General features: G+C 48.6%; 101 protein-coding genes (2 of these 101 only partly in view). 61 read left to right on the forward strand and 40 right to left on the reverse strand.

The window, feature by feature from the left end:
• From bioD to NT239_00335, 9 genes are all read right to left on the reverse strand, one after another.
• Positions 1 to 689 carry the 5' portion of a dethiobiotin synthase gene (bioD, locus tag NT239_00295; protein ID XGA71316.1) on the reverse strand. 1 nt of this gene lie to the left of the window's left edge, so the window shows 689 of its 690 coding nt (coding positions 1-689); its start codon is at positions 687 to 689; only part of the stop codon is in view: it crosses the left edge, with 2 bases visible at positions 1 to 2.
• 2 nt (positions 690 to 691) lie between these two features.
• Positions 692 to 1,594, reverse strand: coding sequence for a malonyl-ACP O-methyltransferase BioC (gene bioC / locus NT239_00300; protein XGA71317.1), 903 nt, complete (start codon positions 1,592 to 1,594; stop codon positions 692 to 694).
• A complete protein-coding gene (locus NT239_00305; GenBank protein XGA71318.1) occupies positions 1,594 to 2,232 on the reverse strand; it encodes a DedA family protein in 639 nt (212 codons plus the stop codon). Before NT239_00305 ends, bioC begins: the two co-directional genes overlap by 1 nt.
• Before the next feature lie 60 nt (positions 2,233 to 2,292).
• On the reverse strand, positions 2,293 to 3,228 hold the full coding sequence (secF, locus tag NT239_00310; GenBank protein ID XGA72830.1) for a protein translocase subunit SecF: 936 nt from the start codon (positions 3,226 to 3,228) through the stop codon (positions 2,293 to 2,295).
• 18 nt (positions 3,229 to 3,246) lie between these two features.
• Entirely contained in the window at positions 3,247 to 5,073 is a 1,827-nt protein-coding gene (secD, locus tag NT239_00315; protein ID XGA71319.1) for a protein translocase subunit SecD, read from the reverse strand.
• A 56-nt stretch (positions 5,074 to 5,129) separates the two neighbouring features.
• A complete protein-coding gene (gene yajC / locus NT239_00320) occupies positions 5,130 to 5,453 on the reverse strand; it encodes a preprotein translocase subunit YajC (GenBank protein XGA71320.1) in 324 nt (107 codons plus the stop codon).
• Positions 5,454 to 5,614: 161 nt separating this feature from the next.
• Complete coding sequence (locus tag NT239_00325) at positions 5,615 to 7,594, reverse strand: DUF3488 and transglutaminase-like domain-containing protein (protein XGA71321.1); 1,980 nt, start codon at positions 7,592 to 7,594, stop codon at positions 5,615 to 5,617.
• 1 nt (position 7,595) lies between these two features.
• Positions 7,596 to 8,555 (reverse strand): DUF58 domain-containing protein, encoded by a 960-nt coding sequence (locus NT239_00330; protein XGA71322.1) that lies wholly within the window; start codon positions 8,553 to 8,555, stop codon positions 7,596 to 7,598.
• Between the two features lie 7 nt (positions 8,556 to 8,562).
• Complete coding sequence (locus NT239_00335) at positions 8,563 to 9,495, reverse strand: MoxR family ATPase (protein XGA71323.1); 933 nt, start codon at positions 9,493 to 9,495, stop codon at positions 8,563 to 8,565.
• Positions 9,496 to 9,559: 64 nt separating this feature from the next.
• On the opposite strand from NT239_00335, the gene NT239_00340 reads away from it, so the two are divergent.
• The 6 genes from NT239_00340 to astE all read left to right on the forward strand — a co-directional run bounded on the left by NT239_00340 (position 9,560) and on the right by astE (position 16,078).
• Positions 9,560 to 10,498 (forward strand): histone deacetylase family protein, encoded by a 939-nt coding sequence (locus NT239_00340; protein XGA71324.1) that lies wholly within the window; start codon positions 9,560 to 9,562, stop codon positions 10,496 to 10,498.
• A complete protein-coding gene (locus tag NT239_00345) occupies positions 10,491 to 11,003 on the forward strand; it encodes a C40 family peptidase (GenBank protein ID XGA71325.1) in 513 nt (170 codons plus the stop codon). The genes NT239_00340 and NT239_00345 overlap by 8 nt, the downstream gene beginning before the upstream one ends.
• A gap of 93 nt (positions 11,004 to 11,096) precedes the next feature.
• Positions 11,097 to 12,119 (forward strand): arginine N-succinyltransferase, encoded by a 1,023-nt coding sequence (astA, locus tag NT239_00350; protein XGA71326.1) that lies wholly within the window; start codon positions 11,097 to 11,099, stop codon positions 12,117 to 12,119.
• A 3-nt stretch (positions 12,120 to 12,122) separates the two neighbouring features.
• On the forward strand, positions 12,123 to 13,580 hold the full coding sequence (astD, locus tag NT239_00355; protein ID XGA71327.1) for a succinylglutamate-semialdehyde dehydrogenase: 1,458 nt from the start codon (positions 12,123 to 12,125) through the stop codon (positions 13,578 to 13,580).
• Entirely contained in the window at positions 13,580 to 14,947 is a 1,368-nt protein-coding gene (gene astB / locus NT239_00360) for an N-succinylarginine dihydrolase (GenBank protein XGA71328.1), read from the forward strand. The genes astD and astB overlap by 1 nt, the downstream gene beginning before the upstream one ends.
• 123 nt (positions 14,948 to 15,070) lie before the next feature.
• Positions 15,071 to 16,078 carry a succinylglutamate desuccinylase gene (gene astE / locus NT239_00365; protein ID XGA71329.1) on the forward strand — a complete coding sequence of 336 codons (1,008 nt, stop codon included), beginning with the start codon at positions 15,071 to 15,073 and terminating at the stop codon, positions 16,076 to 16,078.
• A gap of 51 nt (positions 16,079 to 16,129) precedes the next feature.
• Here the strand turns inward: astE and NT239_00370 are convergent, their stop codons facing one another.
• The 3 genes from NT239_00370 to rpe form a co-directional block, all read right to left on the reverse strand.
• A complete protein-coding gene (locus NT239_00370) occupies positions 16,130 to 16,792 on the reverse strand; it encodes a phosphoglycolate phosphatase (protein XGA71330.1) in 663 nt (220 codons plus the stop codon).
• Between the two features lie 63 nt (positions 16,793 to 16,855).
• On the reverse strand, positions 16,856 to 17,197 hold the full coding sequence (gene arsC, locus NT239_00375) for an arsenate reductase (glutaredoxin) (GenBank protein ID XGA71331.1): 342 nt from the start codon (positions 17,195 to 17,197) through the stop codon (positions 16,856 to 16,858).
• An 8-nt stretch (positions 17,198 to 17,205) separates the two neighbouring features.
• On the reverse strand, positions 17,206 to 17,883 hold the full coding sequence (gene rpe, locus NT239_00380; protein XGA71332.1) for a ribulose-phosphate 3-epimerase: 678 nt from the start codon (positions 17,881 to 17,883) through the stop codon (positions 17,206 to 17,208).
• Between the two features lie 142 nt (positions 17,884 to 18,025).
• On the opposite strand from rpe, the gene apaG reads away from it, so the two are divergent.
• The 5 genes from apaG to NT239_00405 all read left to right on the forward strand — a co-directional run bounded on the left by apaG (position 18,026) and on the right by NT239_00405 (position 23,671).
• On the forward strand, positions 18,026 to 18,403 hold the full coding sequence (gene apaG / locus NT239_00385; GenBank protein XGA71333.1) for a Co2+/Mg2+ efflux protein ApaG: 378 nt from the start codon (positions 18,026 to 18,028) through the stop codon (positions 18,401 to 18,403).
• Entirely contained in the window at positions 18,403 to 20,190 is a 1,788-nt protein-coding gene (locus NT239_00390; protein ID XGA71334.1) for an ABC transporter ATP-binding protein/permease, read from the forward strand. Before apaG ends, NT239_00390 begins: the two co-directional genes overlap by 1 nt.
• Before the next feature lie 133 nt (positions 20,191 to 20,323).
• Positions 20,324 to 21,559: an amino acid permease gene (locus NT239_00395; protein XGA71335.1), complete on the forward strand. Its 1,236-nt coding sequence runs from the start codon at positions 20,324 to 20,326 to the stop codon at positions 21,557 to 21,559.
• Between the two features lie 114 nt (positions 21,560 to 21,673).
• Positions 21,674 to 23,044 carry an L-serine ammonia-lyase gene (locus NT239_00400; GenBank protein XGA71336.1) on the forward strand — a complete coding sequence of 457 codons (1,371 nt, stop codon included), beginning with the start codon at positions 21,674 to 21,676 and terminating at the stop codon, positions 23,042 to 23,044.
• A gap of 3 nt (positions 23,045 to 23,047) precedes the next feature.
• Entirely contained in the window at positions 23,048 to 23,671 is a 624-nt protein-coding gene (locus NT239_00405) for an arylesterase (GenBank protein XGA71337.1), read from the forward strand.
• Positions 23,672 to 23,703: 32 nt separating this feature from the next.
• Here the strand turns inward: NT239_00405 and NT239_00410 are convergent, their stop codons facing one another.
• Together NT239_00410 and trxB are read right to left on the reverse strand one after the other, a co-directional pair.
• A complete protein-coding gene (locus NT239_00410; protein ID XGA71338.1) occupies positions 23,704 to 23,895 on the reverse strand; it encodes a hypothetical protein in 192 nt (63 codons plus the stop codon).
• Positions 23,896 to 24,200: 305 nt separating this feature from the next.
• Positions 24,201 to 25,154, reverse strand: a complete 954-nt coding sequence (gene trxB / locus NT239_00415; GenBank protein XGA71339.1) for a thioredoxin-disulfide reductase — start codon at positions 25,152 to 25,154, stop codon at positions 24,201 to 24,203.
• A gap of 171 nt (positions 25,155 to 25,325) precedes the next feature.
• On the opposite strand from trxB, the gene NT239_00420 reads away from it, so the two are divergent.
• The 24 genes from NT239_00420 (at position 25,326) to NT239_00535 (ending at position 47,561) form a co-directional block, all read left to right on the forward strand.
• A complete protein-coding gene (locus NT239_00420; protein XGA71340.1) occupies positions 25,326 to 26,021 on the forward strand; it encodes an ABC transporter permease in 696 nt (231 codons plus the stop codon).
• 4 nt (positions 26,022 to 26,025) lie between these two features.
• The gene (locus NT239_00425) at positions 26,026 to 26,610 is read left to right on the forward strand and encodes a hypothetical protein (protein ID XGA71341.1); all 585 of its coding nucleotides are present in this window, start codon (positions 26,026 to 26,028) and stop codon (positions 26,608 to 26,610) included.
• Between the two features lie 4 nt (positions 26,611 to 26,614).
• Complete coding sequence (locus tag NT239_00430) at positions 26,615 to 27,589, forward strand: MlaD family protein (GenBank protein ID XGA71342.1); 975 nt, start codon at positions 26,615 to 26,617, stop codon at positions 27,587 to 27,589.
• Positions 27,589 to 28,389, forward strand: coding sequence for a hypothetical protein (locus tag NT239_00435; protein ID XGA71343.1), 801 nt, complete (start codon positions 27,589 to 27,591; stop codon positions 28,387 to 28,389). The genes NT239_00430 and NT239_00435 overlap by 1 nt, the downstream gene beginning before the upstream one ends.
• A 178-nt stretch (positions 28,390 to 28,567) precedes the next feature.
• On the forward strand, positions 28,568 to 29,293 hold the full coding sequence (rpsB, locus tag NT239_00440; protein XGA71344.1) for a 30S ribosomal protein S2: 726 nt from the start codon (positions 28,568 to 28,570) through the stop codon (positions 29,291 to 29,293).
• 96 nt (positions 29,294 to 29,389) lie between these two features.
• Positions 29,390 to 30,268, forward strand: coding sequence for a translation elongation factor Ts (tsf, locus tag NT239_00445; GenBank protein XGA71345.1), 879 nt, complete (start codon positions 29,390 to 29,392; stop codon positions 30,266 to 30,268).
• Between the two features lie 96 nt (positions 30,269 to 30,364).
• Entirely contained in the window at positions 30,365 to 31,084 is a 720-nt protein-coding gene (gene pyrH / locus NT239_00450; protein XGA71346.1) for a UMP kinase, read from the forward strand.
• Positions 31,085 to 31,194: 110 nt separating this feature from the next.
• On the forward strand, positions 31,195 to 31,752 hold the full coding sequence (gene frr / locus NT239_00455) for a ribosome recycling factor (protein XGA71347.1): 558 nt from the start codon (positions 31,195 to 31,197) through the stop codon (positions 31,750 to 31,752).
• 16 nt (positions 31,753 to 31,768) lie between these two features.
• Positions 31,769 to 32,524 (forward strand): isoprenyl transferase, encoded by a 756-nt coding sequence (locus tag NT239_00460; GenBank protein XGA71348.1) that lies wholly within the window; start codon positions 31,769 to 31,771, stop codon positions 32,522 to 32,524.
• A gap of 2 nt (positions 32,525 to 32,526) precedes the next feature.
• Positions 32,527 to 33,345 (forward strand): phosphatidate cytidylyltransferase, encoded by an 819-nt coding sequence (locus NT239_00465; GenBank protein XGA71349.1) that lies wholly within the window; start codon positions 32,527 to 32,529, stop codon positions 33,343 to 33,345.
• A 44-nt stretch (positions 33,346 to 33,389) separates the two neighbouring features.
• A complete protein-coding gene (gene ispC / locus NT239_00470; GenBank protein XGA71350.1) occupies positions 33,390 to 34,589 on the forward strand; it encodes a 1-deoxy-D-xylulose-5-phosphate reductoisomerase in 1,200 nt (399 codons plus the stop codon).
• Complete coding sequence (gene rseP / locus NT239_00475; GenBank protein XGA71351.1) at positions 34,583 to 35,923, forward strand: RIP metalloprotease RseP; 1,341 nt, start codon at positions 34,583 to 34,585, stop codon at positions 35,921 to 35,923. The genes ispC and rseP overlap by 7 nt, the downstream gene beginning before the upstream one ends.
• A 27-nt stretch (positions 35,924 to 35,950) precedes the next feature.
• On the forward strand, positions 35,951 to 38,242 hold the full coding sequence (gene bamA / locus NT239_00480; GenBank protein XGA71352.1) for an outer membrane protein assembly factor BamA: 2,292 nt from the start codon (positions 35,951 to 35,953) through the stop codon (positions 38,240 to 38,242).
• A 14-nt stretch (positions 38,243 to 38,256) separates the two neighbouring features.
• On the forward strand, positions 38,257 to 38,748 hold the full coding sequence (locus NT239_00485) for an OmpH family outer membrane protein (protein XGA71353.1): 492 nt from the start codon (positions 38,257 to 38,259) through the stop codon (positions 38,746 to 38,748).
• On the forward strand, positions 38,748 to 39,791 hold the full coding sequence (lpxD, locus tag NT239_00490; GenBank protein ID XGA71354.1) for a UDP-3-O-(3-hydroxymyristoyl)glucosamine N-acyltransferase: 1,044 nt from the start codon (positions 38,748 to 38,750) through the stop codon (positions 39,789 to 39,791). Before NT239_00485 ends, lpxD begins: the two co-directional genes overlap by 1 nt.
• An 11-nt stretch (positions 39,792 to 39,802) precedes the next feature.
• Positions 39,803 to 40,237, forward strand: a complete 435-nt coding sequence (gene fabZ, locus NT239_00495) for a 3-hydroxyacyl-ACP dehydratase FabZ (protein ID XGA72831.1) — start codon at positions 39,803 to 39,805, stop codon at positions 40,235 to 40,237.
• A gap of 11 nt (positions 40,238 to 40,248) precedes the next feature.
• Entirely contained in the window at positions 40,249 to 41,025 is a 777-nt protein-coding gene (gene lpxA / locus NT239_00500) for an acyl-ACP--UDP-N-acetylglucosamine O-acyltransferase (protein XGA71355.1), read from the forward strand.
• Positions 41,026 to 41,030: 5 nt separating this feature from the next.
• The gene (lpxB, locus tag NT239_00505) at positions 41,031 to 42,203 is read left to right on the forward strand and encodes a lipid-A-disaccharide synthase (GenBank protein ID XGA71356.1); all 1,173 of its coding nucleotides are present in this window, start codon (positions 41,031 to 41,033) and stop codon (positions 42,201 to 42,203) included.
• Positions 42,204 to 42,207: 4 nt separating this feature from the next.
• Positions 42,208 to 42,783: a ribonuclease HII gene (gene rnhB / locus NT239_00510; protein XGA72832.1), complete on the forward strand. Its 576-nt coding sequence runs from the start codon at positions 42,208 to 42,210 to the stop codon at positions 42,781 to 42,783.
• 96 nt (positions 42,784 to 42,879) lie between these two features.
• Positions 42,880 to 43,740, forward strand: a complete 861-nt coding sequence (gene motA / locus NT239_00515; protein ID XGA71357.1) for a flagellar motor stator protein MotA — start codon at positions 42,880 to 42,882, stop codon at positions 43,738 to 43,740.
• 30 nt (positions 43,741 to 43,770) lie between these two features.
• The gene (gene motB, locus NT239_00520) at positions 43,771 to 44,670 is read left to right on the forward strand and encodes a flagellar motor protein MotB (GenBank protein XGA71358.1); all 900 of its coding nucleotides are present in this window, start codon (positions 43,771 to 43,773) and stop codon (positions 44,668 to 44,670) included.
• Positions 44,671 to 44,679: 9 nt separating this feature from the next.
• Positions 44,680 to 45,402, forward strand: a complete 723-nt coding sequence (locus NT239_00525; protein XGA71359.1) for a class I SAM-dependent methyltransferase — start codon at positions 44,680 to 44,682, stop codon at positions 45,400 to 45,402.
• The gene (locus NT239_00530) at positions 45,366 to 46,775 is read left to right on the forward strand and encodes an HDOD domain-containing protein (protein ID XGA71360.1); all 1,410 of its coding nucleotides are present in this window, start codon (positions 45,366 to 45,368) and stop codon (positions 46,773 to 46,775) included. Before NT239_00525 ends, NT239_00530 begins: the two co-directional genes overlap by 37 nt.
• 93 nt (positions 46,776 to 46,868) lie before the next feature.
• Positions 46,869 to 47,561 (forward strand): RNA methyltransferase, encoded by a 693-nt coding sequence (locus NT239_00535; protein XGA71361.1) that lies wholly within the window; start codon positions 46,869 to 46,871, stop codon positions 47,559 to 47,561.
• A 53-nt stretch (positions 47,562 to 47,614) separates the two neighbouring features.
• On the opposite strand, the gene lolD is transcribed toward NT239_00535, so the two are convergent.
• Positions 47,615 to 48,292: a lipoprotein-releasing ABC transporter ATP-binding protein LolD gene (lolD, locus tag NT239_00540; protein XGA71362.1), complete on the reverse strand. Its 678-nt coding sequence runs from the start codon at positions 48,290 to 48,292 to the stop codon at positions 47,615 to 47,617.
• Positions 48,293 to 48,301: 9 nt separating this feature from the next.
• Positions 48,302 to 49,537, reverse strand: coding sequence for a lipoprotein-releasing ABC transporter permease subunit (locus NT239_00545; GenBank protein ID XGA71363.1), 1,236 nt, complete (start codon positions 49,535 to 49,537; stop codon positions 48,302 to 48,304).
• Positions 49,538 to 49,732: 195 nt separating this feature from the next.
• Here NT239_00545 and NT239_00550 point away from each other — a divergent pair, with 195 nt between their 5' ends.
• The 9 genes from NT239_00550 (at position 49,733) to NT239_00590 (ending at position 64,984) form a co-directional block, all read left to right on the forward strand.
• A complete protein-coding gene (locus tag NT239_00550) occupies positions 49,733 to 50,431 on the forward strand; it encodes a TetR family transcriptional regulator (protein ID XGA71364.1) in 699 nt (232 codons plus the stop codon).
• A gap of 8 nt (positions 50,432 to 50,439) precedes the next feature.
• Positions 50,440 to 52,896, forward strand: coding sequence for an acyl-CoA dehydrogenase (locus NT239_00555; GenBank protein ID XGA71365.1), 2,457 nt, complete (start codon positions 50,440 to 50,442; stop codon positions 52,894 to 52,896).
• A 70-nt stretch (positions 52,897 to 52,966) separates the two neighbouring features.
• Positions 52,967 to 54,304 (forward strand): OmpP1/FadL family transporter, encoded by a 1,338-nt coding sequence (locus NT239_00560; protein ID XGA71366.1) that lies wholly within the window; start codon positions 52,967 to 52,969, stop codon positions 54,302 to 54,304.
• Between the two features lie 69 nt (positions 54,305 to 54,373).
• Entirely contained in the window at positions 54,374 to 56,773 is a 2,400-nt protein-coding gene (locus tag NT239_00565) for a 3-hydroxyacyl-CoA dehydrogenase/enoyl-CoA hydratase family protein (GenBank protein ID XGA71367.1), read from the forward strand.
• Between the two features lie 192 nt (positions 56,774 to 56,965).
• Complete coding sequence (locus NT239_00570) at positions 56,966 to 58,171, forward strand: acetyl-CoA C-acyltransferase (GenBank protein XGA71368.1); 1,206 nt, start codon at positions 56,966 to 56,968, stop codon at positions 58,169 to 58,171.
• Positions 58,172 to 58,224: 53 nt separating this feature from the next.
• On the forward strand, positions 58,225 to 58,791 hold the full coding sequence (locus NT239_00575; protein XGA71369.1) for a chalcone isomerase family protein: 567 nt from the start codon (positions 58,225 to 58,227) through the stop codon (positions 58,789 to 58,791).
• A gap of 579 nt (positions 58,792 to 59,370) precedes the next feature.
• Complete coding sequence (locus NT239_00580) at positions 59,371 to 61,113, forward strand: autotransporter assembly complex protein TamA (protein ID XGA71370.1); 1,743 nt, start codon at positions 59,371 to 59,373, stop codon at positions 61,111 to 61,113.
• A complete protein-coding gene (locus tag NT239_00585; GenBank protein ID XGA71371.1) occupies positions 61,113 to 62,312 on the forward strand; it encodes a hypothetical protein in 1,200 nt (399 codons plus the stop codon). Before NT239_00580 ends, NT239_00585 begins: the two co-directional genes overlap by 1 nt.
• 1,451 nt (positions 62,313 to 63,763) lie before the next feature.
• Positions 63,764 to 64,984 carry a translocation/assembly module TamB domain-containing protein gene (locus NT239_00590; GenBank protein ID XGA72833.1) on the forward strand — a complete coding sequence of 407 codons (1,221 nt, stop codon included), beginning with the start codon at positions 63,764 to 63,766 and terminating at the stop codon, positions 64,982 to 64,984.
• Here NT239_00590 and NT239_00595 read toward each other — a convergent pair.
• Complete coding sequence (locus NT239_00595; protein XGA71372.1) at positions 64,981 to 65,460, reverse strand: phosphoribosyltransferase family protein; 480 nt, start codon at positions 65,458 to 65,460, stop codon at positions 64,981 to 64,983. The two genes, NT239_00590 and NT239_00595, sit on opposite strands and share 4 nt — an antisense overlap.
• Positions 65,461 to 65,747: 287 nt before the next feature.
• Between NT239_00595 and bioB the strand changes: the two genes are divergently transcribed.
• Positions 65,748 to 66,734 (forward strand): biotin synthase BioB, encoded by a 987-nt coding sequence (bioB, locus tag NT239_00600; GenBank protein XGA71373.1) that lies wholly within the window; start codon positions 65,748 to 65,750, stop codon positions 66,732 to 66,734.
• Positions 66,735 to 66,829: 95 nt separating this feature from the next.
• Here bioB and NT239_00605 read toward each other — a convergent pair whose 3' ends face one another.
• From NT239_00605 to NT239_00615, 3 genes are read right to left on the reverse strand one after another with little or no spacing between them, the layout of a single operon-like run.
• Positions 66,830 to 67,114, reverse strand: coding sequence for a metal-sensitive transcriptional regulator (locus NT239_00605; protein ID XGA71374.1), 285 nt, complete (start codon positions 67,112 to 67,114; stop codon positions 66,830 to 66,832).
• Positions 67,098 to 67,307: a cation transporter gene (locus tag NT239_00610; protein ID XGA71375.1), complete on the reverse strand. Its 210-nt coding sequence runs from the start codon at positions 67,305 to 67,307 to the stop codon at positions 67,098 to 67,100. The genes NT239_00605 and NT239_00610 overlap by 17 nt, the downstream gene beginning before the upstream one ends.
• 2 nt (positions 67,308 to 67,309) lie before the next feature.
• A complete protein-coding gene (locus NT239_00615) occupies positions 67,310 to 69,673 on the reverse strand; it encodes a heavy metal translocating P-type ATPase (protein ID XGA71376.1) in 2,364 nt (787 codons plus the stop codon).
• Positions 69,674 to 69,986: 313 nt separating this feature from the next.
• On the opposite strand from NT239_00615, the gene NT239_00620 reads away from it, so the two are divergent.
• Entirely contained in the window at positions 69,987 to 72,380 is a 2,394-nt protein-coding gene (locus NT239_00620; protein XGA71377.1) for an EAL domain-containing protein, read from the forward strand.
• Between the two features lie 36 nt (positions 72,381 to 72,416).
• Here NT239_00620 and dnaE read toward each other — a convergent pair whose 3' ends face one another.
• Entirely contained in the window at positions 72,417 to 75,857 is a 3,441-nt protein-coding gene (dnaE, locus tag NT239_00625; protein XGA71378.1) for a DNA polymerase III subunit alpha, read from the reverse strand.
• A gap of 107 nt (positions 75,858 to 75,964) precedes the next feature.
• Between dnaE and NT239_00630 the strand changes: the two genes are divergently transcribed.
• On the forward strand, positions 75,965 to 76,150 hold the full coding sequence (locus NT239_00630) for a putative motility protein (protein XGA71379.1): 186 nt from the start codon (positions 75,965 to 75,967) through the stop codon (positions 76,148 to 76,150).
• A 49-nt stretch (positions 76,151 to 76,199) separates the two neighbouring features.
• Here NT239_00630 and NT239_00635 read toward each other — a convergent pair whose 3' ends face one another.
• The 11 genes from NT239_00635 to NT239_00685 all read right to left on the reverse strand — a co-directional run bounded on the left by NT239_00635 (position 76,200) and on the right by NT239_00685 (position 86,998).
• Positions 76,200 to 76,697 (reverse strand): FixH family protein, encoded by a 498-nt coding sequence (locus tag NT239_00635; GenBank protein ID XGA71380.1) that lies wholly within the window; start codon positions 76,695 to 76,697, stop codon positions 76,200 to 76,202.
• Positions 76,697 to 78,142: a cytochrome c oxidase accessory protein CcoG gene (ccoG, locus tag NT239_00640; GenBank protein ID XGA71381.1), complete on the reverse strand. Its 1,446-nt coding sequence runs from the start codon at positions 78,140 to 78,142 to the stop codon at positions 76,697 to 76,699. Before ccoG ends, NT239_00635 begins: the two co-directional genes overlap by 1 nt.
• 109 nt (positions 78,143 to 78,251) lie before the next feature.
• Positions 78,252 to 79,163, reverse strand: a complete 912-nt coding sequence (ccoP, locus tag NT239_00645) for a cytochrome-c oxidase, cbb3-type subunit III (GenBank protein XGA71382.1) — start codon at positions 79,161 to 79,163, stop codon at positions 78,252 to 78,254.
• 22 nt (positions 79,164 to 79,185) lie between these two features.
• Positions 79,186 to 79,353 carry a cbb3-type cytochrome c oxidase subunit 3 gene (locus NT239_00650; protein XGA71383.1) on the reverse strand — a complete coding sequence of 56 codons (168 nt, stop codon included), beginning with the start codon at positions 79,351 to 79,353 and terminating at the stop codon, positions 79,186 to 79,188.
• A 5-nt stretch (positions 79,354 to 79,358) separates the two neighbouring features.
• Positions 79,359 to 79,973, reverse strand: coding sequence for a cytochrome-c oxidase, cbb3-type subunit II (ccoO, locus tag NT239_00655; GenBank protein XGA71384.1), 615 nt, complete (start codon positions 79,971 to 79,973; stop codon positions 79,359 to 79,361).
• 19 nt (positions 79,974 to 79,992) lie between these two features.
• Positions 79,993 to 81,414: a cytochrome-c oxidase, cbb3-type subunit I gene (gene ccoN / locus NT239_00660; protein XGA71385.1), complete on the reverse strand. Its 1,422-nt coding sequence runs from the start codon at positions 81,412 to 81,414 to the stop codon at positions 79,993 to 79,995.
• 246 nt (positions 81,415 to 81,660) lie between these two features.
• Positions 81,661 to 81,855, reverse strand: a complete 195-nt coding sequence (gene ccoS, locus NT239_00665) for a cbb3-type cytochrome oxidase assembly protein CcoS (GenBank protein XGA71386.1) — start codon at positions 81,853 to 81,855, stop codon at positions 81,661 to 81,663.
• Between the two features lie 10 nt (positions 81,856 to 81,865).
• The gene (locus tag NT239_00670) at positions 81,866 to 84,298 is read right to left on the reverse strand and encodes a heavy metal translocating P-type ATPase (protein XGA71387.1); all 2,433 of its coding nucleotides are present in this window, start codon (positions 84,296 to 84,298) and stop codon (positions 81,866 to 81,868) included.
• Between the two features lie 105 nt (positions 84,299 to 84,403).
• Complete coding sequence (locus NT239_00675; protein ID XGA71388.1) at positions 84,404 to 85,261, reverse strand: HDOD domain-containing protein; 858 nt, start codon at positions 85,259 to 85,261, stop codon at positions 84,404 to 84,406.
• A 64-nt stretch (positions 85,262 to 85,325) separates the two neighbouring features.
• Positions 85,326 to 85,772, reverse strand: a complete 447-nt coding sequence (locus NT239_00680) for a SufE family protein (GenBank protein ID XGA71389.1) — start codon at positions 85,770 to 85,772, stop codon at positions 85,326 to 85,328.
• A complete protein-coding gene (locus NT239_00685) occupies positions 85,769 to 86,998 on the reverse strand; it encodes a cysteine desulfurase (GenBank protein XGA71390.1) in 1,230 nt (409 codons plus the stop codon). The genes NT239_00680 and NT239_00685 overlap by 4 nt, the downstream gene beginning before the upstream one ends.
• A gap of 70 nt (positions 86,999 to 87,068) precedes the next feature.
• Here NT239_00685 and nudB point away from each other — a divergent pair, with 70 nt between their 5' ends.
• From nudB to clsB, 3 genes are read left to right on the forward strand one after another with little or no spacing between them, the layout of a single operon-like run.
• Positions 87,069 to 87,512, forward strand: coding sequence for a dihydroneopterin triphosphate diphosphatase (gene nudB, locus NT239_00690; GenBank protein XGA71391.1), 444 nt, complete (start codon positions 87,069 to 87,071; stop codon positions 87,510 to 87,512).
• The gene (locus NT239_00695; protein ID XGA71392.1) at positions 87,469 to 88,275 is read left to right on the forward strand and encodes an endonuclease/exonuclease/phosphatase family protein; all 807 of its coding nucleotides are present in this window, start codon (positions 87,469 to 87,471) and stop codon (positions 88,273 to 88,275) included. Before nudB ends, NT239_00695 begins: the two co-directional genes overlap by 44 nt.
• A gap of 2 nt (positions 88,276 to 88,277) precedes the next feature.
• Positions 88,278 to 89,444, forward strand: coding sequence for a cardiolipin synthase ClsB (gene clsB / locus NT239_00700; protein XGA71393.1), 1,167 nt, complete (start codon positions 88,278 to 88,280; stop codon positions 89,442 to 89,444).
• A gap of 10 nt (positions 89,445 to 89,454) precedes the next feature.
• Here clsB and NT239_00705 read toward each other — a convergent pair whose 3' ends face one another.
• Complete coding sequence (locus tag NT239_00705) at positions 89,455 to 92,556, reverse strand: EAL domain-containing protein (GenBank protein ID XGA71394.1); 3,102 nt, start codon at positions 92,554 to 92,556, stop codon at positions 89,455 to 89,457.
• Entirely contained in the window at positions 92,553 to 93,533 is a 981-nt protein-coding gene (locus NT239_00710; protein ID XGA71395.1) for an ABC transporter substrate-binding protein, read from the reverse strand. Before NT239_00710 ends, NT239_00705 begins: the two co-directional genes overlap by 4 nt.
• Positions 93,534 to 93,695: 162 nt before the next feature.
• Here NT239_00710 and NT239_00715 point away from each other — a divergent pair, with 162 nt between their 5' ends.
• Both NT239_00715 and NT239_00720 read left to right on the forward strand, forming a co-directional pair.
• Positions 93,696 to 95,699 carry an NADPH-dependent 2,4-dienoyl-CoA reductase gene (locus NT239_00715; GenBank protein ID XGA71396.1) on the forward strand — a complete coding sequence of 668 codons (2,004 nt, stop codon included), beginning with the start codon at positions 93,696 to 93,698 and terminating at the stop codon, positions 95,697 to 95,699.
• A 197-nt stretch (positions 95,700 to 95,896) separates the two neighbouring features.
• Positions 95,897 to 96,169 carry a hypothetical protein gene (locus NT239_00720; GenBank protein ID XGA71397.1) on the forward strand — a complete coding sequence of 91 codons (273 nt, stop codon included), beginning with the start codon at positions 95,897 to 95,899 and terminating at the stop codon, positions 96,167 to 96,169.
• A 100-nt stretch (positions 96,170 to 96,269) separates the two neighbouring features.
• Here NT239_00720 and NT239_00725 read toward each other — a convergent pair whose 3' ends face one another.
• A complete protein-coding gene (locus tag NT239_00725) occupies positions 96,270 to 98,006 on the reverse strand; it encodes a DEAD/DEAH box helicase (GenBank protein XGA71398.1) in 1,737 nt (578 codons plus the stop codon).
• Positions 98,007 to 98,382: 376 nt separating this feature from the next.
• Here NT239_00725 and NT239_00730 point away from each other — a divergent pair, with 376 nt between their 5' ends.
• Genes NT239_00730 through NT239_00745 form a run of 4 tightly spaced genes read left to right on the forward strand, consistent with a single transcriptional unit; the run spans position 98,383 to position 102,764 of the window.
• Complete coding sequence (locus NT239_00730) at positions 98,383 to 99,390, forward strand: hypothetical protein (GenBank protein ID XGA71399.1); 1,008 nt, start codon at positions 98,383 to 98,385, stop codon at positions 99,388 to 99,390.
• Between the two features lie 5 nt (positions 99,391 to 99,395).
• Positions 99,396 to 101,090 carry a single-stranded-DNA-specific exonuclease RecJ gene (gene recJ / locus NT239_00735; GenBank protein XGA71400.1) on the forward strand — a complete coding sequence of 565 codons (1,695 nt, stop codon included), beginning with the start codon at positions 99,396 to 99,398 and terminating at the stop codon, positions 101,088 to 101,090.
• Positions 101,091 to 101,131: 41 nt separating this feature from the next.
• The gene (locus NT239_00740; GenBank protein ID XGA71401.1) at positions 101,132 to 102,361 is read left to right on the forward strand and encodes a hypothetical protein; all 1,230 of its coding nucleotides are present in this window, start codon (positions 101,132 to 101,134) and stop codon (positions 102,359 to 102,361) included.
• Between the two features lie 4 nt (positions 102,362 to 102,365).
• The gene (locus NT239_00745; GenBank protein ID XGA71402.1) at positions 102,366 to 102,764 is read left to right on the forward strand and encodes a gamma-glutamylcyclotransferase; all 399 of its coding nucleotides are present in this window, start codon (positions 102,366 to 102,368) and stop codon (positions 102,762 to 102,764) included.
• A gap of 12 nt (positions 102,765 to 102,776) precedes the next feature.
• Here NT239_00745 and serB read toward each other — a convergent pair whose 3' ends face one another.
• Genes serB through NT239_00765 form a run of 4 tightly spaced genes read right to left on the reverse strand, consistent with a single transcriptional unit; the run spans position 102,777 to position 105,870 of the window.
• Positions 102,777 to 103,625: a phosphoserine phosphatase SerB gene (gene serB, locus NT239_00750; GenBank protein XGA71403.1), complete on the reverse strand. Its 849-nt coding sequence runs from the start codon at positions 103,623 to 103,625 to the stop codon at positions 102,777 to 102,779.
• A gap of 18 nt (positions 103,626 to 103,643) precedes the next feature.
• Positions 103,644 to 104,663 carry an FUSC family protein gene (locus NT239_00755; protein XGA71404.1) on the reverse strand — a complete coding sequence of 340 codons (1,020 nt, stop codon included), beginning with the start codon at positions 104,661 to 104,663 and terminating at the stop codon, positions 103,644 to 103,646.
• A gap of 9 nt (positions 104,664 to 104,672) precedes the next feature.
• The gene (locus NT239_00760) at positions 104,673 to 105,410 is read right to left on the reverse strand and encodes a UPF0149 family protein (GenBank protein XGA71405.1); all 738 of its coding nucleotides are present in this window, start codon (positions 105,408 to 105,410) and stop codon (positions 104,673 to 104,675) included.
• Positions 105,388 to 105,870 (reverse strand): GNAT family N-acetyltransferase, encoded by a 483-nt coding sequence (locus NT239_00765; protein ID XGA71406.1) that lies wholly within the window; start codon positions 105,868 to 105,870, stop codon positions 105,388 to 105,390. The genes NT239_00760 and NT239_00765 overlap by 23 nt, the downstream gene beginning before the upstream one ends.
• A gap of 178 nt (positions 105,871 to 106,048) precedes the next feature.
• Between NT239_00765 and NT239_00770 the strand changes: the two genes are divergently transcribed.
• The 5 genes from NT239_00770 to NT239_00790 all read left to right on the forward strand — a co-directional run bounded on the left by NT239_00770 (position 106,049) and on the right by NT239_00790 (position 111,798).
• The gene (locus NT239_00770; protein XGA71407.1) at positions 106,049 to 107,224 is read left to right on the forward strand and encodes a L,D-transpeptidase family protein; all 1,176 of its coding nucleotides are present in this window, start codon (positions 106,049 to 106,051) and stop codon (positions 107,222 to 107,224) included.
• Between the two features lie 88 nt (positions 107,225 to 107,312).
• The gene (locus NT239_00775; GenBank protein XGA71408.1) at positions 107,313 to 108,311 is read left to right on the forward strand and encodes a helix-turn-helix domain-containing protein; all 999 of its coding nucleotides are present in this window, start codon (positions 107,313 to 107,315) and stop codon (positions 108,309 to 108,311) included.
• Positions 108,312 to 108,376: 65 nt separating this feature from the next.
• A complete protein-coding gene (locus NT239_00780) occupies positions 108,377 to 109,834 on the forward strand; it encodes a beta-lactamase family protein (GenBank protein XGA71409.1) in 1,458 nt (485 codons plus the stop codon).
• A 98-nt stretch (positions 109,835 to 109,932) separates the two neighbouring features.
• The gene (locus tag NT239_00785; GenBank protein XGA71410.1) at positions 109,933 to 111,444 is read left to right on the forward strand and encodes a serine hydrolase; all 1,512 of its coding nucleotides are present in this window, start codon (positions 109,933 to 109,935) and stop codon (positions 111,442 to 111,444) included.
• Positions 111,445 to 111,798, forward strand: coding sequence for a hypothetical protein (locus tag NT239_00790; GenBank protein XGA71411.1), 354 nt, complete (start codon positions 111,445 to 111,447; stop codon positions 111,796 to 111,798).
• Between the two features lie 48 nt (positions 111,799 to 111,846).
• Here the strand turns inward: NT239_00790 and NT239_00795 are convergent, their stop codons facing one another.
• Positions 111,847 to 115,343, reverse strand: the 3' portion of a protein-coding gene (locus NT239_00795; protein XGA71412.1) for a DEAD/DEAH box helicase. It continues 586 nt past the right edge of the window; only the last 3,497 of its 4,083 coding nucleotides appear in the window; the start codon falls outside the window, past its right edge; it ends in the stop codon at positions 111,847 to 111,849.

Below are 115,343 nucleotides of genomic sequence, written 5' to 3' on the forward strand. Positions count from 1 at the left end.
TATTTCTGCAATTGCAGATGAATAATTGCTTTCTCATTGAGACAGCCTTCGCGCGCTAAAGGGTTAAATTCAATTTCCGCGAGTAATGGGGCTGGAATGTTTTTGCTTAGATAGTCTAGATTTTCTGCATGGCGCGCCATGTTTGGATCAACTTGATTGGCAATCCAACCCGCCAGCGGTAGACCTGAGCTTAAAATAGACTGCACACTTAATAATGCGTGATTGATGCAACCCAGGCGCATGCCGACCACCAAAATAACTGGCGCTTCAAGCGCGACGGCCAAATCCGCAATGCGCAGCGAATCAGATAGCGGTGCAAACCAGCCACCCGCGCCTTCAATCAATACCGTGTCGGCATAAACATTGAGTTGATTGGCGCAATCAATTAGGTGGCTTAAATCAATTTGCACACCCGCTTCATGTGCAGCCAAGTGTGGGGAAATGGGTGGTAAAAAACGATAGGGGCTCACCAGCGCGAGGGGGGCTTGTATCGGGCTGGCTTGGCGGTGTAGTTCTACATCATCATTGATGAGTATGTCTCCGTGCTGTATGCAGCCTGAGGCTGCAGGCTTCATACCTACTGCACGTATATTATTTTTGTTTAAACAGCGCAGTAGCTGTGCGGTGGCAATGCTCTTGCCAACTTCGGTGTCAGTGCCGGTAATAAAGTAACGCGGAGCAATGGGCATAATTAGGCTCTAGGACGAAATTCAATGATTTGACTGCCATCCGCGCGTACGCCTTGGGTGCGTGGTTTGTCGTTTTTCCAGGCATGTCCATAAACCACTTCGTAGGTGCAAGGCAGTTTGCCATTACTGCGGAGCACTTCATATTGCGCTTGCACTTTTTGCCAAGCGGCTTTGCCAAGCATGCCCTGGCGACGGCCAAGCATATTGTTGTGAGCGCCGATGCCTTTTAGGTCTTGCATAACCGATTTGGCATCTTGATACGTCATGGTGATGTATTCCATGTCCATCACCGGTGTGGCAAAGCCATGCTGGACCAAAGCATCGCCCAAATCGTGCATATCGATAAAGTGATTAACATGTTCGTGGCCATCAATACCAGCAAAAGCGGTGCGCAGCTCTTTGAGAGTGTCAGGGCCCAAGGTGGCAAACATCACCAAACCGCCCGGTTTGAGCACCCGAGCAAATTCTGCAAAAGCAGCGTCGGGCGTATTGCACCATTGCAGCGCAAGGCTAGACCAGATGATATCAAGCGAGTTATCCGCAAATGGTAAATGCTCCAGATCGCCGCAGGTTTGAGCTGGGTTGCGCTGGCTGATTTGTTTGATGAGTTTTTTAATCCCTGAGCCAAGCTGCTTTTCGCGCGAAACTTGCAGCATACTCATCGCAAGGTCGAGTTCGACTAACTGAGCGTCACTAAATCGCTGCTGCAAAAGTGGAATGGCATAGCCTGTACCGCTACCGGCATCGAGGATACGCTGTGGCGTAATACGAATAAGCTCTAAACGCTCAAGCATACGATCGACCACTTCGCGCTGCAAAACTGCCGCGGCATCATAACTGCGCGCTGCTTTGTCGAATGAGGCGCGAATAGCGGCTTTTTGCGTGTGAAACTGCTCAATACTCATTACTTCGCCTTGGCCAATTTGTGTTTTGCAATTTCAATGATGCCCGGCAAAATTGATAAGAAAATTATGCCCAAAATAATAGCCGTGAGATTTTTTTGAATGAAGCTAATACCACCAAGCAGGTAGCCAGCATAAGTGAGGGAGCCCACCCAAACAGCGGCGCCAATCACGTTATAGGCAGCAAATTTGCTATATGTCATTTCGGCCATGCCGGCTACAAACGGTGCAAAGGTGCGAACGATAGGAATGAAGCGAGCGATGATAATGGTTTTGCCACCATATTTTTCAAAAAAGCTATGCGTTTTGGTGAGGTATTCTTGACGAAATATTTTTGAATCTTTGTTGGCAAACAATTTATGCCCAAAATAGCGGCCAATCGTGTAGTTCACTGCATCGCCTAACACTGCGGCGATAAATAGCAAGAAAGCTAAAAAGTGGACATTCATCGCGCCACTGGCCGAGAGCATGCCCGCAACAAATAGCAAGGAGTCGCCAGGTAGGAAAGGGGTAACAACCAAGCCTGTTTCGCAGAAAATAACGGCAAACAAAATGGCGTAGATCCAAACCCCATAATTTTGTACCAGCTGGGCTAGATAAACGTCCAGGTGTAAAAACAGATCGATGAAATTGAATTCCATATTCGCTCGCAAAGAAAACGCCGACCTGAGTCGGCGTGGATAGTAAGAGGTCGCTAAAAATTAAACGACTGCTTCTTCTTTAATTTTTTCTGGTTTGATCATGCTATCACGCGTTACGCCAAACATCAGCAACAGCGGTGAGGCAACCAAAACTGATGAGTAGATACCAAACACGATACCAATCGTCAGCGCCATAGCAAAACCGTGCAGCGCAGCACCACCAAATAACAGCATGGCCAAAACCATCGCTTCGGTTGAGCCGTGGGTAATAATAGTACGGCTCATTGTGGCGGTAATTGCGTTGTCGATGACTTCAGGCACCGTTTTTCCGCGCAGAGTCGGTTTGCGGAAGTTCTCACGAATACGGTCAAACACAACCACTGACTCATTCACCGAGTAACCCAATACCGCCAAGATGCCCGCCAGTACGGTCAAACTAAATTCCCACTGGAACAGCGCAAACACGCCCAAGATGATCACCACGTCATGCATATTGGCAATGATGGCCGACACGGCAAAACGCCATTCAAAGCGAACCATCAGGTAGGCAATAATGCCCACACACACCAAGGCCAAAGCCGTTAAACCGTGTGTAAACAATTCGTCACCGACTGATGGGCCGATAAACTCCACTTTGCGCATTTCAACGTCAGCACGTTCTTTTTTCAACGAGTCTAAAACTTCGTTTGACAACTGCGCGCTGGTTTTGCCTTGAATATTTGGAATGCGAACCATCACGTCTTTGGTGGTGCCCAAAGATTGTACTTGCACTTCACCATATTTCAGGCTCTCAACGCCGTGGCGAACTTGGTTGATTTCCACCGATTGCTGGTAGCGCAATTCCATTACCGTACCACCGGTAAATTCAACACCAAAGTTCAGCCCTTTGGTGATCAGGAAGAAGACAGCCAAAATAAAAGTACCCAACGAGATCGCCGTGGTGAGCTTGCCGTAGCTCATAAACGGGATATCGCGTTTTACTCGGAAAAATTCGATCATTTTGTTCTCCCGCTCTTACACTGACAGCGTGGTCAAGTTGCGACGGCGGCCATAAATTAGATTAATCAACGCACGTGATACAAATACCGCGCTGAACATCGACGTCATAATGCCTAGGCAGTGCACCCATGCAAAACCACGCACGGCACCCGAACCGAAAATCAACAGCGCCAAACCTGCAATCAGCGTGGTGATGTTTGAATCCAAAATCGTATCGAAGGCATGCTTGTAGCCGTTTTGGATTGCCATATGTGGGCTGGCACCGTCGATTAACTCCTCGCGAACGCGTTCATTAATCAATACGTTGGAGTCAATCGCCATACCCAGTGTTAGGGCAATTGCTGCAATACCTGGCAATGTTAGGGTTACGCCAAGTAGTGAAAGTAATGCGATTAGGAATAACAAGTTTGCACCCAGCGCAACGGTCGAAACAACACCGAAAACGCGGTAGTAGATCATCATAAAGATCGCGATTGCGGCAAAGCCATACAGCGTCGAATTAAAACCTTTGCTGATGTTTTCTTTACCCAATGATGGGCCAATCGTGCGCTCTTCAACGATGTCCATCGGTGCAGCCAATGAACCAGCACGTAGTAGCAATGCGGTGTCATTCGCTTCTGCGGTGCCCATAGAGCCAGAGATCTGAACTCGGCCACCGCCAATTTCGCCACGTACGACAGGAGCCGTTACTACTTCACCTTTGCCTTTTTCAACCAAGATCATCGCGATGCGTTTGTTCACGTTTTCACGCGTTAGATCTTTAAAGATTGAAGCTCCGGTTGAGTCGAGCGATAAATGAACGGCTGGTGCGTTTTGATCGTCAAAACCCGCTTGCGCGTCGTTGATGTTCTCGCCAGTTAATTCAACTTCTTTACGTACTAAAATCGGTACGTTTTTACCTGAGCTGTGACGCTCGCTCATTAATTCAAAGCCGGCTGGGATATTACCATCGAGTGCTTCTTGCAACTTCGCTTGATCGTCCTCAACTAAGCGAACTTCCAATGTCGCAGTACGACCCAAGATGTCTTTGGCTTTGGCGGTGTCTTGCACGCCTGGTAACTGCACTACAATGCGGCCTTCACCTTGTTGTTGAATCACAGGTTCGGCCACGCCCAGTTCATTCACGCGGTTATGTAGTGTCGTGATATTTTGCTGAACTGCATCAGTTTTTAATTGCAGCAAAGCAGCTTCAGGGTATGTGACAACTAATTTGATATTGCCATCTGTGTTAATACTTTCGACTTTTAAATTGCCCAAAGTGTCACGCAGCGCACGGGTTGCTGCTGCCAATGTTTCTTCGTCACGTAGCTGAACTTCTACGCGATCACGTTCTTTATTGATTTTACCGTAGCGAACTTTTTTCGCTTTTAATTCACGACGAATATCGCCAGCGGTTTTTTCCAGGGCTTTATCCACTGCTGCTTTCATGTCTACTTCGAGCAAGAAGTGAACGCCGCCACGCAAGTCCAGACCCAATACCATTGGTTTGGCGCCAAGTTTGGTGAGCCAGGTTGGGGTGTCTGATACCAGATTGAGCGCAGTCATGTAGTCGCTACCCAGAGCGGCTTGGATGGCATCCTTGGCTTTAATTTGGCTGTCGGTGTCTTTAAAACGCAGTTTCACTGATCCTGCTTCAAAGTAGCCATCGATCGGTTTAACACCGGCTGCAGTTGCAATTTGTGTTGCTTGTGCAACCATCGCTTCGGTTACTTTGACCGTAACACGAGCACTAGAAACTTGAACTGCGGGGCTTTCGCCAAAAAAATTAGGTAGCGTGTAGAGCGTGGCGACAACGAGTGTGACCACTAGAAGGATGTACTTCCAGAGCGGATAGCGATTCATGCTGAGCCCCTGTGGAGCGGCATGAAGCCGCTCAACTCGGTTAATATTTTTTTAAATTATTTATTTGACTTCAAAGTGCCTTTTTCCAGGCGCTGGCCAATAGCGGCGCGCTGGATCACGATTTCAACACCATCTGCCACTTCAAGTGTGACAAATTGATCGCTCAATTTTGCGATACGGCCAACAAGACCACCACTAGTTGTGACTTCGTCGCCTTTAACCAGAGCAGACAGCATCGCTTGATGTTCTTTCGCTTTTTTCTGTTGTGGGCGAATCATTAAGAACCAAAAAATCACGAAAATCACGATCATTGGCAAGAACGACATCAAGGTATTTGGTTCAGCAGGAGCCGCTGATGCGAAGGCTGGAGTGATAAACATAAGATAATATTTCCGTTTGTAAGCCCAACAAAGGCGGATCATTCTAGCCTTTGAAGGCATTAAAATCTACCGTATTACGGCCTTTTGTCCGTCCAAAGTGATTTGGGCTTGATTTGAGATAAAAGAACAACGATCTCGGACTCGCCTCAAGTCCGAAAGTTTCACTCGCTTAAGGTGAGCGCAAATCGCTTCACTTCAAGTGCCAGTTGCATTAAAGCTTGTTCATCTTGTGCATAACGCGACTGCAGATAGAGTGCGGTGATTTGTTGGATGTGCCCTGCTTGCGCAGGGTAGTGCAGACTGGCTCGATGGGCAAAATCCGAGGGCGTTTCACTGGGGGCTCGTTCAAGTGCGTTGAGTTTGCTGCAAAAACGGCGATATAGCCGGCTTGCCTTGTCGGGACGCGGTGGCCGATTGCGATATAGCAACCATGCTGCAAATCCACCTAATAGCACAATAAATCCACCGATCAGCCAGAGTAAGAAAGCGGTGGATAAAAAGTGCTCGATACCTAGTTTTTTAAGTAAATCGTTTTGTCGCTTATCGTCGTAGCCAACTACCCATTGATTCCAGCCATTGATCAAGACATCCGCTTTGAGGCGTAAATTGCGTAGCCAGGCACTGTCTTGGCGTAACATAAACGGTAATTCCGTGGCATTAACGCTATTGGCAATGCCGTTGTTCACGCGAGTTGGTGATACAACTGAGGTAGGGTCAATCCGTTGCCAGCCTTGATCTGCTAGCCAGACCTCAGTCCAAGCATGAGCGTCCGCTTGGCGCACCAGCCAATAGTCGCCATTCCGGGTTGCTCCTTGGTAGCCAGTTACGATGCGAGCCGGAATACCTGCTGCTCGCATTAAATAAGTAAATGCACTGGCGTAATGCTCACAAAAACCTTGTTTGTGTTGGAATAAAAATTCATCCACGCGATGTCTGCTGCTCAGTACGGGCGGGGTCAGTGTGTAACTGTAGTCTCCTGTGGCGAGCCATTGCAGCGCTTTATTAATTTTTTGTTCTGGATTTAGATTCGACCACTGTGCAACTAAAGCGTGGCTTTGTGGGTTCAGATTTTCAGGTAGTTTTAGGCTGCGAGCTATTTGGCGGGGCGCATCGTTTTCTGTCGTCCATTGCGTTTGTGCGCTTAAGTCAAAGCGCCGACGTTCGCTAATTACTTGCTGACTGATGATTTGTAAGCGGTTGCTTAATGTGCTGTTTGGCGGCAAATCCGTGGGCAAGTCGAGCGCTAAAATCCAATTTCTTTGATGCGGTTCGAGTGTAATGGCGTATTTGTAGGTGGGGCCTTCGCCGGTGATAGTAGGTACATTGCTAAATTGGGCGGCTAAGGCAATCGGGTTTTGTTGCGTGGCTTCTTGTGCAAAAGCTGGCAACCAACGCACACCATCAAAATCTTCAAAAACAGGGCCGCGCCAATACATGGCAGATTTGGCGGGCGTTGCGTTTTTAAACTGCACGCGAAAGGCGACACTTTCGTCTTGAATCATATTGCCAATACTGCCTGGTGTCATTTGATCGCCGGGTAGTCCGCTTTTGGCGCTATTGGCGTCAGGTAAGGCCCAGAGCGGGGCAGGTAGGCGTGGAAATAGTACAAACAGTAATAAGGCAATGGGTATGCCTTCTAAGATTATTCTAGATGTAGCTTTGGTGTTGATACTATTTGGGAGTATGCCGAGTTCAATGCGATGCGCAGTAAAAAGAATGCTGCCCGTGGCGAGTAAGGAATAGGCTGCTTGCCACGGTTCTTGGCCATGTAAAAATGCGACGCCAGTCAATAAAAACATCAGCAGAACCAGTGCGCGCGCATCGCGCAGCGTGCGAGTCTCAATCAATTTGACGATGCATAGCGCCATTAAAATGGCGACGCCACCTTCACGGCCGACCAAGGTCTGATAAGCCTGAAAAACCATGGCGCCGACAATAATGCTCAGTATCCAATGGGTATAGCGCGGTAGCCGTAGCCGTGTTTCGGCGCTTAGGCGACTTAGAATTAGTAAAATCAGCCCGAGGCTGGTAGCCAGCCAAACAGGTTGTTGCAAAAGGTGGGGTAGGCTGCAGATCGCTAGCGCGATGCCGAGTTGTTGTTGCTCTTGGCTATGTAAGACACGGCTGGGCGTTTTGTTCATTTTATGGGTGCTCTGCCAGTGCTCTTAGGCAGCGATGAAGGTGATCTCCCCCTACATTGGGCGCGATTTTTTGTGTTGGCAACGCCAGTCCGTAGGGGCGGTTAGCGGCTTCAGCCTGTAAAATCCAAGCACATAGGCGAGATAATTTGGCTTCTGTACCTAAATGGCTAATTTCGTCGAAATTAAGCCATAAAGTCGCCCCAATCGGAGACTGGTGTTGGCGAATTAAAATCTGCTCGGTGCGGGCGCTTTGTTTCCATGCAATATCGTGTAAAGCATCACCGCGCTGAAATTCTCTGAGCCCCACAAAATCATCGTTGCCGCTGTGAGTCATTTTTTTGCCGTCACTTAACAAACCTTGCTCTGGAAAAGGTGGCGGGTCAGATTCGGGCTGCGGATAAACCAAGGCCTGATAGTCAAACTGCAGATAGGTCCAGCAACGAAAAAAACCGATTGGCGCGGTGCTTTTTAAAGTTAGCCGCGGTATTTTTAATCGGCCTCGCTGCCGTGTGATCACCGGAAGTTGAACAATGACATGATCTAAGCCTGCAATGTCACACATTACTGCGTTGGGGCTTAACTCACTGCTTAAGGTGAGTCCAAAGCGGCTTTGTTTTTTATCGTTATGCAAGGTGAGGGGAAAATAAATATTTTCGCCCGCAAAAACTGAAACAGCACTACCGCAACTAATGTGTACGCCCAGTAAATTGGCATAAGTGCGCAGTAAGATAGCGTGTGCAATGCCTATTAGTAAAAAGGCAAAGAAAAAGCCCAAGCTCACCTGATAATTAAGCGCGCCAACTAACATCGTGAGCGCTATCAGGGCAAAGCCGAAGCCATACAAGCTGGGAACAATATACAGCCGCTGATGGCGTACCCGTAACCGCCCTGATTCGGGAGGGTGGCGTTCCGCAATCCATCGTTGATAACGGGCTTGTATGGCGAGTGGGAGCGACATCATCTTTGGCCTAGGGAATTGCCACGCCACGCATTAATTGCTCGGCCAAGAGGGGGTCAGAGCGACCACTCTGGCGCAAAATCAGGCGGTGTCCTGCAAGGGACGGAAAAACACTTTGCACATCTTCTGGAATGACCATGCTGCGACTATCTAGCCATGCACTCGCTTTACAAGCTTGTACTAGGCCAAGTGCTGCGCGTGGCGATAGGCCGCAACTAAAGCGTTGATCTTCGCGTGTTGCGCCAATCAGTGCCTGTATGTAGTCCAGCAGTGGCTCAGCCAGTTTGATCGACGAAATATCTTGCTGCACAGCTTGTAATTGTGCGGGTGAAATAATGGCATTTAATTGCGCGAGTACGTCTTTGCGGCTAGTGCCTTGTAATAGTGCCCGCTCAGCTTTGGCATCTGGGTATCCCAACTCTAGTCGGAGTAAAAAGCGATCTAATTGTGATTCAGGCAATTCAAATGTGCCAATTTGCGCTTGTGGGTTTTGGGTGGCAATGACAAAAAAGGGATTGGGTAGCGCGTTAGTTTCACCGTCAATCGTTACTTGTTGCTCGGCCATGGCTTCAAGCAAGGCCGATTGTGTTTTGGGGGTGGCGCGATTAATTTCGTCTGCCAGCAGCACTTGGGTAAAGATGGGGCCGGGATGAAAACGAAATGCTTCGGCGTTGCGCTCATAAACCGAAACACCCAGTAAATCGGCGGGTAGTAGATCGCTAGTAAATTGAACCCGTGCAAATTTGAGCCCCAAAACCGTAGCGAGAGCATGAGCTAGCGTGGTTTTGCCGACGCCAGGCACATCTTCTAGTAATAAATGCCCGCGAGCCAAAATACAGATCAGGGCAAGCCGGATTACCGAGTTTTTGCCAAGAATGATGTCATTGAGTTGGCGCTCAGCGTGGTGTAGCAGTTGCAATAATTCACGACTTTGATGTGTCATTCTTTTCCTTGCCTCGCCTCAAGCGTAAACTTTAAGCAAACATATTTGCATATAGGTAAAGCCATTGTACGGTGCTAGCGGTGCAACTGCATTAATTGGACATTCTGCGTGTAGTCTGCATGAAATGGGGAAGGGGCATCCAGAGTGCCCAGAGCGTATTGCTGCGATACAAGATCGCCTGATGGCTTCGGGCATCTGGGATTATTTATTGCACACAAATGCTCATGCTGCCACGCGTGAGCAGCTATTACGTGTTCACCCTGAAGAATACTTGGATAAATTGGCATTAATGTCGCCAGCCTCAGGTCATGTGCATTTAGAACCTGATACCGCGATGAATCCCTATTCACTCAATGCCGCCTACTATGCGGCTGGGGCCGGGGTGCAGGCGGTAGATATGGTGATGACGGGTAAAGCGCAAAATGCATTTTGCCTCGTGCGCCCGCCGGGGCACCATGCAGAGCGTGAACGTGGCATGGGTTTTTGCTTTTTCAATAATATTGCCGTGGCTGCGCGGCATGCGATTGCGGAATATGGTTTGGAACGTGTCGCGATTGTTGATTTTGATGTGCACCATGGCAATGGCACCGAAGACGCATTTTACGATGAGCCCAAGGTGCTGATGGTCAGCATCTTTCAACATCCCTTTTTTCCCTATAGTGGCGATGTACCAAAAGGGGCGAATATGCTCAATGTTGCCATGCCTCGGGCTAGCCGTGGCGCTGAGTTTCGCGAGGTGGTAACGGAAAAATGGCTGCCTGCTTTGCATGATTTTTCGCCGCAATTGCTACTAATTTCAGCGGGCTTTGACGCGCATTTAGAAGACGATATGGGTTCAATGGGCTTGGTTGAGGCAGATTATGCTTGGGTGACGAAACAATTGATGAAAGTTGCTGATCAGTATTGCCAAAAACGCATCGTGTCGTTATTGGAAGGCGGCTATGATTTATCGTCCTTGGCACGCAGCGTTACCGAACACATCAAAGTGCTGGCCGATGTTTAAGCGTATTTTTCTATTACTGCTGTTTTTTATTTTAGCTGGCTGTATCAGTACGCAACCTAAACCCAGTAAGCCCTCTAAGCCTATACCCACCAAGCCCAGCATCAGCAAGATTCAAGTAGATGGTGATGCGCGTGAAGTCATTATGGTGGCGCTGGGTTTATTGGACACGGGTTACCAGTTTGGTGGCAGTAATCCTGAGGCTGGGCTCGATTGCAGTGGTTTAGTCCAATACGTGTATAAAAATGCACTGCAGGTCGATCTGCCGCGTTCAGCGGCCGAGATGGCCAATGCCACGCGTCATGTTGATAAAAGCGATTTACGGCCCGGCGATTTGGTGTTTTTTAACACGCTTGGCCGGCCATTTTCGCATGTAGGTATTTACATGGGGGATGGCAACTTTATTCACGCACCGTCAAGTAAGGGGCGGGTACGCATCGAGTCGATGAATAATAGTTATTTTGCCCCGCGTTTTGAGGGTGCACGCACTTTGCTCGTTTCGCGCTAAGTCTGCGCAGAGGCTGGGGATAGACCCAATACGCATTATTGGGGTGCTTTGCTACATTGAATAGGTCAATCGTTGCTGATCAAGGCTGATTCAATGTTAATTCGTCCCACCCGTCTTTCCGATCTTGATGCGATTCTGGCACTGGCCAGTAGCGCCGGTGTAGGGGTGACTACGTTACAAGCCAATCCAGAGCGCTTTATCAAGCGTATTCAGGCCAGTATTGATAGCCTCAATGGTAACCCCGAGTTAGGTCAGTCTAGCTATCTATTTGCACTTGAAGATGATGAAACCGGCGCGCTAGCCGGTATTTGCGGGATTGAAGGTGCCGTGGGCATGGATGACACTTGGTATAACTACCGTGTCGGCTTATCGGTGCACGCTTCGCGTGAACTCGATATTTATAAGCAACTTCCAACCCTGTTTCTGACTTCTGATTTAACCGGTGCCAGCGAGCTATGCACGCTATTTTTGGCGCCAGATTTCCGCAAAGACGGCAATGGATCGCTCTTATCTAAATCGCGCTTTCTGTTTATGGCCGATCATCCCGCGCGCTTCAGTGATCGAGTGATTGCTGAAATGCGCGGCGTTTCCGATGAGGCAGGTCGCTCGCCATTTTGGGAAAGCTTAGGCCGGCATTTCTTTAAAATGGATTTTGCCCGCGCGGACTTCCTCTCTTATATCGGTAGCAAATCATTTATTGCCGAATTGATGCCCAAGTACCCGATTTATACCTGCTTGCTCTCGGAAGAAGCGCAATCAGTTATCGGTCATGTTCATCCTGCCACCGTGCCAGCTCGCGCCATGTTGGAAGCCGAAGGTTTCCGTTACCAAGGCTATATCGATATTTTTGACGCAGGCCCAAGTTTGGAGTGCCCACGCGACACAATCCGAGCAGTTAAAGACAGCCAAATTTTCCAAAGCCTAGCCGTAACGCAAGCGCCTAAAAATGGCACGCCATGGCTGGTGAGTAATGGGCAACTCGCTGATTTTCGTGCCACCGTGGCGATCACACGGCCATTGGAAGACAGCTTGCCGTTAACGCCTGAGGTTTTGAAACGCCTTAATCTTGAAGACGGTGCGAATGTTCGCGCTGTTGCACTTTCTCCGAAGGGGTAAGCAATGAATTTAATCCACGGCCAGTGGCAAGCCGGTTCAGCAAGCCAATTTACATCGAATAATCCAGTCACCCAGCAAGTTGTCTGGCAAGGGCAAGCGTCCAATGTATCTGATGTTGATGCTGCGGTGCTCAGTGCTCGTTCAGCATTTAAAGCTTGGCGTGATTTAGATGTTGCCGCGCGCATTGCGATCATTCGCAATTTTGGTGAATTGCTGAAAGCTAATCAGGCTGATTTGGCGGCAACCATCGGTTTGGAAACGGGTAAGCCGCGCTGGGAAGCGTTGACTGAAGTGACGACGATGATTAACAAGATCGACATTTCAATCAAAAGTTATGAGGAGCGCACCGGCACCAAAGAAGCCGCACAAGGCGATGCCATGGCGGTGTTGCGCCATCGCCCACATGGCGTAGTGGCCGTGTTTGGCCCGTATAACTTCCCCGGTCACTTACCAAATGGTCATATCGTACCGGCCTTGATTGCTGGTAATTGCATTGTATTCAAGCCATCAGAATTGGCACCGATGACCGCGCAAAAAACCGCAGAATTGTGGTTGGCGGCTGGTTTACCAGCGGGCGTGCTCAATGTGGTACAAGGCGCGCGCGAAACGGGTGTGGCTTTGGCGGCGCATGCACAAATTGACGGTCTGTACTTTACCGGCAGCGCCGCTACAGGTTACGCACTGCATCAACAATTTGCCGGGCAGCCAGAGAAAATTCTCGCCTTGGAAATGGGCGGTAATAACCCGTTGCTGGTCGAAGAAGTCGCCGATATCAAGGCGGCTTTACATCATGTGATCCAATCGGCGTTTATTTCGGCGGGGCAGCGCTGCACCTGCTCACGCCGCTTATTGGTGCCTGCAGGCGCTTGGGGCGATGCTTTCTTGGTTCGTTTGGTTGAAGTTGCCGCCGCTTTGCAAGTGGGCGCGTGGGATGCTGAACCGCAACCGTTTATGGGCGGCGTGGTGTCGCTTGCTGCCGCGCAAAACTTGCTGGCGGCTCAGCAGCGTTTGCTCGCCGCGGGTGCGGTGAGCTTGCTGGAAATGAAAAATCTACAAGCTGGCACTGCATTATTGTCGCCGGGCATTTTGGATGTGACGCAGGTCGCGAATCTGCCGGATGACGAATACTTTGGTCCACTATTGCAAGTGCAGCGCTATCAGTCGTTTGACGACGCGATGAGTTTGGCCAATGCCACTCGTTTTGGCTTGGCTGCGGGTATTTTGAGTGATTCACGCGAGCAGTACGAACGCTTCTGGCGCGAATCGCGGGCGGGCATCGTGAATTGGAATAAGCCATTGACCGGTGCTTCGAGCGCTGCGCCATTCGGCGGAGTTGGGGCGTCTGGTAATCATCGGGCCAGCGCATATTACGCGGCCGATTATTGCGCCTATCCAGTCGCGTCGATTGAAGCGGAGCAATTGACTTGCCCAAGCCAATTATCACCAGGGATGACACTGTGATGAGTATGCAAAACGATAAACAATTTGGCTTTGAGGCTAATTTTGACGGCTTGGTTGGCCCAACTCACCACTATGGTGGTCATTCATTCGGCAATGTGGCTTCAACGGGCAATGCAAAATTAGTCGCCAATCCGCGAGAAGCGGCTTTGCAGGGCTTGGCAAAGATGAAGGCCTTGGCCGATATGGGCTACCGTCAAGGGGTGTTACCACCGCAAGAGCGCCCCGCAACTTGGGTGATGCGTGAGTTAGGGTATACGGGCAGCGATCATGAATTGATTGCTGCTGTAGGCAATACTAATCTAGGGTATTTGTCGGCAATGTGTTCGGCCTCATCAATGTGGACGGCCAATGCCGCAACCGTCAGCCCATCGGGCGATACGGCCGATGGCCGTGTGCATTTTTCAGTGGCTAATTTACAAAATAAATTTCATCGCGCCATCGAGCATCGCCAAACCGAGCGCACGCTGAAGGCGATTTTCAGCAATGAGCAATACTTCAGCGTACATGGTGCGTTGCCGATGATGGCTGCGTTTGGTGACGAAGGTGCAGCGAATCACACGCGTTTTTGCAAAGACTATGCAGGTCAAGGGGTCGAGTTTTTCGTCTACGGGCGGCAACACTGGGGCGGTACTGTTGAGCCACAGCGTTTTCCTGCTCGCCATACTTTAGAAGCCAGTCAAGCGGTTGCGCGCCGTCATGGTTTGCGTGCATCGCACACCGTGTATGCGCAGCAAAATCCAGCGGTGATCGATGCCGGTGTTTTTCATAATGACGTGATTGCGGTGGGCAACCAAAACGTACTGTTCTGCCACGATCAAGCCTTTTTAAATGCCCAGCAAGTCTATGCTGAGCTTAAGCAAAAAGTGGGCGCCAATTTTGAATTGATCGAAGTGCCAAGCTCGGCGGTGAGCGTTGAAGACGCGGTGAAGTCCTACTTGTTTAATAGCCAATTGCTCGCCAAGACCAATGGTAAGCAGCGTTTGTTGGTGCCAGAGGAGTGCGCTAATACCCCAGCGGTGTGGGCCTACTTGCAGCATTTGATTCATGATAATCGTGCAATTGATGAGTTGTTGGTGTTCGATTTAAAGCAGAGCATGCAAAACGGCGGCGGACCAGCCTGCTTGCGTCTGCGTGTGGCCTTGAGCGAGGGTGAGGCGGCAGCGGTCAATCCTGCGGTGTGGATGAATGATCAGCTGTATGCTGATTTAACGAGCTGGGTAAAACGCCATTATCGCGATCGTTTGCATGAAAACGATTTGCTCGACCCGCATTTGCTCGACGAGGTGCGCGGCGCACTCGATGAGTTGACTCATATTCTACATTTGGGCTCGATTTATCCTTTCCAGCGCCACGGTAGCGATGAGTAGTTGGTGGCATGCGACGAAATGGGCTGGCAGATTGCTCTGGCAGCCTAAGCGGCTAGAAGGCTGTTAAACTGTTGCGCTTGCCGTTCATCGGCTTAGATTAGATCGAGTTTCAACGAGGTAGCTATGTCGAATACCAGTTTTTTACAAAAGACACTTGCAGGCGAAACATCAATGGGTTTGCAATATTGCTTACCGAATGGGATGTGCGTTCAGGTGCTCGATGAAGGCGTTATTCGCTTCGAACCGCACGATGCGAAAACCTCGGTGCTCGATTTGGTGGTGTCGTGCGGTATTCATGGCAATGAAACTGCACCCGTTGAATTAGTTGAGCAATTGATTGAGCGTATTTTAAAACAAGAGCTGCGCGTTAAATCACGAATTCTATTTATTTTCGGCAATGTGGCGGCCTTACGTACGGGCAAGCGCTTTGTTGAAGAAGATATGAATCGCTTATTTAATCGTACGCCCGATGTGGATGATGGCGTAGAGAAGCGCCGCGCCATGATGTTGGAAATGCATGTAGGCCGCTTTTTTGGCGACAATACCACGCCGCGTTTTCACTATGATTTACACACCGCGATTCATGGTTCTTTGATTGAAAAGTTTGCGATTTACCCACTGCCCAAGCCCGGTTGCCGCTTTAGTGCGCAAGAAATTGCGCGCTTGAGCTTGGCGGGTGTTGATACGGTGTTATTGCAATCTACCAAATCCAGTACTTTTTCCTACTCGTCCAATTTTAAATACGACGCGCATGCCTTTACGATTGAGCTCGGCAGCGCCCGCCCGTTTGGGCAAAATGGTGGAATTGATCTGAGCAAAATGGATGCGTACCTCAGTGGCCTGATTCAGGGCGATTTGCCGCAGCCTGACTTGATCCCGCCACAAGTGCAAATTTTCCGCGTCTCGCGCGAAATCCCGAAAACCAGCGATGATTTTCAGTTTGCCATCGACGCCAAAACGGATAATTTCACACCTTTGCCTAAGGGGCTGACTTTGGCGGTCGATGCGGGCGTGCCGTTTGTGATTAGCGAAGACGATGCCCGAATTATTTTCCCAAACCCTGCCGTGCCGCCTGGCCAGCGCGCGGGTTTGGTCATTGTGCCTGCGAGAAATTTTTTAGCTGAGCAATAATAAAAAAGGCTTCCTCGATTGGAAGCCTTTTTGTTAGCGTGGTTGGAAAATTTATTCGTCTAAAAATCCAAACAACTCATCAAAGCGATGAATAATCGCGTCGGCACCCATACTTTCCAATTCAGCACCGTAGCCATAGCTAACTAAAACATTCGGGCAACCTGCGTTTTGTGCGGCTAAAATATCATTTTTCGAGTCGCCGACCATCAACATGTTTTCTGGTGCAACGCCAAGTTTTTCGGCGGTGTAGGCCAGCGGCAAAGCCGAAGGTTTGCGCTCGGGTAGTGTATCGCCCGCGACAATCACGTCAAAGTGCTCAAACACACCCAGTTCACGCAATAGCGGCAAGGTGAAACGCTCGGGTTTATTGGTGATGATGGCTAATGGAAAGCCACGCTCGTGCAGTGCGTGCAGGGTTTCTTGCACCTTGGGGTAAAACTTGGTTGCAATCGTTAAGCCTGCACGGTAATGCAGATTAAATTGCGTCATGCCTTGTTGCTGTAATTCGCTACCGTCAAATTCCGCGTCCATACTGTCGGCCAGCACGCGTGCCACTAAGCTGGCTGCACCGTCGCCGACGTAGCTTTCAACGGTGTCTTGCGCCAGCGGCGCAAGGCCTAAATCGGCACGCGCTGCGTTGGCAGCGCGGGCGAGGTCATGAATCGAGTCGACGAGCGTGCCGTCTAAATCAAAGGCAAGGGCTTGAATGGTCATGCTAATTCCGTGGGTATGTGTTTCTAAGCTAATTTCAATATGGCCTAGCTGAATATACCCTTTTTATTTAAGTAGTGCCAAGATGTTGTCAAATGGACGGCCAATCGCTGCTTTGCCATTGTGAATCAAAATCGGGCGCTCAATCAGTTTAGGGTGGCTGACCATCAAGGCAATGATGTCATCGTCGCTCAGTGTTTTGCCGCTACTCAACTCCCGCCATAGCTCTTCCTTGGTGCGCACGAGTGCGAGCGGTGCGATGCCTAGTTGCGCTAGTAATTCGCGGATTTGTGGCTCGGTCAGTGGCTCATCCAAATAGCGCCATACTTCAGGCGCGTGGCCGGCGTCTTCTAAAGCCGCGAGCGCTTCGCGGCTTTTGCTGCAACGGGGGTTGTGCAGTAGCTTCATAAATATCCTTATTTCACGGTGGCGAGTTCAGCACGCATTTGGTCGATCACCGCTTTGTAATCAGGCTGGCTGTAAATGGCCGAGCCTGCCACAAAGGTATCGATGCCGGCGGCGGCGATTTGCGCAATATTATCGACTTTAACGCCGCCGTCGATTTCCAGCCAGATTTCACGGCCCGTTTTGGCCGTGTAGGCGTCGATGAGCGCACGAGCTTGGCGCGCTTTATCCAGGGTGGCGGGAATAAACGATTGACCGCCGTAGCCAGGGTTGACCGACATCAGCAAAATCATATCGATTTTATCCATCACATAATCCAAATAATGCAGTGGCGTGGCAGGGTTAAATACTAGGCCAGCTTTACAGCCCGAATCGCGAATCAAACCCAAAGAGCGATCAATGTGCTCAGACGCTTCTGGGTGAAAGGTAATAATATTCGCGCCGGCTTTGGCAAAATCAGGAATGATGCGATCAACGGGTTTGACCATCAGGTGCACGTCAATCGGCGCATCGGTCCACGGGCGGATGGCATCACACACCAAGGGGCCTATGGTTAAGTTTGGGACGTAATGATTGTCCATCACATCAAAGTGAATGATGTCAGCGCCAGCTTCGATCACGTTTTTGACTTCTTCACCCAAGCGGGCAAAGTCAGCAGATAAAATGCTCGGTGCGATGCGGAAGGTCATTTCGGGCTCCGTATGGTTTTTAACATTATGCCAGTTTGCCTTTGGCCTGAACAAAGAATCCTGATTAGTAACAAATTGTCGTTTAATGCTTGGTATTTAGCCTAATGACCGCACATCAATAAGATCAAAAAAAAGGAAGAGTATGGAACATCATTACCAAATTCGCGTGATTGCGCGCCCATTTTATTTGCCCGAGCAATCAGATGAAGCTGCCGAGCAATACACCTTTGCTTATCAAATCACGATCGAGAACGCGGGCAGTATTACCGCCAAACTCATCGCGCGTCATTGGATTATTGAAGACGCCAGCGGTAAAACGCAGGAAGTACGTGGCCTTGGTGTGGTTGGTGAGCATCCAGAACTTGCGCCGGGTGAAATCTATGAATACACCAGCGGGGTAACGCTCGATACTCCGGTGGGCACCATGCGTGGCACCTACCAGATGATTGCGGCTGACGGCACCGAATTTGAAGCTGAAATAGCGCAGTTTGTACTCTCAATGCCAAGGACTTTGCATTAATGCGCCCGGCTACAACGACGCCCCACGAAGGCGGTAATAACTGGAAAACGCTTAGAACGCTATTGCCGTATCTGTGGCAATACAAAGGTCGCGTAATACTAGCCTTAACGCTGTTGGTGTTGGCTAAGCTGGCCAATGTCGCCGTGCCTTTGGTGCTTAAAGATATTGTCGATCAAATGGCGGCCAAGGATTTGGCGCTGGCCCTGCCCGTTACGCTGATCTTGGGCTATGGCGCACTGCGCTTAGCTTCGGCAGTATTGGGTGAAATGCGTGATGCAGTGTTTGCCAAAGTCACGCAAGGAGCGATTCGCAAAGTGGCGTTGCAAGTATTCGAGCATTTGCATCGCTTGTCGCTGCGGTTTCATCTAGAGCGCCAAACTGGTGGCATGAGCCGCGATATTGATCGCGGCACCAAAGGGATTTCGTTTTTACTCAATTTCACGCTGTTTAATATCCTGCCGACCTTGGTCGAAATTGGCTTGGTCGCAGCGATTTTGCTGCAAAAATATCACTGGAGCTTTGCCGCAGTGACCTTTGGCACGATCGCTTTGTATATCGGCTTTACGCTGGGCGTGACCGAGTGGCGCATGCACTTTCGCCGCGATATGAATGATCTTGATTCCAAAGCCAATACCCGCGCGATTGATAGCCTGATCAATTATGAAACCGTGAAATACTTTGGCAATGAGCGCTGGGAAGCTGAGCGTTACGATCAAAGCCTAAGCAAGTGGGAAAGCGCTGCGGTTAAAAACCAAGTCTCGCTGTCATTTTTGAATGCCGGGCAAGCGTCAATTATTGCCGTGGGTGTGACCTTGCTCGTCGGCATGGCGGCCAATGGCGTTGTGCAGGGCAATATGACGCTGGGTGATTTGGTGTTGGTGAACGCCTTTTTATTGCAGCTATACGGCCCGCTTAATTTCTTAGGCTTTGTCTATCGCGAAATTAAAAACTCGCTGGCGGACATGGAAAAAATGTTCGGTCTGCTCGGTCGCAATGCCGAAGTGAAAGACAAAAGCGACGCTAAAGTCGTCAATTTGGATGCGGCCGATGTGCAATTTAGCCATGTTGATTTTGCCTACGACAGCAACCGCCCCATTTTGCACGACATCAGCCTGCGTATTCCTGCGGGTAAAACGGTTGCAGTGGTGGGGTCGAGCGGGGCGGGGAAGTCGACTTTGTCGCGGCTGTTGTACCGTTTTTATGATGTGAACGTAGGTCAAATCACGATTAATGGTCACGATATCCGTGATTTGGCGCAGGGTAGTTTGCGCGCACAAATCGGCATTGTGCCGCAAGATACCGTGCTGTTTAACGACACGATTTACTACAACATCGCCTACGGCAAGCCGAGTGCAACGCGTGAGGAAGTCATCGAGGCGGCTAAATCGGCACATATTTACGATTTCATTATGCAATTGCCTGATGGCTTTGATACGACGGTGGGTGAGCGCGGTTTGAAATTATCGGGTGGTGAAAAGCAGCGCGTTGCGATTGCGCGAACTGTACTCAAAAACCCGCCGATTCTGATTTTTGATGAAGCAACGAGTGCGCTCGACTCGCAAACCGAAAAAGCCATTCAAGCTGAGCTGAAAGCCATCGCTGCCAATCGCACAACCTTGATTGTGGCGCATCGCTTATCGACGATTTCGGATGCCGATGAAATTGTCGTGATGCAGCAGGGCCAAATTGTCGAGCGCGGTACGCATCGTAGTTTGCTCGAACTGAATGCGGTGTATGCGCAGATGTGGGCTTTGCAGCAACACGATGAGCAAGAGCAGGCAAAATAGATGCAGTGATAAAGCTTGCAAATAATCAAGTTTGTCTAAATTTCTGAATGGCTGTGGCATTAGTACACAGCCATTTTTTTTGCTTACCGATTTAATTGGCATATCGCATAGAAGTCTGGCTTGAGGTGTAGTGATGCAATTGAATCGCAAAGATTGGGAATGGGTTTTAACCTGCTTTGGAACCGCGGTAGGGGCGGGGATTTTGTTTTTGCCGATACGGGCAGGTTTAGGTGGGATTTGGCCGCTGCTGATTTTAACCTTGCTGATTTTTCCCGTAACGATGTTGGCGCACCGAGGTATTACCCGCGTGGTGGCCTCCAGTCCAAAGCCGACTGATATTGTTGGCGCTGTTGAGCATGACCTTGGCCGTAATGTCGGCTTTGCCGTCTCGATGTTGTATTTTCTATCGATTGTCACCATTTGCGTGGGTTACGCAACGGGGGTCACCAATATTGTGCAATCGTTTTTGCAAAACCAATTAGGCCTGGAGGGCGTGTCGCGCCCAGTGCTGACCTTTGTGTTGCTCGCCGGTTTAAGCATGGTGATGCTGGCGGGGGAAAAGGTGATGGTGCGAGTGACTTCGCTGATGACTTTTCCATTGATAATCATGTTGGCAGGCTTGTCGCTGTATATGATTCCACAATGGAATACCAGCATATTGATCCAGCCATTTGAAATGGGCGATGTACTGAAAAATCTGCTGCTGTTGTTTCCAGTTTTGGTGTTTGCGATGAATTTCTCGCCAGTTTGTTCGACCTTGGCAGCCAGCTATCGTCAGCAATATTCTGCCGATCAAGCGGTGGCACGTACCGATGGCATTATTAAGTGGACGTCGCTGATTCTGCTGGTCTTTGTGATGTTTTTTGTGTTCTCGATGGTGTTGTCGAGTACGCCCGAAGTACTGCAGCATGCGCAAGCCAATAATGTTGATATTTTAACGACTATTTCCTTGCAAGTATCGCAGTCGGTGCTGAAGTATCTGATTCCTGTGATTGCCTTTTTGGCGATTGTGAGCTCGTATTTTGGCCATTTTGTCGGTACGCGTGAAGGTCTGATGGGGATTAGCACTCGCCTGCTTAGTTGGAATAATCCAGAAAAAGAAGCACAACTAGATCGCAAAAAAATGAATCGCATCATTACCATCGTCATGATGGTTGGTTTGTGGTTCTTGGCGGTCTTTAACCCACCGATTTTAAAAATTATTGGTGCTTTATCCGCGCCCATTATCGCGATTTACGCTTATTTGATGCCAGTGATGCTGATGAAGCGAGTTCCACGCTTGATGATTTATCGCTCTAGCTTTGCCAGCTTTGTGTTTGTCATGGGGTTAGTCGGTATTGTCGGTGATTTTGTCGCTAGCTATCTTTAAATAAATCCTTGCCGCTTGTTCACTGACAAGCATCGCCATCGCAACTTGATTTTATTCAAGCAAGTTGCGCCAGAGCGCAGCGATCCTGCGCTCTTTTTGATTGTGGAGCCCTTTATGCTCAGTGTTTTTGACTTATTTAAGATCGGCATCGGCCCATCGAGCTCACATACGGTTGGACCGATGTTGGCGGCGTGTCGTTTTGCTGATTTGCTTGTTCAGCAAGGTGTTTTGCCCCAAACGGCACAAATTAAGGTTGAGCTGTATGGCTCTTTGGCTCTGACTGGCGAGGGGCATGGTACGGTGGATGCCGCTTTACTTGGCTTAGAGAGCAATACACCAAAGGGTATTGATCCAGACACAATGCTACCCCGTATGCAGCAATTGCGAGCAGGTGCCAAACTGCGCCTAGCTGCGTGCCATGAAGTGGATTTTGATTTGGCGCGTGATGTGCAATTACATAAGCATTTATTTTTGCCGCAGCACGCCAATGCAATGCGAATTAAAGCATTTGCCGCGGATGGATCATCACTGCTGACTAAAACCTATTTTTCGGTCGGTGGTGGCTTTATTGTTGATGAAGAGCACTGGTATCAGCAGGGTGAACCCGCTGAAGTGGCCGTGCCCTACGATTTTCACAATAGCGCCCAATTAATTGCGCACTGCCAACGTCAAGGCCTGACGATGGCGCAATTGGTCATGGCGAACGAATGTGTGCAGCGAGATCAAGCCGCGGTGCGTCAGCAATTATTGGAAATAGCCGCAGTAATGCAGGCGTGTGTGGCCAAGGGGTGTAAGCATGAAGGGCGCTTGCCCGGCCCGTTTGCCGTTAAGCGCCGTGCACCCGCTTTGTATCGCCGACTGGAGGCGATGCATATGGAAGGCCGCGCCGACGTGATGCTGTGGCCGATGTTGTATGCGATGGCGGTATCCGAAGAAAATGCCAGCGGCGGTCGGGTTGTTACCGCACCCACCAATGGTGCTGCGGGGATAGTGCCCGCCGTGTTGCAGTATTATCGCGATTTTGCCCCGAATGCATCCGATGAAGGTGTCGTTGATTTTCTATTGACCGCGGCAGCGATTGGCATGCTGTATAAAATGAACGCGTCGATTTCTGGCGCTGAAGTGGGTTGCCAAGGCGAGGTGGGAGTCGCGTGCTCGATGGCGGCTGGTGCGTATTGTGCGGTGCTGGGCGGTACGCTAGCGCAAGTGGAAAACGCCGCTGAAATTGCGATGGAGCATCATTTAGGGTTGACGTGTGATCCGGTTGGCGGCCAAGTGCAAGTGCCCTGCGTTGAGCGCAATGGCGTTGCGGCAGAAAAAGCGATCAAAATTGCGCAACTGGCACTACTTGAAGATGGCGAGCATTTGGTCAGTCTCGATAAAGTGATCGAAACCATGTACCGAACAGGTCTGGATATGAAAAATAGTTACAAAGAAACGTCGCTCGGCGGTTTGGCGCTGACCGTGGCGCAACCTGAGTGTTGAGCAATGCCGTCTATTCAAGAAAGCGTGCGTTGCTTGGCTTTGGTACTGACGGTTCTGCTTTTAGCAGCCTGTGGTGACAAGCCCTTTAAACCGTTGCCGGCTAATAGTGTCGTGCTGGCGTTTGGTGATAGCCTCACCTACGGCGTTGGTGCCGATGATGCGCAATCGTATCCGGCGGTGTTGGCGCAAAAAACAGGTTGGCAGATTGTGAATGCTGGCGTGCCAGGCGAGACGGCGGCACAAGCGCGGCAGCGATTTAGCGCCACACTCGATGACGTAAAGCCTCGGCTGGTGCTGCTGTGCTTGGGTGGGAATGATTTTTTACAGAAATTGCCTGCCGAGCAAACCAAGGCTGAGTTAGGTTTGATGCTTGACGAATTAAAGCGCAGAAATCTGCCGGTGTTGCTAATTGGTGTGCCCAAACTGGGCTTGGGACTAGAAACGCCAGCCTTGTATCACGAAGTGGCTGAGGCCTATCAAGTTCCTCTAAATGAAGACTCGCTCGCCCAAATATTGGCGAAATCATCGTTAAAAAGTGATTTGGTGCATCCGAATGCTGCAGGCTATCGGCAGCTGGCTGATGAATTGGCCGATCAATTGGCTGATCTGGGCGCTTTGCGCCAATAAAAAAGCCCAAGTTAAACTTGGGCTATGACTGGTTATGCCTGCTCTAAGTAATCGAGCGACCGTTCTGCCTTTTCTGCGGCTAAGTCAGCTAAGGCATTGCGGATCTGGCGTTTGGTTTCAAATTGTTTGCGATACGTGCCCATGACAGCGATCTCCATATTTCGCTGTGCTTCCTCTAAAGAGCGACGTTGACGTGAAGTTTTGAACGTAGACGGCAGAGACATGGTGATTCCTCTAAAAGGTTAAACCAGTAATTCTTGGCATTTCAGCCCCGAGTACAGCTCAGATAGCATGTCAATTATGTATGTCAATTTGAAGACAGAACATCATTTTTTTATCGATATTGAATCTACGCAACAAAAATGAGGAAAGTTTGGGGTCAGCGTGTTGCTGCGCACCAATCGTGTGCATGGCTGCTGTTGTTAGTGCTTAGATAAAAAAAGCCCATATTGCACAAAGGCGAATATGGGCTTTTGGGTATGTGTCGCTAGGCTATATTGGATATGGTCTAGCGGTGTATACCTTTAAATTAACGCAGGCTTTCCAAGTAACGGTCAGCGTCAAGAGCGGCTTGGCAACCGCTGGCAGCTGATGTCACGGCTTGGCGGTAGATATGGTCCTGCACGTCGCCGGCGGCAAATACGCCTGGTACGCTGGTCGCTGTTGCATTGCCGTCACGGCCGCCTTTGGTGATCAGGTAGCCAGTTTGATCCATATCGAGCTGGCCTTTGAAGATATCGGTGTTCGGTTTGTGGCCAATTGCGATAAACACGCCGTCGACTTTGATTTCTTTCGTCGCATCACCACCAAATTGTTTCAAGCGCGCGCCAGTTACGCCGCTAGCGTCGCCCAGAACTTCATCCAAAGTTTGGTTCAGCTCTAGTGTGATTTTGCCTTCTGCTACTTTTTCCATCAGGTGATCGATCAAGATTTTTTCTGAGCGGAAAGTGTCACGGCGGTGAATCAACGTTACGTGGCTGGCGATATTAGCCAAGTACAGCGCCTCTTCAACTGCAGTATTGCCACCGCCAACGACCGCAACGGGCTTGCCGCGGTAGAAGAAACCATCACACGTTGCGCACGCTGAAACGCCGCGACCTGCGAATTCTTCTTCCGATGGTAGGCCCAAGTATTGCGCTGACGCGCCAGTGGCAATAATCAAAGCATCGCAGGTGTATTCGCCCGAGTCACCGACCAAACGGATTGGTTTCTCGTTTAGGTGTGTAGTGTGAATATGATCAAAGATCATTTCGGTGCCAAAACGCTCAGCGTGTTTTTGAAAACGGCTCATCAATTCTGGGCCCATTACTCCATCCGCATCGGCAGGCCAGTTATCGACATCCGTGGTGGTCATCAACTGACCACCTTGTGCGATACCTGTGATCAAAACTGGTTTCAAGTTTGCGCGCGCAGCGTAAACTGCGGCAGTGTAACCCGCGGGGCCTGAGCCAAGAATCAGCAGACGGTGGTGTTGAGTCGCCATGGTCGTTCCTTATGAATAAGAGTCGTTTCAAATGTTGCGAAGTCAAATAATCGCGCTAGTTTAAAGCTTTGTGCGGTGACGTTCTATTCGTTTGTTGCTATCGTGACGATGAAATTGCTTTATCGAGCCGATTTCAATGTGGTTTTGGTCTAGATGGGTAGGATTTTCATTTTGAAAAGATGGCTGCGGCATTATTTACATGCTTTTTCGGGTTTTGCTCGTGCACCGGTACGTCGTGTGTATCTAAAGCAGGTTTATTTCACTGCCAATGAGGCTGCATGGCTCATGTTTTTTATTGGCTTTGCGCTTGGCGGTATTGTTGTGACGCAATTGCACGGCCAGTACGGGCAGAGCCGCGATACCGCGATGCGCCTACTTGGCTCGCTGACGTTTTCAGAGTTGGCTCCATTGCTGACAGTGCTGATTGTGATGGCGCGCTCGGCCTCTGCGATTGCGATTGAATTGGCGAGTATGCGCATCAACGGTGAGGTGCGTGAATTGGAGCGGATGAATATTTCGATTACCAGTTACCTGATTTTGCCTCGCGTACTCGGGATGATGAGTTCATCCATATTGTTAACCGCATGCATGGCGTTGGGCGCAACTTTAGGGGGGGTATTGCTGATTTCGGGTTGGGATGCGAGCTACCAGGTTTTGGCGTTGGATCGCATTTTGCAGGTTGGCGACATCGCTGTTTGTTTAGCTAAAGCGGCTAGCTTTGGCCTGGCTGGTGGTGTGCTGGCCTGCCAAGCTGGCTTGAGTGTTCAGTTAAGTGCTACTGAAATTCCCCGAGCAGCATCGCGTGCTGTGATGCGCGGCTTGTTTGCCTTATTTGCCTTGGATTTATGTTGGGCTTTTGTGCGGTAATCGAATGTTGAAATTTTCCGAAGCTGCCAATTGGCAATTTAATCCTGATCCATTTGCAACTCCTGGTCGCTATGCTTTTGTGTTGGATGATGAAGATGTTAGCGACATTGTCATTGATGAGCTGACGCGGCGTATTCATGCGCGTGATTTGGGCGCGGTTGGGGTGTTGGAGGCAAAGCCCGTTTTTGTGAGTAATTTACGTGTATGGGAAAATATCGTTTTGCCGACTTGGTATCATTCGGGTGAATCTTTGACCAGCTTAGATCATCGTTTAAACGATTTATTGTCGCCGTTTGAATATCAGCATGATGTTTTAATGCATCAGTTAACCCAGTTGCCCGCTCAGCTGGATACATCGCATCGCCGCTTGGCCGCCTTGTTTCGGGCTTTGTTGCAGCATCCGCGCTTTTTGATTTTGGATCGTGAGTGGCTTGCGTGGCTGCATCAGTCTAGAGTGCGCGAAACCTTGCTGGCAAAATTGTTTGATGCAAATACTGAGACCCAGTATTACTTTCTAATGACCACGGGTGATGTTCCTGACGGTTATACCCCTGTTGAATTTTCTTCTGTGTTAGCTGTTGGTGAATAAAACAATGAAACAGCATCGTTTTCTAAAAGATATTGACCCACGATTTCAGTTGCTGGGTTGGCGAGTGGGTTTGTTCGCGCTGGTGATTGCTCTGATTATTTTAACCTTGATGGGGGTCTTGGCTGAACGTCAGGGCTGGTTCAATGCCAAGACACGGCTGCATTTTGTCGCTGAAAGCGGTACAGGTTTAACGCCGGGCATGCAGGTACGTTTGTCGGGTTTTCGCATCGGAGTGGTTGATGAGGTGGCGCTGAATGAGCAGGCCAAAGTTGATGTTTCGATTTTGATTGAAGATCGCTATATGAAGTGGGTTAAGGAAGATTCTTTAGCGGTCTTGCAGCAAGATGGTGTGATTGGCGATCATTTTATCGAAATTTATGTCGGGTCAAATAAAGCTAAGGTTATGCCAGAGGGTGGGGTTCTTAGTTTTATCAAAACACTTGGGCTGGGTGATATTGCACTTGATTTGCGCGAGCGTACTCTGCCGATTATTGGTTCGGTGCAAGATACGCTCAATTATATTAATGATCCGCAGGGGGATGTGCGCCAAACCATGGTCAATGTGCAAAAGCTGACTGCCGAATTGGAGTTGACGCGCCAAAAGGTCGATCAATTGCTGCAGCGTACTGACGGATTGATGGATCAAGAAGGGCGCCAGGCATTGCAAAGTGCGGATCGCTTGCTACTGCGTGGCGATGTGATTGCGAGTGAGTTGGCGCATCAGTTGCCGCCCCTTTTGAATGCTGCGGCTTCGTCAATGCAGAGTGTGCAATCAATCGGCACCGACGCGAGTGCTTCAATGCGTATTCTGCGGCAAACGGTGGAGCAATCTGCGCCATACGTACCGAGCATGGTGCGTAATGGGGATGAATTAATTCGTCGTAGCGATGAAACGCTTGGGGCAATTCAACAGATTTGGCCGTTAAGCCGCAGCCTTGAGCGCGCGCCATTGACTGCGCCGATTGCGGAGAGTCGCTGATGTCTCATTTGATTAAAACACTCGTTGCGGTTGTGATGTTGGGTTTGGGGGCGTGTACTAGCTCACCGAAGCTTGAAATACCTGCGTTGCGTATTGCGGTAGAGAATAGTCACAGTAAGGCTTTGGCGGCAATGCGTGCCGGTGATGTGCAAGGGGCTGCCGATTGGTGGTCCGTTGCGCTCAAGCAGTATCAAGCTTTGGATGATTGGTCTGGGCAAGGCATGGCGCGCTTGGGTTTGGCGCAGTCTCAGTTGCGATTGGGTTTCTATTCGGGTGCGCGGGAGACTTTGGCGCCGATGTTGGAGCAGTCGCTGTTTGCTGATGCGCAGCGTGCGCAAGCCAATTTGCAAGTTGCGCAGGTGCTGACGGCGAAGGAGGATTACGATGTACAATTTGTGCAAAAAGTATTAGATGAGTCAAAGCGCTTATGTGCTTCACCGTGTGTGTTGCTGTGGGCTCAGCTCAATATTGCGGCCAAAATGGCGCTTCATCAGCAGGCATGGTCGCAGGGTTTGGCCTTGACTGAGCAGTTGCTGCAAGCGGCGCCCGAGTCTGAGCGTGTTGAACGGGCGCATGCGTATCAACAAAAGGCCCTAGCGCATATCGGACTTGGACAGTATCAAGCGGCTTTGGCGGCCATTAATGCTGCGCTTGATTTGGATCGACAATTGGCGCGACCAGACTGGTTGCTGGCCGATTATCGGTTGCAGTTGGCGGCGCAGCAGGCGCTTAATTTAGAGCGTGACGCTGCCCAGACTCAACTGAAAATCGATAGCTTGTGTCAAGCAATGCAATGTTGACGGCTCGGAGTTATTTGCCAGCTGCAAACATAACTTGAACTGCGGGCGCTAACGCGGTTATAATCGCCGACTAGCTGTGTAAATGGTTTGCACAGTAATTTTCCCGTCCGTATCTCAAGGGTGCTTTATTAGTTCCTACGGGCGGAAGACCTTAACCCCTGAGACTTTGGAGAAATCAATGTCTGTTAGCATGCGCGATATGCTGGAAGCCGGCGTACACTTCGGCCACCAAACCCGTTACTGGAACCCGAAAATGGGCAAATACATTTTCGGCGCTCGCAACAAGATTCATATTATTAACCTCGAAAAAACATTGCCAATGTTTGAAGATGCACTGAAATTCGTGCGTCAATTGTCAGCAAACAAAGGTAACGTGTTGTTCGTTGGTACTAAACGCGCTGCTCGCGAAATCATCGCTGAAGAAGCTACTCGCGCAAATTCACCATTCGTTGATCACCGCTGGTTGGGTGGTATGCTGACTAACTACAAAACAGTTAAGCAGTCGATCAAACGCATGAACGACATGAAAGCGGTTCTGGAAAATGCTGAAGGCACTGGCTACGGCAAGAAAGAATTGTTGGACATGAAACGTGAAGTTGAAAAACTCGAGCGTTCATTGGCTGGTATTTCTGAAATGGGTGGCTTGCCAGACGCGATTTTCGTAATCGACACTGGTTACCAAGCTGGTACTATCGTTGAAGCTAAAAAGCTCGGTATCCCTGTAATTGGTGTTGTTGATACTAACAACAACCCAGAAGGTATCGACTACGTTATTCCTGGTAACGATGACTCTGCTCGCGCAATCCGCCTGTACGCTCGTGCAGTTGCTGATGCAGTTCTGGAAGGTCGTAACCAAGCGACTCAAGCTTTGGTTGCTGCAGTTAGCGAAGCTGCTGCTGAGTAATCCAAACGCTGAAGCGAAAACATCTAAAAAGGGGCGTTTAGCCCCTTTTTTGTAACAATCTTCAAATAGACTGATTTCCTTATTTGGGAGAAATTCATGGCTGCAATTACAGCAAAAATGGTCAGCGAACTGCGCGAAATGACTGGCTTGGGTATGATGGAGTGCAAAAAAGCACTGGTTGAAGCTGATGGCGACATCAAAAAAGCTGAAGAAGCGCTGCGCATCAAATCTGGCGCTAAAGCGTCTAAAATGGCTGGCCGTACTGCTGCAGAAGGTGTTGTTAAGGCCTTTATCGCTGAAGACAAAAAAACTGGTGCGATCATCGAAGTTAACTGCGAAACTGACTTTGTAGGTAAAGATGAAAACTTCGGCGCATTCGTTACTGCTTGTGCTAAAGCAGTTGTAGTTGGCAACCCAGCAAACGTTGAAGAGTTGGCTGCGGTAGTTACTGATTCTGGCGAAACAGTTGAAGACTTGCGTAAAGCTATCGTGGCTAAATTGGGCGAGAACATGACTTTGCGTCGTTTTGTTCGCTATTCAACTGAAGGCCAATTGGCTGCGTACATCCACGGTGCCAAAGTAGGTGTATTGGTTGACCTGGTTGGTGGTGACGAGCAATTGGGTAAAGACATTGCGATGCATATCGCAGCTGCTAAGCCAAAAGCATTGGATGCTTCAGGTGTTGATGCTGAAGCGATTGAAACTGAACGTCGTGTAGCCATTGAGCGTGCTAAGGAAGCTGGCAAGCCAGAAGCAATGTTGGAAAAAATCGCTGAAGGTACTGTTCAGAAATTCCTGAAAGACGTGACTTTGTTGTCACAGCCTTTTGTGAAGGACGACAAAGTAACAATCGAGCAATTGTTGAAAAACAATTCTGCTAAAGTTAATGCATTCGCTACATTTGTTGTTGGCGAAGGTATTGAGAAGAAAGTTGTTGATTACGCCGCTGAAGTAGCTGCTGCTGCACAACTATAAGTCTTGTATTAGACTAAGAAACGCCGCGCCTACAGGTGCGGCGTTTCTACGACTACGATCTACCAGAACGCCCGAGAAATCATATAAGGAATCCTTATGAGCCTGCCAAAAAAATATAACCGTATTCTGTTAAAACTCTCTGGCGAAGCATTGATGGGAGATGATAGTTACGGTATTAATCGTGCAACGATTGATCGTATCGTACAAGAAATTAAAGAAGTAGTTGATTTGGGTGTGCAGGTTGCCGTTGTGATTGGTGGTGGCAATATTTTCCGTGGTGTAGCACCTGCTGCATCAGGTATGGATCGCGCAACAGCTGATTATATGGGCATGTTGGCCACCGTAATGAATGCCTTGGCACTGCAAGATGCAATGCGCCATGCTGGTATTGTTTCACGCGTGCAGTCTGCTTTAACTATTCAGCAGGTGGCAGAGCCTTATATTCGCGGCAAAGCAATTCGCTATCTAGAAGAAGGTAAAGTAGTTATTTTTGGCGCGGGTACTGGTAACCCATTCTTTACCACCGATACTGCTGCTGCGTTGCGCGGTATGGAAGTAGGGGCTGATATTGTTTTGAAGGCCACTAAGGTTGATGGTGTATACACCGATGATCCGAAAAAGAATCCAGACGCAGTTCGCTACCAAACGGTTACGTTTGATGAAGCGATTGGTCGCAATCTGAAGGTGATGGATGCAACCGCGTTTGCATTGTGCCGTGATCAAAAAATGAATATTTGTGTGCTGAGCATCTTCAAATCAGGTGCTTTAAAGCGCGTGGTGCTTGGGGAAGACGAGGGTACACTGGTACACTGCTAAGATTGTATCGAACTCATCTCGACGGGCGGGTATAATCCCGCCTGTTTTTTTATTACGTGCTGCTTAGTGCAGGCAGCGTTAATGCTGAAGTGTTGTAGAGGTTATTGAAAATGATCGCTGATATCAAAAAATCAACCGAAGAAAAAATGGCAAAAACTGCCGAAAAATTAAAAACAGACTTGGCAAAAATTCGTACTGGCCGTGCGCATACTGGTTTGCTCGATCACGTGCAAGTAGAGTACTACGGTAGCTTGGTGCCAGTGAATCAAGTAGCAAATATTACATTGATTGATTCCCGTACGATTGGGGCGCAACCATACGAAAAAAATATGGTTGCTAAGGTTGAGAAAGCGATTCGTGATTGCGATTTGGGTCTTAATCCCGCCGCGCAAGGTGATTTGATTCGTGTGCCTATGCCTATGCTGACCGAAGAGCGCCGTAAAGACCTGATTAAGGTTGTGCGCGGTGAAACTGAGGATGCACGAGTTGCAGTCCGTAACGTTCGTCGTGATGCGAATGACCAACTCAAGCGTGCGGTTAAAGATAAAGAGATCTCTGAAGATGATGAGCGTCGTGGTACAGATGAGATCCAAAAACTGACCGATAAATACATTGCTGATTTGGATCGCCAATTGGCTGAGAAAGAAAAAGAATTGCTGACGGTATAAGAGAAAGGCGGTAAGCGTGGCTTTGTTTAATCGCGAAAGCGAGCAGGATATCGATTTAACCCAAGGAAAAATGCCGCAGCATATTGCCATTATTATGGATGGCAATGGTCGTTGGGCAAAAAAACGAATGATGCCACGCATCTACGGCCACAAGAAAGGCGTGGATGCGTTACGCGAGGTTATTCGGGCTTGTGATGAGCTAAAGATTGGCTATTTAACAGTTTTTGCATTTTCTAGTGAAAATTGGCGCCGCCCTGCTGATGAAGTCACGTTCTTAATGGGTTTGTTTTTACAGGTTTTGCACAGCGAAGTTGAGCGCATGATGCGTAACAATATTCGTTTGAAAATTATCGGTGATCGCAGCAAGTTTTCGTCTGAATTGGTGGCCTTAATCGCTTCAGCTGAAGCACAAACTTCGGCAAACACTGGCTTATGTCTCACCATTGCTGCAGATTATGGCGGTCATTGGGATATCTTGACTGCCACGCAACAAATGCTGAAAGCGAATCCAGCATTAGCTGCGGGGTTTAGCGAGACAGATCTTCAGCCCTATTTGTCGATGTCTTATGCCCCAGATCCAGATCTGTTTATTCGGACGGGTGGAGAGCAAAGGATTAGTAATTTCTTGCTCTGGCAATTGGCCTACACCGAGCTTTATTTTACTGATTTAGCATGGCCTGAATTTGGGCGGGCACAATTACGGGAATCAATTGCCTCATTCCAGCAGCGAGAGCGACGCTTTGGCCGTATTAGTGAGCAGCTAAGCGAATAGTTATGTTAAAAACTCGAATTATCACTGCTTCAGTCCTTCTACCTGTTGTCTTAGCTGCATTGTTTCTTTTGCCTGCAAATTTATGGGTTTTGTTTTGTGCCGCTCTGTTGGGGTTTGCGGGCTGGGAATGGCAGCGCCTTTCAGGTATGTCGGGTTGGTTAGCCAAGAGCTACCCAATTATTGTGCCCGCAGCATTTTTGGCTTCTTGGTATGGCTTGCCGCTTGAATTTCGCGTGGGCCTGATTTTCGCGGCAGCTTTTTTTTGGGTTGTGGGTGTTCCAATTTGGTTGCGAGCTAAGTGGGTATTGAGTCGCGCAGGTAATCTAAATGCTTTACTTGGCTTAGCTTTGTTAGTACCTGGCGCGATGGCAATGGTGATTTTGCATCCAGATGGAACATTTTTGTTGTGCATTCTGATGATTGCATGGGTGGCTGATACCTTTGCCTATTTCACAGGAAAAGCATTTGGCAAAAATAAACTAGCACCTAGCATTAGTCCTGGTAAGAGCTGGGAAGGCGTTTATGGTGGTGCACTGGCCGTTGTAATTTACATTCAATTGTTGCCTAAGCCGATTGTTTTATTTCAAAACACTGCTTTTTCATCACCACTTGGGCAGGCATTTATCTGGCTAGTGATCGGTTTGCTCTTGACCGCTGTTAGCGTTATGGGTGATTTACTCGAGTCCTTGTTCAAACGGCAAATCAACATGAAGGACAGTAGTAATTTATTGCCTGGGCACGGTGGTGTGCTAGACCGAATCGATAGTTTGTTGGCGATTTTGCCTGTGAGTGCGGCGATTTATTTGTCGCACCTGCTTTAAATGGCTTTATTAGTAGGCGCTTTATGCAGCTTGAAAAACGCGTAATGAGTATTTTAGGAGCGACTGGTAGCATTGGTCAGAGCACTTTAGATGTGGCTGCCCGCCATCCAGAGCGATACGAAGTTTTTGCCGTGTCTGGTGCCTCACAAGTTGAAAAATTGTTAGCCATCGCAGCGCAATTTGAACCGCGTTACATTGTTTTGCTTGAAGAGTCGAAAGCCCAATGGTTGCGCGATGCGCTAAATCAAAAAGCGCTTAATTGTGAAGTGTTGGTTGGAGAGCAAGCGCTAATCGACATTGCCGTTGCTCCCGAAGTCGATACTGTGATGGCGGCGATTGTGGGGGCGGCTGGCATGCCTGCAACATTGGCTGCGGCGAAGGCTGGAAAGCGTGTTTTGCTTGCTAATAAAGAAACCCTTGTGCTCGCAGGGCAATTGTTCATGGATGCCGTAAAGCATTCTGGCGCACAGCTGTTGCCGATAGATAGTGAACACAATGCAATTTTCCAATCATTACCCGTTCAATTTCGTGAGCATCCTTATCAAAGCTCTTTTGAGCAAGCTGGTATTGAAAAGCTGCTGCTAACTGCGTCAGGTGGCCCATTTAGAACGCGTGCGCTGGATGACCTGGCATCGATTACTCCTGCTGAAGCTGTTAAGCATCCTAACTGGTCAATGGGCCGGAAAATCTCTGTTGACTCTGCAAGTCTGATGAATAAAGGGCTGGAAGTTATTGAAGCGCATTGGCTGTTTAATGCCCCAATTGATCTAATTGATGTTGTCGTTCATCCACAAAGCGTCATTCATTCCATGGTGCAATATCGTGATGGATCAGTTATCGCACAGTTAGGTTCGCCTGATATGCGAACGCCAATTGCCTATGGAATGGCTTATCCTGAGCGTATTCAAGCTGGGGTTAAGCCATTGGATTTATTTAGTATCGCTCGCCTTGATTTCGAAGCGCCTGACTTGGTGCGCTTTCCATGTTTGGCGTTAGCTTACAAGGCAATTCGACAGGGCGGTGTAGCACCTGCGGTGCTTAATGCAGCCAATGAAGTAGCAGTGGATAGCTTCTTGAATGGGAAAATCAAATTCACGCAAATTCCTGAATTAATTGAGTCCTGTCTATCGGTTCAGTACGATTTATCTGCATTAAACCTCGAAGAATTGTTGCTGGCTGATTCGCAGGCTCGAGCGTATGCAAATTCGCAAGTGGCAAATTGGTCGGTAGGTGTTGCATGTTAACCATAATTGCCTTTTTTTTTGCAATTGGTCTGCTGGTATTTGTTCATGAGTATGGACATTACTGGGTTGCAAAGCGATGCGGGGTGGGGGTATTAACTTTTTCAATTGGCTTTGGTAAGCCAATCTATCAGTGGCAGCGTGGTGAAACGACTTGGCAGATTGCAATGATACCTTTGGGTGGTTTCGTACGCATGATGGACGAAACGGAAGCTCCCATTGCGGATAGTGCGAAGCAAAAGGCATTTAACAATAAGCACCCTTTACAAAAAATAGCGGTTGTTCTGGCTGGACCCTTGGCAAACTTACTATTTGCTGTAGTGGCGGTTTCGATTTGCTATCTTGTGGGTGTTAAAACGCTCAAAGCGGAAATCGCCACGGTACAGCCAGCTAGTATCGCTTATAAAGCGGGGGTAGTCGCTGGTGATCAGGTAATTTCCGTTGGTGGTAGGCCGATTGATAGTTGGGATCAGTTGCAGGTTGAATTATTTGATTATGCGGGTGCGCAGACTGTTGCGCTTGAACTAAGGAATAAAACGGGTAATACCCGAAGTGTCGAGTTGCCGCTCGGGGCTGTTTCTGCTGATAAATTTGATCAGCACCTTTTAAGTCGTTTGGGGCTCTCTCCGTTTTATAGCAGGACGATACTTGCTGCTGTTCAAACAGGTGGCGCTGCTGCAAAAGCAGGTTTGCAAGTGGGCGATACCATCGTCGCAGTCAACCAGTTGCCGGTTAAAACGTGGGCTGAAATACAGGCCGCTGTATTAGCCAGCAATGGTCGTTCTATTTCAATAGAAGTAGAGCGTAAAGGTCAGATGCAACAGTTTAATGTTACGCCGATTGTTGAGCTGGTTGATGGTGTTCAAGTGCCAAGACTAGGCATAGCTCCAGAGGCAGATCGCTTTAAAAATCAAGCTCAGCAATTGACGATCGAGTTATCTCCTGTGGCCGCGGTCCAAATGGGTGTGAAAAAAACCTATCAAATGGCTGTGCTCACCTTACGAATGTTTGGCAAAATGCTGATCGGTGTTTTATCGCCCAAGCAGGTCAGTGGACCAATCGGGATTGCTGAATACGCAGGGCAGAGTGCTTCACTGGGGTGGTTAGCATATCTACAGTTCTTAGCGCTCATTAGTATTAGCCTTGGTGTGCTTAATCTGCTGCCAGTGCCAATTTTGGATGGCGGTCATTTGCTGTATCATAGCTACGAATTGTTGACTGGTAAGCTTGTTCCAGCATCAGTCACCGAGTGGTTGCAAAAAATAGGTCTTACTCTCTTGCTCATGCTGATGGCGCTGGCTTTATTTAATGATACAAGCCGACTGTTGCTGGGTTAACTACACACTTCTAAATTGCCGATAAAAATGAAATTTAAGCCTATGTACCTGCTGCTCAGCGCGGCACTTGCAAGTCTAAGCATCAACGCTTTGGCTTTTGATTCATTCACCGTGCGCGACATTCGCGTGGAAGGTTTGCAGCGTACTGATGCAGGTACTGTGTTTAACTACTTAGGCGTTAAAGTTGGGGAGCAGTTTGACGACGCCAAAGCGAGTCAAGCGATACGTAACTTGTTCGCGACGGGTTTTTTTGATGATGTACGGATTGAGGCTGATAAAGATGTCCTTGTAGTCACTGTGGATGAGCGGCCAACGGTGTCACAAATCAATATTAATGGCTCAAAACTAATTGAAAAAGAACAAATTAAAACGGCTTTAAAGGCTCAGAATCTTGCAGAAAGCCAAATTTTTCAGCAAGAAATTCTCGATTCTGCAATCAATGAACTGAAGCAGCAATACTATTCACGTGGTCGCTATTCCGTTGATATTAAAACAACGGTGACTAAACTCGACCGAAATCGTGTGGGTATCCAGATTGACATATCTGAAGGTGACGTTGCACAAATTAAGAGTGTCAACTTTGTTGGTAATACTGTGTTTAGCGATAGCGAATTAGCTTCGCAAATGGCACTAACTACGACTAATTGGATGACTTGGTATACAAAGTCAGATCAATACTCTAAGCAAAAATTTGCAGCCGATCTTGAGGCGATTAAGTCTTTATATTTAGATAGTGGTTATATCAAGTTTTCTATTGAATCAACCGCTGTGGCTCTTTCAGAAGATAAAAGCGAGATATATTTAACGATTAATGTGCGTGAGGGTGATCAATATAAGGTCGCCGGAGTTGATTTGGCAACCACCTTACCCGAGTTTAAAGACTCACTTCTTGCGTTATCAATGGTTAAGGCTGGAGATGTTTACTCCAGAGAAACGGTAAACAAATCATTAACTGCAATCTCGAATTTACTAGGTGAGCAAGGTTATGCGTTTGCAAACGTAAATCCTGTGCCTGAGATTGATGAAGAAAAAAAACAAGTTTCTATTAATTTCATGGTAGATCCTGGTAAAAAAACCAGCGTACGTCGAATTAATATTTATGGGAATAATTTAACCCGCGACGAAGTGGTTCGACGTGAATTACGTCAGATGGAGTCTGCGGAGTATGATTTATCTAAAATTAAACGCTCAAAAGAGCGCTTACAGCAGCTTGGATATTTCTCTGAGGTTAATATTGAAACGCCAATTGTTCCTGATGCCTTAGATCAAGTTGATATGAATGTATCAGTTGTCGAGCAGAAAACCGGTAACTTCAACTTTGGTGTCGGTTATGGGCAAGGTGAGGGCGCTTTATTTCAGGCGTCGATTTCTCAAGCCAACTTCTTAGGCACGGGTAAGCGATTTACAGCCGAATTGAACACGAGTTCTGCCTCTAAAACCTATGCTTTATCCATGCGGAATCCATATGCAACTCCTGATGGAGTTTCTTTTGGATGGAGCTTGTATATGAGAACTACTGATCCTGGTGAGATGGAGCTTGGTGACTATTCAACAGATACGAAGGGTTTGAATTTTAACTTTGGCATGCCAACAAGCGATTACAATAGTATTGGCTGGGGCTTGAACTATGAAAACTTAAAGTTAATTACTTATCCAGCCTCACCATCGTACGTTGTTGATCATGTTGCAAAATATGGTGACACTTCCGACACTTTCTCACTAACTGCCAATTGGTCCGCGGATGATCGTGATTCATCTACCTTTCCAACAAAGGGTTGGTATAAAAAATTAAATGCAGAAGTTGCCGTTCCGCCATCTGACATTACTTTTTATAAGCTTTCTGCCCAAAGTCAGTTTTTTTATTCATTTAGAGAGAAGTCGCCGATTACGTTTGCTTGGAACGTAGAGCTTGGCTATGGAGATGGCTATTCTGCAGATGAAATGCCATTTTACAAGCACTATTATGCCGGTGGTGTCAATTCGGTGCGTGGCTATAAATCGGGCTCGCTTGGGCCAAAAGATGAGAATGGCGATGCAATGGGCGGGACGACGCGTTTTGTAAATAACTTTGAGCTCTATATGCCTTTGCCAGGTATGAAAGACGATAAATCGATGCGCCTCAGTGTATTTGCAGATGCAGGTAATATTTGGGGAACAGGTGAAACACCTGATTTTTCATCATTACGCTATTCAGCGGGCGTTGGTTTTACGTGGATTTCTCCGATTGGGCCATTAAAAATTGTTTGGGCCAAACCATTTAATAACCAAGATGGGGATAAGACTGAAAGTGTTCAATTCCAATTGGGACAGGTGTTCTGATCGTGGGGCATTTTATGAAACTTAAATATATTCTTTCTCTCGCTTTGCTAGCTTTACTAATCTCGAATGTGGCGAAAGCGGATACAAAAATTGGTTTTGTTGATACTCAGCGAATTTTACGTGAGGCGGGACCTGCAGTTCGTGCAGCGAAAAAATTAGAAAAAGAGTTTGAGCCTAGAAGGATAGAGTTGCAAAAAATTTCTGTGCAAGGCAAAGCATTGCAGCAATTGCTCGATAAGGGGTCTTTATCAGAAGCAGATAGAAGAGTGAAAGAGCGTGAGCTACTGAAGTTAAATCAAGATTTTCAGCGAATGCAACGAGAGATTAATGAAGATTTAAATTCTCGCAGAAATGAAGAGTTGTCAGGTTTACAAGAAAGAGTAAATTCAGCCATTCGAAATATTGCAGATCAAGAGAAGTTAGATGTTGTTTTACAGGATGCAGTGTATAGAAATCCTAAGTTAGACATTACAGATAAGGTGTTGCGTCAATTGGTGGATCGATAATGAATACAAAAGGTGTTTATCTATCCGCTCTTGCAGAGATGTTTGATGCAAAGCTGCTGGGGCGGGACCTTATAATTGACGGTGTGGCCTCGCTTCTAGGAGCTACACCAGGAAAATTGGTTTTTATTAGTAATTCTAAGTTTGCTGCAGAATTAGAGCATAGCAAGGCTTTGGCTGTTATCGTTAAAAGCACGGATGATTTACCACAGAATCGTTCCTATCTATTAACGAGTGACCCTAATTTGCTATTTGCTAGGGTAGCAAATTACTTTAATCCTAGGGTTCAATCCACCCAGTCAATTCATCCTTCGGCAACAATTGCCGCGGATGTTAATGTGCCTGCTACCGTTGAAATTGGACCAAACGTTGTCGTTGAGTCTGGTGTTCAAATAGGTGAGTTTAGCCAGCTGAAAGCAGGTGTTTTTATTGGTAAAAATTCAATAATTGGTACTGGCTCAATACTTATGCCAAGAGTCACTATTTATGCTGATTCGATTATTGGCAGTCGATGTGTAATCCACTCAGGTACGGTAGTCGGATCCGATGGGTTTGGTAATGCGTGGGCAGGTGATCATTGGGAGCGGATTCCGCAAATCGGGCGGGTTGTGATTGGCGATGATGTTGAAATTGGAGCCAACACTACTATTGACCGCGGTGCATTAGATGATACGGTAATTGAGTCAGGTGTCCGATTGGATAATTTAATTCAAATTGCCCATAACGTAAAAATTGGAAAAAATACGGCGATTGCGGCGTGTACAGGTATTGCCGGTTCCGCTGAAATTGGCAGTAACTGCTTAATTGGTGGTGGGGTGCTTATTGCGGGCCATTTGAAGGTTGCTGATAGGGTAACTATTTTGGCGGGTAGTGGTGTGCCATCAGGAATCGCGGAAAGTGGGGTTTATGCTTCTGGCGTACCTGTGGTTCCCCATGGAACTTGGCTAAAAAATATGGTCCATTTTAGGAAGCTGGATGAGTTAGCGAAAAAGCTCAAAGGCTTAGAAAAATTAATTACAAGTAAACAAGTGAATCAAGGAGAGTAAGCGTGACGCCAATTGATATCGTAGGCATTATGGAACATTTACCACATCGTTATCCTTTTTTATTGGTAGATCGAGTACTTGAATTAGAGGCTGGTAAGTCGGTAAAAGCAATTAAAAATGTCACAATGAATGAGCCTTTTTTTCAAGGGCATTTTCCCGGATACCCAGTAATGCCTGGTGTCTTGATTTTGGAGGCATTAGCTCAAGCTGCTGGCGTACTTACATTCAAAAGCATACAGCCTCCACCATCTAAAAATACAATTCTTTTTTATGCGGGCATTGATAATGCTCGATTTAAACGACAAGTCGTGCCGGGCGATCAGTTAATTTTGACTGCTGAAATCACCGCATCTAAACGTGGCATTTGGAAATATACTGCAAAGGCATTTGTAGGTGATGAGTTAGCTTGTGAAGCTGATTTAATGTGTGCGCAGCGTGAAGTTTAACTGAGGTTGATATGCCCAAAATCCATCCCTCTGCACTAGTTGATCCTGCCGCATCGATTGCTGACGATGTGATTGTCGGGCCTTTTTCAATTATTGGCCCAAATGTAGCTATCGGATCCGGCTCAATAATTGATTCGCATTCCGTTATTTCCGGCTATACGCAAATTGGAGAAGGTAACCGTTTTTATTCATACTGTGCTATAGGGTGTGATCCTCAAGATAAAAAGTACGCTGACGAGCCGACTAAACTTGTGATCGGCGATAGGAATACTTTTTTCCAAAATGTCACAATTTCAACCGGAACAACACAGGATCAAGGTATCACACGTGTTGGCTCTGATAATTGGATTATGGCCTACGCGCACATAGCCCATGATTGTACTCTTGGCAATAATGTAATTATGGCCAACGGTTGCACCTTGGCAGGGCATGTTACGGTTGGAGATTTTGCGATTTTAGGTGGTTTAACAGCTGTTCATCAATTTTGTACTATTGGTGAGCATACCATGGCTGGTGGTGGGTCAATTATCGTCCAAGATTTACCACCATTCGTTATGTGCGAGGGTAATCGTGCCATTGCTCGAGGTTTTAATTCCGAGGGGATGAAACGTCGCGGTTTTACAGAGCAGGGCATCCGAGCAGTTAAAACGGCTTACCGACTGTTGTATAGAACTGGTTTATCTTACGAAGATGCTGTAGCGCAAATCAGTGCATTGGCTGAAAACGAAACTTCACTTGAACCTTTTGTGCGTTTCTTTACGCTATCAAAACGTGGGATTGTCCGCTAATTCTAATGTCTGAATTTGATTTCAAACCTCAAGCCTGGCCTAAAATAGCGATAGTGGCGGGGGAAGCATCCGGTGATGTTTTGGGTGCATCTCTAATCGTTGAGTTAAAAAAACTATACCCATCAGCAGATTTCGTGGGTGTGGCTGGCCCCAAAATGTTAACTGCGGGGGCGAAAACTATTGAACCAATGGAGACCCTATCGGTAGGGGGGGTTGTTGAGGTAGTAAAACATTTGCCTGAACTATTACGCCTCAGAAAACGCTTAATTAATAGTTGTCAGCTTAGTAAACCTGATCTTTTCATTGGAATTGATGCGCCTGATTTCAATATTGGCTTAGCTCAGAAGATTAAAAGATTAGGCGTGCCAACGGTTCATTATGTAAGCCCCTCCATCTGGGCTTGGCGACCAGAACGAATCAATAAAATCAAAGCTGCAGTCAATCACGTTCTATTATTGCTGCCTTTTGAAAAAGAAATTTTCGACAATGCGGGTGTTCCTGCTACTTTTGTTGGCCATCCTCTTGCGGATCAAATGCCACTAAAAGTAGAACAAGCTAGCTATCGTGAAATTTTAAATATTGCGAAGGGTGTGAATGCCTTAGCTATTTTGCCTGGCAGTAGGCAGCGTGAAGTGCTGGCGCTTGCACCATTATTCATCGAAACGGCAAAAAAACTGGCTGAAAAGTATCCAGATTTAGTATTTCTTGTGCCATTTATTACACGTGAAACACGATTGCTCTTCGAGCGAGAGCTCTGGCGTCAACAAGCTGAAAACCTCAATTGGCGTTTAATGTTTGGGCATTCGCATGAAGCAATGTCTGCGGCTGATGTGGTGTTGTTGGCATCAGGTACAGCCGCTCTTGAATCAATGTTGGCTAAAAAACCAACCGTTGTTGCTTATCGTGTTTCCGAACTTACCTATAAAATAGTTAAACGTAAATATCTACTGCCTTATGTTAGTTTGCCTAATATCATCAGTAAGCAGTTTTTAATGCCCGAGTTTTTGCAGCACGATGCAAGTGCAGAGAATTTGGTTTTAGCGATCAGCAATTATTTGGATGATAAGCCCTTACAGCAGTCAATTGCCGCAAAATTTGCTGATTTACATGCGGTAATGCGTTGCTCCGCAGGCCAGCGTGCTGCCCAAGCTATCTATTCCATGCTCTCAAAAGGATAAACTAGTGAGGATTTGTGGGGTAGATGAAGCAGGAAGAGGCCCACTTGCTGGATCAGTTTTTGCAGCAGCTGTTATTTTACCTCAAGGATGGGAGTGCGCAGGTCTAACTGATTCGAAGAAGCTAAGTGCAAAAAAGAGAGCGCAGTTGGACGCAGTGATCAAGGCAGAAGCAATAAGTTGGTCGATTGCTAGTGCTTCTGTAGATGAAATTGATAGTCTGAATATTTTGCAAGCCACAATGTTGGCGATGAAACGCGCTATTGAAAGTCTTTGTGTTCCCGCTGAATTTGCAATTATTGATGGCAATCGTATTCCTAACATTGCAATACCTGCAAAGGCGATCGTGAAGGGTGATTTAACCGAAATATCCATATCAGCGGCCTCTATTCTTGCAAAAGTAGCAAAAGATGCAGAGTCTGATATGTTGGATCAACTTTATCCTGACTATGGATTTTCAATGCACAAGGGCTACGGAACTGCACTGCATTTAGAAAAATTAAAACTTCATGGTGCAACAGCATGTCATCGTTGTTCATTTGCACCAGTTCGTGCAACATTAATACAAAGTGAACTGTTTTGAGATGATTTTGGTTGTGAGTCGATTTGTCTGTCACTAAGATGACTATGCGATAGTACTATTAGCAAACCTTTATAACTAGTAATAGGGTACGGACTAATGTTCGTTTTACTTGGCTACGTTTTTATGTGTGCCTGTATTTTAGGGGCATATGCATGGCATGGAGGGCATCTTGGTGTTCTTTGGCAGCCATCTGAGATTGTGATCATCTTCGGTGGTGCAATCGGCGGTATGATTGCCGCACAAGGTGGCAAAGGTATGAAGGCATTTGCCAAAGCCCTTCCTTCTATCTTTAAAGGTTCTGCGTATACTAAGCCGTTCTATATGGATTTGTTTGCCTGCTTATTTGAGTTGTTGGCTAAAGTCAGAAAAGAAGGGTTGATGTCAATCGAAGGGGACGTCGAAGATCCTCATGCCAGCCCAATTTTTTCAAAATACCCCAAAATATCTCATGATCACCATGTTACTGAATTTATTTGCGATTATCTTCGCTTGATGGTTGGAGGCAACCTGAATGCGTTTGAGATTGAAAATTTAATGGATGTTGAGATTGATACACACCACCACGAGGCAGAAGGACCTGCTTCAGCAATGGCGAAGCTGGCGGATGGTTTGCCTGCTTTTGGTATTGTTGCTGCAGTAATGGGGGTTGTGCACGTAATGGGTTCTCTTCATTTGCCTCCGTCAGAATTGGGTAAATTGATCGGTGCTGCGCTGGTAGGAACATTCATGGGTATTTGGCTTGCATATGGTTTTGTTGGCCCCCTTGCCCAAGTTCTTGAGACAAAAAATGCAGAGATGCATCAAGTGTTGATAACCATTAAAGTGACTTTATTAGCAAGCCTAAATGGGTATGCACCTCAGGTCGCCGTGGAGTTTGGACGCAAAGCGCTATCCTCAACTGAGCGACCTTCATTTAAAGAGTTGGAAGAATTTGTTAAAAATGCTAAAGGCAAATAAGCCTGAGCATACATTTCGACTGGATTTGCAATGAGTGACGATTCCCAACGCCCCATAGTTGTCAAAAAGATCAAAAAGGGTGGCCACGGTCACCATGGTGGTGCCTGGAAGATCGCATATGCCGATTTTGTTACCGCCATGATGGCCTTTTTCCTATTAATGTGGCTGCTTGGTTCTGTTTCAAAAGGAAATCTGAAAGGGGTGTCCGATTATTTTTCCAATCCAGTAAAAATTGCCAACGCGGGCGGTTCAGGAGCTGGCGAATCTGATACGGTCATTCAAGGCGGTGGTAATGACTTAACAAAGCAAGCTGGACAAGTCAAAAAAGGCGCACCTCCAAGCCAAACTGAAGCCGCTAAAGATAAGCGCAGATTATCTGAGTTAAAACAAAAGTTTGAAGCTTTGATGGACAACAAAATTCGCGAAGATTCAACTTTGGCAAAATATAAAAACCAATTAAAACTTGATATGGTTGCGGAAGGATTGCGAATCCAAATTGTCGATGAGCAAAATCGACCTATGTTTAAATCCGGTAGCTCTGAGCTAGAAACCTTTGCGCATGGTATTTTGCAAGAAATTGCCCAGTTACTGAATGAAGTACCTAATGCTATTTCATTATCAGGTCATACAGATGGTAGTAAATTTGCAGGTGGTGCTGCAGGTTTCACCAACTGGGAATTATCATCTGAACGCGCCAACGCTTCACGTCGTGAACTGATTTTGGGTGGGTTAGAGCCGAGTAAAATATTGCGCGTAAATGGCTTTGGCGATGTAATTCCACTTGATAGTGAAAATATTTATAACCCAATCAATCGACGGATTAGTATTGTTGTCTTAAATAAAGACGCGGAAACTGATATCCGGGAGCAAGCTGGGCAGCAGTTGCAAGAGCAAGAACCTAGTTCACAACCTCCCGATCAAACGCAGTAATCTATATCAATGCTTCAGCAATTTAAACCGTGGCTACGCTTTACTATTACCCAATGTGTCGGTGGAGCTATTTTCTGTGCTTTAGCGTTAAAATTGCCATTGATTTTTAGTTTGTTGTTTAGTGCTTTGTTTTGCTTTGCAGTTGCTAGATTTATCCACCCTGAGCGATGGTGGCCATGGATACATTTTAGCTTTCTACCTGTAGTTTTCCTTGCATTACAATTAGATATTCCCAACTATTACTACTTATTAGCTTTTTTGGTTACTTGGGTTGTATTCGGCCGAGTTGCTCTCTCACGAGTTCCCCTTTTTCTGACTGAAAAAGAGGCGCTCGATATACTTGCTGCAAATATAAAACCGAATTCTAAATTTTTGGATGTTGGCGCTGGTACCGGGCGTGTTTTAAATTATTTGTCACGAGTAAGACCAGATTTGCAGCTGTGTGGCGTTGAGCAGGCATTTTTGCCTTGGGTTTATGGTCGGCTTCTGTTGGATAAAAAAGTTAAATGGATACATGGTGATTACCGCGATATTCATTTTGCAAACTATGATTGTATCTACGCCTACCTTTCACCTGCCGTTATGTCTCAATTGTGGGCTAAAGCTAAATCAGAACTCCCCCCAGGGGCAACTTTAATTAGTAATAGTTTTGAAATTCTTGAGCATAAGCCGAACCTTGAAATTGATCTACATGATTGGAAAACGGGGAAGTTACTGATATGGCAAATGTAGTCAGTGCGCATCAAGAATGGCTTAATAAGCCACTGCCTATTTTGCAGTCATCACGCAATCAGATCATTGCGATGGTTCGGCGCTCAGACAAAATTAAGCCATCCGAGATTGCAGAAGTCGTGCTCCAAGACCCTTTGCTGGCAGCTCAATTGCTTCGAACTGTAAATCATCGCAGCAAAACTAGTCTCTCAACAGAAATTTCTTCGATAGAAAGTGCAATTTTATTAATTGGCGTCGTTCCTTTTTTAGAACGATTTGCTCGGCATACCACTATTGAGAGCTTGCTGCTGCCAGACCTGCAGAAAGAGTATTCTATTCTATTGAAGTGGATCTTTCATGCTCAGACATTGCGCCGTTTAGCCAAAGAGTTTGCAACGCAGCGCTACGATTCAAAAATTGATGTTGTGCAAATTGCCGCTTTGCTGACTCCGTTGGAGCATATGCTGCCTTTATTGGCCAAGGTGCCTTCGTTATCAATGACACCTTCACCTGTGAATTTGCACAAGCTGCTTCAAATTTGGGAGTATCCAGCTACTGTATTGGATTTAGTAGGGGTTATGGTTGAGCCGAGCCCGCGCTACGCTTTGCATAAAGCGTTAATTTCTTTAATGGGTTGTTTAGATAAAGGTTGGTGGCAACCCGATATTACTGCCCATCTACAAACGATCGCTTTGATTTTAGGGCAAGAAGTCGGTGATGTTTGGCGTACAGTGGTCAAATGCCTGGTGAGTTTAAGTCACCGGCTCCCTAGCCAGCATGCTTTTTATACTCCGGCGCGCTGGTTGGTCATGCAGCCTGGTGATTGGCCTAATCCAAATTTATTAGCTGAACAGGCAAATGTGAGTATTAAACCAGTTGAAAAGGATGTATTGATTGAGCGTATGCAGGCCTTGCATCTTGCTGGTGTGCAAGGGGCCGCAACCAATCAAGTGATGGGTTTAGCAATTAAAGCGATCGCGGAAGGTTTGGGGATGAAACGTATCGCATTTACGCTGTTTATGGCTGCAGAAAATAGCCTTCGTTCCCGCTATGTTCAAGGAGCGGATACTGATGCGTTGCGAGTTTTAGTGGTGCCATTAGAAGCCCCTCACTTGTTTACAAGGTTGCTGCAAAAACCGAGCAGTATTTGGCTTAATTCTGGAAATGCCGGTCAGTATCAGCCACTGTTGCCAGCTGAATTTCGCGAGCAAATTCATGCTGAGAGTTTTTGTGCAATGTCGATTTTTGTGGGTGATAAACCACTGGGCATTCTTTATGCAGATGTCGGTGGCGAGGCTCAAGTTTCGGACTATCAGTATCAACACTTCAAGCAAATTAGTACGCTCACAAGCCGTGCTTTAGCGCATAATGCACGCCGCAAATCAGCCATGTGAAGAAAAATGGAATTCATATCTTCAAAGCAAAACGCAATTTTTAAACAAGCATTCAAATTAAGTCAGTCTAGGCGTGATCGGCATAAAACTGGGATGTCGCTCCTTGATGGTGCTCATTTGGTCTGCGCCTGGTTAGATGCTGGAAATGACATTGACGTGGTGATGGTGACGGAAAATGGCCTTGCTAAACCCGAGATTGCAGGTTTGCTATCGCGTTCTAATGCGCGTAAGTTAAAACTGAGCGATGAGCTTTTTCAAGAATTAAGTGAATTGCCGAGCGCAACTGGTATCTTGGCGCTCATCAAAACCCCTCGGCCTTCTGAGTTAAAAACTGCTGGGTTTTGTTTACTGCTTGATGGAGTGCAAGACCCAGGTAATGTGGGTGCTATTTTGCGCACCGCACACGCAGCAGGGGTTGAACAAGTTTGGCTGTCGGCGCAATGTGCCGATATTTGGTCCCCAAAAGTGCTTCGTGCAGGAATGGGGGCTCAGATGGTTTTGCCATGCTTTGAAAATGTGGATCTACCAGCTCAACTTAAGCAGTTTTCTGGGCAGGTGATGGTGACTTTGCTTGATGAAGAGGCGTGCGATCTTTATGCTGCAGATCTACGGGGTGATGTTGCAGTGGTTGTCGGCTCAGAGGGGCAGGGGGTTTCAAGTGAGGTAGCCGCTTTGGCAACTCTAAAGGTGTATATTCCCATGCAGGTGGGGATTGAGTCGTTGAATGTGGGGCATGCCGCAGCAATTAGTCTTTACGAAAAACTGCGGCAAAATCGTACTACTTAGGGGTATTGCTATTTAGTCCCTGATTGTCCATATCTGACGGGCAATACCTTGTTTTAGGCTAAGTGTCCGTCACGCATGTGCAGTACCCGCTGGCATCGACTTGCTAAACTGGCATCATGGGTGACGATTAAGAAACCCGTGCCTAGGTCTTGTGCTAATTCAATCATTAAGTCAAAAACGGCGCTAGCATTACTCTGGTCGAGGTTGCCAGTCGGTTCGTCAGCCAATACACAGTTGGGCTGAGTAACCAGCGCGCGGGCAATTGCCGCTCGTTGTCGCTCCCCGCCCGATAACTCCCCTGGCTTATGTTCACTGCGATGCCCTAAGCCGACTCGATCAAGCATTTGGCACGCTTGCAGTAGGGCGATTTTTTTGTCCACGCGGCGAATTAGGAGTGGCATCGCAACATTTTCTGCCGCAGTAAATTCAGGTAGTAAATGGTGAAATTGGTAAACAAACCCAAGATGCTGATTGCGTAATTGTCCGCGCTCACTGTCTTTAAGGGTGAATGGATCCTTGCCCATCAAATTAACAGAGCCAGAGCTAGGGTGATCAAGAGTTCCTAGGCAATGAAGTAATGTAGATTTGCCGGAGCCAGATGCCCCGACCAATGCCACAATTTCACTTCGGCTTAGTGTGAAGTCGACGGCATGTAAAACCGGGGTTTCAATTTTTCCCGAGAAATAACTTTTCGAGAGTTTGTTGGCGGATAAGATAATGTCTGAATTCATATTGGCCTGTTATTCGTAGCGCAGCGCTTCCGCTGGATTAACACGCGAAGCGCGCCAGCTAGGATAAAGTGTCGCCAATAGGGCGAGCAATAGAGAAATGCCACCAATGCTTGCAACGTCGCTTGGTATTACCTTGCTTGGCAATTCAGTGATCAAATACACATCGGCCGACAAAATTTGGCTACCAATTACACGCTCAATAAAAGGAACAATAGTACTGATATTGAGTGCAACAAGTACGCCGCCAACCACGCCACTTACAGTGCCAATTACTCCCGACATTGCGCCTTGAACGAGGAAGATCTTCATGATTGATGCGGGCGATGCGCCCAAGGTTCTTAAAATCGCAATGTCGGCCTGTTTGTCGGTGACCACCATAACTAGAGTTGAAACTAAGTTAAAAGCAGCCACTGCGACGATTAAGGTCAGGATGATAAACATCATCCGCTTTTCAATTTCAACGGCTCTAAAATAGGTTGGATTTTCTTGGCTCCAGTCCGCCACGATCAGCTCAGGTAAGTCGCGATTCATTTCGCGCGCAACTTGACGAGCTTGGAAGAGGTTGTCGAGCTTAACGCGTACGCCTGTAATGGCATCGCCTGTGCGATAGAGTTTTTGAGCGTCGGATAGATGAATGAGTGCTAAGTTGGCGTCATAAGGGTAATAGTCAGCTTTGAAAATACCAACGACCGTAAATTGCCGTAATCGAGGGATTAAGCCCGCTGGCGTGACTTGACCCTGTGGTGTAATCAGGGTGACTTTATCACCCAGTGTTACCCCTAAATCTTGAGCCAAATTCCATCCCAGTACCACAGAAAAGTCTCCTGCGCGTAAATCATTAGCGGTGCCGACAATCATTTTTTCGGTCACTTCACTTACTTTCCGCTCTTCTGTTGGTTCTATGCCACGAACTAATACACCTTTAACTTGACTGCCATTGGTAAAGAGACCCTGACCTAATACGTAGGGGGCAGTTCCTTTTACGTGTGGATTTTGGCTGGCTGTGCGTGCTGCCGATTGCCAGTCGCTTAAAGCGTTGTTGGGGCTGGAAATCGTAATGTGTGAGGCCATGCCTAAGATGCGGTTACGCACTTCTTCTTGGAACCCGTTCATAACGGATAGCACGATAATTAGTGCTGCAACTCCGAGGGCAATGCCAACTATCGAAATGAGGGAAATAAAGGAAATGAAGCCGTTCGTGCGCTTAGCTCGGGTATAGCGTAAGCCAATCAGAAGTTCGTACATTTTCGCTGCCAATATCAGAGTGCCATCAGTTTATCACAGGCTCTACCTTTCAAAGATGTCAGCTCATGATTTCTTATCGTTAACGTGTACTTTGTGACTGTGTCGATTTTGCTGCACCAAAATAAGCAATTACCTGTATTTAAGTATTTGCTACTTGACTTATTGATGGGCGAGATTTAATTTTCAAACAATCGTTTGAAATTGATCTGGATCAACTACAAGATCTGGGTGCTGGAGTGGATGATGGACGCAGGAAAAAATCTCGATACCTCTACCCGAATTCTGAATGCGGCTGAGTTGTTATTTATTGAGCATGGTTTTGATGGCACATCAATGCGTCAAATTACTGGTGCAGCCGAAGTGAATATTGCGGCGGTCAACTACTATTTTGGTTCCAAAGATGGTTTGTTTCAAGCGGTGTTTGAGCGTCGTGCTGAACCCTTTGTACGGCTATCACTCAGTAAACTCAGTGAATTGGAAGCAAGTGGGCAGGCCAACAATCCGACCGAAATTGTGCAATCCTTTCTCTCTGCCGCACTGGAGATGGGGAGCAATCCTGAATTTGGCGGTTTGATTTTTGTCCGGCTTTTGGCGCGCAGTTATGTTGAACCGCATGCGGTGCTAAAGGAAAAAATTCCGCAACGCTATGGTGAATTGACACGGCGTTATCAAGCGGCCTTAGAGCGTGCGCTGCCAAACCTGAGTGGCAGCGAAGTAGCGTGGCGCTTTCATTTTATGACCAGCGCCATTTTCAATGCTTTTGCCGGAAATCATGTATTGCGTTTGTTCACCGAGCAACCCATGGTCAATGCTCGTGATCCCCAGCGTGTTGCACAAATGTTGCTACCCTTTATCTCTGCTGGGCTAACCAGCCCAGCCGCTGCACAAAACTAGGAGCTATCATGACCATCTTATTTTGTATTGCTGCTGTGGTCTTTTTTCTAGGTGCTTTGGCCTACTTCAGTGCGCCATTATGGCTAAGTTCAATCATGGTAATTGCCGCTGTGAATTATGCTGTCTTTGTGCAAGGTGCACCAATGGCTTGGTTTGTCGCCGCTGTTGCTATTGCCATCATTTTGAATTTGAAATTACTGCGTCAAATCATCCTTACTGGTCCTTTGTTTGGTGTGTTTCGCAAAATTACACCGCCGATGTCGCAAACCGAGCAAGAGGCGATTGACGCTGGAACGGTGTGGTGGGATCGAGAGCTATTTAGCGGTAAACCTGATTTCTCGCAATTATTGAACTATCCAGAGCCTAAATTGAGCGCTGAGGAAGAGGCATTTATTAATGGCCCCACTGAAACCTTATGCCAGATGCTCAATGATTGGGAAATCACGCAAAATCAAAAAGACCTGAGCCCTGAGGTGTGGCAATACATCAAAGAGCAAGGCTTTTTGGGCATGATTATTAAAAAGGAATACGGCGGCAAACAGTTTTCCAATTACGCTCATGCTCGCGTGGTGACGAAAATCGCCACACGCTCAAGTAGTGCGGCGGTAACAGTGATGGTGCCTAACTCACTCGGACCTGGTGAGTTGCTTCAACACTATGGGACTGAAGCGCAAAAGAATTACTACCTTCCACGCTTAGCAAAAGGCGAGGAAATTCCATGTTTTGCCTTGACTAGCCCTGAGGCTGGCTCAGATGCGGGCGGCATACCAGACTACGGTATTGTTACACGTGGCAGCTACACTGACCCCCGTACAGGTATACGGCATGAAAATGTGCTTGGTATTCGCCTAACCTGGGAAAAACGCTATATCACCCTTGGCCCCGTTGCGACGATTTTGGGCATGGCGTTCAAGCTGTACGATCCAGATCATCTGATCGGCACTAAGGACGATGTGGGCATTACTTGTGCGTTGATCCCAACTAATCACGATGGCGTTCATATTGGTCGTCGCCACTATCCGGGTACCGCCACATTCCAAAATGGCCCGAATTGGGGTAAAGACGTGTTTATTCCGATGGATTGGGTGATCGGTGGGCAAGATTATGTAGGTCAAGGCTGGAAAATGTTGGTTGAGTGCCTGTCGGTAGGGCGCTGTATTTCGCTGCCCGCAATGTCGGTTGCGTCAGGTAAGTTGGCTGCATATACCACCGGCGCTTATGCACGAATTCGTAGCCAATTTGGTCTATCAATCGGCCGTTTCGAAGGCGTTGATGAAGCCTTGGGCCGGATCGGTGGTTACACCTACCAAATGGATGCGGCACAACGCCTAGCGTTGACAGCGCTCGATATGGGTGAAAAACCATCGGTGCTGTCCGGTATTTTGAAATACCACAATACCGAGCGCATGCGTAAAACCATTAACGATGCGATGGATGTTCATGCTGGTAAAGCCGTATGTATCGGTCCGCGTAACTATCTGGCATTGGGTTACCAAGCAATACCTGTGGCGATCACGGTGGAAGGTGCGAATATTTTAACGCGCAGCATGATTATCTTTGGACAAGGTGCGATTCGCTGCCACCCATTTGTACTGAAAGAATTGCGCGCGGCGATGAGCAAAGATTTGGCAGCATTTGATGATGCGGTGATCGGTCACATCGGGTTTGCGATCTCGAATGCTGTGCGCTCATTTTGGCTGGGTTTGACTGGTGCGCGCTTGGTATCGGCGCCGAAAGACGGACCAACTGCGCAAAATTATCGTGACATTGTTCGACTCTCTAGCGCATTCGCTTTCCTGGCTGATTTAGGGATGAGCACCTTGGGTGGCAGCTTGAAGTTTAAAGAAAAGCTGTCTGCTCGTTTGGGTGATATGTTGTCCAATTTGTATTTGGCCACTGCGGCGTTGAAGAAATTTCACGACGATGGCGAGCCCAAAGAAGACCGTCCATTTGTGCGTTGGGCGGTAGAAACGGCGCTTTATGATTGCCAAGAAGCGATGAATGGCTTTTTGGCCAATCACCCCAATCGTTTTATTGCCTGGGTGGCGCGTCGCATTGTGTTTCCGTGCGGCATGAGTATCAAAGCACCAGCTGATCGGGTTGGCACTCGAATTGCTCGTAGCCTGATGGAACCGTCGACTGCTCGTGATCGTTTGGTCAAATACATGTATCGCCCAAATGACGAAAGCGACTCAATTGGTGTACTTGAATATGCGCTGAAAGCCGTGATGGAAACCGAAGGTTTGGAAAGCAAATTACGCCGCGCGCAACGTGAAGGGCACTTAAAACAATTAACGGCCAGTGCCCGCTTGGATGAAGCTTTGGCGGCAGGCTTAATCACTGCTGATGAACATGCTGCGGTAACGCGTGCTCGCCGCTTGAAACGTGAGGTGATTATGGTCGATGATTTTGATGCACATTTGGCCAACCCTGATCCTAATGCGATCCACCGTACTGTTGTTTAAACCTATTGTTATTAAAAAGGGGCAGGCAAAGATTTGCCCCGCTGTTGAACTGCCTCTTGGAGAAACGATCATGACTCAAAGTGCTTTTATCCTTAAAACTACTGTTCGCTCATTAAAACTAATCGGTGTGATGGGCGCCTTGCTCGGTTCAGGCTCTGTACTGGCCTCGGGTTACCACTTTGGTACTCAAAGTGCCAGTAACCAAGGTGTTGCAAACTCGGGTGCTGCTGAAGTCATGGATGCATCGACGATTTTTTATAACCCAGCGGGTTTGAGCCGTTTGGATGGTACCCAAGTATCGGGTGTTTTGAATGTCATCATTCCCGATGGCGAGTACAGCAATATCAAAACCACCACTGCTACGGGTAAAGCTACAGGCGGTGGTAACGGTGGCAATTTTGGCGTGACTACCGCGGTGCCGCATGCGTATTTAAGCCATCAAATTAACGATCAGCTGACCGTAGGTGTTGGTATGTTTGTGCCATTTGGCTCGCACACGTCTTACGATGAAGGTTGGGTGGGACGCTATCAAACATTAGACAGTCAAATTAAGACGCTGAATTTGAATCCTTCAATTTCATATAAATTCAACGACACGGTCTCAGTCGGGGTGGGTGTTAGTGCCCAGTATATTCATGGCACTCTGAGTAAAGCGCTGGACTTGGGTTTGGCTGTAAACCCCGCGTTGTCGGGTAATGCAGCCTATGACGGTAAATCAGAAGTTGAAGGTGACGATATTGGTTATGGCTTTAACTTGGGGGCGCTGTTTAATCTGAGTGACTCTACGCGTGTTGGCGTGGCCTATCGTTCCGCGATTAAACATACCTTGGAAGGTGATTTGAAATTCACCGTGCCTGCACGGTTACAGCCAACACCGATTGGTGCTTCGCTGAAAAATACTTCAGCCTCTTTGTATGTTGAAACGCCAGAATCATTCTCAATTAATGCGTTCCACCAAATTAACCCAGAGTGGGCTGTGACGGCAGATTACACTTGGACTGGCCATTCTCGCTTTGATGAAATTCGCATCAAAGCCAATGGTCGCGCCGATTCAGTGACGGTGACCAATTGGAGTGATACTAGCCGCTACTCGGTCGGCGCAACGTATTCGCCAAATCAAACCTGGTCTCTACGTGCAGGCTTGGCGTACGATCAATCTCCAGAATCGAACGAAGCAGAGCGCATTGCCAGTATTCCAGATAGTGATCGCATCTGGTATGCATTGGGTGGACGTTACAACTTCGACCAAAATAACTCGATCGATTTAGCCGCAATTTATGTGCAGCTGAAAGACTCAACGATCAATCGCAAGCCTTTGGATGCCAGCGAGCGCTCGGCTGGCAGCATTAATGGCAATTACAGCGTCAGCTCAATCACTTTGGGCGCGCAATACAATCACCGCTTCTAAACCCTTGTGAAGCATCGCGGCAGGGCGCGTGACGCCCTGCATCTGTAAACCTCAATCGAGGCCGAAAGAATGAATGCATTAAATCAAAAAGCGTCGCCACAGATTCGCCAAGTGGCCGTGCTGGGCGCTGGTGTGATGGGGGCGCAAATTGCTGCGCATTTATCCAATGCGGGGATTCCTGTTGTTTTGTTTGATTTGCCAGCCCCTGCTGGTGAACCGAACGGCATCGCACTTAAAGCGATTGAAAATCTAAAAAAACTCAAACCGGCGCCGCTGATGTCGGCGATGCGCGTAGATGGCATTACGCCCGCGAACTACGGTAGCGATCTGGGGCTGCTGGCCGATTGTGATTTGGTGGTCGAGGCGATTGCAGAGCGGCTCGATTGGAAGGCGGAGCTGTACGCCAAAATTGCACCGCATTTAGCGCCACATGCGATCTTGGCGAGTAATACCTCGGGGCTGTCGATTGAAAAGCTGGCAAACAGCGTTCCGGAAGAGTTGCGCAGCCGTTTTTGCGGTATTCACTTCTTTAATCCTCCGCGCTATATGTATCTGGTGGAATTAATTGCTACGCAAGGCTCGAAACCAGATACCCTTGATGCGCTAGAAACTTTCCTGACGATGCGTTTGGGTAAAGGTGTGGTACGTGCCAAAGATACGCCCAACTTCATCGCCAACCGCATCGGTGTGTTTTCGATGCTGGCAACGATCAAGCACGCGCAAAATTTCGGCATCCGCTTCGATGTTGTTGACGATCTCACCGGCCCGCGACTTGGCCGCCCAAAATCTGCAACCTTCCGTACCGCCGACGTGGTGGGGTTGGATACCTTTGCGCATGTCGTCAAAACCATGACCGATACCTTGGGCGACGACCCATGGCATAACCTGTTTGTAACGCCTGATTGGTTACAAAATCTAATCGCGGCAGGCGCTTTGGGGCAAAAAACCAAGCAGGGCATATATAAAAAAGCGGGCAAAGATTTATTCGTGCTCGATGTGGCGGCTGGCGATTATGTGGCGGCAGGGCAAAAAGGCTCGGATGAAGTTAAAGCCTTGCTGAAAATTACCGACCCAGCCGAGCGAATCAAGGCTTTGCGCGAGTCAGCCTTGCCGGAGGCGCAATTTATCTGGGCCTGCCTGCGTGATGTGTGGCATTACATTGCGGTGCAGCTCGAGCATATTGCGGATAACGCCCGTGATGTCGACTTTGCGATTCGCTGGGGTTTTGGTTGGACGCAAGGCCCGTTCGAAATGTGGCAAGCGGCGGGTTGGAAATCAGTGGCCGAGGCGATTAACGCCGATATCGCTGCGGGTAAAACACTGAGCAGCACGCCGCTGCCAGCTTGGGTATTGCAGCGCGATGGCGTGCATGGCGAGCTAGGCTCGTTTAATGCCGCATCAGGCCAACTCGTGGCGCGATCGAACTTGCCGGTGTATCAACGCCAGCTGTATCCACCGCAAGTACTGGGTGAAGTCGCGCCCGATTACGGCCAAACAGTGTATGAAAATGACAGCGTACGCATGTGGTTGCCTCCAGTAGCGACTGGCGGCAACGATGTACCGGTGCTGTCATTCAAAACCAAGGCCCATTGTATTGGTGCTGGGGTATTGGCTGGGGTGCAAGAAGCAATCAAGATCGCAGAGCAATACTACCAAGGCTTGGTGATCTGGCACCCGGAGGCGCCGTTTTCGGTTGGCGCTGATTTGATGAGTATGGGGCCAGCCTTTATGACCGGCGACTTTGCCGCGATTGAAGCCATGGTCGCCGAATTCCAAAAAACTTCGCAGGCGATTAAATACGCCAAAGTGCCGGTGGTTGGCGCTGCGCAAGGCTATGCCTTTGGCGGCGGTTGCGAATTCTTGATGCATTGCGTCCGCGTCGTTGCGCATGTTGAAACGTATATCGGCTTGGTTGAAGTTGGTGTAGGTTTGCTGCCTGCCGGTGGCGGTTGTAAAGAATTTGCGCTGCGCGCGTCACGCTTGGCGCGTAATGGCAATATTTTGGAAGTGCTAAAAGACTATTACTTGGCGATGGCCACCGCCAAAGTCGGCACTAGCGCCGAAGAAGGTCAGCAAATCGGCTATTTGAAAGAGTCCGACATCGTTGTGATGAACGCCAACGAATTACTGTTTGTGGCGCAAGCGCAAGTACGTGCCTTGGCCGCAACAGGCTATCGCGCACCTGTGCCACCGAAAGCGTTTGCCGTGGCAGGACGTTCGGGCGCGGCAACGATCCGCGGCCAGCTCGTCAATATGCTCGAAGGCGGGTTTATTTCTAAGTACGACTATCACATCGCGATGCAAATTGCCGACGTGGTGACTGGTGGCGACGTTGAGGCAGGCACTTTGGTCAACGAAGATTGGATTTTGAAACTGGAGCGCGAACGTTTTATGGGCTTGCTGAAAAAAGGCAAAACGCAGGAGCGGATCATGCACATGATTGAGTTTAACAAACCACTGCGCAACTAAAAGGCGCTCTGGAAAAGGCTGCGCCTCCTGTGATCTCGTGTCGTGCGATGCTCGGAATCCTCATGGACTTGATGTCCATTCCGGTTCCTGCGCTTCTGACTCCACGACCTTACAGGGGCTCGCTCTCTTCCAGTATCGCCTTTGGCATCTAACTAAACGATGCTTATCCAAATTTGGAATAAGGAGCTCGGAATGAGCAAACAAATTCAAGAAGCTTATGTCGTTGCCGCAGTGCGCAGTCCAGTCGGTAAAGCGCCGCGCGGTATGCTAAAAAATGTTCGCCCCGATGATTTGCTGGCGCATGTGCTTCGCGCCGCAATGGCGAAAGTGCCGGGTTTAGATCCTGCCCTGGTTGAAGACGTTGTCGTCGGTTGCGCAATGCCGGAAGGCGAGCAGGGCATGAATGTGGCGCGGATTGGTGCGCTGCTGGCTGGCCTGCCCAATACCGTTGGTGGGATCACCATCAATCGCTTTTGCTCCAGCGGCATCAATGCGGTCGCGCTCGCGGCGGACAAAATCCGCCTTGGCGAGGCCGATGTGATGATCGCAGCCGGTACTGAATCGATGTCGATGGTGCCGATGGGCGGCAATAAATTGTCGCTTGGTAGCTCAATTTACGAGCGCGATGAAAACGTCGGCATTGCCTACGGCATGGGCTTGACTGCAGAAAAAGTCGCTACCCAGTGGGGGATTAGCCGTGAAGATCAAGATGCATTTGCTCTAGCTTCGCATACCCGCGCTTTGGCCGCCGCAGCCAGCGGTGCGTTTAATGATGAAATTGTGCCGCTTGATGTGACTTATCGCGTGCCAAATTTGGCGACGGGTGAAGTTGAGTTGGTTAGCAAAAGCATCACGCAGGACGAAGGCCCGCGCGCCGATACCAGTTTGGAAGGCTTGGCGAAGTTGAAAACTGTGTTCTCAGCAAAAGGCTCGGTCACTGCGGGTAATAGCTCGCAAATGTCCGATGGCGCGGCAGCGCTGGTGCTGGTGTCAGAGAAAATCCTCAAGCAATTCAATCTGACGCCGCTGGCCAAATATGTAACCTTTGCCGTCAAAGGCGTTCCACCAGAAATTATGGGTATCGGGCCGAAAGAAGCGATTCCTGCCGCCTTAAAACAAGCGGGATTGAGCTTAGATCAGCTTGAATGGATTGAGCTGAACGAAGCCTTTGCTGCCCAGGCTTTGGCCGTGAGTCGTGATTTGGGCTTGGACATGAGCAAAGTGAATCCAAATGGCGGCGCAATTGCCTTGGGCCACCCTTTGGGCGCTACCGGCGCGATTCGTGCTGCAACGATGATCCATGGCCTGCGCCGCCAAGGCAAAGCCGGTAGCTACGGCATGGTGACGATGTGTATCGGTACTGGCATGGGCGCAGCTGGGATATTGCAAGTCTTGTAAATCAAGTTTGCTAACCAAACCCGCCATAGCGCGGGTTTTTTTGTGAGATTGATATGATGAAAAAAATATTTTTTACCTTGCTGACATATCTAGTGATGCATGGTGCGCAGGCACTAGAGTTGGAGGGGGTTAAGTTGGCAGATCGTGTGGAGGTGAGTGGACAAAGTTTGTTGCTTAATGGGGCTGGTGTGCGTAAAAAAATGATTTTTGACGTATACATCGCTGCATTGTATTTGCCAAATAAAAGCAATGAAGCTACTCAAGTGCTAGTCGCTAAGGGGGCTAAGCGACTGCAGCTCACGATGTTACGCAGGGTTGAGGGACGGGCTTTGGTGCAATCCCTGAAAGATGGGCTCAAAGACAATATTTCACCAACACAATACGGCGCTTATGCGGCCAAGATTGCAGAGTTGGAGAAAATATTATTGGCGAGCAAAGAGGCCAAAGAGGGGGATGTCATCGTGCTCGATGTGCTACCTGGTCAGGGTTTAAAAGTGCAGTTGCAAGAACGGCCACTAGGTTTAATTCAGGGGGACGAATTTGCGCGTGATCTATTGCAAATATGGCTTGGGGGTAAACCTGTTCAGGCTGATTTAAAGACAAAGCTCTTGGGTGGTTGATTGTGTAGTGATACTACATTTTGTTTTGTGGTTAAAAATCGCACTATCAGGTGTCGTTTGCGTTATATCGTTGTTAAATATAGAGCTTTTTGTTTTGTTGTGTAGTTTTTTGTGCGTTTTGTTACATTTTTGTGCGTAGCAATACTACGTAAAGTGTTGCGTTAATTCTGTAGTTTTGATAAAGTTTAGTCATCGAAGGAAGTTAAGCAAAGCCGATGTGGCAATGCTCAAATGCAAGGAGATTGACCATGCGTTCAATGATGAAATTTTCAAAAACTGTAGAAGCCTTTCAGCAACTGCTTGTTAAATCGTATGGCTGGCAGTTGACTCTGCCACGCTAAGCGCGGCGCTCACAGAACCGATTTTGTAGTGCCCGTAGTGAGTTTTAGGTAGTAAAAGTAGTGTGTCTTGTAGTACCCGTGACGAAAGTTGCGTTATCGACTCCATCCTCCTGTGCCCGATTCAGTAAACATCGCAAGATGTTGTACTAATCGGGTTTTTTTTGTCTCCCATCTCTTGTTTTACCTAGCGCTACGTCCGTTTTGGTAAAGTAATGCTTTTGCTCATTAGGTTCGTGCTTTGCGCCTTCTACCTCTAATTTGTGCTGCGTTGTTCACTGTGCCCGCCTGGGCCGAGGATGAAACGTTTAAGTATGAAGTTAAGCTTGAGGCGAACGAGCCGGCGAATGATCTGCTCAAGCGTTATCTCAATATTTACAAATTGCAGCGAAAGAATCGATTTACGGCTGAATTGCTGCAGCGAGAAGTCGATGCGGTGCCTGCTGCTGCGCAAGAGCTATTGGCGACGGAAGGGTATTTTGATGCCAAGGTCGATGTACAGTACCGCGAAGAGGGTAATACGCATAGGGTGTATATCAAGGTAGATCAAGGCGAGCAAACTTTAGTGACCGATACCTCTGTGGTATTGCAAGGTGCCGTACTAGATAATGCGGATCGCTATCAAGAGCTTGATCGCCGCTTTAATCGACGTGGTGAACGCCTCGAGCAACAAGCCTTCCGTCAATCAGTATGGGATGATTTTAAAAAGCGCTCGCTGCAATTGGTGCAGGCACGGCAATACCCTGCGGCCAAATTAGTGTCAAGTGAGGCGGTTATTCACCCCGAGCGTAAAGCCGCCGAGTTTGATTTATTGATAGACAGTGGGCCAGCTTATGTATTTGGCCCGTATACCATTCACGGCTTGTCGCGCTACCCTGAAAAGCTGATTGCCAATCGCATCAAAATTACTCAAGGCCAAGACTATAGCCGAGAAGCATTAAGTGATTTACAAAGCGAAATACAGGCCATGCCCCAATTTGGCACGGCTTTAGTTGATGTTGAATTAACCAGCGAGCCCCCCTTTGTCGCACCGATCCGGATTGATGTACAAGAGGTGCCCTTGCATCGGGTCAGTGGCAGCGTCGGTTTTAGTACCAACACGCGTTTTAAATCCGAATTGGCTTATCGTTACCATAATTTATTCGACCAAGGCTGGGTGTTCGATAGTAGCTTGCGGATTGAACAGCTAGAGCAGGCGGCCGAATTGGCGGTGCTGTTACCCAAAAATAACAGCGATTGGGAGCATCGTGTGTGGGGGTCATATTTAGCGCAAGACTTGCAAGGTTTGGATTCGCACTTGTACAAAATGGGCGTGTCGCGCGGCAAAAAAGGCGATGAAATCGAGCGAGTGATCGATTTGCAATATCAAATCGAGAATCGCCAATTTGCTGATGGCAGTGAAGAGCATCCACAATCGCTCACCTTGAATCATATTTGGACCCAGCGCAAGCTGGACAACCGCAATAACCCGCGCAATGGCTATTTAGTTCAGGCTGAAATGGGCGGCGCCTTAAAGCAATTAATCAGTGATGCCACATTTTTGCGTCTTTTCACACGTGGGGCGTATTACTACCGGGTAGGCAGCGATGGGCAAATTGTCGTTCAAGGCAGTGTAGGGCAGACTTTTTCGCAAAGTCCACAAGGGATTACATCTGACTGGCTGTTTCGTGCCGGTGGCTCGGGTAGCGTGCGCGGTTACGATTATGAATCTCTGGGGGTGAAAAGTAATGGCTCTACCGTGGGGGGGCAGGTAATTGGAACGGCCTCGTTTGAATACCAGCATCCCGTGATCAAAGATTGGAAAGCGGCGATGTTCGTCGATTATGGTGGCGCAGGCGAGAAGTGGAGCAATATGGAAAAAGTGATGGGCGTGGGGGTGGGTGCGCGCTGGAAAAGCCCAGTTGGTCAAATCGGTGCGGATATCGCTTATGGTGTTGACTACGAACAATATCGTTTCCACTTTGCCATGGGCTTGGTATTTTGATGCAAGAAGAACCATCACAAGTTGAACCCAGTGCATCATCTAGCACCGAGCAAGATACAGCCAATCAGGTAGTCAAACAGAAGTATGGTTTGGTGCGACGCGTGCTGCGGGCCGTTTTTTGGAGCGCACTGCTCACATTTACGACGATCACGATCTTAATTTCAGCGCTATTTAGCTGGCTAGATTCTAATTCAGGTCGTTATTGGCTAGTTGATGCAATTAATCGATCGGGTTTGGCCCAGGTGGCGGCGATTGATGGCTCGTTCTGGTCGGAAATCAAAGTTACACAGCTTAAGATCGATATCGAAAGTCTTGATTTGCAGCTTGATTATGGGGTATTGCAATGGGAGCCTTACTTATTATTGCTTCGCGATCTAAGCATCCCCAAGGTATCGCTTGGTCGTTTACAAATTAATACCCCGCCAAGTCCGCCCGATCAGCCACCAAGCCAAGCTCCCAAAAGTTTATCGTTACCACTGGGTATCCATTTGGAATCGCTGCAAGTGGCTGAGCTGGATATCAATGGTTTGGTGGTAAAAGACATTGCAGGTTCAATTTCAAGTAATGGCCGATTTCATCGGATTCATTTGAATCAGCTGCTCCTGCCGCAGGGTAAGCTGGCCGCTGCTTTGAATATTACGGGCAAGGCTCCGTTTCATAGTGCAGGGTCATTTATTTTTGCCGGCACACTCGATGGACAAAATTTGCAAACCTTTGGTCAAGTTGAAGGACCGTTGCGCGATTTAAATATTGATGCAACTATTGAGCACAGCAAATTAAAGGGTAGCGCCCAGTTGCAGGCGGATCTGTTTGCTCCTTATGCCTATCAAATGGTGCGTCGTGGACGGGTGGATGTAAGTGGACTGAATCCGCAACTTTGGCATCCAGATGCCCCGCAAGCGCTGATCGACATCGATGCGGATTTCAAACCTACGGCATCTGGCGTAGATGCCCAGATCAAAGTGCTTAATCATCACTTGGGCCCTTTGGATCAAAAAAACTACCAATCAGCCAAGTGCTGCTTCAATTGGCGCTACAAAATCAGCAGTTGCATTTGCAGCAGACCGAAATCCAATTTGGCGACGAATCTAGCCTGCGTGCGACGGGCGTGGTCGATCAGGGGCAAATGCAGCTTCAGCTCAGCGCTCAGCAAATTGATCCCAAACAGTTTTGGTCATTGCAACCTGCCGGACAAATGAATGGGCAGTTTGAGCTTGCTGGGCCTTGGCTCTCTCCGAGCGTAAAGGGTGAAATCAGTGACTTACAGCGCAAAGCCCAACTAAAGCTTGATCTCGCTTGGCTCAATCCCAAAACTGAACGCCGACTGGCAATTCGTGAAGCCGTATTGAGCCGAGGTAATGCGCAAATCGTTGCTAAGGGCGAGTTCAATTTACTAGGCCGCAACGATTTCAAGGCTGATCTGCTGCTTAATCAGGTCGATCCTGCAGAATTTGCCTCAATACCAAAAGGAAGTATTGCCGCAGAGGTCAAGTTAAATGGCGTTTTGCAGCCTAAACCCCAAGTTGAATTGCAGTATTTAATTAAAAATAGCCAATTTAATGGTCAGCCTCTGGCGGGGCAAGGGCAATTAAGTCTTGATGAGCAGTACTTAAAACAAAGTGATTTATGGCTTAGCCTTGGCGGCAATAAACTGATTGCGAGTGGACGCTTAGGTCGGCCAAATGACAGCCTAAGTTTAACCCTGCAGATGCCTTCTTTAGCGGTATTGGGGTCGCAATTTCAGGGGCGTTTGCAGGGCAATGCCACACTAAGCGGTGCACTTGCATATCCGCAAATCGCCGCAAGTGCGCAAATAGATCAGTTGCAGACACCATTTGATTTACAGGTGCAAAAAGCACGCCTTAACGTGGCAATGAGTGGTGATCTGAATGGCCCTGTAACTTTGGCTGCCGATGTAGAAAAACTGTCGCTCGCTCAAACACAAATTGACACGTTGAATGCAACGCTCAGTGGTAGTAAAACGCAGCATCAACTGCAACTCAGTGCCAAAGGGCAGCACGTTGATTGGCCTGTGGCTCTGGATGTACAGATCAACGGTGGGCTGAATGCGCAGCAGGGGTGGCAAGGTCAGTTGTTGAGTCTGAGTGGCTTGGCGCTTCAGCCATTTAAATTGTTAAATACCCCGAAATTGCAGCTTGCTGCAAATCGCTTTGAGTTGGGCGCGGCTGATCTAAATCTTGGTAGCAGCCAAGTGAGCTTGCAAACTACGCGCTGGCGTGATGGGTTGATTGAGACGCAGGGTCAAATTCGTTCTCTCTCAGTCGCAGAATGGTTGTCAGTGGCCAAAATAAATAATCCAAAAACTAATCTAGTTTTGGCTGGGGATTGGAATTTGCAGAAAACCTCGGTACTCAATGGCCAATTCAATCTGAAACGTGTTAGCGGTGATGTCATGTATCAGGATGATGGCAAAAAGATTTTGAACTTAGGTCTGAGCGGCTTGAATCTGGCAGGCGACATTGCCTTGAGTCAATTTAATGTGCAGGGTCAATTGGCCACGGCGCAATATGGGCAAGTCGCGCTCAAGGCCGGTGGCAAGCTTGATCTGGAAAATAGCGCTTTAGCGAGTAATTCCCCGTTTACCGTTTCACTTAATGGTCAATTGCCCAATTTATCGGTGTTCACGCCAATGTTAGGTGCGGGGGTGAAATTGGCTGGATCAGCGCAATTTAATGTAAATCGACAAGGTACAGCCGCAGCACCGCTGTTTGCTGGAGGCATTCAAATTAAGGATCTGGCGTATTCTGATAGCAATGTTGGGTTAAAACTGCAGCAAGGGTTTGTCGATATCGGTCTGGATCAGCAAAAAATTTCGCTGCGCTCTTTAAGCGCCAAAAGTGTCGGTTCTGGTGAATTAAGTGGCAAGGGTGAGCTTGATTTTGCTGGTGGTAAAGCGAACGGGAGTGTGAATTTCCAAGCGAAGCATTTTACCTTGTTGAGCAAGCCCGATATGTTATTGGTGATCAGCGGGCAAAGTGCGATAAATGTCCGCGAGAATGATATTTCGATTCAAGGTGCGGTGAAAGCAGATTCGGGCGATATACAGTTTCAGGCCAATGATGTGCCGACTTTATCCAAAGATATTCGCGTCGTTGGGCGTGAAAAAGATCAGGCTAAGCCCGTTGTGATGAAGCTTCACATGCAGCTGGATGTGGATCTGGGGCAAAATTTCATGTTTCGCGGTTATGGTTTAGAAAGCCGTTTGGTTGGCAAATTACGCTTGAAATCACAACCTAATGCGCCGCTATCTGCAACAGGAACGATTAATACCGAAGAGGGTGAGTACAAAGCATACGGGCAGAAGTTGGAAATGGAGCGAGGTGTTTTGTCGTTCCAGGGGGCGATTGATAACCCAGGTTTAGATATTTTGGCGGTGCGTAAAAATCAGGCTGTTGAAGCAGGCGTTCAGGTAAAGGGTACGGCATACTCACCGCAAGTGACTTTGTACTCTGATCCAAGTGTGCCAGATGCCGAGAAAATTTCATGGTTATTATTTGGCCATGGGGCTGATAGCACAGAAAAAAGTGATGGCGCCTTGGCCTTGCAATTATTGAATGCCATGGCTGGGGATGGCAGTGGGCAAGGATTGACCGATGAGATCCTGAGTAATTTTGGCATCGATGAAGTTGGTTATAAATCCAAGGAAGAACCGGATGGTTCAACCACCCAAGTGGTGACGGTGAGTAAGCGCTTAACGAAATCACTGCGTGTGGCACTTGAGAAAAGCTTTAATGGCTTGAGCGATGCGGTGTCATTTACGCTGCAGCTTTCGCGCAATTGGTCGGTGATTTCACGGGTTGGTGTCGATGACAGTAGTGTTGACGTGAATTACACCTTAAGTTTTGACTAGTGCGCAGTATGGTCGGGGGTGCGCGCCAGAACTAAGTTAAACACTTGCGCGGCCCCGGCTTTTTTGAGTGCCGCTGCGGCTTCGTGCAGGCTGGCCCCACTAGTCATAACGTCGTCGACCAATAAGATGCTTTTGTTAGTGTAATCATGTTGGCATACAAATGCGCCCTTGAGGTTTTTTCTGCGTGCTTTGGCATTGAGGCGAGCCTGATGCTCGGTATCGCGTATTCGTAGTAAAGATTTGTTCTTGAGTGGTAGATGCCACTGCTTGGCAATCATTTGCGCGATTTCTAGTGCTTGATTAAAACCTCGCTCTTTAAGGCGATTCGGGTGAAGCGGCATGGCAATGATGTAGTCGACATGAATTGGATCGCGCTGCCTGATCAACTCACCGCAAAGAGCACCAAAAATAGACCATTGCCCACCAAATTTCGCAGCAGAAATCAAAGACTGAATTGGTTCTTGGTAAAGCCACATTGCAAAACTTGCGTCAAAAGCAGGCTTTTTTCGTTGGCAGCGACCACAAATTAGTCCGTTGGTATTTACTCGCGCGCAAATGGGGCAGCAATCATTCATTTGGCAACGTGGTGATTGTTGCTGGCAAGCGTGGCAAAAGCAGGAGTGGGTATGCTCGATTAGCGCAGAACACAGTAAACATTGCGCAGGAACGAACTTGTTCAAAAAATTTCTGAATAAATTTGACAATGCAGCGCTCCATTCGGACAATCACTGCCAGCATAGATTTTAAAAAGGCTTTTCGCTGTATGTCTTGTTCGACTCAAACTATTGAATTTAAGCGCCATACCCCGCATCCAGAGCAAGAGCTATGGTCGGCTGATGCGGTGCAAGCCTTGTTCGATCTGCCATTTAACGATTTGTTGTTTAAAGCGCAGCAAGTGCATCGTGAAAATTTCGACGCTAATCGCGTACAGCTCTCAACACTATTGTCGGTGAAAACCGGCGGCTGTTCGGAAGATTGTGGCTATTGCTCGCAATCAAAACGCTACGACACGGGCCTAGAAGAGCAAAAACTGATGGGTGCTGATGAGGTGATCGCCGCAGCAGCTATTGCCAAAGAAAATGGCTCGTCACGTTTCTGTATGGGCGCAGCATGGCGCGGCCCGAAAAACCGCGATCTGGAAGAAGTGAAAAAAATGATTTCGGGCGTGAAAGCCTTGGGTCTGGAAACCTGTGCGACCTTCGGGATGCTTAAAGACGGCCAGGCAGAGCAATTGAAAGACGCGGGTTTGGATTACTACAACCACAATCTGGATACCTCGGAAGAAAAATACAGCGACATCGTCAGCACGCACAGCTACGCCGATCGCTTGGATACCTTGGGTAAAGCGCGCAAAGCGGGTTTGAACGTGTGTTCGGGCGGCATTGTTGGTTTGGGCGAAACGCGCTCTGATCGTATTGGTTTGGTCGCGCAATTGGCGAATTTGGACCCGCAACCCGATTCGGTGCCGATTAATAATCTAGTACAAATCGACGGCACGCCGCTCGATGGCTCGGAAAAAGTTGATTGGACCGAGTTCGTGCGCACGATTGCGGTGGCGCGTATTACGATGCCAAAATCATTTGTCCGCCTGTCAGCAGGTCGCCAACAAATGCCAGAAGCGATGCAGGCTTTGTGTTTCCTCGCTGGCGCGAATTCGATTTTCTACGGCGATAAATTGTTGACGACGGGTAATCCAGAAGTGGAGGGTGATAAAGCCTTGTTCCGCAAACTTAATCTACAGCCGCTCTGATGTGTTGTTTTGTAGCCCTTTTATATAGTGGCTACGGCAATATACCCAATTAAAAACCACGCTAATGCGTGGTTTTTAATTGGTGCGCGAATGAATTAGCCGCGAACTTTCTTGATTACTTGCAACAATTGCGCAACGGCGTCGTCGCCTTTGCCTGATTTCAAAGCTTGCGCGATGCAGTCTTGCGTTTGTTGCTCGAGCAAGATCAGGCCCAAAGCGTCCAGCGCAGAACGAGCCGCGGCAACTTGGTTCAACACTTCGCTGCTGGTGCGATCTTCTTCGATCATGCGGGTAATGCCAGATACTTGGCCGACGATGCGGTTCAGGCGTTTTACCAGTTGATCTTTGTTTGGGCGTTCTTGCTTAACGTTTGATGTCATATCCAGCTTCCTCTATCTTGGTTTCCAGCTCTGCGCGACTGGTTTGCGTGGCGTCGAACACGATGTGTGCTTGGCCGGGGGTTAAGGTGACGGTGGCACTTTGCACCCCCGCGACCGCTTCTAAAACACGCGTTACTGAGGCCGTACAGCCGCCGCAACTCATGCCTTCGATTTCAATTTCAATGGTTTCCATCACTAGTCCTGCCATTTAAACCGTTTCAGTAATAAAGCATTGCTAATCACCGATACCGATGACAGCGCCATTGCTGCGCCGGCAATCACCGGGCTTAGTAAGCCCAGCGCCGCCAGCGGAATGCCCAGCGTGTTGTAGATGAACGCGAAAAACAGGTTTTGCCGAATTTTGCTCAAGGTGGCGCGCGACAAGGCGAGCGCAGCGCTAATGTGCGCAATGTCGTTGTGCATCAGAGTGATGTCGGCGGTTTCGAGTGCAACGCTCGCACCACTTTTCATTGCAAAGCTGACGTCCGCAGCGGCCAGAGCCGGTGCGTCATTGATGCCATCGCCCACCATCGCGACTTTTTTGCCAGCTTGCTGCAATGCCAATAACTGCTGGTATTTATCGCTGGGCGTGCACTGTGCTTGGTAGTTTTGTATGCCCAGTTCGCTGGCAACGCGCGCTGCGCTGGCTTCGTTATCACCCGTCAGCATCAATACCGAAATGCCGGCGTTTTGCAGTGATTTAATGGCGGCACAGCTGCTGGGGCGAATTTGATCTTGCAATACAAATAAAGCCGCTGGCTGGGTATCGATGGCAAGCGCAATCACCGTATTGCCTTCACGCAGATACTCGGCGATGGTATTTTGCTGGGCAAGTAACTCATTTTCGCTGGCCACCCAGTTTGGGCGACCAATTTTAATCTGCTTGCCATCAACCAAGCCTTGCACGCCTTGGCCGGCTACCGTCGTCACTTCACTGGCTGCGCTAAGAGTTTGCGTGCCCAAGGCGGTTTGAAATGCATGTGCTAGTGGATGTTGGGAGCTGGCTTCTAGGCTCGCGGCCAGTTGCAGCACTTGTTGTTCGCTGTAGCGCTCTGGCGCAATGCAATGGGTAGTGATGATTTGCGGCTGGCCCATTGTTAGCGTACCGGTCTTGTCGACGATGAGCGTATCAATCTGACTGCCCAGCTCCAACGCAGTTGCGTTGCGAAATAAAATGCCGTGTTGTGCGCCCAAACCAACGCCGACCATGACGGCGGTCGGTGTGGCCAGGCCAAGAGCGCAAGGGCAGGCGATTACCAATACCGCAACCGCATGGATGATGGCTGCGCTGCTGCCGTAGCCTAGTGCCCATGTAGCGGTGAAAGTGATGAGCGCGATGGCGAGAATAATTGGCACAAAAATCGCCGAAATTTGATCGGCGAGTTGTTGAATTGGCGCTTTGCTGCCTTGGGCTTGGCTCACCAAATTTACAATTGCGGCGAGTTGGGTTTGACTGCCAATCGCGCTGGCCTTGATTTGACCGCTGCCGGCGAGGTTTTTGGTGCCGGCAAAAATCGGCTCACCCACGGTTTTGCTGATGCTGGCCGATTCACCGGTCAGCATCGATTCATCCATTTCCACCTGACCTTGCATCAATTCGCCGTCGATGGGCGCGGTTTCGCCATCGCGCAATTGGACTAAATCACCGAGTTGAATGCTGGCGATTGGTAGTTCTTGCCACGTATCTGCTTTAAATACGCGGGCGGTTTGCGGCTGTAGTGATAATAAAGTGCTGAGCGCAGCGCCGGTGCGCTGCTTGGCGCGCGCTTCTAGCCATTTACCCAGTAGCACCAAGGTGATTACAGTGGCGCTGGCTTCGAAATACAAAGTATGAATGTCGTTAAAGCAAGCCCAAACGCTATACGCCCAAGCTGCGCTGGTGCCGAGGGCGACAAGGACATCCATATTGGCCGCGCCGCCGCGCAGCGCGAGATAAGCACCGCGATAAAAGCGCGCTCCAGCGATAAATTGTACTAGCGTAGCAAGAATGAACTGGATGCTAGGTGCAATCACGCCGTGTGAGCCCGCGAGCATCGCTGCCATTTCGTATAAAAACGGCAAGGTGCAAACGATCGCGAGCCATAAAGTCCAGTCGTGAGCTTGGCGTGGTTTGGGGGAGGACTCAATGTGTTCGCTAGCCTGATAGCCCGCTTTGGCAATCAGTTGCTGAAAATCTTGTGCGGTAAATACGCCGGCTATGGCGGTAATGTTGGCCGTTTCGGTGGCAAAATTGACCGAAGCACTATGTACCGCCTGTTTGTTCAGTAGTTTCTCAATCCGCATGGCGCACGCCGCGCAGGTCATGCCATCAATCGCAAAAGTGAAGGTTTGCGTCGGCACGCTAAAGCCCGCATTGCGAATCGCGGCTTCAATATCCGATAGGCGGGAGGTTGGAGCTTGAATCTGTGCTGATTCAGTCGCAAAACTCACCGCCGCACTTACGTGTTCTAACCGATTAAGGACCTTTTCAATCCTTTGTGCGCAGGCAGCACAGCTCATCCCCTCAATAGGTATATTGAGGAGGGTTTCATTAGATGGCGGCTGCAATTGATTACCCATAGGGGTATGGTAGCTACAATACCTAATACCCGCAAGGGGTATTTTGTGCGGAGGAGGGAGTGTTGCCATTAGTACCCAAGAATATAGCGGCAGGGGTGTTTTAGGCTAAAGGCTTCATTAATTGGCGCTTTCTTTCTTGGTTATTGCATTGCATTACATTAGCTTCGTCGCTCTGATTACATTGGGTTTTTTGTGTCGTTTTGCTCATGGTATAGGCAATACAAAGCTTGTTGGCTTACAGCCTAGCGATTATGCTGACTTAGTCTAAGCTTATTTTTAGCCATGTTTGAGGTCTGAATTAGTGCTTCTTTCTTTGTTTCAACGCATCGGTCGTTTTTACAGCGCAAATCGCTTGGCTTGGCACCTGATTATTGCGGTCTTTGCTGCAGGTCTAGTGGTAACGGTGGCGATGACGTTTTATTTGCTCAAACTGGAGTATGACCGCAGTTTGACCCAGATGAAAAATGACTTACAGACCTTAGGCCAAAGTACTACGCCACAGCTGGCGAGTAATTTATGGTTGGTCAATACCGATGCTTTGCACGGCCAACTCAATTCAATACTACAAACTAAAGTCGTTGAATATGCGCTTTTGATAGAAAGCGATGGTCAGCAATACAGTGCGGGGCAGCCCTTAAATAGTAGCCACAATGTGGTGACCGAGAGTTTTCCTGTGGTGTATTTGCACCCACTCACCAATAAGCAAGTTGTGCTGGGAGAATTACAACTCAGTACCACACTTAGTGAAGTTGAGTCGCGGCTTTATGCGCAATTTTTACGACTGCTGCTGTTGCAAGGTTTGGGTATGGCGGCGGCTGCGATTTTCTTTCTAGTGCTATATCATCGGCTTATTGCGCGGCATTTAAGTCAAATTGGTGAATATACTCGCCACTTCAATTACCAACAGTTGTCCGAGCCATTGCGGTTGCAACGCAATGGCGGCAAAAATGATGAGATGCAATCCTTAGTCGATGCGATCAACGAAATGCGACGCAACATTCGACGAGGTCATGAGGAACGTGAAGAAGCACAGCGGGCTTTGTATGTTGAGAAAGAGCTCGCGGAAGTTACATTAATCTCGATTACCGATGCGATTATCACCACGGATAGCGATTTCAACATCAAACTCATTAACCCTGCGGCTGAAACTTTGACGGGGTGGCGTAGTTTTGATGCAAGAGGGCGCAAAGTAGCAGAATTGCTTTGTCTTGGCGGGAATCTTATCCCTGATGAGCTAGAACAATTGCTCATCAAAGCACGAGATACGTTAAAGCCAACCGATGGTCAGAAGGCCGTGTTACTAAATCGTGATGGCGCAAAATTAAATGTTGAGTATGCTGTTGCACCTATTTCTGATCAAGATGGTCATGTTGTTGGCCTGGTCTTGGTTTTGCATGACGTGACCGAGTCGCAGGCGTTAACTGAAAAATTGGCGTATCAAGCTCAGCATGACTATCTCACAGGGCTAACCAACCGACGTGGTTTTGAAGCTGCGCTGAATTTGGCGCATCAACAAGTGGTAGCTGGAGAGGCAACACAAGTGCTCATGTTGCTTGATTTAGACCAATTTAAGTTAGTCAATGATACCTGCGGGCATCTAGCTGGGGATGAGTTGCTGCGCAATGTAACGTCGCTATTACAAGGCTTGATGTTGCCAGGACGATCGGTGTTAGGTCGACTTGGTGGAGATGAATTCGGAGTACTCCTCTCTGATGCAACCGATGCCGAGGCGCAAGTTCTTGCGGAGCGAATTCTGCATGCTTTAGTTCAGTTTAGGTTTGTTTGGCAGGGGCGGCCGCATGGTGTAACGGTCAGTATTGGTTTGGTTCGCGTCAATCAAAATTGTGTTAGTCCGCAAGAGGCGATGAGTCAGGCTGATGTTGCTTGCTTTGCTGCGAAAGACGCCGGACGTAATCAATTGAGTTGGTACAGTAGTGCAGACCAAGATCTGCAAGACCGGCATAATGAGTTGCAACTGCTGGCAACATTGAAAGAGGCCATTGAGCAAAACAGATTCCAATTGTATTGCCAAGCAATTATGCCGCTAAATACGGCAGGAGCTGATGTGCATCATTTGGAAATTCTTCTGCGTCTCACAGATGGTCAGGGGAGAGTTATTGCTCCTGGTGCATTTATTCCAGCCGCAGAACGTTACGATATGATGGCGCAAGTGGATCGGTGGGTTGTTGAAAATAGCATTAAATACTTGGCTGGTTGTCAGCAACAAGGTAAAACGCTGCCCCATATTGCGATTAATTTATCGGGTAAGTCATTAAATAAACAGACACTGGCATTCATTCTGCAACAGCTCGATGAAACGCAAGTGCCTGCGTATACGATTTGCTTTGAAATTACTGAAACGGCGGCTATTTCCAATTTAAAAGAATCATCATTATTTATTGAAACATTGAGAACCCGTGGTTGTAAATTTGCGCTTGATGATTTTGGCAGCGGTTTCTCATCATTTAATTACTTAAAAAGCCTGCCCGTTGATTTTCTGAAGATTGATGGCAGTTTGGTGACGGACATTGCGGTGGATAAAGTCAGTCGCCAAATGGTGATCGCCGTGAATGACATTGCCCATAGTTTGGGTTGTCACACCATTGCCGAATTTGTTGAGGATGAGGAAATCTTGTCTGAATTGGCGACAATAGGCGTCGACTATGCGCAGGGCTATTATTTTGGTAAGCCGCAGCCACTAATTTAATTTATAAGAATAAAGGCCGCGAATGCGGCCTTTTAATTAGAACTTCACTTCTACGGCTTGCGCACCAAGCCACGATTTCAAATCGGCGATCAGTTCATCGCGCAACAACACGCGCCATTGATAACCTAGCCGCACTTCACAACTGGCCACTTCATTTTGGTATTGCACCTCGACGGCGCAGCCCTCATCGGCACAGTGCGCAGAGAGTAAGGATTGCAGTTTTTGCGCATCGTTGTTGCTGCCTAGTGCAAGTTTAAGCGCGCGCGCAAAATGGCTGCGCGTTTCGGCGATATCGAACACGCGATCGGCAATAATGCGCTGTCCACCGGAAAAGCGATCTTCAGATACCTTGGCTTCGATAACGAGCAGTGCATCTTCTTTCAGTTTGGTTCGATTGCTTTCGAACGAGTCTGAAAAGAGCGAAACTTCGACTTTGCCGTTGCCATCGTCAAGTTGCAAAAAGCACATCCGGCCACGCTCGCCATTTTTAACCCGCATTCCGGCCACAATACCGGCGATGAACTGCGGTTCGCGCTGATTCTGCAGTCGATCTAGACGAGTTTTAATCAGGCCTTTAATGGCTTTGGCATGCGCGTCAAATGGGTGGCCAGATAAATAAAATCCAATCGCTGTTTTTTCTTCGGCGAGCTTGATTTTATCGTCCCAGCGTGGCGCTTCGATCATCTCGATTTGCGGTGCGGCGGCAGGTTCGAGCATATCAAACAGGCTAATTTGATTGGCGTTTGCCGCTTCGGCATCCGCCACCGCCATCGCTTGTTCGACATTGGCCATTAAGCGCGCGCGATGATCATCAATCGCATCAAACGCACCGCCGCGAATCAAGGCCTCAAGAACGCGCTTATTGACCTCTTTTTTGTCGGTGCGACTGCACAAGTCATAAATATCTTTAAAGGGGCCGTTCTTTTCACGCTCGGCAACGATCATATTGACCGCGCCTTCGCCTACGCCTTTGATCGCACCCAGCGCGTAGCGAATTTGGCGTTTGCCGACAGGTACAAAACGATAGAAGCTTTGGTTGATGTCCGGTGGCAATAGTTCAAGCTTGTTTTTCTCGATGCAGTCGTCGTAGAAAACTTTCAACTGATCGGTGTTGTCGAGCTCGGATGACATCGTAGCGGCCATGAACGCCGCAGTATGGTGCGCCTTTAGCCATGCCGTATGGTAGGAAACTACTGCGTAAGCGGCCGTGTGTGACTTGTTAAAACCGTACTCAGCAAACTTGGTCATCAAGTCAAATAGCTGCTCGGCAAGGGCAGGATCGTAGCCTTTTTTTGCCGCGCCTTCTGCAATCGTCGCGCGGTGCTTCGCCATTTCTTCTGGCTTTTTCTTACCCATTGCGCGGCGCAGCATATCGGCGCCACCCAAGGTGTAGCCGCCGATAATCTGCGAAATCTGCATGACCTGCTCTTGGTAAACGATAACGCCGTACGTAGGCTCAAGGCATTTTTCTAGGTCAGGGTGGAAGTAGTCGGGCTGCTCAATCCCTTTTTTACGATTAATAAAAGTGTCGACCATGCCTGAGCCCAGTGGACCAGGCCGGTAGAGCGCCAATACCGCAATAATGTCCTCAAAGCGGTCGGGTGCTAGTTTTTCCAGTAGCCGTTTCATGCCGTCCGACTCGACCTGGAATACACCAGTGGTGTTGGCGTCGCGGAACACTTGATACGCGGCTTGGTCTTCAAAGCCCAAGCTCATTAAGTCCAGATATTCGCCAGTCTGGTCTTTGATGTATTGCAGCGCCAACTCGATAATTGTTAAGTTACGCAGACCCAAGAAGTCAAACTTCACCAAGCCGACTTGTTCAACGTCGTCTTTATCGAGCATAGAAACCGGCGAGGCATCTTCGCCAGATGCTTGGTATACCGGGCAAAAGTCCGTAATGCGTCCCGGGGCGATCAATACCCCCCCTGCGTGCATACCGATATTACGCGTCAGGCCTTCCAACGTTTTGGCCAAATCCCATAGCTCGCGTAGCTCTTCCTCGCGCTCGATCCGCTCGGCGAGCTCGGGGACCATTTCAACCGCATCGTCGAGGCTGTATTGTTTGCCGGGGGCGGCGGGGATTAGTTTGGAGACGCCATCGCAGAACATATACGGTAAATCAAGTACGCGACCGACGTCGCGCACGACGGCTTTGGCGGCCATCGTCCCGAAAGTGGCGATCTGGCTAACGGCCTCTGCGCCATATTTTTCACGCACGTATTCAATGACGCGCCAGCGGTTTTCTTGGCAGAAGTCGATGTCGAAGTCGGGCATCGAAACGCGTTCTGGATTCAAAAAGCGCTCGAACAGTAGCGCGTAGGCGGTTGGGTCGATGTCGGTAATGCCAAGGCTGTACGCCACCAAGGAGCCTGCACCCGAACCCCGTCCCGGCCCAACCGGGCAGCCGTTGATTTTGCCCCAGGCAATAAAGTCGGCAACGATCAGGAAGTAACCAGGAAACCCCATTTGGATAATGGTGTCGGTCTCAAATTTGAGCCGATCATAATAGCGCGGTCGCTCGGCTTCACGTTTAGCTTCGTCAGGGTATAGCTGTGCAAGGCGCATTTCCAAGCCGCGTTTGGCCTCATACACCAGAAAATCATCCAGCGTCATGCCGTCTGGCGTAGGGAAAAGCGGCAGGTAATTTTTGCCCAACACCACGCTGAGGTTACAGCCTTGAGCAATGGCTACCGTGTTGGCTAAAGCCTCGGGCACATCACTGAATAGTGCCTGCATTTCAGTCGTTGATTTGAAGTATTGCTCTTCAGTAAAGCGCTTAGGCCGGCGCTTGTCAGCCATCACATAGCCTTCGGCAATGCAAGTACGCGCTTCGTGCGCTTTAAAGTCTTCCCGATTCATAAACTGAATCGGATGCGTGGCAACGACAGGAATATTTAGCGTTTCGGCTAAGTCGAGATGGCCTTGCACGCTTTTTTCGCTGCTGGCGTTGCCAGTGCGCTGCAATTCTAAATAAAAATTATTCTGGAATAAATTAGACCACCAGATTGTCGCCTGCTGGGCGGCTTCTAGATTATTGGCCAGAATGTGCGTACCGATTTCGCCGTATTCAGCGCCTGAGAGACAAATCAAGCCACTATTATCACCTACAGTAAGCCATTGTTTTTTTAGTTCTGCTCGGCCGCGGTGTTGATTGTGTTTATAGGCCTCGGTCAGCAATTCACACAGCCGGCCGTAACCTTGGCGATTTTTACAAATCAATAAAATCCGGTGCGGCTTGTCGCGATCTTCTTCGTTCTCTACCCAAGCATCCAAGCCCACAATGGGTTTTAGGCCTGCGTTGCGGCAGGCTTTGTAATGTTTGACCATGCCAAACAAATTCATTAGGTCAGAAACACCAAGCGCCGGCATTTGCTCGGATTTGGCACGTTTAACCGCATCTTCCAAGCGAACAATACCGTCGGTCACGGAAAATTCAGAATGGAGGCGTAAATGGATAAAGAAAGGTGCGTTCATGCCGATATTTTAACATCTGCGCCTATTCATGGTGGCGTAATTACTGCTTCAATTGTGGCCAGTTGCGCGTATGATGGATGAAGCGCTTTATCAAAAAAGGAGGGCTTATGGACGCAGGCTTAGTCAATGCCGCGAGTAATGCAGGGGCCAATGATGTTGCCCCCTTGCTGATGCTGAAAAAGGCTATGGATATTCAGGCCAATACTACCTTGAGTTTGTTAAATGCACTGCCGCAGCCGCCCCAAACAAATAACCCGCCGAATTTGGGGCAAAGTATCGACGTAAGAGTTTAGCTCGCTGCAAATTAAAAAGCCCATCGTTTAATGGGCTTTTTAATGAGTATTACTTTAAAGGGCTTAGCTGTACAGGCTCACCAAGCAATACCTGCCATTCTTTTACTAGGCGCCAAGTTGATTTCTGGTCAACCAACTCAACTTGCCAACGCTCTAGCGCAATGGGATTGGCAAGTTTACCGACGAACATTTTACTGCCTTGTGGTTTTAATTCAACGGTTTGATCGATCCCAACTCGGGTTGGATGCGATAACTTTAAATTCAATCTTTCAGCAAGATCTTGGTTCAAGATGACGCGAATACTTTGCTGATCGTCGCCCAAAAATAGCTGAGCTTCAATGCCTATGCTTTGCGCTTTGGTGTCTAGCGCTAGCCGTTCATTAATGCGTTGCCCATCTTTGTAATAACTGTCGCTGACCAAGCCATCTTTATTGGTGTAGGCCAAATAGCCCATATGTATCCCCGCTATGATTGCCAAAGCGGGGAAAAAGATGATCAACCACACGAAGCCGTGCTTATACCAAGGTTTGTTGTCTTTCGAATCCATTAATCTCGTCCAATAAATGTCGCTTTTTCACGAGCGAAAATTTGTGGGTCATCCAGCGATTTTACCGTGATAAAGATCGGGTGGCTGCCTGCTTTGGCTTGTGTCGGCGCAACTTGCAAGCGTACTGAGACATCGGTCGTTTTGGTTGGTTCCAGTGTGTATTGGCCTTTTCCTTCTGCCACGACTTTCATGGTCGGCAAACCATCGGCGCTAATTACATAGGTGTGCGCTTTTTCGCTAGCATTTTGAATCTGCACGCGATAGGTGTTCTCTAGCCAGCCATCCTCAACTTCACGTACCAGTGCTACACGGTCGCGTTCGATATTGACTTTAATCGGTTGGCGATTAATCAAGGAATACACCGTAACGCCTAAAATAATGCTCAGCAACAGTGCATACATCAGTACGCGCGGGCGTTTTAGTTGTTTATGTATGTCTTTTTCTGGGTATTTATGTTCCAGAGCGTTTTCGGTGGTGTAGCGAATCAGGCCGCGGGGATATTGCATTTTATCCATCACTTCGTCGCAGGCGTCAATACAGGCGGCGCAGCCAATGCATTCGTATTGCAAGCCGTTACGAATGTCGATGCCGACAGGGCAGACTTGCACGCAGATTGAACAGTCAATGCAGTCGCCAAGACCTGCAGCTTTGTAATTCGACCCTTTTTTACGCGTACCGCGATTTTCCCCACGTTCTTTGTCGTAGCTAATAATCAAGGTATCCGCGTCGAACATGGCACTCTGGAATCGTGCGTAAGGGCACATGTATTTACAAACTTGCTCGCGAAGCCAGCCAGCATTGCCATAGGTCGCAAAGCCGTAGAACAAAATCCAGAATGCTTCTGTGCCTGTAATGCCGAGAATCAATAGCTCGGCCCAGAGTTCGCGAATAGGCGTGAAGTAGCCAACAAAAGTGAAGCCTGTCCATAGAGAGAAAATGATCCAAAGGCTGTGCTTGCTCGCTTTCAGTCTGGCTTTTCTGGCGCTAATGGGGGCGTTATCCAGTTTGATCCGTGCTGCTCGATCGCCTTCAACCCACTTTTCTATCCATAAGAATATTTCGGTGTAGACCGTCTGCGGACAGGCGTAACCACACCAAAGCCTGCCACCTATCGTTGTCCAAGCAAATAGGCCAAACGCAGAGAGTAAGAGTAGGGCGGTGAGGTAGATAAAATCTTGCGGCAAGAACACAAAACCGAAGATATAAAACTTGCGCTGAACAAGGTCAAATAACAGGGCTTGGCGCTCGTTAATTTGCAGCCATGGCATGCCGTAAAAGAATAGCTGAGTGGCAATCACGAAAAAAATTCGCCATTTATTCCAAAAGCCATTAATCCAGCGTGGGTAGATTTTTTTATGTGCGGCGTAAAGTAACACTTCTTCGATTTCGCCATTGTCTTTAACTTCGACAACGTTGACTGGGATGTCTTTGAGTTTTTTGCTCATTTTTACACTCCGCTCAGAACATTCAGCAAATAGTGGGTCTGTTTGATCAAGGTTCTGCAAGTAAAAACGGGCAGGAAAACCTGCCCGATTAAATTGGTAGTTGTTGTGCTTATTTCTTGTCTTGGCTTAAGCTGTATACATAGGCAGATAGCAGATGTACTTTGCCGTCGCCTAGGAACTCTTTCCAAGCTGGCATCACGTTATCACGACCATTGGTGATGGTTTCAACGATCGTTGCTTCAGACGAACCGTAGAGCCAAACTTTATCTGTCAGGTTTGGCGCGCCAATATCTTGGTTGCCTTTACCTTCAACGCCATGGCAAGCAACGCAAACTTGTTTGAAAGTCTCTGCACCGCGACTTGCACGAACATCATTAAAGTTGGTCTGGCCAGAAATTTTCAAGACATAGTTTGCTACGTCACGTACTTTCTCTTCACCAAACGCAGCACCAAATGCTGGCATTTGACCGTGACGACCTTTTTTCAGAGTTTCTTCGATTTTCTCTGGTGAGCCACCGTATAGCCAGTCGCTGTCGGTTAGGTTAGGGAAGCCTTTTGCTCCACGGGCGTCAGAGCCGTGACACTGAACGCAGTAGGTTTGAAATAGGCGTTTACCCATTTCATTGGCTTCCTGGTTTTTAGCCAACACAGGGATAGGCATTGCGGTGTATTGGTCGTAAAGCTTCTGATATTTTGCATCAGCTTTAGCAACTTCTTCCTTGTGTTGGCCTTCTTGTGACCAGCCTTTGGCGTTACCAAATGCTACCAAACCTGGGTAAAGCCATAAATAGCCGAGTGCAAACACGATGGTCATCACGAACATGCCAACCCACCAGCCTGGTAGTGGGTTGTTGTATTCTTCCAGGTCGCCATCCCATTTATGGCCAGTTACTTCTGCTTTTTCGCCTTTTTTGAGTTTGACCTTCATTTGCGTTAAAAGCACGTACGCACAGAAAACAATGCCCAAAATTGACACTGTGGCAATAAAGTAGCCCCAGAAACTGCTAGTAAAGTCTGTCATTCTCTATTTCTCCGTTAGCCGATTAGGACTGCTTGCCCGACGATGGAAGGTCATCGTCGAGGAACGGTTGTTGTGCTGCGTCGTCAAAGTTTTTCTTGCTAGATTTGCTGTAAGCCCATACGCAAATAGCGATGAACAATACGAAACCTAATACCGTCACAATGATGCGCACTTCGTTCTGCAGATCCATTGGGCTTACCTTTTATTTTTCAGAGCGAGACCAAGGCCTTGCATGTAGGCGATGACTGCTTCCATTTCGGTCTTACCTTCCACTTCTTTTGATGCAGCTGCTATTTCAGCATCAGTGTAAGGAACGCCGAGTTTGCGAAGGGCTTCCATTTTCTTCGGAGTGACTTCCGCGTTAATGGTATTGGCCGCAAGCCATGGGAATGCAGGCATGTTTGATTCTGGCACTACGTCACGAGGATTCATTAAGTGGGCGCGATGCCACTCATCTGAATAGCGACCGCCAACACGAGCTAGGTCAGGGCCGGTGCGCTTTGAACCCCATTGGAATGGATGATCGTAAACCGATTCGCCTGCTACAGAATAGTGGCCATAACGCTCTGTTTCTGAACGGAAAGGACGGATCATTTGTGAGTGGCAGTTGTAGCAGCCTTCACGAATGTAAACATCACGACCTTCAAGACGTAAAGCACTGTATGGTTTTACGCCTGCGATCGGCTGGGTTACAGATTTACTGAACATCAAGGGTAGAATTTCAACCAACATCGCGATACTGATGGTGATCAGTGTCATGATGATGAGGGCTGCTACATTTTCCTCGATTAGTTTCTGAATTTTATTCATTGTTATTTTCCTTCCCTAATCAAGCGTGAGACGCAACGGCTGGGATTTTTGCATCGACAGCTTTGCCGTCAAATACAGTGCGCAGTACGTTGTACATCATCAAAATCATGCCCAATAGGTACACCAGGCCGCCCAAGAAGCGGATGAAGTAGTACGGATACGAAGCTTTAACGGCGTCGATAAAGGCGTAAGTTAATGTGCCGTCAGCATTGATCGCGCGCCACATTAGGCCTTGAGTCACACCCGAGATCCACATAGAAGCGATGTACAGTACAACGCCCAGTGTTGCCATCCAGAAGTGGACTTCGATCAACTTAACCGACCACATTTGCTCACGACCGAACAGACGTGGGATCAGGTAGTAAATCGAACCGATTGAGATCATTGCAACCCAACCCAAAGCACCTGAGTGAACGTGACCCACTGTCCAGTCTGTGTAGTGGCTCAAGGCGTTAACCGATTTGATGGCCATCATCGGGCCTTCAAATGTAGACATGCCGTAGAACGACAGTGCAGTTACCATGAATTTCAAGATAGGGTCAGTGCGTAGTTTGTGCCATGCGCCAGACAAGGTCATGATGCCGTTGATCATGCCGCCCCAGCTTGGTGCTAACAGAATCAGCGAGAACACCATACCCAATGATTGAGTCCAATCAGGTAGTGCGGTGTAGTGCAAGTGGTGAGGGCCTGCCCACATATAAGTGAAAATCAGCGCCCAGAAGTGAACAACTGACAGGCGATATGAGTAAACAGGGCGGCCAGCTTGTTTCGGGATGAAGTAGTACATCATGCCCAAGAATGCGGCGGTCAAGAAGAAACCAACTGCATTATGGCCGTACCACCATTGCACCATTGCATCAACCGCGCCAGAGTAGGCTGAGTATGATTTGAACGCGGTTACAGGCATTGCTGCGCTGTTTACCAAGTGTAGTAGTGCAACTGCCAAAATGAAGGCACCGTAGAACCAGTTGGCTACGTAAATGTGTTTAACTTTACGAATAGCGAGTGTGCCGAAGAAGACAATGGCGTAGGTAACCCAAACCAAGGTGATCAAAATGTCGATTGGCCATTCCAACTCTGCGTACTCTTTACCGCTGGTGTAGCCCAATGGCAGAGTGATTGCAGCAAGAACGATAACCAGCTGCCAACCCCAGAAGGTGAATGCAGCGAGTTTGTCGCTAATGAGACGTACATTACAGGTACGTTGAACAACATAGTAGGAAGTGGCGAACAGTGCACAACCACCAAATGCAAAAATAACCGCATTGGTGTGAAGTGGACGTAGACGACCAAAGTGTAGGTATGGCCCGATGTTGAGTTCTGGCCAGTACATCTGGGCGGCGCAAATTACGCCAACCAGCATGCCGACAATGCCCCAGACGACCGTCATGATGGCAAATTGCCGCACCACTTTGTAATTATAGGTGCCTTGGTTTTCCATTACAGCGCTCCGATTGATCTCCAACTGCTTGGAATTAAAATTAAAATAAAAGATTGAAAAATAATAATTAAACTCCACATAAGAGCTATCGCTCCTCTGTGATTTAATTTTCATTAGGGAGAGAGCACTCCCTGAATGAGGTACAAAAGTGCCTACTGGACTATACGCAGACTCTGTGTATTCTTTCTTGACTGAAATCAAGTAGACCCGTCGACAATCCCGGTCATTTTACCGCTTTGTGTCCGTTCAGTCAGGGTTTTTTTTGCTTGAAGTGTTAGTTTTGCTTGATTTGTCACCAGTTGCATCATCGTCTTGCAAGATGCGCCAAGCCGGACCTTCGAGGTCATCTGATTGACCACTACGAATAAACCACCAAAAAACAATCCCGATTCCGAGTGCGATTAGGATGGACATTGGGATGAGTAAATACAAACTTTCCATTGATTTTCTTCTATTTTTTGGTTTTGGCTGGAGCTAAAAGTCGCAATGCATTAACTACCACAAGTAGTGAACTTAAGGCCATCCCAAGACTAGCTAGCCAGGGTGTAACTAAGCCAATAACTGCAACGGGTATCGCTGCGATGTTATACGCTAATGACCACGTTAAATTTTGGCGAATGATATTTCGGCATTTTTTGGCTAATTCAAAAGCGATAGGTAAAGTCGCTAAATTATTGTTTAATAAAATCATGTCCCCTGCGGCTTGGGCAATGTCAACCCCACCGCCCATGGCAATAGAAGAATTGGCCAGAGCAAGGACTGGGGCGTCATTAACTCCGTCACCGATCATTAACACCCTATGCCCTTTAGCTTGGATAGCTTGGATGTAGGCTACTTTTGATTCGGGAGTGGCAGCCGCACGAACTTGGCTAATCCCTAACTCATCAGCAACATGATTGACGATGGGAAGTTGATCTCCCGATAATAAATGAAGGCGGTAGCCGCGGTTTTTTAGATGCTCAATAACCGATTTGGCCTCGGTTCGTAATTGATCCGCCAACACAAAGGCGGCTTGTAGGCAGGTTTGGTCTGCTAGATAAATTAGTGTGCCTTGGGTGGTATAGGGTTTGACGCAGTCTGGGATGGTATGACCCAAACGCTCGGCTATGAACGAGCTTGATCCTAGCCAGTAAGTTTCGCCATTTATTGACCCACTCACCCCGCCTCCAGGGTGGTTTTTAAAATCGTTTACGGGGTAAAGCCGTCGGTCTTGTTGTTTAAATGCTTTTGCAATTGGGTGTTCTGATTGCGCCTCAAGTGAGCAGGCAATTAGCTGCGCAGCATCGCTAAAAGAAGCCAAGGCGATTGTCTGCTTTAGTTGTGGTTCTCCAAAAGTCAAAGTGCCTGTTTTATCAAACACGATATCTGTCACCGTCGCCAAATTTTCTAGGCTATTGCCACGGGTAATTAACAAACCTATCTGTGCAAGATGACCCGTTGCTGCGGTTAGCGCTGCAGGTGTTGCCAAAGAGAGTGCGCAAGGACAAGAGATTACTAGCACCGCAACGGTAAAGGGAAGGGCATGGATAGGGTCGTGATAGTGCCAATACAGATAGCAGGCGGCTGCAACCGCAAGTAAAACTACGACAAAGCGGCCAGCCACCCAGTCCGCCAGTTGAGCAAGGCGAGGTTTTTGTTGTAAGGCTTGGTCGAGCAAGCGTACCATGCTGCCCAGGCGGGTTTCATTGCCAACTGATTTGACTTCAATCGTTAGTGCTGATATCAAATTCAGACTGCCAGCTACAACGGCTGAGCCCGAAATTTTGGTAATGGGGTGGCTCTCTCCGCTTAGCATCGCTTCATTGACTTCGCTTTCACCCTCAATCACGATGCCATCAACAGGAATCGTTTCGCCTGCTTTTGTAACGATCAGGTCGCCGGCTTTTAGTCGGTGCACAGGGGTTTCATGCAGGCGCTTATCGTGACTTTGGCGATGAGCAAAGGCAGGAACCAGCTTAACCAGCATTTCGGCCGCAGCACCAGCTCGACGGCGCGCTTTGAACTCAAGATATCGCCCGCCGAGTAATAAAAATACGAACATCGATACCGAGTCAAAATAGATATCACCGTGTTCGGTAATTAGTGAATAGCAACTAGCGACAAAGGCTGCGATCACGCCGATGCTAACCGGTAGATCCATTGCTGCGCGGCCGTGTTTTAATTCGCGCCAGCTATTTTGATAAAAAGGCCAGCTGGAGAAAAGTACTACTGGCAACGTAAGTAAGGCGCTGCCCCAGTGCATCATGTCAAGCCATACAGGTTCAATTTCACCATCGGGCGCCAAGTACATCGGAACAACAAACATCATGACTTGCATCATTGAGAGTCCGGCAACCCATAGCCGAAGCAAAGCATTTTTACGCTGTGCTTGCCATTGTGCTTCGTTACGCTCGTGATCGTAAGGATGTGCTCGGTAACCGATTGCTGCGATATGCTGCAAAATGGTTGATAGTTTGACTTGGCGTTCGTCCCAGCGCACACGAGCACGGTGTGTGCTGTAATTGATTGAGACGGACAAGACCCCAGTTAGTTGTGACAAGTGCTGCTCATTGAGCCAGATGCAAGCTGCGCAACTAATGCCCTCTAATATCAGTGCGGCTTCACGAACATCATCAGAAACATGATGGACAAAATCGCTTTGTAATTGACTATCGTCGTAGAGTCGAAGTTGTTCACGTATTTCTTGGGGGAGCGGCTCTGAGCGACTCGCATTTTCTGTTCGCTGCGCGTAATAACTTTCTAGACCACTTGCTAAGATTGTGTCCGCAATCGCCTTGCAGCCTGCACAGCATGCGGGCTCGGTTTTTTCTCGATATTGAATGGTGAATTCAATGGGTTCTGGGCATTCGTTGCCACAGTGAAAGCAAGAGGCTGAGGTAGTCATCTCGCTATTTTAGCCAAAAAAGCCTTGCTTACGGGGTGGAATTTGTTGTTTTGAAGGGTATGTCTTTTTGTGTCTTTATGTGTATTGATTTGGTGGGTATACCCTTCAAAGTCGGGTGCTGATTTCGTCGATCATGTCTTCATATTCTTCTAGTTTTAGCGCCAGATGTTCGAGATAAATAGGCTCGATCATGCGCCATTCAATATGTTCAAATTGTTCAATGTGCATTTTGAGAATATGTTCTGCTAAGCCTGCAATTGCGATCAATGTGCAAACATGGTGCCAATCGGACTCGTCACGATAATTAAAGACCGTGAAATCATGGTGGTTTAGTACCGCAAGTTGCATCTCGCTAGGCAAAAACCAAGTACGACTCAGCAAATATCCGACTACATTATGATTAGTTTGGTGGCGTTGCTCTTCTAGATGAATGAATTCCTCTCGGCTAAAGCGCTCAGCCCTTTTTAATGTGCTGAAATAGTTAGTAAATCTAGCCGCCATCACTGCTTTGCCGCTACTGCGAAATAAGCCGAACGTGTAGGCCTCATCAGGCTCAATGCCATGTACTAATTGAGCAATCTGACTAGAAATCATCGCAACACGAACGGCCGACTCCCAAAAAGGTTCCATCAAACTGTGTTGGTCGCTATTGCTCAAGGTTTGCCGCAGCACAATGCCTTCTACCATATTGCAGATGTTGCGTAGTCCCAGAATTTGCAAAGCTTGATCTACCGAGTTGATTTTTTGGCTCAGTTGATAAAATGGGGAGTTAACCGCTTTGATCATTGCTAGCGAAAGAGTTAGGTCGCTATTGATTAGGCTGGCGATTTCCTCAAAATCAGGATCGCTACTGCACTGAGCTTTTTTGATGGCGGCAAGAATGGCTGGTCGAGGTGGGATGACCAAATTTTTTAGTAATTGCTCAGATTCCGCAGGAGGGATTTCGCGCAGCATAGTCGGCATCGCTTTACTTGATACATTCAATGTAGCAGTAAATCGCTAATTTGCGCTTGCTTATAACGAGTGTTCAGGGTTGAGTTTTGCGTTTAATTTCTTGCGTAATTGCACGTAAACCGTTCCCCCGACTGGCTGATAAAAAGCGCTGCATACCCCGTTGATTGAGCCAATCTTCAAAATCAAAAGCATCAATTTCTTGATTGTTTTTTTGATTGAACGCGCATAAAACCAGTGCGAGTAGACCTTTGACAATCCGTGAATCGCTATCTGCTGCAAGTCTCCAGCCAGAATCAGATGGTTTTACATCCAACCAAACTTGACTTTCGCAGCCTGCCACTTTGAGTGTTGGTATTTTGAAATGGCTCTGCCAATCTGGTAATTGCTTTGATAGCTGTACTAAGAGGCGATTTTTGCTTTCCCAACTGGCGCTTGCGTCAAGTAGTTCGGTGAGTTGCTCTAAGTCAATTTCACAGCCAAAAGGGTGGTCAAATCGGTTGTCAGTCGTCACTGTTGTCATCGTAATATTTCCAATGTTTCACTTAAAGCAGATAGGAATCGTTGAACATCATCGGTGGTGTTGTAGAGTGCGAGTGAAACGCGCAGAGTTCCTGTTAGGCCGAGTTGATGAATTAGAGGTTGTGCGCAGTGGTGTCCTGTCCTAACTGCAATACCCCTTTCGTCAAGGAATTGAGCAACATCATAATGGTGGGCTCCGTTGAAGGTCATTGAGCTTAGGCTTACCTTTGATTTTGCTTGTCCATGAATGTTGACCTGTTCAATTTGTCTTAAGCCATGCTCCAATTGTTGATGGAGTGCCGACTCATAGGCCCAAATCGCGCTGCGATCTTGTTGAGATAGCCAATTAACTGCTGCTGCAAACCCAACTGCTTGTGAGATCGCAGGCGTTCCCGCTTCTAGTCGCTGTGGTGCAGGGGCATAGGTGGTTCCGGAAAATGATACTCGATCTATCATTTCGCCACCGCCTTGCCAGGGTGGCAAATCTTCCAAGATCGCAGCGCGAATAAAGGCCGCACCGATTCCGGTTGGGCCGTAAGCTTTGTGCGCTGAAAATACATAAAAATCACAATCTAAATCTTGTACGTCGACCTGAAGGTGGGCGATGGCTTGCGCACCATCGACTAGTACATGACAGTAGTATTTGTGTGACAGGTCACAAATTTTCTTTATATTCTGAATGCTGCCAATCGCATTTGAGGCATGGCTTATCGCTAGAAGTTTAGCTTTGTTGTTGAGTAATAGCTCTTCGAGCTGATTAAGATCGACTTCACCTGCGGCGGTTAAATGCAGTTGCCGAATTTGTGCCCCCGACCTTTGTGCCAACATTTGCCAAGGCACGATGTTGGCATGATGCTCAAGTGTAGAAACAATAATTTCATCGCCTGCTTGCAGATTTTGTCCGTAAGTATTGGCGATTAGATTAATGGCCTCCGTCGTGCCTCGGGTGAAAATAATTTCATCGGCACTTTGGGCATTAATAAAGTTGGCGATTGTGGCACGCGCTTCTTCAAATGCATCGGTAGCTGCAACAGCAAGTCGATGGGCACCGCGATGGACATTAGCATTTTGGTGTTCGTAATAATAACGCTCAGCATCAAGCACCATACGTGGTTTTTGCGTGGTGGCCGCATTATCCAGATAGACCAAATCAGGGTGGTTGGCGAAGATCGGGAACTGTGCACGGCAGGTGATCGGATCAAAATTTGCAGCAACGACGTCAAACATAGCAGTCAAAGCGTGTGAGTATGGTCTGCAATTGTATAATGGCTATTCCAGATACGCAGAAAAAATACCCATGCCCTATAAACAACCCGTTTCCATCCTGCTGATCATTCATACTCCCGAGCTAGATGTCTTATTGCTTGAACGCAATGATTTTACTGATGCGTGGCAATCCGTGACTGGCAGCCGTGAAGGGGACGAAGCTTTAATCGATACGGCACGCCGCGAATTGGCCGAAGAAACTGGTATTGAGGTTGGTGAAGCACAAATCAAAGATTGGCAGCAAAGCCATGATTTTGAGATATTTGAAATTTGGCGTCACCGTTATGCGCCCGGTGTAACGACCAATACCGAGCATGTCTTTAGCGTGTGCTTACCCGAGCGGTGTGAGATTAGTCTCTCCGCCAAAGAGCATCGCCGCTTTAAGTGGATTAATTGGCAGCAGGCGGCCGAAATGGTGTTTTCGCCATCTAATGCTGACGCTCTACGTGAGTTGCCTGCGCGCAGCGCACATTAAAATGACGCCAATCCCCCTGCCTGAGCGCCGTTTGGTGGTGGCCTCGTACAATATCCATAAAGGGCTTTCCCCGCTTAATCGTCATTTGGTTTTGCATGATGTTCGGCAGGCCTTAAATCAACTTGCGCCGGATTTTGTTTTTTTGCAAGAAGTGCAGGGCGCACATCTGCAACATGCGCGACGTTTTGCTACCTGGCAAGATGCGCAGCATGAGTATCTGGCTGGCGATTTATTGCATTATGCGTATGGCAAAAACGCGCATTACCATCTTGGTCATCACGGTAACGCTTTTTTATCACGCCATCCGATCGCGTCTTGGCATAATTTCGATTTGACGCTGCATCGCTTTGAGCAGCGCGGGGTATTGCATTGCAAAGTAGAAGTTGCAGGCTGGGATTCTCCCTTGCATGCCTTGTGCGTGCATTTGAATTTGCGCGCCGGTGATAGGCGCAAGCAGTTGGCGATGATGGTGGAATATATTCGCCGTCATATTCCGGATAATGAACCCTTAGTGCTGGCCGGCGACTTTAATGACTGGCGTGGAGAACTAAGTCCTTTCCTGCGTGACCAATTAGCGATGATGGAGGCATTTGAAACAATGCATGGTTCACCCGCCCGCAGTTTTCCAGTTCGTTTTCCCTTATTAACGCTTGATCGGGTTTATGTGCGCGGCTTTGCAATTGTTCGTGCCGAGGTGCTTACCGGTAGCCCGTGGCGCAACTTATCCGATCACGCGCCGCTCTATACGGTGTTGCAGGGGTAAAAATGAAATTCACACCGAAAAAACAGCATCAGGTTCAGCTTTTGCGTAACGGTGGCGAATTTTTTCCGGCACTTATTGCGCAAATTAATGCTGCAAAAATTGAAATCCACCTTGAAACCTATCTTTTTGAGGCCGATGCCGTGGGTTTGGCTGTATCGCAGGCTTTGATCGCTGCGGCTGCGCGCGGCGTTCGGGTCTCAGTCCTGATTGATGGATTTGGTGCACGTGATTTTCCCGTTAATTTGAGAGATAAAATGTTGCAGGCTGGGGTGCGGTTATTGTTTTTCCGGCCGGAGGTGAAGCGGTTTTCCCTTAATCGATCTAGGCTTCGCCGCATGCATCGCAAATTGTCGTGTTTTGACGGAAAGGTGGCATTTGTAGGTGGAATAAATATCCTCTCCGATATTGATCGCCCCGATATGGCTCCACGATACGATTATGCGGTGCAGATTCAAGGTCCTGTTGTGCTAGATGTGCGCGAAGCTGTTAGCCGCGAATGGCGGCATAGTGCATGGGCTCAATTGAAAAAAAAATGGGCTAAGGCTGTTAATTTGAGTGCTGATGTTGAGTATCTGGATGGGGCCCAGGTTCAGCTTGTTGTGCGTGACAATACCCGTAATAGGTATTCTATTGAGCAAGCCTATTTAGAAATGATTAATCAGGCACAGTCTGAAATCATCATTGCCAACGCCTATTTTTTTCCGGGGCAGCGCCTGCGCCACGCACTGCTGAATGCTGCACAACGTGGCGTGGCGGTGGTCCTGCTGCTGCAAGATGAGCGAGATCATGCTTTGCTACAATACGCTAGCTGGGCTTTTTATCGTCCGCTATTAAAAGCGGGGGTTGAAATTTATCAGTACCGCGCTGGCTTTATGCATGCCAAAGTGGCCGTATTTGATCGGCGTTGGGCCACGGTTGGCTCTAGCAATATTGATCCATTTAGCTTATTGCTTGCTCGTGAAGCAAATGTGTTTATTGATGACCCCGTTTTTGCGCAAGGATTGCGTGATGATTTGGCTTTGCGCATGCAAAAAGATGCATTGGCCATTTTGCCTAAGCACGTCGAGCAGGCGAAATTGGGCTTGCGAATGCTGGTATGGGCTTGTTACGGCTTGGTGCGATTGCTAATGGGGCTGTCTGGGTATGGCGGCAAAAAATATCTCGAATAAAAAATTAGGATTAATGCCTGCTAAGCCAGTTAGCAAAATCGCTGGCACTCATGGGTTTGCCAAGCAAGTATCCCTGTATTTGAGTGCACCCGAGTTTTTGAAGTAGTTGCTTTTGCTCCTCATTTTCGACCCCCTCTGCGATAGTGATATAGCCCAGTACTTTGGCCATCTCGATGATGGTTTGAATAATCGCCGCATCGTCAGGGTCGCTGAGTAAGTCCCGCACGAAGCTTTGATCAATTTTGAGTTTGTCGATGGGTAATGTTTTTAGATAGCTGAGTGATGAATACCCTGTGCCAAAATCATCAATGGCTAGCTTGACGCCAATTCGACTTAATTCATGCATTTTGGTGATGATGTATTCTGGGTCATCCATTGCTACACTTTCTGTAAGCTCTAGTTCCAAAAATTGAGTTTCAATTTGGCTTTCATGCATCACTTGTTGAATGATGGCAATTAAATTCTCCTGCTTAAATTGCAGTGCCGAAACGTTAACTGCGATACACAGCGGCGATAAACCCATATTTATCCATTCTTTGAGTTGCTGCATGGCTTGACGTAACACCCATTCACCAATTTCAAGAATCAGACCGTTGTCTTCGGCGAGGGTTATAAATTCGGCAGGCGATACAGGTCCAAATTCTTGGCTATTCCACCGCAATAAAGCTTCAGCGCCGCAAACTAGCCCCGTGTGTAAATCGATTTGCGGTTGATAAAGCAAATGTAACTCATGGTGGGCTAAGGCGTTTCTGAGTGCAGATTCTAGCTTTAGGCGACGTTCAGAGGTGCTTTGCATTTCAGGGGTATATAGCCTGAAGCAATTCCTGCCCTCGCTTTTGGCTTTATACATGGCAGCATCTGCGTGGCTAGAGAGGGTGCCAAAGTCTGAACCATCTACCGGATAGATTGCGATTCCGATTGATGAGGTGACAAATAATTCATGACTGCCTAATCGAATAGGGCGGTTGACTGATTGTAGAATTTTCTTCGCAACGGTAATGGCACCGGACTGCTCGACGCCGGGGAGTAGTAAAACAAACTCATCCCCACCTTGGCGGGCAATCGTATCTTGTTCTCGCAACGCCTGGGTTAAGCATTGCGTGATTTGCATTAAGAGTTCATCTCCTGCAGCATGGCCAAGTGTGTCGTTAATATGCTTGAAGTGATCAAGATCCAAATACATTAATGTTAGTGGTTCCGCTTGTCGTTGCGCTTGAATTAATGCATGCGTAGCTCTTTCGCTCAGTAAATTGCGATTCGGTAGATGGGTTAAGGCATCATAATTGGCTAGCCAGCGTATTTGCTCTTCATTGGCTTTTTGTACTGAAATATCACGTAAAAGTCCTACATAATGGGTGATTTCGTTTTTATCATTTCGAATTGAATTAATAATGAGCCATTCAGGATAAACTACGCCATTTTTTCGACGGTTCCAAATCTCGCCTTGCCAATGGCCTAGCGTATTTAACGAGTGATGCATTTGTTGGTAGTATTTTGAATCATGGCGACCTGATGCAAGGATGCTTGGTCGTTGGCCAAGTAATTCTTCTTTGCGGTAACCGGTTACCGTTGTAAAAGCCGTATTAACTAATAAAATTTTTTCGCTCGTATCGGTTAATACTAGCCCCTCTGTAGTTTGGGCGAAAATCCTTTCCCATAAACGCAGTTGTTCGTTTTGGCGTTTTCGCTCACTAATATCACGTAAAAAAGCAAAGAATAAGCCATCTTCTAAATCGAGATATCCTGCTGATACATCAAGATCCCATAGCTCGCCAGTACGCTTTCGCTGCTGTGTCTCAAAGTTGATCGCGCCTCTCTCACGTAAAATGGCCAAATTATCTGCAATTTGCTCTTGGGTTTGGGTGCTATCAAAGCGGGAGATGGGTTGTCCGATCACTTCGTCACGGGTAAAGCCGCTCAAGTTGAGATAGGCCTGATTAACTTCAATGATGAGTCCATTTTGATCAATAAGCCAGAATCCATCAATACTAGTTTCGATGATTAATGTATGTAATTTATTTTGTCGTAAAATTAATTGGCGGCTATTGTATGCTTGCGTGATATCCCTCGATAGCATTAAGCAGCTTAAACGTCCATCTGGGTGAGGTAAACGCGTGCTATTTAGCTCAAATAAGCAATGTCCATGAGGTAAATCAAGTTCAATTATTGCTCCACTATCAGAGCCGTAACTTATCGCCTGCTGAATCGAGTGCTGCACAATTTGAGCCGCTGCTTTGGGTAGGACATCATGAATATTTTTTCCGATTAGCGCACTTTGTTCATAAAGTAATTGCGGGTTTCGGGTGTGTATTTGTAGATACTGCCCTTTTTCGGATAGTTCAAACAGTAAATCTGGAATTGCTTGTAAGGTTGATTCGTATTGTACGGTTTTGTTGCGCAGATCAGTTAGTTGTTGATTGATTTGTGTAGCAATAGCAATCATCGCGTCATTAATTTGCTTGAATTCAAAAAATATGCTGTTTTTTTGCTCTGTATTTATAGAGCCTTTGGTAATTAATGGTAATTTCTTGGTTATTTGGTCAAGGGGCCTAACCAAAAAATGATGGCTTAATATATAAGCTATTATGCAAAATAAAATAATCAAAGCTAGCTCTGATTTTACTGATGTCCATAACTCCCATTGAGCAATTTTTTTGTTTTTTGAAAAGTCATATTGGATTAGCAAAAAATGATCTGTATCAGCTTCAAGTTTGCTGCGATAAATCCAGCGGGTGGCGTCCTCGGTGGTGTTGAGTCCTTCGCTCATCTGTTGCCAATTATTAAGATAATTTATCTTGTTCAGTTGATGGTGTATTAAGCGTGAGTCACTAGATTTTCCTACGGTGCTCCCATCTTCGCTAATAATAATCCATTGCAAGTTATCATTGAGAGTCTGACGGGCTAGGTATTCATTTAGAAGTGCGCTTTGCTGTGTTGATGTGCGTGAATAAAGGAAGATAATATCCTGCGCGGTTCTTACGATTTCTTGTTGTTGATCATGCTCTATTTGCTTTAGTTGCGAACGGTATTGAAGCGTAATAATGGTAATAATCAGCGCAATAGCAGAAAGCAGGAAAAGTAATTGCAGCGCTATATTGATTCGAAGCTTCATTGCTGAACTTCCAGAAATTGTGCCGTTATCATATGCTCAACTTTCGGCATGTTTTTGTTATTTAACTGCAAAATTTGCATAAGCTGTCTGATTGTTTCTTCTGTGCGACTTGTTTTGGGGGTGAGCCAATCCAAGGCTTGCTTTCTATCGACTAAGTCTAGCCCTGCTAAAATTGTTTGTAGCTCTTCAGGGTTGACGGCTAGGTGGCTGGCAAGCTGTTTAATTGAATGTGGATGCGCTAGCCTGATTAATTGTTGGGCCCGATAGTGGGCGTTAAGCATTCGAGTTAATTGAGGGCCATGATGCTCAATCGCGTCGCTAGTGCTTGCAAACACATCGGCAATTAAATCTGGGCATTGGCGTGAACTATAAATTCGCTGAAATTGCGGCTGTTGTAGGATGTTGCTGGCAATTGGTTCGTAGGTGATTAAAGCGTCAAATTCGCCTTGCGTAAAACGGGATTCATGTTCATCAGCGGTGACGGAAGCCAATTTCACATTTTGTGTGGTGAGGTGCGCGGCTTGTAAGAGTTGATGAAGCATGACTTGACCTACTGCGCCACTTTCAAACCCAATGGTTTTTCCGGTTAGTTGTTCGATCGTGAGTGGTTTTCGTGCAATAACGACATCGGCACCACGGGAGAAATTAATGAGGCCAATAATCACTAACTCCAATCCGTTCGCCCTTGCAGTGAGTACTTCATCGAGGGTAAGGCAGGCAACGTCGATGCTGTTGCTGGCTAAGGCACGAAGTGTGCCTTTAGCTGAGCCTAAATTAATCAGGCGAAATTGATCTTCAGGTAGCCAGCCATGGTCTCGTGCTAGATCGAGCAACATATAGCCAGGCCAAGTGTGCCGACTAATTTTGACTAGGCCATGAGGTTGCGTGCATGCAAGCAATGGTGCAGCCATGCAAATCGAGCAAGCCGCTAAAATTTGACGCCGAGTAAAGGTCGCATGCAATTGAGTGGTGCTCATTGTTCGCTTGAGCCTTGCTGACTAAATGATTTCAATATAGAACACCGCCCGTGGGGATGATTGGTTTTGTGTGCTCAATTTGCCGCTAATGTATAACCCTAGCTGGTAGATCAATACTGCTTTGCGGTATTGTTAATTCAAACGATCGTTTGGAGTGTCGCCATGTTCTACCCGCATCTGTTTCAGCCCTTGGATTTAGGTTTTATTCAGCTCAAAAATCGATGTGTAATGGGGTCGATGCATACGGGGCTGGAGGAGCGGCCAGGCGGAATGCAAAAATTAGCTCAGTTCTATGCTGAACGCGCAGCAGGCGGAGTGGGGCTGATTATTACTGGTGGAGTCGCCCCTAATGATGCGGGTTGTGGATTTGCAGGTGCGGCAACGCTAAAAGAGCCAGCGCAGATTACTGAGCATACTGGGATCACCAATGCTGTGCATCAGGCCGGCGGCAAAATTGCCTTGCAAATATTGCACACTGGACGGTATGCCTATCACGCAGCATCGGTGGCACCCTCACCTATTACTGCGCCGATTTCGCCGTTTACGCCACACGAGCTTAGCGTGGCTGAAATTGAGCAAACCATTGCCGATTTTGCTCGTTGTGCAGCATTAGCTAAACAGGCGGGTTACGACGGCGTTGAAATTATGGGTAGCGAAGGTTATTTAATTAATCAATTTTTGGTGCCACGAACCAATAAACGGACTGATGGCTGGGGTGGGAGTACTGAAAATCGCCAACGCTTAGCGATCGAAATTGTTAAAGCAGTACGCCTAGTTGTTGGGGCTGAATTTTTGTTGATCTTTCGGCTTTCATTGCTGGATTTGGTTGGCGAGGGGGGCAATTTGGCTGAGGCCATTGTTTTGGCTAAGGCTTTGGAGGCGCAGGGCGTAAATATACTGAATACCGGTATCGGTTGGCATGAAGCACGAGTACCGACCATTGCCACGATGGTGCCACGTGGCGCTTTTAGTTGGGTTAGTCGCGCACTGAAGCCTCATATTTCGATTCCGCTGATTGCGGTGAATCGTATTAATACGCCTGATGTGGCAGAAAAAATTTTGGCCGATGGTGATGCTGATTTGGTTTCAATGGCACGCCCGTTGTTAGCTGATCCTTGCTTTATGCAAAAAGCTGCGGCTGGGCAAGCCGAGCTCATCAATACCTGTATTGCATGTAATCAAGCTTGTTTGGATCATGTTTTTGAAGGTAAAACCGCATCTTGCCTGGTCAATCCACGTGCTTGTCGTGAAACCGAAATGAATATCCGTGCAACGACTAAACCCAAAACTATCGCGGTAATCGGGGCCGGCCCTGCTGGCATGTCCTGTGCACTGAGCGCTGCGCAGGCTGGGCATAAAGTCAGTTTGTTTGAGGCTGGGACGGCATTGGGTGGGCAGTTTGCTTTGGCGAAGCGCATCCCCGCCAAAGCTGAATTTGCCGAAACCTTGCGTTATTTTGCTGCGGCACTTGCTCTTGCTGGAGTCGAGGTTAGGCTCAATAGCAAGAAGGAGGCGTGTGATTTGGTGGGGCATTTTGATGAGGTGGTGGTGGCGACGGGCGTTAGACCGCGCGAGCTGGTGTTGCCTGGTGTAGATCATCCTATGGTTGTAACTTACCCAGCCTTAATTCGTGGCGAGGTTGCGATGGGTTCTAGGGTGGCAATTATTGGTTCAGGGGGTATAGGTCTGGATGTGGCTGATATGCTAATTCATCAACCAAATACGCTTGATGGGTATCTAAAAAATTGGTCAATAGATCCAAGTTTGCAAGCTGCGGGAGGTTTGTTGCCGCAGCTTAAGGTAAATGCGCAGCGTGAAATTTGGATATTGCAACGCAAAAAAGGCAAGCCAGGGGCGGGGCCGGGGCGAACGACGGGTTGGATTCATCGTCAAAATTTACAGCGGCATGGTGTGCATTTATGGGGTGGGGTTGAATATTTGCATATTGATGATGCAGGTTTGCATGTGAGACATGAAGGGCAGGTTCAATGCATACCTTGTGATCAGGTGGTGGTCTGCGCAGGGCAAGAGTCGGTAAACGATTTGTATCAGCAGCTTTTAGATGCGGGGCAAAGCGCTCATTTGATTGGTGGCGCATTATTGGCCGCGGAGCTTGATGCTAAGCGAGCTATTGAGCAAGGGATGCGATTGGCGCTGCAGTTTTAGCCGCACCCTTATAGTAAGCTGATTAATGGTGATTCACCCATTTACCTAGTGAAAACGAGCAAATTGGTGCGGTGCGATAGTTTTGTCATACTTTACTTACGTAATTGTTGCTTATTTATTGTGCATGTAGAAATGTTGAGCTAGATAAAAATATCTGCTGCGCTAAGGTGGCATAGTTAGCGCAAAGGAGTAAAGCGATGAATCTAGCAACAATTAATCTAATGGTGCTTGGTCTCTTGTCATCAGGCGCAGTTTGGGCTTCGTGTGATGCGCAATTAAAGGCTTTTCAGGCGGAATTGGAGGGGAAAAAAGTAACTCTGCAGGTGAAGCGCAAGGTTAATGATGTTCTGCATCCGCTGACTGTGCCACGTAAAGATCTAAATCCATATACTGTGGCGGAATGCCAGAAGAAGATTCAAGATGCGCGTGCTTTGCTAACCGCCACTGAGGTCGCTGTAACTGCTAAGTAGGGTATCTGCCTGGCGGGTAAGCGTAATTTGGTTTGTTGGTGAATACTGAATAGGGTATAAAAAAGCCGCCAATGATGGCGGCTTTTTATTGAATCACTGCTTAGCTAAAACGACCACCGCCGCGATTGCCGCCGCTTGGTTTGCCGCCGTAGCCGCCACCGTTGCCACGTGGCGCGCCGCCTTCGCGACCGCCGTAGCCGCCACGGTTACCATCGCGGTTGCCGCCATCACGGCCAGCGTAGCCGCCACGATCGCCGCGAGGTGCGCCGCCATCACGACCGCCGCCAAAGTTGCCGCGCGGTGCGCTATCACGGTTGAAGCTATTGCCAGCGTGGTCACGTGCTTGGCCTGAGCCAAAGCTGCGTTGTTCGCGCGGTGCGCGCTCGCCGTAACCGCCGCGGCTTTCGTTGTGGTGTGAACGCTCGCCAAAGCTGCCGCGTGACGCTTCGCTGCGATGACCTTCTGGACGATCACCACGTGGAGCGCGATCGCCAAAGCTCCCGCCTTCACGGTTGCCTTGGTAGCCGCCACGCGAGCCGCCATCACGGTTGCCAGCGTAACCACCACGACCACCGCCGTTGCCAGCGTAACCACCGCGACCACGGCCGCCGCCATTGCCTGGACGACCACGGTCGCCACCTTGGCCGCCACGGCCTGGTTGGAAGCGGGCTTCCAAGCCTTCGAGTTCTTGGGTCGTAAATTCAATATTGTATTGACGACGGATTTTAGTCAGCAGAGAGAAGTCGCTCTTCGTTACCAAAGAAACCGCCTCACCGCTACGACCGGCACGGCCGGTACGACCAATGCGGTGGATGTAGTCTTCCGAGAAGCGTGGCAAGTCAAAGTTAATCACCAAGCTAATGCCGGCAACGTCGATGCCGCGAGCAGCAACGTCTGTTGCAACCAACATATCGATATCGCTGCGACGCAAGCGATCTAGCGTGCGGCGACGATCGCGCTGTGCCAAGTCGCCGTGCATTGCGGCTGCTTTAAAGCCTTCAAGTTTCAACCATTCAGCTACTTCGTCAGCTGAAATTTTAGTCGCCGTGAAAATGATTGACTGCTGGCCTTCATTTTTCTTCAGTAGCGCAGCAACCAATTTTTGTTTGTGTTCGTAGCCGTCAGCGTAATGAACCGACTGCGCGATTTGCGCTTGCATAGTGGCTTGTGGCGCCATTTCAACTAGTTTTGGCGAGCGCAGCATTGGGCCTGCAAAGCGCTGAACTGATTCAGTCAATGTTGCCGAGAATAGCGCGGTTTGGCGCTCTTTTGGCAATTGGTCAACAATCGCTTCAACTTCGTCGATAAAGCCCATGTCGAGCATACGGTCAGCTTCGTCCAACACGAGCAATTCCATGCGACGGAAGTCGATGCGACCGCTGCGTAGTAAGTCGGTCAAACGACCTGGTGTTGCCACCAATACTTCGTAGGGTTGCGACAACATTTTATTTTGTACTGGGTACGGAACGCCGCCGACTACAGTCACCACTTTGCAGCGTGGAATTTTGCGGCAGAATTCAGTGGCGACTTTCGAAACCTGCTCAGCCAATTCACGAGTTGGTGTCAACACCAAGATGCGTGGGCCGCGAGCATGGTGAGTCGCTTCTTTAGTGAGACGGTGCAGTGCTGGCAGCAAGAAGGCTGCGGTTTTGCCGGTACCTGTTTGTGCTGAAGCCATGATGTCGTGGCCGGCTAAAATTTCAGGGATCGCAGCGGCTTGAATTGGGGTTGGTTTGGTAAAGCCCTGAGCTTCCAAGATTTCAGTAATTTGTGGCGCGAGACCCAGTGTTACGAATTCGTTAGACGTATCTGTGGCGTTAGCAGCAGTATGCGGCATGTTGGCAGTCCTTGTGGTATGGCTGGGTAACTCACCAGCACAACATCGACGCCAACCAGGAACAACCGCTAATCACAAGTACTAGTGCGGGAAAAAGGTCAGAGGCGATGAGATCGATAGAAAGGCTTGTGTGTAAATTAGGTGCACACAACCGAAGGGGGCGAATTATGCCTAGATGTTGTTAATAATGCAACAACTATAGTGACAAAATTTGAATTTGACTGGGCTTGCTGCTAGGCGGGTTTGGGGCTTTGTTGTGTTGCGGTGCAATAATAAGTCCTTGAGCGTGCAAACTAATTCGAGCCGCCTCGACTTGAACTCTAATAGAAAAGTCCAAATTCCAGCTTTGCGCGTGGAGCGTGTAGAATTGACCACTATGACGACTGAAAAACACCTTGAATTGCTAATTGCGGCCAGCGTTTGGCCTGATGCCAATACGCGCGACGCCATTTGGCGCGACCTTCATCTGCCCGCTTTAAGCCTGTTGTACGGCAAATCAGGCAAGTCTAAAAATACCCAACTATGTATTGCTGCAAAACTAGCAGCTTGTTTTGGTTTGCAGGAGATACCCGTGGCGCCTGTATTGCTTGCCAAATTGGGGCGCGATATTGCCCCAGGTTACTGGTTGTGCGTCGACCCAGTAACCCTGCGCGTTGATCGTGATCACTTAACGCTGCTGGGTGAGCCTTATTTAAATATCAGCGACAGCGAAGCCACTGCTTTGGTGGCCGCGCTGAATCAGTTGTATCAAGCCGATGGTTATGAGTTTGTGATGGCCAGCGCGCGTCGCTGGTTTGTGCGATTTCCTAGCAAACCTAATTTGCAATTTACGCCGTTAAAAGAAGCTTTGGGTCGCAATTTAAACGAAGTTTTGCCCACCGGCGAAACCGCACTGCAATTTAGCGCCTTGCTCAATGAAATGCAGATGCTGCTGTATGCGCACCCTGTTAACGATGCGCGTGATGCAGCAGGTCAGTTATTAATAAATAGTGTGTGGATCTGGGGCGGGGGTGAATACCCAGCCCGTGTGAGCCCGTCACTGGGCAAGCCTGTTTTTGGTGGAGATGAACTGGTGCAGGCTTTGTCGCAACAAAAAAGCACTCCTGCGCAGTTTAGCGATTTAAGTGATTTAAACGCCATCGTGGTACTCGACGATTTAGAACTACATGCCGTCTATGGCGCAGGCTACGAGTGGCAGCAAGTCTGGCTGCGCTGGGAAGCCAGCTGGTTTGCGCCAGCTTTGGCAGCGTTAAAAGCAGGCCAAGTCGATCGGATTACGCTGCATTTTAGTGATGTCGGCGAGGTATGCTCAGTGACAAAATCTGATTTATGGCGGTTTTGGCGCAAGGCCGATTTGCCACGTTATTTAAATGAAATGGCCTAATTAAAATGTCGCAAATTAAACAGCGGCATGTGTCCGCAGAACTGGAAAGCAAATTGATTCAGGCGGGTTATACGCCGCTACAGGCGCGGCTTTATGCTGCGCGCGGTGTACAAAGCCCGATTGAGCTGGAGCACGAACTTAAACATCTGCTGCCGTTTACACTCCTTAAAAACGCGCCTGAAATGGGGCGGCGTTTGGCCGATGCCATTGCGCAGCACAAACGACTATTGATTGTAGGCGACTACGACGCCGACGGCGCCACCGCCACGACGCTGGGAATGAAAGGTCTGGCGGCTTTTGGCGCGATTGTAGATTTTATTGTTCCCAATCGGTTTGAGTATGGCTACGGTTTAACGCCAGAAATTGTTGAGCTAGCCAGCGAAAAAGCGCCCGACATCATCATTACCGTTGACAATGGCATTGCGAGTTTGGCCGGTGTTGAGGCAGCGAAAGCACGCGGCATCGAAGTTCTGATTACCGACCACCACTTGCCGGGCGACACGCTGCCCAATGCGTTAATCGTCAACCCCAATCAAGGTGATTGCCCATTCCCGAGCAAGAATTTGGCCGGTGTTGGCGTGATGTTTTATGTGCTGATGGCGCTGCGGGCGGCGCTGCGCGAACGTGGCGCATTTGCCGATCGGCCCGAGCCCAATTTGGCGCAATGGCTCGACATCGTCGCGCTAGGTACGGTTGCCGACGTGGTCAAGCTCGACACCAATAACCGCATCTTGGTCGAGCAGGGGCTCAAGCGCATGCGCGCTGGGCGCGCTTGCCCCGGCATTATGGCGCTGTTTACCGCTGCCGGGCGTTTTTATGGTCGCGCTAGTTGCTTTGACTTGGGTTTTACTTTGGGTCCGCGCTTAAACGCCGCGGGGCGGCTGGATGATATGAGCTTTGGTATTAACACCTTGCTCGCGCCGAATGAGGAAGTGGCGTTACCGCAAGCCAAAGAGCTGGACCAGCTCAATCGCTCGCGGCGAGAAATCGAGCACGGCATGCGCGAAGAGGCTGAAAGAGCGCTGATTCAAATCGATGTCGCAGATCGCTATAGCCTGTGTTTATACCAAGCCGACTGGCACCAAGGTGTGGTCGGGATCGTCGCGTCGCGGGTCAAAGACCAGTATCATCGCCCGACGCTGGTGTTTGCCGATGGCGGCGGCGAGGAAATTAAGGGCTCTGGCCGCTCGATTCCGGGCTTGCATTTACGCGATGCGCTCGATTTAGTATCAAAACGCCATCCGCACTTGATCAAAAAATTTGGCGGCCATGCCATGGCGGCCGGGCTAACGATTGCGCAGGCTGATTTTGCGCAGTTTGAACGCGAATTTGAACTTGTTTGCCGTGAATTGCTCAATGAAAGCGATTTGACGCGCATTATTGAAACCGACGGCGAGCTCGCTTGCCACGAAATGCAGATCGCCACGGCCGAATTGCTTGATAAGCAAGTGTGGGGGCAAGGTTTTCCAGCCCCAGTGTTTAGCGGGCAGTTTCGTGTTATCGAGCAGCGTATTGTGGGTGAAAAACACAGCAAGCTTAAATTAAGTACCCAAGAGGGTATTGTGCTGGATGCTATGCGGTTTAATTTCTCTGAGCCTATACCCCGCGATATTCGTGCGGTGTATAAAATTTCAGTCAATGAGTTTCGTGGCGAGCGTGCTTTACAGTTACAGTTGGATTATTGCGAAGCCTGCGCCTAAGCAGCTGCTTGGCGCCTGATGGCGGTGTGGGGATAAACAAAATGCGGATTTTACCTTGGTGTTTGGCTTTGCTCAGCACGCAGCTGCAGGCAGGGATTTTGGTTTCTGCCAGCGAGGCCGCGCGCCGCGAGCAGCTAGCGTGCCAAGCAACCGCGATTATGGGCGTGCTTGAATGCGAGCAACTGCCCGCGCCACCAGCCCCAGTGGGCAACTCGCCCGACATCCAACCCGCGCAATATGTGCCAAATTCAGGGCCAGAAATCCCTGCGCAGCAAGTTGAGCAACCGATGAAGCCCGTGCTCGACCCCGTTCCGGCGCGCGTAAAAGCGGGGCAGTTTACTTTGGGTTGGGATATTTGGTTTGGCACCGCTGGGCAATGGTGGGAAGTGTGGGATAAGGAGCAGTTGCGCTATCGAGGTCGAGATTTTAGTCGCCGCATTAAAGCGCCAACGCCCGACACGCCCGCCGAATTGATCGTCGAGGGGGGTATGCAGGCGGTACAAAGCGGCACCTTAACGATGAATAAGCTGACAGCAGGCGAGCATCAGTTCGTCGTTAAGCTGTGTAACGGCACGATAGAAGCGCCAGTGTGCAACGAAGCGAGTGTTAGTACATGGGCTGAAGCCGGCAGCGGCGAAGAAGAGGTGCTAGCTGGTACGCCCAGTGCGCCTTCGTTGGCCTGGATTCCGCAAGTGACGACAGATGGCAAAGTGGCCGTGACTTGGAATTTATGGTGGGGGCAGACTGGCACGCATTGGGAAGTGCTAAACGGCAATAAAGTCGTTTATCGCTCGGATAAATTCACCGAGCAAAGCGAAAACAGCCAAGCCGGGCAAGTCGAGATCCCGATGATCAATGGCGAGCATGAAATTTCGGTTCGCCTGTGCCGCCAACTGGCGTGCACCAGTTCAGATAAATTAAAAGTAACCGCCATGTTAGGGCCAGAGCTAAGTCCATCCAAGCCCAGCTTGGCGCTCTTTACGCCGGATGACCCAGAATTGGGTGATGGCTTGTTGCCAACACAAGTGCTGTTGAGCTGGAAAACTGAGCAGCCAGGCATTGCGCCCGATCGCTGGATGTTGATCGACGAAGCGAGCCGACAAGTCTTGTTTAATCAGCCGATTAAAGCCGATTGCGGTAGCGGCGTGTGGTGCGGAAGCTGGCAAGGCGTGCCGGAAACGCGACCTGCTAGTTGGCGTGTGAAATTATGTCAGGCCAAAAAATGCACCGACAGCGATGTAATCGACATCCCCGGCGTAGTTAGCCCATAAAGCGATGACGACAGACGAAGAATTGTTATTTGTGTATGGCACTTTAAAGCGCGGACTAAGTAATCATCATTGGCTCGGCGAGGCGCAGTATGTCGCTGAAGCCCAGACGCAGAATGACTTTGCGCTCTATACCATCGAGTATCCATTTTTAAGCAAAGAGCCTGCGCTGTATCCCGTGCACGGTGAGTTATATCGATTGAGTTGGGACGAATTGACTCACGTTGATGTGCTCGAACAGCACCCCGATGACTATTGCCGTGAATTAATCGACGTTGTACTCGATAACGGCCAAGTGCTGCGCGCGTGGGCTTACTTTCACCCCAATCCTAGCGGCGTGTTGCTCGCCGATGGTTATTTCGATGAGCATGGGCTGGCGAATGGCCAGCCCGTTCAAGCGCAATAAATGCGTTAGCGCTTAGCAGAAATAATTTAATACGCCTTCCATGCCCACTGTATTGATTACATAAGGCGCTTCGGCTTGTACTTTGGGTTTGGCATGCAAGGCAACGCCAAAACCAGCGGCGTGTAGCATCGGCAAATCGTTCGCTCCGTCGCCCATTGCCACCACTTGATCGCTGCGCAGGCCAAGCTGTTCGCGATGCGCAATCAATTCACTGCGTTTACGCTCAGCATTGACAATGTCGCCGACCACGCGGCCGGTGAGCTTGCCATCGACTACTTCGAGTACATTGGCAATCGCATAATCGAGCCCAAGGCGCGCTTTGAGCTTTTCGGTAAAGAAAGTAAAACCACCCGAAATCAGTAGCGATTTTGCACCAGCCTCTTTAAAGCCTTTTAGCATCACTTCTGCGCCCGGCATCAATTGCAGGCGTTCTTCATAAACGCGATTGAGCGCTGACTCGTCCAAGCCTGCTAATAGCGCGACACGGCGGGTAAGGCTTTCGTTGAAATCGAGTTCGCCGCGCATCGCGGCAGCCGTAATTTCTGCCACTTGCGGCTTAATGCCAAACATATCGGCGATTTCATCGATGCATTCGATGGTGATCAGCGTTGAGTCCATATCCATCACGATCAGGCCAATATCGCGCAGGCTGATGTCTTCTGGAATAAAAGCGTAATCGAGCTGATTTGATTCGCAAAAATCAGCCACAGCTTCGTCATTGGCTATGTCGGCGCCTTGCAACTTGAACGCATATTGTGAATGCTGGTGGACAGTTTCAATACTGTGCGCGCCAGATAGGCGAGCCAATTGTTTAAGGTGCTGGGTTTCGATGTGAGGGGCTTGGATGACAAGGCGATACATGCGTGGATCTCGTAAAGGCTAGGGTGTTTGTTTGGAGTTTAATATTTCGTAGGTCATGGCAAAAAAAGCCGCAAAAAAAGCGCCAATCAGCGTTTCGATGATGCGCATTTCGGCAAATATTTGTGCAGTTCTTCCTTGGATGCCCATGAGCGCGAGTATGACATAAATGATGAAAGTCATAAGCGCGGCTACATACATCAATCCATTGGCAAAGGCGATCGGGATTAGTGAACCAGCCGCAATCGCCGCCAGCAATAAATGCCAATGGCTGTGCGCGGGGAAAACCAATGCCCATGCGGCCACCGAGGCGATGAGTACGCCAAATATACGCAGCCAAATTGTGGTTTGCGTACTCGATGGCTCTGGCCTAAAGACCATCAACGTGGTTGCGGCTGCTAAATTGGGCGCGTGTAAATGAAAGGCATGTGCGGTGAAAAAGCTACTGGCGCATGCAATGGCCAGAAAAACCCCAAATGTTTGGCTAGCATGCTGGCCAGCTCGCAGGTTTTGCCAATCTAATCGCCAGTGTGGAGCATGGGCGAGGGCAATCGGATTGTTGATTCGTGGTGCAAAAATGGTACTTAGTGCCATGGTGAAAATGGCGCCCACTAAATACAGTGGCAAGATTTCAGCACTGATAGATGTGCCTGGGTAGCCAATTAAATAAGCCGTAGCCAACATGCGTAATTTCATGTCGAGTGCAAAACCTGCGGCAAGATAACGCCCCAAGATACTAAATAGCAGTACAACCCCACATAACCAGATCAGCCAATGATCGTTTAGATATAAACTGACCCCGGCAGCGAGCAGTATCAGCGCATTTCCGAGCAGCATGCTTTCTAAGCGCTGCTGGCGGGTGCTGCCGATATCCATAAACAGGCTAGCGAGAATGCCAAAGCCAGCAAAAGCGGCATGCTGGCTATTGCCATTGGAGATAAACCAAGCCATAGGAAAGCCAAAAGCCATCGCACCCAGGATCATGCGTGAGCGATGAAACGGTTTTCCGGCCGGCTTAACTAGGCTTATCCATTGACTCATGACCAGTCGTTAGGCCCCGTGGCACTTTTTAAATTTTTTGCCTGAACCACAATGGCAAGGATCATTTCGCCCTACTTTAGGCTCTTCGCGCACGATTTGTTCGACTTTGCCAAATTTCTCTTCGAGCACGTAATACATCACATCCTCGATGTGCCATGGCAGCTCGGCAACACGTTCTTGGCGCTCCTTGATGCTAAGCGGCTTGAACGGCTCAACTGCTTCTTCCTCGGCGCTAGGTGACTGATCTGCCGCATCTTCTTCGCTGGCTGCCAGCTCTAAGATTTTGCTAACGGAAGTGTCGAGTTCTTCATTGGCTTGCAACAACTGCTCCCAAGCCTCGCCGCGCGCCTCAATGCCCGCATAAAAGCCAGAAGCCCAGTAGGTGCCCGAAGTTTCTTGCCATTTTTCGTCTTGCTCTTCATCCGACAAAATCACGGGTACATACAGTGGGTTTTCGCCTGGATTGTCGCGGCGGTTAACCGAAAAAGCCGCTTTAATACTGGCCGCGTGTTGGCGAATTAGGCCAAAAATCTCATCGGCCTCGGCGTGATCTTCAAATTCAGGCGGGGTGCCGGCAAAAATGGCGGGCAGCCATTCTTCTTCGGGCACTTCCTCTGGGCCAATCGCCAACGCAACTAAAAAGCCATCGAGCATTTCGATGTCCATGGTTTCGCCAGGTGTACGTGGCGACATTAAAAAACCATCGAGCAGCTCAAGTTGGTCGTCAGTGAGTAGTTTGTTGTTCATACAGAATTTTCCATTTTGTTAGATCTGCCGTGAGCCATTCGCTAAAAGTCTTATCCTCTGAGTGAAACCCATGGGCGAGAAAGAAGAGGCGGGCAGCATTGCTGGTGTAGATTTGCAAACGCTGAATATTTGAGCATTGTGCATTGAGTGCCAACTCAGCCAATAAAGCGCGGCCAATGCCGCGGCCTTGCCATTCAGGTGTGACATAAAACAGTTTTATCTCACCATCGCCATTTAATTGCGCTACACCAACTATGTCGTTACCCATTTGAGCGACCAGGGTAATCGCCTGCGTCAGATCAGGCCCCGACAATAAACTTGAGACGTTTTCATGGTACTGGCTTAGATAAGCCAATAACTCTTGTTGATCATTGGTTTCACCCGCTGTGGCGGCCGCCATCATGACTTGATGAGCTATGGCTAAGTCTTTGGCTTGTATGGGTCGAATTATTAGAGTCATAGCCAATTATACCGTGTTGTGAGGCTATTCGCCTTGCATCATTCCACAGAGGGGAATTGGAGTTTTTTGTCTCAATCTTGCTTAAAATTGCATAAAACTTACTAATTTGTGTTTATTTTCTGGCGATCAATGGCATATTGATCGCTTTACGGCGTAGTGGGTCAATAGGAAATTCGGTATGGCTTTATTTCGTTTTTGCTTTGGTTTGAGTGTGCTGGCGTATTGCATGAGCGCGGCAGCACAACAAAATGAAATCGAATTTTTGCAAAACTATGCAAAAAGCCTAGCTCATGCCCGTGAGCAAACGCTGACCGAAATCAATGCCCAGCGACCTCTGCGCCGCGGGAGTAAAGGGCCTGACGTCGCCGTTGCTAAGCAGCGTTTTAATGAGCTGGGCTACCCGATGGCGGTGAATGAGCTGTTTGATGCCGAGCTAGATGCTTCGGTACGTGAGTATCAGCTGGGCATGCACATGAAAGAGGACGGCATCTTAGATAAACAAACTAAATTCAATCTGAATTTAAATGATGCCAAGCGCTTGGCCTTACTCAATTGGCAAATCCCACAAATGCAAGCCCTGGCGCAGCAAGCGCCTGAGCGCTATGTGGTCGTCAATATCCCCGCGTATACGCTCACCGCGTATGAGAACGGCAAAACTGTGCTCGAATCGAAAATTGTGATCGGCAAAGACGATAGGCGCACGCCTTTACTTAGTACGCAAATCGCCGCGATTAAATACAACCCTAATTGGAGCGCGCCACCGGTTGTGATTAAAAATGACCTGATTAAAGATGGTCAGCTTAATGTCGCCAAGGTTAGAAAGCATAAATTGCGTATGCTCGACAGTGATGGCAATGAGGTTAATCCGGCTGAGGTGGCCGCATCGGGCGAGCGCAATTTTGCCCGTTATCGCTATGTGCAAGATCCGGGCGCTAAAAATGCTTTGGGGCGTTTGAAATTTGAGCTCACGGCGAGTAATGGCATTTATTTGCACGACACGCCCAGTAAAGGATTATTCGGTAAAGAGAATCGCGCCGCGTCCTCAGGCTGCGTGCGCGTTCAGCAGTGGCGTGATCTGGCGGCTTGGGTCTTGGGTGTGAAACCTAGCGTAGTAAGCCAAAGAATCGCAACGGAAAAAACCTATACCGAAGCCATCGCACGTCCAGTGAAAGTGTATTTTGTGTATTGGCCAGCGCAAATCGATCAGCAGCAAGTGCGCTGGTACGATGATATTTACAACGCCTATCTGAGCCCGCGCGGCGTAAATTCAGCCTTGCTGGCCCCAGCGCCAAGCCAGCCCAGTGGCGAGCAGTCTTTTCTGACCCAGTCGAAAACCAATACATCGATGAATTAAGATCTATAAGCAACAGGCGGGGTATTGCGCTCTGGTTTATGCTGCGTCTTGATTACAATGGCATACCGTGTTGTGTATGCGTGCTGTTATGAGTATTGACTATTCGCGCCGCGTTTATCTGGCCCAAGACTACATCCGTCGCCACTGCGAGGCTGATATCGAATTGGCCGATCTGGCCAAAGCTGCGCATTTTTCCCCGTATCACTTTCACCGTATTTTTACCGCTTTCACGCAAGAAACGCCGAATGACTTCTTGCGCCGTATGCGCGTTGAACGGGCGGCGCATTTACTCTTTCGCCGTCCCGCCATTCCGATGCTCGATATTGCGGTGCAATGCGGCTTTAAATCGCAAGCGATCTTCGCGCGGGCCTTTCGCCAACATTTTGGTATGACCGCTAGCGAGTGGCGCAAAGGCGATTTTTGGCTGCACGATGGCTCCTTTTGGCGCTGGCAACACATCAAGCAACAAGATAGCAAGGAATGCAAAAAGCCCGGCTACGGTGATGCGCTACTATCCGACTTGTTTGCAGCGCGACGCGAAGAATTTCTAGCAGTGCGCCATGGCGAGCGGCCAGCTTTTATCCGTAACCTGCAAATTGTTGAAAAACCCGCGTTTCGCCGCGCCTTTATCTGGCGGCAAGGCATATTGCGCGAGCAAATTTTAGATTTATGGGCTGAATTACTGCATTGGGCCAATGCCAATGGCGTGTTTCGCCCGGATTTAATCGGCGTGGCGCGTAATTTGGATAACGCCAATGTGACGGCAGAAGCCTTGTGCCGTTACGAAGCAGGTTTTGTACTGAGTGAAGATAGCCCTGATTTTGCACGCCATACAGGGCAGCAAACGATTTTGTTTGATCAGATTGAAGGCGGCTTATTTGTTGAAATCGACTTTGAAGGCACGCTGGCTGATGAAACCTTGGTCGAAGAATATTTTTACAACTACTGGCTACCAAGCAGTGGTTGGAATTTGGCGCATCGCTCGGGCTACATCGAAGTGCCGATGAGTAATGCACTGCAGCCATTACACGCCGAGATGCAAATTTGCACCCGCTGGTATATCCCAGTGTGCAAACAACGCCCTTAGCACAGCAGTGCTTGGGGTATAAGCCTGCAAGCATTGTTAAATATTAAAGCGAAAGGGGTACGGTGGTGGGTATTAAAAAACTTTGTTTATGTATCATTCTGTTTAGTCACTGCGCACTTGCAGCCGATCTGCCCAGTGCCAGCCCTGAGTCGCAAGGCATCGACTCGGCGCAGCTTGATGCGGCACTAAAGGACATCAAGTCCATCGACGCTGCAATTGATAGTGTGCTGATCATGCGCAATGGCAAGGTGGTGTTGGAAAGCTATTTCTACCCTTATCAAGCAGATGTTTTGCATCCACTTTTTTCGGTGACCAAAAGTGTGACTTCAACGTTGTTGGGGGTTTCGCTGCAGCAGCAAAAGCTCAAAAACCTGAATCAAACGATTCAACCCTTCTTCGCCAACAAACTCAAACCGGAAAGCGACAAAGCCAGTATCACATTAGGAAATTTACTCGATATGCACTCAGGCTTGGCTTGGCTTCCTTTAACGCCGAACGACCCAGAGTCGAGTAATTATCAATTGTGGCAAAGCAAAAACAGGCAGCAATTTGTTTTGCAGCAGCCAATGGATGACGTGCCGGGCCGCACGTTTAGCTATAACAATGGCAATTATGTTTTGCTCTCTGGCGTCATTGAGCAGGCATGGGGTGCGACTATGCAAGAGATTGCGCAAAAACACTTATTTGGCAAACTTGGCATTGCACGCAGCACTTGGCAAAAGGATCCGCAAGGTCACAATGGTGGTGAAACGGGTTTGGCCTTAACGACGCGCGATCTGGCTCGCCTAGGGCAGTTGTGGTTACAGGATGGCGTTTGGGAGCAAGAGCGTTTACTACCGACGGGTTGGACGGCCCAATTATTCGCCGATACCCAAGCAGCACAAAGCGCGGGGTATAAGCGTGGCTTTTGGGTGAATCTGGGTGGGCAGTATTTTGATGCTCAAGGCTCTTTCGGTCAGTTTGTCCGGGTAGATCCGCAGCATCAGCTGGTCATTGTGATGACTGGTAAATTGGCTGAACTCGATAAAGCATTTTTGAATAAATTACACCGAATTGCGCAAGGTGGCGAGCCTATAGCCAGCAATACACTAGCGCAGGCGCAGCTAGCCCAAACGGTGCAATCACTAGCTAAACCTACAGGGCAAGCAAATACCCGCGAAATTGGCAAGCAATGGTACAACCGGACTTGGCGTTTTGCCGATAAGCCTTGGGGTATCAGTGCAGTTAGCTTTAAACCCGACCCGAAAGACGCCGCGGCAATCGTGTGGGAAGTCGATGCTGGCTGGGCAAAAAACGAATGGCCGGTCGGGATGGATGGGCGCTATTTGGAAAAACGTGATCGCAATGGGCAAATACTGCAAGTGCGAGGGCGTTGGATAAATGAACGCACGCTAGAAATAACGACCCAATACGTAGAGGATATCTGGCGTTGGAAATACCGTTTCGTTTTTAACAATGAACAGGTCGTGATGACCTACAGCGACAATAGCTTTGACGAAGCAAAAATAGCCCTTGGTCGCTAAGGTGGTACACATCACAGTTGTGCAACCGTACCATTTTTGTGGGTATATCTTTGTAAGACAGTATAAATAATTACCTTGGTTAAATACGGCTGATGGGTATGAAAAAAATCATCATCGCTGGATCTTTGCTATCGGCTTTTGCTCAGGCTGGCGAATTGCCAGTGGCCAGCCCCGAGTCGCAAGGCTTTGATTCGGCCAAGCTGGCTAATTTAGTGCAAGTGATCGAGCGCGAAGGCTGGGCGATTGATAGCGTGTTATTGATGCGCAATGGCAAAGTAGTGCTCGATAGCTATTTTTACCCCTACGCGCCCAATCAACTGCACGATATGCGCTCGGTCACCAAATCGGTGGTGTCTACATTGCTTGGCTTGAGTATTACGCAGCGCAAACTCAGCAATCTGCAGCAGGCCGTTCTGCCTTTCTATCCAGCCCGGCAGCGTAAAGAGCAAGATGAAGACAAAAAACGTTTATCACTTGAGAACTTGGTCGATATGCGATCAGGCCTGCAATGGAATGAATGGCCATACACCGAAGATTCAACCATTTATCAGATGTATCGCAGCCAAGATCAACACCAATTTGTGATCGGTTTACCGCTAGTTACCAAACCCGGTGCGGTGTTTAACTACAACGGCGGCAATATGAATTTGCTCTCTGGCGTGGTCGAAAAGGCATGGGGTGAGCCGATGGCGCAGGTAGCCAGCAAGGCCTTGTTCGCCAAGTTGGGTATTACCGATTTTCGTTGGGCCAGCGACCCACAAGGGCACACTATCGGTGAGTCGGCACTTTATTTAAAACCACACGACATGGCGCGGCTAGGGCAATTTTGGCTTGATGATGGTGTGATTGCCCAAGAGCGCCTGCTGCCTACTGGTTGGACTAGCCAGTTGCTTGCCGAAGGATTGCCCGCCGTACTGGGTATGCAATATCGGCGTGGGTTTTGGATTAGCCCGAATCAACAAACCTTCCAAGCGCAGGGCAGGCATGGGCAAATGATTGTTGTCGCGCCACAGCAAAAAATTGTGCTGGTGGTAACGGGAAAAATGAGCGAGCGAAAGAAGGAGTGGTACGATCTTTATCCCTTATTAACCCCTTCCTTGTCTGAAGGTGCTTTGCCCGAAAATCCTGCCGCGCAAGCCAAACTCAAGGCCGTAACCGAGCGCATTGCCCAGCCTAAACCAGATGAAAATACCATCAAACTAGGCCGTCAATGGCTAGGTAAAAAGTGGCAACTGAGTGACAACCCAACTGGCATGACTGCGTTCGAAATCACCGCCGATCCAAACGATACGGGCGCGCTGTTATGGCGAGTAGATTGGCAGAATAAAAAATCACTTTGGAATCGAAGCAGCGGAACCAATCATTGGCGTGTGGGCCTTGATGGAGCTTATCGTTTTCAGCGCGACCCAAGTGCGAATGGTGAAACCTTGGCCTTGCGCGCAAAGTGGCTAGACCCTGAAACCTTAACGCTAGAAGCACAATATCCAACGGGCGGTGGGGTGTGGGAATATCAAATGCAATTGAGCGGCGACACATTGTCTGTTGAATTAAATGACAACGAAGCATTTGCAACGCAATTTACTGGGCGCATTCAGGCAAAGGGGCAGTAAGTGGACTTTTTTAATCAATATATTTTCCCCACGCTGATCATGGGATCGTTTGCTGGCTCTTTGCTCTATTTAGTCTGTGCACGCATGGTCTACGATCATTTGCATGAGCATTATCGCGATGCGCTGCCAGAAAAAAACGAAATTGCGTTTGGTGATGCCGATGATGGGATGGGGGTGTATATCGCTGCGGTGTGGTATGCGTCTAGAACTGGCGGCTATAAACGCATTCAGAGCAATACTTGGCGTGGGTTTTATACGGTGACGCGTGTGCTCGGTGCATTTACTGGGGTTTGCTTGCTGCTGCTGTGTGCGTCATTTTTCTTCTGGACTGAGCTTAAAACCTTCTTGGCCTGAGCTGGCGATAGCAGGGATGGCCGTGGCTAAGCACCACGGCCATTATTTTTAGCGGGTATTTTTCAGTAAGCCCAGTAGCGCTTCTGAATCCAGTTTGCCGCTGGCCTCGCCTCCCTCGAGCAATGAATCGGCCAGATCGCGTTTATCGTGGTGCAGCGCAACGATTTGCTCTTCAATCGTGCCTTCCGCCACCAGTCGGTAAATCGTCACCGGTCTTTGCTGACCCATGCGGTGTGCACGGTCCGACGCTTGATCTTCGACCGCGGGGTTCCACCATGGATCGAGGTGGATCACATAGTCCGCGGCGGTGAGGTTGAGCCCTGACCCGCCGGCTTTCAGGCTAATCAGGAAAATATCGCCAATACCGGCCTGAAAATCGTTCACCGCTTTTTGCCGTTGCTTAATGCTGGTGCTGCCATCCAGATATTGGTAACTGATCTGTTTACTATCCAGCCAGTCGCGCACGATCGCCAGATGGTCAACAAACTGGCTAAACACCAAGGCTTTATGGTTGTTATCGAGCAATTCTTCGGCGATTTCGGCAAAGGCGATCAGCTTGCTGCCCGCCATTTGGCTCTCGGGCATCACCAATCTAGGGTTACAGCAAAAGCGGCGCAATTTGGTGATTTCGGTTAGCACTTGCAGCGGTTTATTGCCTTCCTGTGGCTTCATCGCGTCGAGTTTTTCCACCGCTTGCTGGCGTAGCGCCTCGTACAAATGCATTTCTTCGCTCGATAGCGGCACTTTATGCGTGATTTCGGTGCGCGCGGGTAGCTCGGTCAGTACCTGCGTTTTGGTTCGGCGCAGCATAAACGGCGCGATCAGTTTTTTGAGCGCCAGTTTGGCGTGTTTCGCGTCGCTTTGCCCGTCTTCAATCGGTTGCGCAAAGCGCTTTTTAAACCGTTCTTGCGAGCCCAGTAGTGCGGGGTTGATAAAGCGGAACAGATTCCACAATTCGCCCAGATGGTTTTCCATCGGCGTGCCGGTGGCGATCATTTTAAAGTCGGCCTGCAAGGCCATCGCAGCTTGGCTGCGGCGAGTTTGGCCGTTTTTAATCGCCTGCGCTTCATCGAGCACCACGGTGTGCCAATGCGCTGTGGCGAAGTTTTCGGCTTCCAGTTGGAACAGGCCGTAGCTCACAATAACAAGATCGAAAGGTGACAAGTCACTTAAATTGCGATTGACCTGAAAATTGCGAATTTTTAGCGTTGGCGCAAATTTCGCTGCTTCGGCTTGCCAGTTAATCGCTACCGACGTCGGCGCAACGACCAGCGCGGGGCCGTTGGGCGCGCGTTCAAGCAATAGCGCCAGCGTTTGTACCGTTTTGCCCAAGCCCATATCGTCGGCCAAACATGCGCCTACGCCCCAGTGCGCCAAGCGAGATAGCCATTGAAAACCTTCGAGCTGATAATCGCGCAGCGTCGCTTGCAAGGTCGATGGTACTTTAGGCTGGTGCTGCGCTAGGGTGTCGAGCTTGGCCAGATGCGCTTGCCAGGCTTTATCGGCCTGAACTTCACCGGCCTCTAACGCGAGTTCAGATAGCGCGCCGCTGGCGAGCAGGTTGACTCGCAAGCCGTCTTTGCTGTCATCCGATAAGGCGCGCAGTTCTTCCAAACGGCGGCGTAGATTATCGGTAAGCGCCAAATAATCGTTGTCGCCCAATTGAATAAAACGCCCCGGCGCACCGTCGAGTAGCGACAGTAGTTGGCGCAATTGCAGCACTTTGCCGCCGTCGATCTCAATTTCACCGTTAACAACAAACCAATCGCCCTGCTGCTTAATCCCCATGCGTAGCTGGCTCATGCCGCGCGTGGCTTTCAGTCTAAAGCGCTCGCCTTCGGGCCAAACCAGTTCAACTTGTCCTTCAGGCAGGGCGCGCAATTGGCTGAGTAATTCCAAACACAATTCTGGCGTATCGAGCTGCCAAGTTTGATCGTCGTGCACCGCATCGGCCAGCGCGGTGCAGTAGTTCAAAATCTGTTGGTGCGCTTGTTTTTCCGCGCGTAAATCGCGCTGCGCTTGTACCGTTTTACCATCCAGCTCGCCCAGCACATTGGCCGCGCCTTTGCCCGGCGTAAACCAGCCCGCTTCGGGCAGCGGGCGGACCAAGAACTGTAGCCGCAAGCCGCTTTCAATCGGCAATAAATGCGCGTAAATCTGTGGGCTGGCGGCGATGCTGTCGATGTGAGCGGATAGCTCGGGCAGGTCGGAATGAATCGTAATATGCGGCGCAATTGCGGTAATCGCCTCCACCAACTGCGGTTTGGCTTCGGCGGGAACGGTCAGCCCCTTGCCCAAAATGCCCGCGATTTGCGTGATATCGGGCGTGATGCGGTATACGGCAAGGCGCGTCGGCGTTTCTTTGCGCCACAGCACCGTATTTCCAGCAATGACTTCAGGGTCGAGCTTGAGCGAGATTTTGCCGGTGGTCTCTTTTAAATTGAGCGTGATTTCGCCGGCGACTATATCAATACGCACATCGGGCGAGTCGCTCCAAAAAACATGCGGGTGATTGATGAGCTCGGGTAGTGCGGCTTCGCCATCAAGGGTATAGCCTGAGTCGCCATAGAAATTATAATCTGCAGTGATATACCTGCTGATTTTTTTATCCGCATCAGATAAGTAATTAAGGCTAGCATCGCCTTGTAACAGACGTTTTAGCGCAACTGCACGGCCTTTGCTCCAAACGCCTTTTGCGCTGATCTTTTGCTCGCGCGGCTCGAGTAACACGCCGCTGCGGCCCGCAGTGACTAGCCATGCCAGACGAATGCTGGCGGCAGGGGCTTGCGCTGGCGTTTTATTAAATTGGCTCAAGGCGGTCAGTGCGCGCTGCCAGACGGGTTCGAGCTTGACGATATCGATTAGCGGCTTAATACCGCGCTCGGCGTGCCAATTCGGTGTTGAGTGATGCGTTTCGTACGCGCGATCAAGCAGCAGCGCCAATTCTTCGCGTGCCCACGCGTATTGCTGCCATTGTTCTAGCCGTTCCTCTAGTGCAGATTGCCACTCCGAGTCCAATTCCTGTTGTTGCCAGTACAGCAGCAGTAATTCAAACAATCCATCGAGGCCAAATGACGGCGGCGGGATTTCATAATTTTGGATCGGTGCAGGCATGGATTTGGCAATTTGCAGAATCCACGGTAAATGCACATCGTAAACGCTGGAATAACGCGATTTATCGCCGACTTCAAACTGCGTAAGCAGCGCGGCGTGGTATTCGCCATTATGCGGCTCGCTAAACAGCGCAGCGCTGTAAAACAGGCCAGCGTGCCCAGCGATACCGACCTTGCGCTTATTGCTGAGCTTTTTGAGCGCCAGTACAAAATCAAAGCCCAATTTTGCGCTGCGCGCGTAATCGCCTTTGAGCACGGATAAAACGATGGCAAATTCAGCTTGCGTTTGTGGCTCTAAATACGCATGAAAAGTTTGAATCTTGCCCAAATCACCACGCAAAATCGCTTGCCAGCTTAAATATTCGGCAATCTCGCTAGCCGCAGCGAAGCGCTCTTTAAATTGCGCAGCAGCAAAGTGATATTGCGCGCTGG

Source organism: Chitinibacter sp. SCUT-21 (assembly GCA_041874755.1).
In the GTDB taxonomy this organism is placed as follows: Bacteria; Pseudomonadota; Gammaproteobacteria; order Burkholderiales; family Chitinibacteraceae; genus Chitinibacter.

What these genes read in the sequence shown, in the direction of transcription:
- bioC (XGA71317.1), bottom strand. Translation starts at nt 1,594, where the DNA reads ATGAGTATTGAGCAGTTTCACACGCAAAAAGCCGCTATTCGCGCCTCA.
- NT239_00305 (XGA71318.1), bottom strand. Translation starts at nt 2,232, where the DNA reads ATGGAATTCAATTTCATCGATCTGTTTTTACACCTGGACGTTTATCTA.
- secD (XGA71319.1), bottom strand. Translation starts at nt 5,073, where the DNA reads ATGAATCGCTATCCGCTCTGGAAGTACATCCTTCTAGTGGTCACACTC.
- yajC (XGA71320.1), bottom strand. Translation starts at nt 5,453, where the DNA reads ATGTTTATCACTCCAGCCTTCGCATCAGCGGCTCCTGCTGAACCAAAT.
- NT239_00325 (XGA71321.1), bottom strand. Translation starts at nt 7,594, where the DNA reads ATGAACAAAACGCCCAGCCGTGTCTTACATAGCCAAGAGCAACAACAA.
- NT239_00330 (XGA71322.1), bottom strand. Translation starts at nt 8,555, where the DNA reads ATGATGTCGCTCCCACTCGCCATACAAGCCCGTTATCAACGATGGATT.
- NT239_00335 (XGA71323.1), bottom strand. Translation starts at nt 9,495, where the DNA reads ATGACACATCAAAGTCGTGAATTATTGCAACTGCTACACCACGCTGAG.
- NT239_00345 (XGA71325.1), top strand. Translation starts at nt 10,491, where the DNA reads ATGTTTAAGCGTATTTTTCTATTACTGCTGTTTTTTATTTTAGCTGGC.
- astA (XGA71326.1), top strand. Translation starts at nt 11,097, where the DNA reads ATGTTAATTCGTCCCACCCGTCTTTCCGATCTTGATGCGATTCTGGCA.
- astD (XGA71327.1), top strand. Translation starts at nt 12,123, where the DNA reads ATGAATTTAATCCACGGCCAGTGGCAAGCCGGTTCAGCAAGCCAATTT.
- astB (XGA71328.1), top strand. Translation starts at nt 13,580, where the DNA reads ATGAGTATGCAAAACGATAAACAATTTGGCTTTGAGGCTAATTTTGAC.
- astE (XGA71329.1), top strand. Translation starts at nt 15,071, where the DNA reads ATGTCGAATACCAGTTTTTTACAAAAGACACTTGCAGGCGAAACATCA.
- NT239_00370 (XGA71330.1), bottom strand. Translation starts at nt 16,792, where the DNA reads ATGACCATTCAAGCCCTTGCCTTTGATTTAGACGGCACGCTCGTCGAC.
- arsC (XGA71331.1), bottom strand. Translation starts at nt 17,197, where the DNA reads ATGAAGCTACTGCACAACCCCCGTTGCAGCAAAAGCCGCGAAGCGCTC.
- rpe (XGA71332.1), bottom strand. Translation starts at nt 17,883, where the DNA reads ATGACCTTCCGCATCGCACCGAGCATTTTATCTGCTGACTTTGCCCGC.
- apaG (XGA71333.1), top strand. Translation starts at nt 18,026, where the DNA reads ATGGAACATCATTACCAAATTCGCGTGATTGCGCGCCCATTTTATTTG.
- NT239_00390 (XGA71334.1), top strand. Translation starts at nt 18,403, where the DNA reads ATGCGCCCGGCTACAACGACGCCCCACGAAGGCGGTAATAACTGGAAA.
- NT239_00395 (XGA71335.1), top strand. Translation starts at nt 20,324, where the DNA reads ATGCAATTGAATCGCAAAGATTGGGAATGGGTTTTAACCTGCTTTGGA.
- NT239_00400 (XGA71336.1), top strand. Translation starts at nt 21,674, where the DNA reads ATGCTCAGTGTTTTTGACTTATTTAAGATCGGCATCGGCCCATCGAGC.
- NT239_00405 (XGA71337.1), top strand. Translation starts at nt 23,048, where the DNA reads ATGCCGTCTATTCAAGAAAGCGTGCGTTGCTTGGCTTTGGTACTGACG.
- NT239_00410 (XGA71338.1), bottom strand. Translation starts at nt 23,895, where the DNA reads ATGTCTCTGCCGTCTACGTTCAAAACTTCACGTCAACGTCGCTCTTTA.
- trxB (XGA71339.1), bottom strand. Translation starts at nt 25,154, where the DNA reads ATGGCGACTCAACACCACCGTCTGCTGATTCTTGGCTCAGGCCCCGCG.
- NT239_00425 (XGA71341.1), top strand. Translation starts at nt 26,026, where the DNA reads ATGTTGAAATTTTCCGAAGCTGCCAATTGGCAATTTAATCCTGATCCA.
- NT239_00430 (XGA71342.1), top strand. Translation starts at nt 26,615, where the DNA reads ATGAAACAGCATCGTTTTCTAAAAGATATTGACCCACGATTTCAGTTG.
- NT239_00435 (XGA71343.1), top strand. Translation starts at nt 27,589, where the DNA reads ATGTCTCATTTGATTAAAACACTCGTTGCGGTTGTGATGTTGGGTTTG.
- rpsB (XGA71344.1), top strand. Translation starts at nt 28,568, where the DNA reads ATGTCTGTTAGCATGCGCGATATGCTGGAAGCCGGCGTACACTTCGGC.
- tsf (XGA71345.1), top strand. Translation starts at nt 29,390, where the DNA reads ATGGCTGCAATTACAGCAAAAATGGTCAGCGAACTGCGCGAAATGACT.
- pyrH (XGA71346.1), top strand. Translation starts at nt 30,365, where the DNA reads ATGAGCCTGCCAAAAAAATATAACCGTATTCTGTTAAAACTCTCTGGC.
- frr (XGA71347.1), top strand. Translation starts at nt 31,195, where the DNA reads ATGATCGCTGATATCAAAAAATCAACCGAAGAAAAAATGGCAAAAACT.
- NT239_00465 (XGA71349.1), top strand. Translation starts at nt 32,527, where the DNA reads ATGTTAAAAACTCGAATTATCACTGCTTCAGTCCTTCTACCTGTTGTC.
- ispC (XGA71350.1), top strand. Translation starts at nt 33,390, where the DNA reads ATGAGTATTTTAGGAGCGACTGGTAGCATTGGTCAGAGCACTTTAGAT.
- rseP (XGA71351.1), top strand. Translation starts at nt 34,583, where the DNA reads ATGTTAACCATAATTGCCTTTTTTTTTGCAATTGGTCTGCTGGTATTT.
- bamA (XGA71352.1), top strand. Translation starts at nt 35,951, where the DNA reads ATGAAATTTAAGCCTATGTACCTGCTGCTCAGCGCGGCACTTGCAAGT.
- NT239_00485 (XGA71353.1), top strand. Translation starts at nt 38,257, where the DNA reads ATGAAACTTAAATATATTCTTTCTCTCGCTTTGCTAGCTTTACTAATC.
- lpxD (XGA71354.1), top strand. Translation starts at nt 38,748, where the DNA reads ATGAATACAAAAGGTGTTTATCTATCCGCTCTTGCAGAGATGTTTGAT.
- lpxA (XGA71355.1), top strand. Translation starts at nt 40,249, where the DNA reads ATGCCCAAAATCCATCCCTCTGCACTAGTTGATCCTGCCGCATCGATT.
- lpxB (XGA71356.1), top strand. Translation starts at nt 41,031, where the DNA reads ATGTCTGAATTTGATTTCAAACCTCAAGCCTGGCCTAAAATAGCGATA.
- motA (XGA71357.1), top strand. Translation starts at nt 42,880, where the DNA reads ATGTTCGTTTTACTTGGCTACGTTTTTATGTGTGCCTGTATTTTAGGG.
- motB (XGA71358.1), top strand. Translation starts at nt 43,771, where the DNA reads ATGAGTGACGATTCCCAACGCCCCATAGTTGTCAAAAAGATCAAAAAG.
- NT239_00525 (XGA71359.1), top strand. Translation starts at nt 44,680, where the DNA reads ATGCTTCAGCAATTTAAACCGTGGCTACGCTTTACTATTACCCAATGT.
- NT239_00535 (XGA71361.1), top strand. Translation starts at nt 46,869, where the DNA reads ATGTCGCTCCTTGATGGTGCTCATTTGGTCTGCGCCTGGTTAGATGCT.
- lolD (XGA71362.1), bottom strand. Translation starts at nt 48,292, where the DNA reads ATGAATTCAGACATTATCTTATCCGCCAACAAACTCTCGAAAAGTTAT.
- NT239_00545 (XGA71363.1), bottom strand. Translation starts at nt 49,537, where the DNA reads ATGTACGAACTTCTGATTGGCTTACGCTATACCCGAGCTAAGCGCACG.
- NT239_00555 (XGA71365.1), top strand. Translation starts at nt 50,440, where the DNA reads ATGACCATCTTATTTTGTATTGCTGCTGTGGTCTTTTTTCTAGGTGCT.
- NT239_00560 (XGA71366.1), top strand. Translation starts at nt 52,967, where the DNA reads ATGACTCAAAGTGCTTTTATCCTTAAAACTACTGTTCGCTCATTAAAA.
- NT239_00565 (XGA71367.1), top strand. Translation starts at nt 54,374, where the DNA reads ATGAATGCATTAAATCAAAAAGCGTCGCCACAGATTCGCCAAGTGGCC.
- NT239_00570 (XGA71368.1), top strand. Translation starts at nt 56,966, where the DNA reads ATGAGCAAACAAATTCAAGAAGCTTATGTCGTTGCCGCAGTGCGCAGT.
- NT239_00575 (XGA71369.1), top strand. Translation starts at nt 58,225, where the DNA reads ATGATGAAAAAAATATTTTTTACCTTGCTGACATATCTAGTGATGCAT.
- NT239_00585 (XGA71371.1), top strand. Translation starts at nt 61,113, where the DNA reads ATGCAAGAAGAACCATCACAAGTTGAACCCAGTGCATCATCTAGCACC.
- NT239_00590 (XGA72833.1), top strand. Translation starts at nt 63,764, where the DNA reads ATGTTAGGTGCGGGGGTGAAATTGGCTGGATCAGCGCAATTTAATGTA.
- NT239_00595 (XGA71372.1), bottom strand. Translation starts at nt 65,460, where the DNA reads ATGTGGCTTTACCAAGAACCAATTCAGTCTTTGATTTCTGCTGCGAAA.
- bioB (XGA71373.1), top strand. Translation starts at nt 65,748, where the DNA reads ATGTCTTGTTCGACTCAAACTATTGAATTTAAGCGCCATACCCCGCAT.
- NT239_00605 (XGA71374.1), bottom strand. Translation starts at nt 67,114, where the DNA reads ATGACATCAAACGTTAAGCAAGAACGCCCAAACAAAGATCAACTGGTA.
- NT239_00610 (XGA71375.1), bottom strand. Translation starts at nt 67,307, where the DNA reads ATGGAAACCATTGAAATTGAAATCGAAGGCATGAGTTGCGGCGGCTGT.
- NT239_00615 (XGA71376.1), bottom strand. Translation starts at nt 69,673, where the DNA reads ATGGGTAATCAATTGCAGCCGCCATCTAATGAAACCCTCCTCAATATA.
- dnaE (XGA71378.1), bottom strand. Translation starts at nt 75,857, where the DNA reads ATGAACGCACCTTTCTTTATCCATTTACGCCTCCATTCTGAATTTTCC.
- NT239_00630 (XGA71379.1), top strand. Translation starts at nt 75,965, where the DNA reads ATGGACGCAGGCTTAGTCAATGCCGCGAGTAATGCAGGGGCCAATGAT.
- NT239_00635 (XGA71380.1), bottom strand. Translation starts at nt 76,697, where the DNA reads ATGGATTCGAAAGACAACAAACCTTGGTATAAGCACGGCTTCGTGTGG.
- ccoG (XGA71381.1), bottom strand. Translation starts at nt 78,142, where the DNA reads ATGAGCAAAAAACTCAAAGACATCCCAGTCAACGTTGTCGAAGTTAAA.
- ccoP (XGA71382.1), bottom strand. Translation starts at nt 79,163, where the DNA reads ATGACAGACTTTACTAGCAGTTTCTGGGGCTACTTTATTGCCACAGTG.
- NT239_00650 (XGA71383.1), bottom strand. Translation starts at nt 79,353, where the DNA reads ATGGATCTGCAGAACGAAGTGCGCATCATTGTGACGGTATTAGGTTTC.
- ccoO (XGA71384.1), bottom strand. Translation starts at nt 79,973, where the DNA reads ATGAATAAAATTCAGAAACTAATCGAGGAAAATGTAGCAGCCCTCATC.
- ccoN (XGA71385.1), bottom strand. Translation starts at nt 81,414, where the DNA reads ATGGAAAACCAAGGCACCTATAATTACAAAGTGGTGCGGCAATTTGCC.
- ccoS (XGA71386.1), bottom strand. Translation starts at nt 81,855, where the DNA reads ATGGAAAGTTTGTATTTACTCATCCCAATGTCCATCCTAATCGCACTC.
- NT239_00670 (XGA71387.1), bottom strand. Translation starts at nt 84,298, where the DNA reads ATGACTACCTCAGCCTCTTGCTTTCACTGTGGCAACGAATGCCCAGAA.
- NT239_00675 (XGA71388.1), bottom strand. Translation starts at nt 85,261, where the DNA reads ATGCCGACTATGCTGCGCGAAATCCCTCCTGCGGAATCTGAGCAATTA.
- NT239_00680 (XGA71389.1), bottom strand. Translation starts at nt 85,772, where the DNA reads ATGACAACAGTGACGACTGACAACCGATTTGACCACCCTTTTGGCTGT.
- NT239_00685 (XGA71390.1), bottom strand. Translation starts at nt 86,998, where the DNA reads ATGTTTGACGTCGTTGCTGCAAATTTTGATCCGATCACCTGCCGTGCA.
- nudB (XGA71391.1), top strand. Translation starts at nt 87,069, where the DNA reads ATGCCCTATAAACAACCCGTTTCCATCCTGCTGATCATTCATACTCCC.
- NT239_00695 (XGA71392.1), top strand. Translation starts at nt 87,469, where the DNA reads ATGCTGACGCTCTACGTGAGTTGCCTGCGCGCAGCGCACATTAAAATG.
- clsB (XGA71393.1), top strand. Translation starts at nt 88,278, where the DNA reads ATGAAATTCACACCGAAAAAACAGCATCAGGTTCAGCTTTTGCGTAAC.
- NT239_00705 (XGA71394.1), bottom strand. Translation starts at nt 92,556, where the DNA reads ATGAAGCTTCGAATCAATATAGCGCTGCAATTACTTTTCCTGCTTTCT.
- NT239_00710 (XGA71395.1), bottom strand. Translation starts at nt 93,533, where the DNA reads ATGAGCACCACTCAATTGCATGCGACCTTTACTCGGCGTCAAATTTTA.
- NT239_00715 (XGA71396.1), top strand. Translation starts at nt 93,696, where the DNA reads ATGTTCTACCCGCATCTGTTTCAGCCCTTGGATTTAGGTTTTATTCAG.
- NT239_00720 (XGA71397.1), top strand. Translation starts at nt 95,897, where the DNA reads ATGAATCTAGCAACAATTAATCTAATGGTGCTTGGTCTCTTGTCATCA.
- NT239_00725 (XGA71398.1), bottom strand. Translation starts at nt 98,006, where the DNA reads ATGCCGCATACTGCTGCTAACGCCACAGATACGTCTAACGAATTCGTA.
- NT239_00730 (XGA71399.1), top strand. Translation starts at nt 98,383, where the DNA reads ATGACGACTGAAAAACACCTTGAATTGCTAATTGCGGCCAGCGTTTGG.
- recJ (XGA71400.1), top strand. Translation starts at nt 99,396, where the DNA reads ATGTCGCAAATTAAACAGCGGCATGTGTCCGCAGAACTGGAAAGCAAA.
- NT239_00740 (XGA71401.1), top strand. Translation starts at nt 101,132, where the DNA reads ATGCGGATTTTACCTTGGTGTTTGGCTTTGCTCAGCACGCAGCTGCAG.
- NT239_00745 (XGA71402.1), top strand. Translation starts at nt 102,366, where the DNA reads ATGACGACAGACGAAGAATTGTTATTTGTGTATGGCACTTTAAAGCGC.
- serB (XGA71403.1), bottom strand. Translation starts at nt 103,625, where the DNA reads ATGTATCGCCTTGTCATCCAAGCCCCTCACATCGAAACCCAGCACCTT.
- NT239_00755 (XGA71404.1), bottom strand. Translation starts at nt 104,663, where the DNA reads ATGAGTCAATGGATAAGCCTAGTTAAGCCGGCCGGAAAACCGTTTCAT.
- NT239_00760 (XGA71405.1), bottom strand. Translation starts at nt 105,410, where the DNA reads ATGAACAACAAACTACTCACTGACGACCAACTTGAGCTGCTCGATGGT.
- NT239_00765 (XGA71406.1), bottom strand. Translation starts at nt 105,870, where the DNA reads ATGACTCTAATAATTCGACCCATACAAGCCAAAGACTTAGCCATAGCT.
- NT239_00770 (XGA71407.1), top strand. Translation starts at nt 106,049, where the DNA reads ATGGCTTTATTTCGTTTTTGCTTTGGTTTGAGTGTGCTGGCGTATTGC.
- NT239_00775 (XGA71408.1), top strand. Translation starts at nt 107,313, where the DNA reads ATGAGTATTGACTATTCGCGCCGCGTTTATCTGGCCCAAGACTACATC.
- NT239_00785 (XGA71410.1), top strand. Translation starts at nt 109,933, where the DNA reads ATGAAAAAAATCATCATCGCTGGATCTTTGCTATCGGCTTTTGCTCAG.